This window comes from Acinetobacter sp. ANC 4169 (assembly GCF_002135355.1).
Lineage (GTDB): Bacteria > Pseudomonadota > Gammaproteobacteria > Pseudomonadales > Moraxellaceae > Acinetobacter.
In genome coordinates, this window is sequence record NZ_NEGE01000001.1 from 57672 (window position 1) to 173014 (window position 115343).

The following is a 115343-nucleotide window of genomic DNA, read 5'->3' on the forward strand; positions in this document are numbered from 1 at the left end:
ACCAGTCGCCTAAAGCCGTACCCAAGGTTTGGGAAAATGTAATGGTGAGCCAATAGAAAATTTCTGCACGTGGATAATTCACCGTATGGGGTGAAATACTTCCTTCTACCTTATACCAGGTAAATAAAGACAGACACACCAGAGCCAGTAATATACTCGTGCCACCCGCATAGCCGATACCCAAGGAGCGATCGACAAAATCTGCCAGGGTTGTGCCCACGGTGGTACTGGCAATAATCGTGAACCAATACAAATACGGATGATAAGCCTTTGCCCGTATTTGAAAAAATAACAATAGAATAAATAACGCGGCAAAAATACAGGTACTGAGCAAATACCCCAGATTCAGCGACATAGACAGCGCATCTCCGCCTGTTTCACCGAAAGTTGTGGCAAAAATCTTGGTTAGCCAGAATAGCGCCGTTATTGCAGGAACTTTTATCAGATGTTGTTGTAATTCAAGCTGTGTCATGAGGAACTGATGATCTAATGGTCATTTCATCATCATTCCCTGTAAGACTTAACTGAAAATTAAAACTCAAGCTTATTTTGTCGGACTGTGAATAAAAAAAAGTACCATCAACGTGCTGATGGTACTTTTGTTGGCTCAAATGCTGTCACTAGATCAGATATTTAAAATAACTATAATTGGGATGATTTTCTACAAACACATAGTTTTGCTTTTGATAAAAATGCGCCGCATTTTTGGTGTCAGTATTCAGGCACAGTGCTGAAAAATTGGCACGCGCCTCTTTTTCCAGCTGTTGTAATAATTGCTTGCCTACACCATGCTTACGATATTTAGGCAAGACATAAAAACGACGTACCCGGCCAATACGGCTATCAATTTCGTTTTCATTCCACTGCTGGTTTAAACCGCCACAGGCAATTAATTTGTCACCATCATAAACAAAAAGCAGAAATTCTCCCGGTAGATTGAACCGGTTTTTGCCGCTGTCATATTCCTCAATCAACCGATCAACAAACTGAAATCCTTCTTGCTGTGCCTGCTTGGCTAATTCCTTGATTTGTTCAGGTAATTGTTCAGCTTTATCAATCGTGATATTCATCTAACCTTCCTTATTCTGTCCTGTATTGCATTTTGAACGAATAAACTGACTATACATTGAATTTTATTCATCAATCTACAGCAATCATGAGCATTGGTGTAAACTTAGCGTTTTAATTTAAAATGTGAATGAAAGACATGACAACTGTTGATCTTTTTGCAATTGGTAATGCATTAATTGACCAAGAATTTAAAGTCTCTGACGATTTCCTGATTCAACAAAATTTGCAAAAAGGCACTATGCAGTTAACTGACGGTGAAACACAAGCAAATTTATATAATAATTTAAAAGAAACACAACTATACAAAGGTCAAGCATCAGGCGGATCTGCTGCAAATACCACTGTTGCTTTCAGTGCACTTGGTAGCAAGGCATTTTATGCTTGCCGTGTAGGTGATGATGAGCTTGGTCAAATTTACCTGAAAGGTTTAAACGAAGCAGGTATTCACACTGCCAAACAATCCGTAAGTGAAGGCGTGACTGGTACTTGTATGGTTCTGGTGAGTCCTGATTCCGAACGTACCATGCAAACTTATCTCGGCATTACCGCTGAACTGAGTGAAACACAAATTGATTTTGAACCCTTAAAGACCGCAAAATGGCTGTATATTGAAGGCTATTTGTCCACTAGCGATACTGCAAGACTTGCCGTTAAACAGGCACGTGAAATTGCCAAAGCACATGGGGTAAAAATCGCACTGACACTTTCTGACCCGGCAATGGTGCAATATGCACGTCAAGGCTTAGATGAGCTGATTGATGATGGCGTTGACTTATTGTTATGCAATCAGCATGAAGCCTTAATGTATACAGAAACAGATTCCATTGAAGCAGCACTTGCTAAATTGCAATTAAAAAGCACATACACTGTCATTACATTGTCAGCTGAAGGCGCTTTAATCTCCGATTCTGAGCAAACCATCAAGTTACCAGGACGTAAAGTGACCGCAGTTGATGCCAATGGTGCTGGCGACGCATTTGCCGGTGCATTCCTGTATGCCTTAAATGCTGGACTAAGCCTGAAAGCTGCTACTGAATTGGCAATCCTGATTTCAAGTGAAGTGGTTTCACAATTTGGTCCACGCCTGAGCGTAGAACATTACGCAGAATTATTAAACAACTTCCAGAAGGAATGCGCATAATGATTAAAATTGCCATGACGGAAGAGATTCCTGAACGTGAAGCACGTTCATACGAAACGCCGAATGGTGATACTATCTTCATTACTCAGCGTGATGGTTCATTCTATGCCTATCAGAATCTCTGTCCTCACTTGCAAGTCGAACTGGAGTTTTTGGAAAACCAGTTTCTAGACCGTGATCAGGAATATATTGAATGCTCTACCCATGGTGCATTGTTCCTGGTTGAAAGCGGTGAATGTATTTCTGGCCCATGCCAAGGGCAATCACTTGAAAAAGTTGAAATTACCGTGCATTCTGATGGTGGAATTTACCTGAAAGAAGAATAAACCCAATGGAATTTGCCATGCTTGAGTTTCTGCAAGACTATAACTTAATCCCGTTTCATTTAAGTTTATTGGCTTTAATTTTACTCAGCATGGTAGAAACCATTGGCTATTACTTCAATATTCGCCCAACTCAATTTTTAAAAGCACTTTCACCCAAAAAACTCACCGACTCGCCGTTTCTTAACGTCAAATTTTCCAAGACACTGATTGTGGTGTTTTTACTGATGAACTTCAGTTTTTCAGGCTATTTTCTGCAACTTTGCGTATTTTCACAGCAGCAAAAATTCCTGCCTGCTTATTACCTGATTATCCCTGCACTGATCATTGCAGTGTTTTTCACTGTCTTTATGATTCATTGCCTAGACCAAGTCATCAAGCCGTCACTGACCAAGCAACAAGTCAGTTTGTTAGGACGCTTGGCGACCATTTCCAGCGGTAATGCCCGCCCGGGGTTTTCCGCACAAGCACGGGTCAGAGACAGTTTTGGACAACTACATTATGTACAGGTGGAGCCTGAATTTGGTGAACTGGAATTTCAATCGCAAATTATTTTAATTCGCTTAAAAAAGTCCCACTATATCGCTAAAAAAATATCTAAATCCAATAGTTTATTTAGCATGGACAATCATCAGTAGCATTCAATTACTAAATGATTAAAAACCAGATGAGTCGTCCACTCAACTGGTTTAATAAATCTTAGCGTTTCAGAAAACCCGACACTAAGTTCATCACCTGTTGAATATCAGCATTGGCTTCCTGTTTATTGGTTTGTTCGCCTTGTGGCGTCAGGGAATCGATAATTTGCGGCAACACTTTGGAAATAGCGCCATAAATATCCTGCGTAGGCACCTGGTTTTCTTGTGCGACCTGTTGTACTTCCTGCTCATCAAACAGCCCTTGAACTTGCTGCTGATCTACACTGGCATTTTCGCCCGGTCCTGTAGAGACCCAGTCATCCACCTGACTGTTTAGCCCCATACCTTTTAGTTTATCCAATGCCCCTTGTATGCCGCCCTGCTTCTGAATCCAGGCAAGTACCAAGGGAAGCACGGCTATTAATAAGGTTTTGGTATTAATTGATCCGACATTACTGCGTTGCTGGGTTTGTTGCTGGTTCTGTTGACCACTTAAATGGCCCAGCACTGCTCCCAGAATTCCACCCAATCCACCTTGTTGACGCTGCTGGTTATTGGGATTTTGTTGGCCTTGTTGATTGTTTTGTTGATTGTGCTGAGCATTATTACCACTCATTTGCCCAAATACCGAACCTAAAATATCACCTAAACCACCTTGCTGAGATTGTTGCTGCTTTCCGCCCAAAGCCTGTTTAGCGAGTATTTCAACGATATTGCTCAGATTAGTCATCGCATTATCCTTTTATAAGACTCCTAAAAGAATACGATGCTTTTAAAGCAATAAATAATCCGGATTTGTTAAAATTTGCAAGATATAAGGACTTTAACAATAAAGAAATTACCAGCGAAATTTATTCCAGTTTTCCGGATTTGCCCAAAACTTGGAATTAAACCAGTCCGGCACATGCTTATAGGTTAAAATATTGAATTGCCACAAAGCAAAATCGCTATCATGTTGGGTTTTGTCAATCAGTTGAGTAAAGCCCAAAGAACGCAATAATTTCTCATCTTGCAATCGGCTAACGACCACAATTCGTTTTGCCATTAAATCACGCAGTTTCACCAACAGTTGCGACTTCTGCACATCAGAAAGCGCGACCAACTCTTGCGAGTCCATCACCACAAAACCCAGGTCATATCGCTGGGTAAAAGGCAGATTTAAAAACTCAGTTACGTTAAAATAGTGCCAATGAATTGATTGATTATTGTCGTATTGTGCAAGATTTTGACCAATACATAATGCAGTTTGAATAGGCTGTTCTTTGGATAAATCGTCTAGCATTGACGTGATGACATTCTGTTCAGCCATAACTGCGTCCTTATTATTGAAGAGAGTATTCTGTATGGAACTACAAGGCATTTGCCATAAAATGCATGCAGGTCTTAAGGACCTTAGTGTAACTGATCAACATACACACAAGGCAAATGTTGAATATAAATTTATTCTAGATCGTTCAGAAGTTGACCTGCCATTCAATTTAGGCCAGGAAATCGAGATCGAGTGGACCGGCAATATCTATTGCGTATCTTGTGGTAACAAAACCAACAAATCCTTTTCACAGGGTCACTGCTTTAAATGTTTCAAAACCAAAGCATCCTGTGACATGTGTATTATGAAACCGGAAACCTGTCATTATCACCTCGGCACTTGCCGTGAAGACAGTTTTGCCCACGAAGTATGTTTCCAGCCGCATATTGTCTATCTGGCCAATTCAAGCGCATTAAAAGTTGGAATTACCCGCCTTGGACAAATGCCTACGCGCTGGCTGGATCAAGGGGCAACGCAAGCCTTGCCGATTATGAAGGTCGGCTCCCGCCGTCTTTCAGGCCAACTGGAAATCATGTTTGGCACTCAAGTGGCCGACAAGACCGATTGGCGCAAACTGCTTAAAGGCGAAGCCGAACCACTCAATTTAATTGAGGTGCGTGAACAGCTGATTGAAGAATTTGCACCGAAAATTCAGACCATACGTGATGAATTTAGCCAGAACCTGGAATTTAACGAAACTATTGAAGTGATGGAAGATGAACTGCCACGTGAGTTTGTTTATCCGGTTGAACAATATCCAGAAAAAGTCAAATCGCATAATTTGGATAAAACCCCGATTATTCGCGGCAAGTTACAAGGGATTAAAGGACAGTATCTGATTTTAGATACAGGGGTCATTAATATCCGTAAATATTCAGGCTATGAGCTTAAAATCCGTGCTGAATAAGCTTTAATTCAGCCATAAAAAAACCTGCGTTAACGCAGGTTTTTTCTTTACAGCAGATTATTTAATTTTTGCATGTGCTTTTAGATATTGGGTGTAATCATCCAGTTCTTGTTGACCGCGGAGTTGCTGATACAACTTGGACAATTCATTCAATTGCTCATCACTTAAAGCACTGGAAGCCGTTTTATTGACATTCGATACAGCAACCACCACCAACTCATTTGGCAATGCTGCAGTTGTGACCGACCACATGCCTGCTTTCGGTGCTGGAACGCTAAATGCTGCACGTTCAATTTCACGTTTCAAACCTTGTGAACGTGCAAAAACACCCGCACTTTCAAACGCAATTTTACTTTTCGCCGCTACTGTTGCCGCAGGTTGTGATTTAAAGCCATCAAGCGCAGCCTGGATTTTCGCTTTCGCTGCATCCAATGCTTTCTGTTCAATGAGTTTCGCTTTTACACCAGGGGTTGCTTCAGCCAAAGTTTGCCCCCCAGCCGCATGATAATTACGCACTTTCACCCAAACGGTATTACCATTTTCCATCTGGATGCTGCTAGATGCATTACGGTCACCATTTTTCACATCGTCATTAAACAGCTTAACTTTAACATTGGCATCGCTCAGTACAGGATGTTGAGTAGCCAAAGTCATACCCTTAACTGACTGAACGCTTACACCTTTAACTTCTTGGGCCACCACATCCAGTGCATCGCTACCCACCACCATTTCATTCAGGCCATTTACTGCATCCGAGAATGAATTGGCAGCTTTACTCTTTTGCAACTCGGCCAGCAAACGTGGTTTTTCAGTTTCAAATGAAGGCAGCTTCACTGCAGCTGCTTCTGTTTCAATTAAATGATAACCATACTGGGTTTTAACTGGCGCTGAAACCTGTGCTGATTTTAATAAAGCAACGGTTTGATCGAATGCATCGCCAAACACGCCTTTTGCATAAGCTTCTACCACACCACCCTTAGCTTTAGATTCAGTATCATCCGAATATTGCGCTGCAGCTTGAGCAAAGGACATGCCTGCTTTAATTTTCGCAGCAACATCGGTCGCTAATTTTTTCGCTTCAGCATCTGAACGGGTATCTGCAGTAATTAAAATATGTTTGACCAAAGGTTTAGCACTTTGCTTTTGCTCATCGACAAAGGCAGCATAAGCTTGCTGCAATTCGGCATCTGTCACTTGTGTATTCGCAGGAGCAACATTGGCAGGCGTTAACACCACATAGTCAACATCTACACTTGCTACTTGTTTAAAGGCTTTTTGATGCTTGTTGTAGTAGGCTGCAATATCTTGTGCTGTTACATTTACATTTTTCTTGTATTCATCCAGCTTAATGCTCGCTAGATGTAAAGTACGTTGTTCAGTTTGCAAGTTGGCAATTTGCTGAATATCAAGCTTGCTCACCAACGCATAGTCCATAAATGTTGAAGTCAACATTTTTAGGGCATGGTCTTGACGCAAGTTTGCAATCAAAGCCTGACTGGTCATACCCACTGAACGTAAATAATTTGAGTACAAGGCTTCAGAAAATTTACCGTTTTCCTGAAAACTCGGTTGTTGAGCAACCATCTGTTCAATTTGTGCATCACTCAAAGAAATACCCAAATCTTCGGCCTGTTGCAATAACAAGGTACGAGCAACCAGGCTATCCATCGCTTTATTTTCAATGAAAGATTGATTCAATAAAGTTTCGTCGCCATTGGCATAAGCCAGGTATTGATCTTTAAATGTTTTGGTCAGTGATTCTAATTCTTTTTTAGAAATTTCTTGGCCATTGACCAATTTTGCCGTGTCTTCTGACTTTCCACCACTAAAATATCCTTCAATACCTACAAGTGCTAAAGGGGTCAAAAACAAAATGAGCAAAGCTTTGCCCAACCAACCTTTAATAACTTTACGAAAAGATTCCATAAGTATTCCAATATTTTATTTGTGGGCGATTTTACCCGAAAACCTGCTCTGAATGAATGAGTTCAAACTATAATCGGCATTATTAATAAAAAACGCGCCTTAGAGGGCGCGTTTATCGGCATCAAAAAAGATTAAGCTACAGAATCTTTTAAACCTTTACCTGCTTTAAAGCTTGGTACTTTGCTTGCTTTAATTTCTAAAGCTGCACCAGTTTGCGGGTTACGGCCTGTACGTGCCGCACGCTCTTTAACGTTGAATGTACCAAAACCAACAAGTGTAACAGTATCACCAGATTTAAGTGCTTCAGTAATTGAAGCAATTGTTGCATCTAAGGCTTTACCTGCATCAGTCTTAGACAATCCCCCTTTCTCTGCAATTGCATCGATTAATTCTGATTTATTCATGAAGATTACGTCCTCTTAATATCGTTTATTTAAGGTCTAAGGATTCCATAGCACCTTTATATCAATGCTTTGGGTCAAAACGCAATACTCTGAATATGCTTTTCTGCAAAATAATTGCGAAAAAAATTGTTGAAAAATGCAGAAAAAGCAAAAATGTTTCATTTTTTTACAATTTGCGCCTTTAAAAGCTTATTTTCTTCGATCAAAAAATCGACCTTGCTATGTAGTTGTAATATGAGCGTTTCTAGGTGTTGAATATCTTTAACTGTCACCAGACCAATTCTGTTTAAAGAGTGGTTAACACTATGATCCAATAATTTTTCTACTTTATCTTTGGTGTCACTCACCGACTCTTTGGCTTTTTCCGAAACTTTTTCTACAGTTTGATCGGCAATTTCTGTGGTTTTGGATTCCAGTTCCTCACCCACCTTGACTAAAGAGTCAAATAATTTATTCCCCTCTTCTTCTGCACGCGAAAAAGCCCCCAAACCAGCAAGCCATATTTGTTGAGTATATTTACGGAAATCCAAAGCCGATTTACGACCTGAACGTGCTTTATTCTTTGTTTTATCAGCATTTTCATTTTTTTGTTGATCAATCTCTTGATCTTTTGTCGATTTATCCATTCGCGCCTTCTCCTGCTTATTTTCCATACAACTTAAATATAATTACTTAAAAAATACAGCTATAATAGCAAATTAAACACTTGATCGATTTGCTAAACTGTTCTACAAAGCAAGATTAATATATTTGTCATAAGCCCTGAAACAGATTTTCGAGCATCGGATGCTCCCTTTCAGGTAAGGATTAAGTTTTATGAGTGAATCGCAACAAGGTCAAAATCAACCGCATTTGTTGCTCACAATGACTATGATTGTTTTGGAGACAATCTTTACCTTCATCTTAAAACATGATCGGGTTGTTGGCTTGCAGGCTAAAAAATTTATAGACCAAAAAATTGCCATTAAAATTAATAGCTATTTACCTTATTTTGATTTTTATGTGGTTTTCACAGAACACGGCGTGTTGTTTGACACCAAAGCTCCTGAGAAAATGGTCGATCTGGATGTTCGCACTACACTTACAGATTTGATTAAAGTTTTTGTCTTTGCCAATCGCCGCAGTATTAAAAAAATGCGTATAGATGGTGACATCACCCTTAAAGATGAGTTTCGCGACTTAATCCTTCTTTTCAGTTTTCCCAAAGTTTTATCGGACTGGAAACAGTGGCTCAGCGAACCTATTGATGGGCAGGATGTGATTGCCTCCAAAAAGCGTATTGTGCCCCTATTGGAAAAAATTGATCAACAACGCTCAAAGATCAATACTTTAGAGGTAGAAGTTAAACAATATAAGAATCGCATTCGCCGTATTCAACAAAAGCAGAAAAGAATGAATATCGCTTTTAGTCTAACTATCGTGCTATTAGTTGCGTTATTAGTGTATAATTGGTGGATTGCATAAATATATAATTTTCCTATAAAACAAAATAATTTAAAGCCCAATAAAAAACTTGACTATTTTAGTCAGGATTCATAAAATCGACACATCTAGTCTTAATATGTGTATCGAATCATGCGTCTTACTACTCGCGGTCGTTACGCAGTGACTGCTCTACTTGATTTAGCTTTGCAGCCAACTGAACAAACGATCACGCTTGCTGAAATTGCAGCTCGTCAAACTATTTCTGTTGCCTATCTTGAGCAGTTATTTGCGAAACTTAAGCGCCACGGCTTAGTTTCTAGTGTTCGTGGTGCCAACGGTGGTTATCACCTGGCTCGTAACGCTGAAGAAATCACAGTATTAGAAATTATTGAAGCTGTAAACGAAACAGTTGATGCAACCCGTTGTGACCATAAAGGTAACTGCCAAAATGGTGCAATGTGCTTGACTCATGATTTATGGCAAGAACTCTCCCACCACATTGCCGATTATTTAGCAAAAATCACCCTTGCTGACTTAGTAGCACGAGACAACGTACAAACCGTTGCAATTCGCCAAAATACAGCATCTTTTGATTCAGCCCTTTTATCGGTTACAGGTATTTGACATGAAACGTCCGATTTATCTTGATTATGCAGCAACCACTCCTGTAGACCCTCAAGTTGCAGAACGCATGATGGAATGCCTAACGTTTGACGGTACTTTCGGTAATGCTGCATCTCGTTCTCATGCTTACGGTTGGCAAGCTGAAGAAAAAGTAGAATATGCACGTGAACAAGTTGCGAACTTGATCAAAGCAGATCCACGCGAGATTGTCTGGACTTCAGGTGCAACAGAATCTGACAACCTGGCGCTTAAAGGTGTGGCTCAGTTTTATGCCTCTAAAGGCAAACACATCATTACAAGTAAAATTGAACATAAAGCAATTTTAGATACTTGCCGTGAATTAGAAGCAGAAGGTTTCGAAATCACCTATCTTGAACCCCTTCCTCAAACAGGTTTAATTACCCCTGAGATGGTTCAGGCAGCTATTCGTCCAGATACCATTCTTGTTTCACTGATGATGGTAAACAACGAAATTGGTACAGTGACTGATGTTGCTGCAATTGGTGAAATTACCCGTGCCAACAAAATTTTCTTCCACGTTGATGCTGCTCAAGCTGCTGGTAAAGTAGAAATTGATCTTTCAACTTTAAAAGTAGATTTAATGAGCTTCTCTGCTCATAAAATTTATGGCCCTAAAGGTATTGGTGCATTATTCGTACGTCGTTCACCACGCGTACGTCTTAAAGCTCAAATGCATGGTGGCGGTCATGAACGCGGCATGCGCTCTGGTACGCTTGCAACCCACCAAATCGTGGGCATGGGCGAAGCTTTTGAACTTGCAGGCAAAAACCTGGAATCTGAACAAAAACGTATTCGCGTACTCCGTGACAAATTATGGAACGGTTTACAAGGCCTGGAACAAGTATTCCTAAACGGTCATCCTACTCAAAACGTTGCAAACTATCTCAACGTGAGCTTCAACTTTGTTGAAGGTGAATCATTGATGATGGCATTGAAAGACGCAGCTGTATCTTCTGGTTCAGCATGTACTTCTGCAACACTTGAACCGTCTTATGTACTTCGTGCCTTAGGTCTTTCAGACGAACTTGCACACAGCTCGATCCGTTTCAGCTTCGGTAAATACACCACTGAAGAAGATATCGATCACGTTCTTGAAGTGACTAAAGCTGCTGTTGAGAAATTGCGTGAACTTTCTCCGCTTTGGGATATGTACAAAGAAGGTATCGACCTTTCAACTGTTGAATGGGCTGAACACTAATTCATTGCCTGGAGATAGCTTTAAAATTTAAAGCTATCTCGTTGATAAACGTAATTTCACCCCCATATTAATCTTAAGAATCTTAAGGCTGACCCCGAGGTTTGGAGAAGCATCATGGCTTATAGCGAAAAAGTAATTGATCATTACGAAAACCCTCGTAATGTTGGTGTTTTAGACAAAAATGCTGAAAATGTTGGTACAGGTATGGTCGGTGCACCAGCTTGTGGTGATGTAATGCGTCTTCAAATTCAAGTGAATGATGAAGGTGTAATTGAAGAAGCACGTTTCAAAACTTATGGTTGTGGTTCAGCGATTGCTTCTAGCTCACTTGTAACCGAGTGGTTAAAAGGCAAAACCCTTGACCAAGCTCAAGCAATCAAGAACATCGACATTGCGACCGAACTGGCTCTACCTCCAGTAAAAGTACACTGTTCTGTACTTGCTGAAGATGCGATTAAAGCTGCTGTTGAAGACTATCGCAGCAAAAAAACAAAAGCTTAAGTGTTCCAAGTTTTTGATAAAAGATTAACGGAGTTTTCATGATCCATTTAACTGAAAATGCTGCAACTCATATCAGCAATTACCTAAAGAATCGCGGTAAGGGTGCAGGCATTCGCGTTGGGGTGAAAACTTCCGGCTGTTCTGGTTTGGCCTATGTACTCGAATTCGTCGATGAAGTCGATACACATGACCAAATGTTCGAGCAGTTTGGTGTTAAAGTTTTTGTTGACCCGAAAAGTCTAGTTTATCTTGAAGGTATGGAGATGGACTACGTGAAAAACGGTCTCAATGAAGGCTTCGAATTTAACAACCCGAATAAAAAAGGCGAATGTGGCTGTGGTGAATCTTTCACCGTTTAAACACCCACTTCCCTCTCTTTTGGTGATTAAAACAGTGTAAAATGCACTGTTTTAATTGCATTTAAGCAGTCACTTTTTGCATATCTATCGCGCGGATCCGATCTCCCATGAATCATTTTGAGTTGTTCAACCTCCCTGTAGCACTCGATATTGATTTGGCCGCTTTAAAAAATGAATTTTTAAAGTTGCAGCAACAATATCATCCAGATAAAGCCGAAGACAAAGATCAGGCTCTGATTAAATCGAGCGAGATCAATCAGGCATTCAAGGCTTTATCCAATGTTGATAGCCGCGCTGCTTATCTCTTGAGTCTGAAAAAACAGGATTATCACCTGGATCAATCCATCAGTGATTTTGAATTTCTTCAAGATGCCCTGGAAATTCGTGAACAGCTGGACGATGCTACATCTGCCGACGATCTGCAATCTTTAAAAGTTGAAGTTCAACAATGGATTGACGGTTTAGTCCGTGAATTCAAAATCGACTATGAAGATGAAGACTGGGGCGAAGCTCGCGATACCGTGCGTAAATTGCGTTTCTTTGTCAAGGTATTGGCTGACATCGACAAAGCTGAAGATCGTTTTCTGGATGATGACAGCTTTGATTTAGATGATGATTTTTAATTCGTTTTGATTTTATTTTTTAATTTTTAGTTCTAAGGATGTAACACAATGGCTCTCTTGCAAATTGCAGAACCCGGTCAATCAAGTGCACCGCATGAACACCGCATCGCAATTGGTATTGACTTAGGTACAACGCATTCATTGGTTGCCACAGTACTTTCAGGTAAAGCCAAAGTACTCAATGACCAACAAGGTCGCGTGTTACTTCCCTCTATTGTGCACTATAGTCATAATAATACCCAATATGGCGATGAAGCCAAAGCTTTTATTACTACAGATCCTAAAAACACCATTGTTTCGGTAAAGCGTTTTATGGGTCGCTCGGCTGCCGACATTAAATTCCAGCACCCCTATACACTCGTGGGTGAAGCAAATGAAATGCCCGCTTTTGAAACGGCTCAAGGACGTAAAACTCCGGTAGAAATTTCAGCTGAAATTTTAAAACAGCTGAAAGACCGTGCGGAAAGCAGCTTAAATAATCCGGTCAATGGCGCTGTCATTACAGTACCGGCTTATTTTGATGAAGCACAACGTCAGGCAACCCGTGATGCAGCTCAACTTGCTGGCTTAAATGTTTTACGCTTGCTCAATGAGCCGACGGCTGCGGCTGTGGCTTATGGTTTAGATCAGGAAACCAATCTGGCTCACGATCAAAACTATGTGATTTATGACTTGGGTGGTGGTACTTTTGACGTTTCGATTCTGCGTTTCTCGCAAGGTGTATTTGAGGTTCTAGCAACCGGTGGTCATACTGCACTGGGTGGTGATGACCTAGATCGTCTAATTGTGAAATGGGCTAAAAAACAGCTCAATGTTGAAACTCTAGATGATGCTGAATATGCGCATTTCATTGTTTCTGCACGTAAAGCCAAAGAAGCCCTGTCTGATGCTGAATCGGTTGAGCTGAAAGTTTTAGATCAAAGCCTAACGCTAGATCGCGCAAGCTTTGAAGAGATCATCAAAGTTGCTTTGGATAAAACCATCAGTGTCTGCAAACGCGTGATGCGCGATGCCAAACTAGAACTAGACGATATTAAAAATGTAGTGTTAGTCGGTGGTTCAACACGTTCGTATGCAGTTCAAAAAGCCGTGCGTGAAGTATTCAATCAGGAACCGCTATGCACAATTAATCCAGATGAAGTAGTTGCAATTGGTGCATCAATTACAGCCAATCAACTGATTGGCAACTCTAAAGATGGTTCTTTGTTATTGGACGTGACTCCACTCTCGCTTGGTCTTGAAACCATGGGTGGTTTGGTGGAACGTTTAATTTCACGTAATACTGCCATTCCGGTCGCACGACGTCAGGAATTTACCACTTATCAAGATGGTCAAACTGCCATGCTGATTCACGTGGTACAAGGTGAACGTGATCTGGTTGAACATTGCCGTAGCTTGGGCCGTTTTGTCTTGCATGGCATTCCGCCAATGACCGCTGGTCAGGCACGTATTGAAGTCACCTTCCAGGTGGATGCTGATGGCTTACTGACTGTTGCTGCCAAAGAAACTACTTCGGGTATACATGCACAAATTGACATTAAACCATCCTACGGTTTATCAGATGCCGATACAGAACGCTTACTGATTGATGGTTTCAAATATGCTGAAGAAGATAAGAACCTTCGTCATTTGCAAGAAACCAAGGTTGAAGCAAAACGTGAACTTGAAGCGCTGGAACAGGCATTAAAAGCGGATGCTCAACTGCTATCTACAGATCAGCTGGCACAGTTGCAACAAACCAAAGCTAAGCTTGAAGTTCAACTCGAAACTACAGATATCAAAGCTATTGAACAGGCTGTAGAACAGCTTAAAATACACAGTGATGCTTTTGCAGCTGCGCGTATGAATCAACATATTGATGCAGCTTTAAAAGGTACTAAACTTGATGACTGGTCAAACTCGGACAAATAAATAGGAAAAAATTATGCCACGTATTAAAGTTCTTCCACATGCGCAAATTTGCCCTAATGGTGCTGAGTTTGAAGTTGAACAGGATGCCAACCTGTGCGAAAGCCTGCTAAAAAATGGCATCAAGATTGAACATGCCTGTGATATGTCTTGTGCATGTACCACTTGTCATGTCGTTGTTCGTAAAGGATTTGACAGCCTGGAAGAAATGACGGATGTCGAAGCAGATTTACTCGATCGTGCCTGGGGCTTGGAACCAGATTCGCGTCTTTCTTGCCAAGTGAAAATTGTCGATGAAGACCTGGAAGTTGAAATTCCCAAATATACAATTAACCACGCCTCTGAAAATCATTAATTGATTTAGAGATGAAAAACCACGCAATTGCGTGGTTTTTTATATTTAAGCTTAGGCTAAATAAATATTTCTAATGATACTGCTGGTCTTTCCGATCTTCCACTACATCTTCCAGACTCAGCTTTACAATCCCTTCTGAATTGGTCATTTTTTGCTGTTTTTCAATGCGCTTAATCATTTTTTCCAACACCTGGATCAGCTCTGGATATTCATAATTTTGCACTTCATCCAGATTCAGCAATAAATGAAAGCCTTTATATTCATAATCAAACCAGCGCTGATAATCTGATTTACGCGAAGTATATTTTTCCATGACCTGCCAAGTCTTGACTGGAGCTTGAATACCCTTAAGTCTGATCGGTGCTTTGGGCGCACACAAATAATCATTTTTAATTAAATTATAGGTTTCATCTGAAATCAAAATTTCATCTACCGCTGCCGCACTTTGTAATCGTGCTGCCAAATTGGCATCGCGGCCAACAATGGTATAAGCCATACGATGCGCCGCACCATAGTTACCCACGTGACAATATCCGGTACTGATCCCCATACGAATATGCAAGGCCGGATAACCCATTTTAATCCAGCGCTCTCTGAGCAGTTTCATTTGCTGACGCATGTCAATCGCCATGTCCAGACAAGTTTTTGCATCTTGCTCGACACCTTGCGAGATCGGATCACCAAAGAAAATCAGAATGGCATCACCCATAAACTTGTCGACTGTCGCTTCATACTGCTTGGCAATTTCCGTCATATGACTGAGATAGTCATTCAGCAAGAATGCCAAATCATCTGGAATCAGCGTTTCTGAAAGTTCGGTAAAGCCTTGAATATCTGAAAAGAAAATGGTCATTTTTTTTCGTTTATATTCAATTTTGGCTTCCGATTCCCCTTTCATAATCGACTGCCACAACTGCACAGGTGCATAGCGGCTAAGCTGGTTGGCAAACTCCATATAACGATTCATTTGATCATAATAATAGGATTTGCGATTACTAATATGTTGAATCTGACTACTTTGGTAAAAACTGCCCACACCAAAAAAAGTAATTAAACAGATAAAGCCAAGTACGGTTAATTCACCGGTGGTTTGTTCAAAATACTCACCAAAACCAAAAATCAGAATATTACATAGATAAAAATTTGCTATTCCAATTAAGCTTGCTAATGAAACCACTAAAAAAGAAATCTTGTTAGTGATTGCGGTATATAAAATGACAAACAGTGAAATAAAAGTCAGAACCAGGTTTAAATGAATAGCAGATAAAATAACTGAAATAACAACAACATCAGTAATAAATAAGACACTGCGTTTTATATTGGAATTATAACGATACTGTAGCCAGGTCGATAATTTCGGCGTGACCAGAAAAATAAACAGCAGAAAAAAAGGAATATAAATTTGGTATTGAGTGTCAGATGTCGTGTAATGATAGACAATCATCAGCAAAGACAACATGATATATCCCATCAAACGATGAAAATATTCAAATTGTCTTGGTTCTTTTCTAATCCAGTCGTCTAATGACACTCAATTCCTCCTGATCCGAGCCTTTACACCATAAATTCCATACTATGGCTTTCGATGACCAGAAATTAATCCATGCGCCAGTCAAATGGCATGTCACCCTGACCGCGTAATGCAAGCATCAGGGTTTGACGCATATGCGCAAGAACTTCATTGGTATAAGGAACTGCAGGTGTACCCCAAACTGGTTTTGGCCAGGCCACGTCATTTTGGTAACGAACCACATGATGAAAATGCAATTGCGGAACCATGTTTCCTAATGCCGCGACATTCATTTTGTCTGCGCGGAATACGCGTGCAAGCTGACTGGATAACCAGCTAGATTCACGCAGGAATTGTTCCTGGTCGGCCTGACTTAATTCATATAATTCACTCACGCCAGGTACGCGTGGAATTAAGATGAGCCACGGAAATTGCATATCATTCATTAAACGACATGTTGACAGTGGAAAGTCGCCTACAAAAAAAGTATCTTGAGCAAGTTGTGGATGCAAACTAAACATATCTTTATAAATTATGCAAAATTAGAATGATGGCTAATACTATCACATACAATGGGACCTGAATATTCTATGCAATGGGTTTCATTACAAATAAACCACTATTTACACTGAACAAGCCAGTACGCTTGAATTTAATAAATTTCTTTAAAAAATCAAGTGCTTCATGACTAGAATGATTCAAATCCGGGCAATTATAAAAATGAGTGCATAATATTTATGCACCCTGCAGCAGATCAGCGAATTTCTTTTAATAAATTATCCAGTAAATCGACAATGAACTGGATACGTTTTTGATAATCTTCCAGCATCACCATCACTTTTAAACGCTGTCCGCCATCCATACGGAAAAAAGTCGGATGTTTTTGCATCATCTGAATAATGCTGATGGCCTGTACCGGCGTATCGGGTGAAAATTCAATATGACCACCATGCGAACTGATATCCACTTTAGTTATGCCAAGCTGCTCTGCCTTGAGACGAATCTGATGCACAGCAAACAACTGTTTCACTGGTTGAGGCGGCACACCAAAACGGTCAATCAACTCCATACGAATATTATCGAGTTTTTCCTGCGTATCGGTATTACTGATCCGTTTATATAACAACAAACGCTGATGCACATCTCCCAGATATTCATCTGGAATCAGCGCCGGCATATGCAGATTGATTTCGGCAATTAAGGACAATGGTGCATCGAAGTTCGGAGTTTTACCTTTCTGAATGGCTTTGGTGGCTTTTTCCAGCATTTCCATATACAGGCTATAACCAATGGCTTGCATGGAACCACTTTGCTGCTCGCCTAAAAGCTCACCCGCACCACGAATTTCCAGATCTTCCGTCGCCAGCATGAAACCTGCGCCTAAATTTGATGCACGCTGAATGGCATCCAGACGTTTTTCTGCATCACCTTTCAAACCTTTGAGTGAGGGCACTAGCAGATAAGCATAAGCCTGATGATGAGAGCGTCCCACACGGCCACGCAACTGGTGTAACTGTGCAAGGCCTAACTTGTCTGCACGTTCAATCAAGATGGTATTGGCATTGGGAACATCAATCCCGGTTTCAATAATGGTTGAACAGACCAGAACATTGTATTCCTTGTGATAGAACTGCTGCATCACCTGCTCCAGTTCACGTTCCCGCATTTGCCCGTGGGCAACCGCTACCCGCGCTTCAGGCACCAGCTCGCGAATATTTTCCGCCGCTCGTTCAATGCTATCGACTTCATTATGCAAGAAATAAACCTGCCCGCCACGCAGCAATTCACGCAGAATTGCCTCTTTAATCGATTCATTGGTCTGTTCCTGCACAAAGGTTTTCACAGCCAAACGGCGTGCTGGCGGGGTGGCGATAATCGACAGATCACGCATTCCGCTAAAAGCCATATTTAAGGTACGCGGGATTGGCGTAGCCGTCAGGGTCAGCATATCGACATCTGCCCGCATGGCCTTAATCCGCTCCTTGTCACGCACGCCGAAACGGTGTTCTTCATCGACAATCATCAGACCCAGGTTTTTAAACTGGATACTTTCCTGCAAAATTTTATGCGTACCAATCACAATATCGACTTTACCCTCTGCCAAATCTTCAATGGTTTTCGTATGCGATTTGCTTGAACCAAAACGGGAAAGCACTTCAATACGAATTGGCCAATCGGCAAAACGGTCTCTAAAGGATTCATAGTGCTGCTGTGCCAGCAAGGTCGTCGGAACCAGAACCGCCACCTGCTTGTTGTTTTGTACCGCTAAAAATGCAGCGCGCATCGCCACTTCGGTCTTACCAAAGCCCACATCGCCACATACCAGACGATCCATCGGTTTGGCCAGCTGCATATCGTGCAGGGTTGCTTCAATCGCATTGGCCTGATCCAGGGTTTCCTCATAGGCAAAACCACTGGCAAACTGCATATAAGGACTTTGTTCCAGCTCAAAGCTAAAGCCGGGTTTAGACTGACGACGTGCCTGTATATGCAACAGTTCAGCGGCAACATCATGAATCTGTTCCAAGGCCTTACGTTTGGCCTTGTTCCAGGCATCAGTGCCTAATTTATGTAATGGCGCTAAATCGGGGTCGCCGCCACTATAACGGCTGATCAAATGCAGATTAGTGACCGGAACATACACTTTGGCAGCATCGGCATAATCCAGCTGTAAAAATTCGTGGTCTTGATCATCAATACTTAAAGTGACTAAACCGGCATAACGCCCCACACCATAATCAATATGCACTACCGGTGCGCCAATACTCAGCTCGGTTAAACTGCGGATTAAAAATTCTTCCGACACTTCCTGCTGACGTTTACGGCGGCGCTGCACTACGCGATGTTCATAAAGCTGATTTTCAGAAATCACGGTGAGGTGATCAGGAATTACCAAACCACGATCAAGGGGTGCGCTGGTAATGGCTATAGCATGTAAGGATTTTCTAAACTCTGCAAAATTTTCAACACTGGGAATGTCACCCAAGGCAGGACGTAAAGCATCCTTTAAGGTTTCACGGCGACCTGCACTTTCAGCAACCAACAGTACCGGATGATTTGCCGCATCAATATACTTTTTAACCGCTGAAAAAGGTTTTTCCTGTTTAGGGTCAACCGGTAAACGCGGTGGCAATTCGGTATTGAGATTCAGGACTCCGGTTTTCTCTACAAATTCTTCGGGTGAGGCAATGATTCTGGCAAACTGATTCAGCTGTTCCAAGACCTGATTCGGTTGCAGGAATATCTCTTCAGGCGACAAAATAGGATGATCGACATTATGGCGACGGTCTTCATAGCGTCGAACCACATCTTTCCAGAAACTGCTTAATCCTTCATCCAGATGTTTATCTGTAATGACAATGCCATTCTGTGGTAAATACGCCATCAGGGTACTTTGTGTTTGCATCGCTTCTTTGCTAAAGAATAAGGGGAAATAAAACTCCAGTCCCGGAGAAGCAATACCTTCTAAAACATCTTGATAGATTGGATTTTTCTTCGGATTGGCGTTCGGAAAACTTTCTGCATAACGGTCACGAAAAGTAGAACGCCCTTCTTTGAGTGGAAATTCCTTGGCAGGCAATACCGAAAACTGTTGCAGATTTTGAGTGGTTCTTTGCGTTTCAGGATCAAAGAATTTCAAGCTTTCAATTTCATCGTCAAACAAATCAATGCGGATCGGGGAATTTTGACCGGATGCATAAATATCCATGATGCTGCCACGTACCGCAAACTCACCATGATCATAAACGGTATCAACCAAATGATAGCCCGCCTGGATCAAACGCATTTTTTGTTGTTCTAATTCAAACTTTTGTCCAATTTTAATATCGAAATGTTCACCCAATACCCACGACGTCGGAGCGACACGCTGCACGAGCGTTGAGGCAGATAAAAGCAACACGCCCTGCTTCGGCATATTCGATAAAATTGAAAGACGTTCTGATACGATATCTTGATGAGGCGATAACCGGTCATACGGTAGAATTTCCCAATCCGGGAAAATGGTCGGTTTTATCCCGTAAAATTCCAGTTCACTTTCCAACTGTCCCAAATGCTGATTGTTTCTGGCAATCACAATGAATAACTGCTTATTTTGCGTCGCTATTTCTTTGAACAATAAAGATGCAGATGAGCCTTGTAAATTACCGACCCAGCGTTTTTCGCCTGCTTTTAATTGCTGCAGATTTAATTGGGAAATTTGTTGTTGGAACATGTATATAGCTTTTGGTCTAAATGACATGAGCAGTATATTAGCATGGGTTTTTTCTTGGTTGAGTTATTTTTCTATGCGACCTATTTTTCCATCTAAATCCTTTTAGATGCTGAATCTTCAAGGCCTGTTTCCCCATTATTTTTCGCGTAAGAAGTTACGATAATAGTCATTCAGCTTTTTAATAATTTGCTTCAACTGCAACAAATTTTCTTCAGTGTTGCCTAAACGCGCTACAAAGCGTTGACTGGCAATTTCCAGATCAATTTTTTCATTGATAATCATGGCAGTAAAATACAATTCTTTTAAATCATCAAACTGGGTTAATTTTCGATTCGAGAAATACGACAAACGCTCTGACCATTCATTCAGCACAATACCATCGACGATATAACCCTGTTCTTTAGTGAATTGGATATTATTTTCTTCTAGAAAAAGTTGTTCAGTAGATGGCTTGGAACTTTTAAACAGTCTTGAACTGGTAAATAGTCCAGTAAGTTTATTCAACATAAGCATTATATTTATTAAAAATCCTGACTATTTTAACTCTGAGCGGCTTTATCTTCAGCATTATTTTTCATAAAAAGGCAGCAGCTTAAACTGCTGCCTTTTCGGTACGACAATGATTAATTTTTTGCACAGCGCGAATTAACTCACTTGTGCCAATAGCTGATGTTGTGCGGTCACTTCTGAAACCAGATTGCTAAAGGCAAATATTTCATCTAGCTGTTCTTGGGTCAGTAATTCCTGCTCCAAGACAATCTGTTGAATGGTTTTGTTTTCCGCAATACATTGCTTGCCAATTTCATCACATTTGGCATGACCCAGAATTGGATCGAGCAAAGTTACAATGCCGACACTGCGCATCACAGCGTCATAACACACCTGCTCATTGGCCTGAATGCCCTGAATGCATTTATGATCCAAACTCCAAATGGCCTGGGTTAACAATTCAATCGATTCATTAATTGAAATCGCGATGACCGGTTCCATTACATTTAACTGTAATTGTCCCGCTTCTGCAGCCATGGTCACGGTTAAATCATTCCCGATCACCCTATAAGCAATTTGATTCACCACTTCAGGAATCACCGGGTTAATTTTGGCAGGCATAATCGATGAGCCGGCTTGTAATTCCGGTAAGCGAATTTCGGCCAGACCGGTACGCGGACCTGAACTCAACAAGCGCAAGTCATTACAGATTTTTGAAAGTTTAACCGCAAGTCGTTTCAGCGTACTGGATAAAATAATAAATACGCCACAATCACTGGTGGCTTCCACATAATCTTCCGCACCGATTAAATTCAGTCCGCTAATTTTGCTTAAAGACTCGATGGCTTCGTGCGCATAGCCTTGTGGAGTGTTTATTCCCGTACCAATCGCGGTGGCACCTAAATTTACTTCCAGTAAGAGTTCACGTGTGCGCTGAATCAGCCGAATATCTTCTTTTAATAAGGTTGCAAAAGCACGAAATTCTTGTCCCAAAGTCATCGGAACAGCATCTTGTAATTGGGTACGTCCCATTTTTAACACAAACTGAAACTCTGCAACCTTTATATGCAGCGTATCAATCAATTTTTGAATCTGAAACAGTAAATCATCCAGACTATAATAAGTTGCCAAGCGTAAAGCGGTTGGATACACGTCATTGGTCGATTGAGACTTATTGACATGATCATTCGGGTGAATATGATCATATTGCCCCTTATGAAAACCCAAATGCTCGAGGGCAATATTGGCCAAGACCTCATTGGTGTTCATATTAATAGAGGTACCTGCTCCGCCTTGATAAACATCTAAAGGAAAAGCCTCACTCCATTTTTCTGGAGATTCGATTAACTTGTTACAAGCCAGCTGAATCGCCTGGCTGACTTGTTCAGAAATTTTGCTAAATTTTAAATTGGTCTGTGCTGAGGCTTTTTTGACTTGAGCCAAAGCCCGAATAAAATGCGGCTGATTTCCGACTTTCTGATTAGAGATTTGAAAATTCTCTAAAGCTCTTAAAGTATGAATGCCGTAATAACATGCTGCTGGAACTTCCTTTGCTCCCAACAAATCACGTTCTATTCTTGTATTATCGCTTTGAACTGTAGACACTTTAAATATACTCACATGTATGCACTAGAATTGTGCAATTGAAAAATATTAAAGCTTTGCTGTATTTTGAATATTGTAAAAAGATATTTATTTGGCAAGGCTCTATAACGAATTACAGCAGCTTTGTAGCTGTGTAAGCACTTGTAACTACACTTCCGCTTCCCATTTTTTTCATCAAAAAATTAAGCTTAAAAAGCTTTAAGGCCGATTCTTGATTCACAGTAGACAATTCTCTGAACAAGATGAATGACATTAAACACCATATTTATAATAAATTGATTTTACTATCTTTTTTACTTTGTATCTAAAAATACATTCCGCTACACAACATGTCATTAAATCCCCTAGAAATGTTACAGAAGGTAATTTCAATTTTATGTTTGAATCAGCGCCTTACTGAATATGGATAAAAATTCATCTTGGACAGATGTATTTCTAAGGACACAAGGATGGGCAAATGAGTCAACTGAACCCGACATTAATCACATTTATTTTATATATCATTGCCATGGTCGGTATAGGGCTGTATGCCTATAAAGCCACCACTGACTTCTCGGATTATATTCTCGGTGGGCGTAGTCTAGGCAGTGTGGTTACCGCCCTGTCTGCCGGTGCATCCGATATGAGCGGCTGGCTGCTGATGGGTTTGCCTGGAGCGATTTATCTTTCAGGTTTATCTGAAGCGTGGATTGCCATTGGCCTGATTATTGGTGCATGGCTGAATTGGCTGCTGGTTGCCGGTCGCTTACGGGTGCATACCGAAATTCAGAATAATGCCTTAACCCTGCCGGATTATTTCACTAGTCGTTTTGCCGATCGTAAACGTGTACTACGTATTATTTCGGCTTTGGTGATTCTGGTGTTTTTCTCGATTTATTGTGCGTCCGGCATGGTCGCAGGTGCGCGATTATTCGAAAGTATTTTTGGCATGTCTTATACCACTGCGCTCTGGATTAGCGCCATTGCAACCATTAGTTATGTCTGTATCGGTGGTTTTCTTGCAATTAGCTGGACGGATACCTTTCAGGCAGGCCTGATGATTTTTGCGCTGCTGCTTACACCCATTATGGCTTATCTGGCACTGGGTGATCATAGTCAGCAGTTGGCAAGCGTGATTGAAACAGCCCGCCCACATGCCACTAATATGCTTTCAGGTTTGAGTACGGTTGCCATTTTATCTTCCCTGGCTTGGGGCTTAGGCTATTTTGGACAACCGCATATTCTGGTGCGTTTTATGGCAGCCGATTCGGTGAAGACCATTCCTGCTGCACGCCGTATTGGCATGAGCTGGATGATTTTATGTTTAGGCGGTGCAGTCGGTGCCGGTTTTATTGGCATTGCCTACTTCCAGCAGCATGCCGAACTGGCAAGCGTGGTATCACAGAACCCGGAAACCATTTTTATGGAACTGACCAAAATCCTGTTTAATCCATGGATTGCAGGGATTATTTTGGCTGCGATTTTAGCCGCAGTGATGAGTACGCTCAGCTGTCAGCTTTTGGTCTGTTCAAGTACCTTGACTGAAGATTTATATAAATCATTTCTACGCAAAAATGCTTCACAAAAGGAACTGGTCTGGGTAGGACGCCTGATGGTTTTAGCCATTGCCGTTCTCGCCATTACGCTTGCAAGTAACCCGAACAGTAAAGTTTTAGGTCTGGTGGCTTATGCCTGGGCAGGATTTGGTGCTGCATTTGGTCCGCTGATCATCTTGTCTTTATTCTGGAAACGCATGACCTTAAACGGCGCAATTGCTGGAATTATTATCGGTGCCATGACGGTTATCTTGTGGAAAAACACTATGGCCAGTACGGGACTGTATGAGATTATTCCAGGCTTTATTCTGTCATTTGTCAGCATTGTCGTGGTGAGTTTACTGGAAAAAGCCCCCTCTCAGGACGTGATTCAGCGTTTTGAACAGGCAGATGAGTTGTATAAAAAAGAAATGGCCGAACTGCAACATGGAATACCAACTCAACCTGAAAATTCTTGATAAATTGCGGATGAACTGTATCAAAATTTGAATGCGATATAAGGGGCTTATGCCCCTTTGTTTTATTTTTGCCCTTTGCTTTTCAGATATATCTTTGAACTTTCTTTAATCACTTCCATTACCGGATAACTGCGTGTTTCTTTTATCCCAGGCAATTGCCACAACACCTGGCCGGAAATTCTGCGGAATTCTTCCATATTGGCGCAGCGGATTTTCACCACAAAATCAAACCCGCCGCTGATCATATGACATTCCACAATTTCAGGATATTGCATGATTGCATCGGAAAATTCTTCCAAAACATTGGGTGTGGTTTTATCCAGTAAAATTTCTACAAACACCACAAAACTGGCATTCAGCATGTCAGGATTCAGCTTGGCTTCATAGCCTAAAATAAAACCGTCTTTGGCTAATTTTTGCACCCGCGCCAGTGCTGCAGTGGCTGATAAATTGACTGCTTCAGCCAGTTTGATATTTGAAATTCGTCCATCATTTTGCAGAATATCTAAAATTTTGATATCCGTTCTGTCCAAAGTAAAAATCGGGCTCGTCATCTGAATTATTCTCTAAAATGAATAAAAATTATAGTGAGTTATTCGGCATCCTTTCTGTAATCATAAATTATATAAGGTATTTGACTCAACAAAAAATTGGCAGTCACAGGACGTTGGCATGAATATGATGGATACAGAAACCCGCTTCGACGAAGCTAAACCTCACTTTGAATACATTACTGAATTCAAAGAAAAGAATGATTATGAAGTTGAGGTTAATACTGCCTGGCGCCGTGCTGAACCCGAGTGTGTTGAAAACCTGCTTGAATATAGCCAGATTTCTGAACAACTGAATCAACGTATTTATGATCTGGCTTTTAACTTGGCTCACACATTGCGTGAACGTAAAAGCTCGAATGGTAAAGCCGGGATCGTTCAGGGTTTATTGCAAGAATTTTCATTGTCTTCGCAAGAAGGCATTGCGCTAATGTGTCTGGCCGAAGCCTTGCTTCGAATTCCAGACAGTGCCACTCGTGACCTGTTGATTCGCGACAAAATTAATCAGGGCAACTGGAAAGAACATGTCGGGCAAAGTAGCCTGATGTTCGTCAACGCTGCGGCTTGGGGCCTCATGCTGACCGGCAAACTGATGGAAACGCCAAAACAGAAAAGTTTATCCAGTGTACTGACCGGGCTGTTAGCACGTAGTGGTCGCGGTATTATCCGTAAAGCGGTAGATGTGGCAATGCGGATGATGGGTGAACAGTTCGTTACTGGTGAAACCATTCAAGAAGCGCTAGAACACGCAGAACCTTTAGAAGATAAAGGTTTCCGTTATTCTTATGACATGCTCGGTGAAGCGGCACTCACAGAATATGATGCTGAACGTTATTATCAAGATTATAGCAATGCCATCCATGCCATCGGTCAAGCTTCACAAGACAAAGATGTTTATGAGGGCCCTGGCATTTCGATCAAGCTATCTGCCCTGCATCCGCGCTATCAACGTGCACAAATCAGCCGCGTGCATGACGAGCTATACCCTAAAGTCCTGCAATTGGCGGAACTGGCGAAACGCTACAATATTGGTTTAAACATTGATGCCGAAGAATCTGAGCGTCTGGAAATTTCCCTAGAATTATTAGAACGCCTGTGTTTTGAGCCTAGCCTTGCCGACTGGAAAGGTATTGGCTTTGTGATTCAGGCCTATCAGAAACGTTGTTTCAACGTGGTTGATTACGTGGTGGATTTAGCAAAACGCAGTCAAAAACGCTTGATGATTCGTCTGGTTAAAGGTGCTTACTGGGATAGCGAAATCAAGAAAGCCCAGATTGATGGCATGACCGATTATCCTGTGTTTACCCGTAAGGTGCATACCGATTTATCTTATATTGCCTGTGCCAAAAAACTCCTGGCTGCCCCACAGCAGATTTACCCGCAGTTTGCGACGCACAATGCCCAGACCCTTGCCACGATTTACCATCTGGCCGATCCAGAGCAATACTACAGCGGTCAGTATGAATTCCAGTGTCTGCATGGCATGGGCGAACCACTGTATGAGCAGGTGGTTGGCGATAAAATGGATCACAAACTGGGCGTGCCTTGCCGTATTTATGCTCCAGTCGGTAACCATGAAACACTCCTGGCATATCTGGTAAGACGCTTACTGGAAAATGGTGCCAATACCTCTTTCGTGAATCGTATTGCGGATAAATCCTTAAAAATTGAAGATCTGATTGAAAATCCACACTCAGAAATTTTGAAAAATGCCGCCCAAGAATCACAGCTTGGTCAAAAGCACCCTGCTATTCCCTTGGCACCTGATTTGTACGGCGATACCCGTCCAAACTCGGCCGGTTTAGATTTAGCCAATGATCATGACCTGACCGACCTCAACCAGACTGCACACAACCTGAGTCAGCAGCAATGGCAAGCTCAGGCTTTGGGTCAAAACCTCAGTAGCGAAGATCATCTGACTGATGAAAACTCAGAATTCATCACCATTTTAAATCCTGCAAATCACTCTGATGTCGTCGGCTCTGTGCAAGAAGCAACTGCTCTACAAGTGAATCTGGCATTAGATAATGCAGTCGGTGCCCAAGCCGAATGGACAAATACGCCAAAAAATATACGTGCCGCTTGTTTGCAACGCGCTGCAGATATTATGCAATCGCGTTTACAAGAATTGATGATTCTATTGTGCCGTGAAAGTGGCAAAACCTATGCCAATGCCATTGCAGAAGTTCGTGAAGCTGTCGATTTCCTGCGTTATTACGCTGCGCAAATGATCGATCTGGATGATGACGCCGTGATTCAACCCTTGGGCACGGTGTTATGTATCAGTCCGTGGAACTTCCCTTTGGCTATTTTCACTGGACAGATTGCAGCGGCGCTGGTTGCCGGAAATACCGTACTTGCAAAACCAGCTGAGCAGACACCGCTAATTGCCGCACAAGCCATCCAAATCTTATGGCAAGCCGGTATTCCTCAAGATGTACTGCAACTGCTTCCCGGACAAGGTGAAACCGTCGGTGCACAATTAAGTGAGGATGCGCGTATTCAGGGGATCATGTTTACCGGTTCAACCGATGTGGCTAAAATTTTGCAAAAGACCCTTGCGCAACGACTCAGCACTTCGGGTCAACCGATTCCTTTGATCGCAGAAACGGGCGGTCAAAACGCCATGATTGTGGATTCATCCGCATTGACTGAACAAGTGATTCTAGATGTGGTGAGTTCGGCTTATGATAGCGCCGGGCAACGTTGCTCTGCCTTACGTGTGCTCTGCGTGCAGGAAGATAATGCAGATAGTGTCATCAATATGCTAAAAGGCGCGATGCAACAACTGCGTGTCGGTAATCCATTACTGTTAAAAACCGATATCGGCCCGGTGATTGATCTTGAAGCGCAAAGCAATATTCAAAAACATATTGATCAAATGCGCAGTAAAGGTCATCCCGTCCATCAATTGATGCTGAATGCAACACAGGATCCATCTTTAACAGAAGGCACTTTTATTCCGCCTACTTTAATTGAATTACCAAATCTGGATGATTTGCAGCGAGAAGTGTTTGGTCCGGTCTTGCATGTGATTCGCTATAAATACGGTCAATTAGAACAGCTACTTGAACAGATCAATGCCAAAGGTTATGGACTCACCATGGGACTGCATACCCGTATTGATGAAACCATCCAGACCGTGATTGCACATGCCGAAGTCGGTAACTTATACATCAACCGTAATATTGTCGGTGCAGTGGTCGGCGTTCAGCCCTTTGGCGGTGAAGGCTTATCCGGTACCGGACCTAAAGCAGGCGGTCCGATCTATCTATACCGTTTGATGCAGCACTGTTCAGCAAAAAAACTGGCTCAGCCTTTTGCAACTCAGGCACAAGCCACACAGCCAGCACATCAGCCTTTATACGAGATTTTTTATACTTGGGCTGAAAAAACTTTTCCTCAATATCATTTAAAACCTTGCCCTGATTTTTGTTCTGGTCATCATTATGAATTGCAAGGGCCGACCGGTGAAAGCAATCAATACCTGGTGTTACCAAGAAAACATGTGCTTTCTTTAGCCGATCAGGAACAGGATCAAATTCAGCAATTGGCTGCAATTTTTGCGGTCGGCAGTCAGCCTGTGGTGCTGACTGAAAATACTTTTGTGCTCAAATGTCTACCTCAAATGCCGAAAGAAATTGCTGATCGTTTTGCCGTGATCCAGAACATTGAAACCGGTGATTTTGATGCAGTGTTACATCACGGCACCAAAGCCCAACTGCAAAAGTTGCAACATCAGATTGCTGCACGTTCAGGTGCGATTATTGGCATCACCCATTTGCAACCGCTTGACTACGATATTCCTTTAGAGCGTTTGGTTATTGAGCGTGCCATCAGCATTAATACCGCGGCCGCAGGAGGAAATGCCAGCCTGATGACTTTAACTTAAAGCTAAATCTAAAAGCTGAATTTCTGCGCTTAATCCTATAACTCAATGTTTTTCCTCTTTACCAAGTCAACTTCTCCCTGGTCTGGTTGACTTGGTTTCTTTTTGATTCCGAAACCGTTCTAACACTGCTGATTTTTGTCTTTTAATCAACCTCCGCCTTGTTCATACGCAAGATCAAAAAACATATTTGAATTTAAGTTCAAACTGTATATTTCTGCTGCTTATTGGGGAATAAGTTTAGTCATCTGATGCAAACTTTGTTACCATCCCTGTTTTCAATGTGTTTGTGATTTTTACTGCATATGACTTCAGCTTATCAGTTACAACTTGATGCCAAGATTGCACGTATTTCTGCTCAATTTGCCGAGTTTAATCCTCCTTCTTTAGAAGTATTTCCGTCGCCTGAACAAAACTTCCGTATGCGCGCAGAATTCCGTATTTGGCATACTGATGACGATATGTTCTATGCGATGTTTGAACGCAGTGAAGATCAGCAAAAACAGGTCATTCGCATTGACGAATTCCCGATTGCGGATAAAAGCATTAATCAGCTGATGCCAATTTTGCTGCAAGAACTCAAAAGCAATGCGGTATTGTCTAAACGCTTGTTTGAAGTTCACTTTTTGGCGACATTAAAAGGGGAAATGCTGGTTTCATTGGTTTATCGCTGTCCGCTGGATGCCGAATGGGAAAGCTTGGCAAAACAGCTGGCTGAAAAACTGAATATCAAAATAATTGGTCGTAGCCGCGGTCAGAAAGTAGTACTCAGTGATGAATTTGTAGTAGAAGAATTGCAAGTATTTGATCGTACGTATCAATATAAGCAAATTGAAAGCAGCTTTACCCAGCCGAATGCTCAAGTCTGCCAAAAAATGCTGGAATGGGCATGCAATGCTGCTGAACAGTCCGATAAAGACTTACTGGAATTGTACTGTGGCAATGGTAATTTCACCCTACCGCTGTCCACCAAGTTCAAGCGCGTACTGGCTACTGAACTGGCCAAATCATCTGTTTATGCAGCACAGTGGAATATTGAACAAAACCAGATTGATAATATTCAGGTAGCACGTTTATCGGCTGAAGAATTTACTGAGGCCTATAATGGTGAGCGTGAATTCCGCCGTTTGCAGGAAGCAGAAATCGATATCTCCAGTTATGATTTTGATACGGTATTTGTCGATCCGCCGCGTGCAGGTATTGATGATGAAACGTTAAAACTGATCCAACGTTTTGAACGCATCATTTATATTTCGTGTAATCCGGATACTTTAGAGGACAATTTGAAGACCTTATCAACCACGCATAAAATTACCAAATTTGCGATGTTTGACCAGTTTCCTTATACCCATCACGTCGAATCAGGTGTACTCTTGGAAAAGATTTAAACAATTTATTTCATTGTAAAGTCTGAATCTGTTTTTACCTCAATGAAGCTCAACTGAGCTTCATTTTTATTTCATTGAAAATAAATCATTTATAAATAATTCCGAATAGTAAATCTCATAATATCGTTAAAGTGTTCGGTTATTATCGGAAAATTAAAGGCTCAATTGCTCTTTTTATGGCTTTAGCAGGCTTGTATTATTCAAAAATTTGGATATATTTCGATCTATATTAGGTTGCATATGAAGGCTCTATGAGTTTTTGGCAAAAGCTGTTTTCTGCTAATCAACAGCAAAACGAACACAAGAATCAAATCACTTGTGTCGAAAATGATTGCTCTTGTAAATCGAATGAACAATTGATCGAGGCTTTAGCTAAAGCTTCAGATGAAAAAGTCATCATTGGAATTAAAAAGGTTTTAGCTTCACGAGGTTATAGCCGTAAAGAGTTAAATGAATTACAGCATCTACCACTGCAACAGTAGAGTCTAAACCCTCTAAATAAAGGCATTTAGTTCACTAAATGCCTTTTTTATTGGTTCATAAAAACGGTTTATTTCCAGATATTTCTAGATTTTAATACTTCGAAACATAGTTCTCGCAATTCATCCAAAATTTGCTATTCCGCACATTTTAAAAGTGCTCTACTAAACATATAAACACCAATAGATAAGTAAGAAAGTAAGAATAAAAGATAAAAAAACAACAAAAGTAAAAAATAACAATAAGCCTAAAAAGGAAAATATATGCAACCGTATTATCCTAGACTGGCAATATTATGCAGCCTAATCTCCAGCCATAGTCTGGCGGCAGCCATGGACCAATCAGGACAATCTGTGCTGCCTTTTCTTGAAACCGGGCATTATTTTGAAGCCACGATTACTGCTGCCGATCCTGAAGTGTCGGGTCATACCCTTGGTTCGCGCCCAGACCTGGTTAATTCTGACAGTACTGATTATACAACCGATAATATTGCCCAGAATTTCCAGTACCATAGTGCCGCACTGAAACTGCAATTCATTCCAAATTTCTCTTTTGGTATTCTTTATGATCAGCCATTTGGCTCGGATTTACACTATCCATTAAAAGACAATGGCAGTTTCTCCGATACGGCACTGAGCCAGCAAGGCACTCAGGTCAACATTGACAGCCAGAATCTGAGTCTGATTTTAGGCTACCAACCTGTCAAAAATATAAATCTATATGCAGGCCCTGCCTATCAAACCGTTCAAGGTGATGTGGCACTGCGTGGACGGGTATATGCTGAATTTAATGGTTATAACGCCAAGTTTAAACAAGACGCTGCGCTCGGTTGGAAAGCCGGTTTTGCCTATCAGCTTCCCGAGCTAGCCTTAAAAGCCGCATTGACCTATCACTCTAAAATTAATCACAAAATCAATGTGGAAGAAAACATTTTGGGCACGCCTCTCCTACTCACAGACAATGCCAAAACCAAAGTTTCTACCCCTCAATCGGTCAATCTGGATTTTCAGACCGGTATTATGAGCGGAACTTTACTGTACTCGAGCATTCGATGGGTCAACTGGAAAGACTTTATCATTCGTCCTACCCAGTTCGGCGCATTGTCAGAACTTGCCACCACTGCACTCAGTAACGGCACTTATACTGAAGGCTTTAATCTGGATGATTATCAAAAGAACCAATGGAGTGCAACCTTAGGCATTGCAAGGCAACTGACCACAAAATGGTCTGCTGCATTTGATCTCGGTTGGGATTCAGGCACAGGTAATCCTGCATCAATTTTAAATCCTACCAAAGGTTACTGGAGTATAGGCTTGGGGCTACAGTTTAATCCCGAAGCAAACTATTTTATTTCAGGCGGAATTAAATACTATTGGCTCGGTGATGCAACTGCGCAGGATGGCACTTATTATCTCCCACTTCCCGGCGTGTCTGAAGCATCACAAGTCGGGCAATTTAATAATAACCATGCTATAGGCTATGGTTTAAAAATTGGCTACAAGTTTTAGTTGGTGAAGGTTTTTAATAGTGGCAATTTCAATTCATTGCGTAGCACAGTTCTTTTGCTCGATATAGGCAACCATCGGTCCTAAATTAAAGAGCGAGTCGGAGCGCTTTAATTGTGGAATATAGGCACTTGAGATGGAACCGTCCAGATACAGGGCATTTTGCACTTTAAGCTGCTGTTTAAAAAATTGCGCAAATTGATAAAAACTGACTGCATTTCGACTGATCACGAAATATAAGCTTTGATCTTTCATCCCTACACCATTACGGATTTTAAACGAGTCTGAATCTTTTAGAAAATTGGGATTCATCTGTCCATCAATCACCAGCATGGGTCCAGATTGCGTCGCGTATTCGGCATTAAAATTGAGCTTTTGATAATCTTTCGTTGTGACAATCAGGCTTTGCTTGGAATTCCAGGCCAGCACACCATTCGGTTGCAGATGAAAATTGCCATAGCCTTGTTTTAGCGTGTTAAGTTTTTGCTGTTGTTGAGATGCTTCTATATATAGGCCGACCGCAGAATAGTCTGCATGATACATCCCGGCATTCATGGCAAAGAGCAGCTTTTCACATGCTTTTAGCTGCTTTGCCACAGCCTTGAATTTACGCAGTGGTTGATGGGTTTTGGCATCGTTTAAAAACAGGCGTAAGTTTTGTGGCTGATCTATTTTGACGATATCGACATCGAGCACATCATTCTGAAAATGCTTGCTTTCAACCTGTGCATAGCTGATTGAGTTAAAGCAAAACACAGCAACGGCTACAGATTTAAAAAATACACTGCTCTTCATGCCTTATCCCCATTCCTTGACTATTTTCAACATTTTATCCTGCACTATCGTTGTAAGATAAAAGACAATCGACTGAGTGAAATAGTCGATTCTTTTCTAAAGAAGCAGTAAACTGACTCACTAAAATATATTTGTAACTTTATTGGTTAAACGTCTACATGCAACAGCAGAAAACACGATTTCCTTTAGGGACACATCTTATCGTTAAACATTTTGGATATTCCCATCACGGCATTTACGCAGGTCGTGGTCGGGTTATTCATTATTCAGGTTTTGCCCATTTATTTAAGAAACGTCCCATTGAAATCACCTCACTGGAAAAATTCAGCTTTGGTAAAACCATCATCGTCCAGCAATATAGCAATCCTAAATTTAGAGGTCGCAAAGTGGTACGGCGTATGCGTTCACGCATGCACGAAAACCAGTATCATTTAATTATTAATAATTGCGAACACTTATGTACCTGGGCAATTACTGGTGTAGAGAGTAGTCCTCAGGTCATTCACATGATGAACCGCTTAACCACGATTGGTTATGTCAGTTCCCTCATGAGCTTTATGAACAGCATGTTACTGACCATCACCACCACCAGTTTTGCTTTGGTGTTGTACATCAAGAAAAAGTTACGCGATAAAGCAAAAAAACGTATTCCTCATTATTTATTGTTAAAACAGCAAGATCCCAATAAACAATAATAGATTTGCTTTCACGCTCAATCTGCACACTTTAATTTTTATTCTCAGTCTTTAAATAATGGGTCATAGCTACAGATTTTTAACCCTGGTTTAAACAAAGGGCGGGAACTTATCATTCACCAGATTTAACTGAGCCCCATATTCCAGATATGCTTTGCAGCCATCCAGCACAGTGGTGAACCCTCCTGTTTGCTCAATGGCGAAAGCAACTAGGGCTGAGCCTTCCAATGAAATATCATAATTGCGAATGCGTAGATAAGTTTCTTGTGCTGTTATTTTCTCAAAAATAAAGTCTACCGTGCTTTTGGGTTCTCCCCAGACAATCTGAATCAGTTCATTATTAATCAACTGCTCTACATACACACTGGTGGTTACTTCATATTTTTCCCAATACCAGTCTACCGTTGTGTTTTCAATCAAGTGTCCTGTAGATGAAGTAAACCAAAATTTGCTGGTGATTTCGGGCTCAACAAAGGCATTAAATACCTCTGCGACCGGTTTTCGAATTAACATTTGGGTTTCTATGACAACGCTCATTTTTATTCCCCTCAGCCTGTTGTTTTAGTGATAGCCATCGTTATTTTCTTATTGAATATTATTTTTCCGAGAATAAATAGCCCTGGTTAATAAGATCACACAATAAAGTCGCTACAGTCAAAAGCAGTGTTTTTGCACAAATAAAAAAGCCCAACCGAAGTTGGGCTTTTAGAATATTTATTTCAATTAATTTTCACCTGTATCACAGCTTCATCTCTTGCGCTCGGGCAAATGAGCCATATATGGCGCAAGACGAAGTGGTTTTGCTTATCCTTGCTTAGGCTTAAAGCTATCCTTTAAGTCCAAAATACGGTTAAACACAGGTTTAGCAGCAGTATGGTCATACTGATCTGCAACGAAGTAACCTTCACGTTCAAACTGGAAACGATCTTCAGCTTGAGCCTCTGCCAAAGCAGGTTCAATAATCGCTTGCAATACAGTTAAAGACTCTGGGTTCAAGTTCGCCAAGAAATCATCACCCACTTCTGGATCAGATTCAGTGAACAGACGATCATAAACACGAACTTCAGCCGGTATACCTTTAGTTGCAGATACCCAATGCACCACGCCTTTTACTTTACGGCCTTCAGGATTTTTACCTAAAGTTTCCGGGTCAATTGAACATTTCAGTTCAACCACTTCACCGTTAGCATCTTTAATCACTTCATCGCACTTGATCACGTAAGCATGACGTAAACGTACTTCACCTTCAGGAATTAAACGTTTAAAGCCTTTCGGTGGAACTTCTTCAAAGTCTTTACGGTCAATGTAAATTTCAGAAGTCAATGGAATAATACGATCGCCCATGTCGACGTTTGGATGACGTGCATGACTCAGGTCCATATCTTCAGGCAAGTTGGTTAAAGTCACTTTCAGTGGATTTAACACCGCCATACCACGTGCAGCGGTATTTTCCAAAGACTGACGGATGCAGTATTCCAGCATTGCCACATCAACAATACTGCCATCGACTTTAGATACGCCAACACGCTTACAGAAATCACGTAAACCTTCTGGTGTAAAACCACGACGGCGCATACCTACAACAGTCGGCATACGTGGATCATCCCAGCCATTCACAAAACCACCTTCTACAAGCTTACGAAGCTTACGTTTAGAGGTAATGGTGTAGTCCACATTTAAACGGCTAGATTCGTACTGATGCGGAACTGCTGGAGATTTCACTTTCGCCACGATCCAGTCATAGAATGGACGATGATCCTGGAACTCAAGGGTACAAAGTGAATGTGTTACACCTTCAATGGCATCTGACAATGGATGAGCATAGTCATACATTGGGTACATTTTCCATTTATCACCAGTCTGGTGATGTTCTGAATGCAGTACGCGATACATAATCGGATCACGCATATGCACATTTGGAGATGCCATATCAATTTTGGCACGCAGTACCGCTTGTCCTTCACCCAACTCGCCATTACGCATCTGTTCAAAACGCGCCAGGTTTTCTTCTACAGTCGCCTCACGGAATGGAGAGTTTTTGCCCGGTTCTACAAATGAACCACGGTTTAACTTGATTTCTTCAGGGGTTTGCAAATCGACATAAGCATCACCTTGTTCAATCAGTTGTACTGCCCATGTGTACAGTTGATCAAAATAGCTTGATGCATAGCGTGGTTCACCATTCCAGTTAAAACCGAGCCATTTTACGTCGTTGGCAATACCGTCCACATATTCTTGTTCTTCTGCGTCCGGGTTGGTATCGTCAAAACGCAGGTTACATACACCATCAAATTCTTGCGCAATACCAAAGTTCAAACAAATCGCTTTCACGTGACCAATATGCAAATAACCATTCGGTTCTGGTGGAAAACGTGTCACCACTTGCTGCGTACGGCCTGCAGCCAAATCGTCAGTAATCACTTGGCGTACAAAGTCTAAGCCCGGCTGTTGTTCTTGCTGCGCAGCATCGACAGATTGAGTACTTGTTGTCGGGTTATTTGGCAGGGATGAAACAACATCATTCGGCTTCATAGTTGATAAATCACTTCTATAAGATAAAATAGGATAATTAAAACGCTTTTCTCTATTTTTAACAAAGAAAATAACGTTTTTGCTTGCCTTGTAGTTTACAGTTTGCTTATGCTTCTCTCAACCAAAAACCCATGGCTTTTTTAGTCCATGATTAGGAGATTATAGAATGAGTTTTCCTCAAGTCGAATTAAACACCAATAAAGGACGTATTGTTCTTGAACTTAACTCAGAAAAAGCACCTAAAACTGTTGCAAACTTCTTGGAATACGTTCGTGACGGTTTTTATGATGGCGTAATTTTCCACCGTGTTATTGACGGTTTCATGATCCAAGGCGGTGGCATGGATGAAAACTTCAAAGAAAAAGCAACACGTGACGCGATTGAAAATGAAGCAGATAACGGCTTAACCAACGATTTGGGTACTATTGCAATGGCACGTACTCAAGCGCCTCATTCTGCCTCTGCTCAGTTCTTCATTAACGTGGGTAATAATGCATTCCTGAACCACTCTGGCAAAAATGCTCAAGGCTGGGGCTATGCAGTATTTGGTAAAGTGACTGAAGGTCTTGACGTAGTTAACGAAATTAAAGGCGTTCGTACCGGTAACCGTGGCTACCACGCTGACGTTCCATTAGAAAATGTTGTAATCGAATCTGCTAAAATCATTGCTGAGTAAAAAACGTCCTCCCCATTCTTTATGAGTTTTAAAGCATCGCTTTAAAACGGAGTAATAAAAACGATTCTTCATCAATTGAAGAATCTGGAGGATTAAAAGGAAAAAAATTAGTGACCTATCTGTTTATCTCTGATTTACATTTGTCACCTGAACACCCTCGACTTGTTCGGGGGTTTTTGGATTTATTAGACAGTTATAAAGATAGAAATACCCAGCTCTATATTTTGGGTGACTGGTTTAATGCCTGGATTGGCGACGACTACACCGCACCCTGGCTAGATGAAATTGTGCATGCCCTGCAAAAATTTAATCGTGCTGGCAATCATGTTTATTTTCAGGCCGGCAACCGTGATTTTGCGCTAGGTAAAAAATTCCTAAAACAATTTAATGGCACATTACTTACTGAACCCGCAATTTTAAAAATATCCCAAACCACATATCGCCTAGAACATGGTGACCTGCTCTGCACTGATGATGTGTCATATCAAAAGTTCCGTAAAATCATTCGCAATCCATTGCTTTTAGGTTTCTTAAAACGCCTGCCTTTAAGCTTTCGGCAAAAACTGGCCAATGGTTTCCGTAAAAAAAGCGCAGAAACCAAGCAAGTGAAGTCTTATGACATCATGGATGTGAATCAGTTTGCTGTGAAAGTTGCTTTAGAACATGTTGATGTATTGATTCATGGCCATACCCATCGTGCTGCCATTCATGAACTGCGCGATAAAAAAAGAATTGTTCTGGGCGACTGGCGTGAACATGAAGCACAGATTTTAGAAATTGATCCTAAGCAAAAAAATATAAAATTACAGTTAAAGACTTGGAGTTATTAGAATAAAAGCTAACAACAATGACTTCGAAAACTTGATAAAGTCATTTGTAATATATTAATATTTCAATAACTTACTTTTAAAATTAATAATATGCAGTTCAATTTTCAAAAAGCAAATAAAGTTTTTTCAATTTTTATGCTTTTAATCTTTTTTGTATCTGCGATCAATTTAGATGCAGACTTATCATCATTTGTAAAAGAAAATTTTACCCTTCTATTAATTATTTTCTTACTCAGCATTTCTTTTATGCTCTATGAATTATTATCGGAAATTAAAGCAAAGCAGGATAATAAATTTACTTTTTCAAATGAAAATAAAGATTTAATTAATAAATTATCTAAACTCTCATACGAAGAAAAAAATATATTATCTTTATTTATGAGTGACAAAGTACAGGAAAAGGCATTAAATCCAAATGATCAAGCAGTTGCTTGGCTCGAAACAATTAAATTTATTATTAACACTGGAAAAATTGAAGGAAATAAAAAGATTTTTAGAATAGAACCCACTCTATCAAAACATCTTTTACAGAATCCAAATAGTTTATATTAAATAAAAGCCCAATAAATATTGGGCTTTTATTTAGATTTAGTAACCACCTTCAGATTTTATCACCTCAGCATCACTTTTATACTGGGCTAAAAGTTCACGCAGAGAGTTCATCAATACGCTGGTATCTACACCAACAGCGACAAACTCTGTACCCAAATCAAGATACTGTTTTGTAGCTTCATGTTGGGTAGATAAAATCCCGGCTGCTTTACCTGATGCACGTATACGTTGAATTGCATCTATTACGGTTTTTTGTACTTCCGGATGGTTAGGATTGCCCTGATAGCCCATGGTGGCAGACAAATCCACAGCGCCAATAAATACCCCATCAATGCCTTCTACTTTGAGAATTTCATCCAGATTTTCCAGACCTGTTACAGATTCAATCTGAATCAGCAGACAAATATTTTCATGGGCCTTTGCATAATAGTCAGGAATACTGTTCCAGCGTGTTGCACGTGCCAGTGCCGCACCCACACCACGGATTCCTTCTGGTGGATAGCGCACAGCTTTGACCATCAGCTCAGCTTGTTCAACCGTTTCCACCATAGGAATGAGTAAAGTCTGTGCACCAATATCCAAAAGCTGTTTAATCAGTTGCACACTGCCAATCGGTGGACGAACCACAGCTTGTGAAGGATAAGCCGCAATACTTTGCAGTTGAGAGAGTGTGGTTCGTAAATCACTGGGTGCATGTTCACCATCAATCAGTAACCAGTCATAATCTGCATTGGCTGCAATTTCAGTGCCATAAGCATCTGCCAGCCCGACCCATAAGCCAATCTGCTGCTCAGTTTTTAGTCTTCTTTTAAAATGGTTTGTATCATCTATCATTTGCTTACTCCACCCAATGACTACATGCTGATTTGATTAAACGTCATTTGGCAAAAAGTACCAATATTGATTTCGTATTTTGTCATTGTATATAGCTATTAATGATTCATTTTATTAAGTTTTTTACTCTAAATCACAATAAATATTGGTACTCTATACACCAAAATATAAGTTATCTAAAAATTCTTCTAAGCTATTTCAGCCATGAATCAGGTAAAATCATAAAAAATTTAATAGTGGAAATGTCACTCATGGATTTGTTAAACGTTTCAAAAACACGTTACACCACCAAAGCATACGATGCTTCAAAAAAAATCCCGCAAGAGCAATTTGAACGTTTATTGGAAATTCTGCGTCTCACGCCATCCTCTATCAATATTCAACCCTGGCATTTTTTTATTGCCGATCATCAAGCTGCCAAAGAGCGCATTGCCAAGGCTTTAGTGGGTAAATATGCCTACAATGCACCTAAAGTCTTAGATTCCTCTCACACCATTCTGTTCTGTACCAAAGCAGATATCAGTGAACAGCATTTAGATACCCTACTCACCCACGATGATGTCAGCGGCCGTTTTAAAGATGAAAAAGCCAAACAAGGACAAAAAGACAGCCGTAGCGGTTATGTGGATTATTACCGTAATGAAAAAGGTGATATTCAACGCTGGGCAGAAAATCAGACCTTTATTGCACTAGGCCAATTATTGCTGGCAGCCGGTATTGAAGGTGTGGATGCCACTCCCATTGGTGGCTTTGATGAACAAATTCTCCGTCAAGAACTGGAATTAGATGAAAAAGGTTTAATTCCATCAGTCATTATGACGTTGGGTTATCGCAGTGAAAGTGATTTCAATGCGCAGTTACCCAAATCACGTCTGAGTCGTGAAGAAATTTTTACCAAGCTTTGATTAAAAAAAATTACAATAAAAGGGGCTAAAATGCCCCTTTTATGTCATTCTGGGACTTATTTTTGCAACAATATTGCGGTATATTTGCCCAAAAATAATAAACGGTAATTCCAGATCATGCCTCCAGCTATTAAAATGCCGATAAAATTTGAATGCAAATCTTGTAAAACGGTTTACATGCACAAATACAGCCCAGATGCTATTTTGACTTCATATCCCACATGCCCTCATTGTCAGCAGCCTGGTCAACTTCAGGGCACAATTGAAATGCAAGATGTATTCAAGCATCCGATCGCTATGGCTCATTACTATTTGCAAGATACCTTACAACGGTTTCAACGCTCATAATTAAGTCAATGTCCTTATTTTATAAGCCTTAACAACCTGTAAATACGGCGTATTTAGATGCGCTGTATTTTTAATTTAATTTTTTTGCACTAACTATTTTATGGTCTGCTTTTTGCTACATACCCACTTATAACGATTAAAATTTTTAAGAGGTTCAGCATGTCTTTGTTTATACCTATGCCAATGAAATTTGAATGCCATCACTGCCGGCAATGTTATATTCACCTCTATCAACAAGAAGATCACCACTATCCTGCCTGCCCTGCGTGCCATAACAATGGTTTGCTGATGGGTATAGCGGAGCCGGAAGATTTTCTTCAACATCCCCTTATGTTTATATCTGGTTATCTTAAACAGACATGGCATAAGCTAAGCAAATAACACTCGCCAAACCCAAAGCCAGACCGAATGCAGTTGCAGGTTTTAATTTTTCTTTAAACAGCATTACACCACTGAAAGCCCCCAATAGCACCACCAGAATATTCATGCCTGCAAACACAATTGCAGGTGTGTCTTTCAATAAAATATGCGCCTGAACATAAAGTGCAATATTAGCAAAGTTCAACATTCCCAGACCGATTCCAGCCAGTATATTTTTTTTACTGCCCGCAGTTTTTGTGGTTATTGCAATATAAGCCAGTGACAATACAAAGGCACAAATAAACATTAGGTTTAGGGCGACGGCAAACTGTACGCCTAATCCAGTGGTGTACTTGAGCAGCACATCAACTAAGGCATAGCCAAACCACACCAATGCCAGATAGAGCAAGCCTTGCTTTGAAAATGACTGCCCTTGTGCTGCTGCTTGATGTGAAAATAAAATACTTAGGACGGCGGAAATCCCTAAACCGATCCCGACCATTTTCAGGGTATTAAACTGTTCCTGAAAAATAAAAAATGCTGCTAACAGCGATAAAACTACAGATAAACGCTGGGCGATTTCTGTTTTTACAATACCGGCATATTGCAAGGATTTCGCCAGACACAAGAAAATGCTCGGCAATAACACACCCAGCGCTACAATCAGCCACCACGGGGTATCTACAACTGAAATATGCTGTAAATCCGGCTTAAACCACTGATAACACAACAGACTCGCAGAAGCATAATTCCAGACGATCATCTGCAAGACATCAAAACCTTTGGCCTTGCATAGTTTTAAAAGAATAGAGATGATGACACTACAGCACGCTGCAGCCAATATAAGTTCCATCTTTTGGCTATTTTCCTTATTTTAATGAATCAAGAATTAGATACAAAAAAGCCCACAGTGATTGTGGGCTTTTGATTATAAATAATCTTGAGGATTATTTATAACGATTCACCATTTTCTCTAAAGAAATTGGACGAATCTGATCAGCATGACCCGCTGTACCAAACGCAGTATAACGGTCGATACAGATTTGCTTCATTGCATCTACAGTTGCAGCAAAGAATTTACGTGGATCGAATTCGCTTGGTTTTTCAGCCATCATACGACGCATTGCACCAGTAGATGCCAAACGTAAATCAGTGTCGATATTGATTTTACGTACACCGTGTTTGATTGCTTCAACCAACTGTTCTACTGGCACACCATAAGTTTCTTTGATGTCGCCGCCGAATTCATTGATTACAGCCAACCATTCTTGTGGCACAGAGCTAGAACCGTGCATCACAAGATGCGTATTTGGTAACGCCGCATGAATTTCTTTAATACGGTCAATCGCCAGAATATCACCTGTAGGTGGACGCGTGAATTTGTACGCACCGTGTGAAGTACCTACAGCAATCGCCAATGCATCTACATTAGTATCGGCAACAAAGCTACGAGCTTCTTCAACTGAAGTAAGCAGTTGAGAATGGTCAAGAACGCCTTCAGCGCCTACGCCATCTTCTTCACCAGCCATACCGGTTTCAAGGCTACCCAGACAGCCAATTTCACCTTCAACTGAAACACCACAAGCGTGCGCCATTTGAACTGTACGACGAGTTACGTCTACATTGTATTCATAACTTGTAGGCGTTTTACCATCTGCACCCAATGAACCATCCATCATGACTGATGAAAAGCCTAACTGGATCGAGCGTTGGCATACATCAGGGTCAGTACCATGATCTTGATGCATAACCACTGGAATGTGTGGCCATTCTTCAATTGCAGCTAAAATTAAATGACGTAAGAACGGAGCCCCTGCATATTTACGAGCACCGGCTGATGCCTGAACGATTACAGGTGAATTGGTTTCATCTGCGGCCAACATAATTGCACGCATTTGTTCTAAGTTGTTTACGTTGAACGCTGGTACGCCGTAGTTGTGTTCTGCAGCGTGATCCAAGAGCTGGCGCATCGAGATTAGAGCCATAATATCCTCCCAGGTAATGCGCCATATTCTACATGGACTCAGGTTTCAATTCAGCAACTAAACACACTATTTCAAAAAAAATCCCTACTTATGTAGGGACTTTTAAATAAAAAACCACAAACCTATTGTGCAGTTGCTGTAGAAGCAGCTTCATCGCTAGCGGCAGTCGCTTCATCTGCTGGTGCATTTGCCACTTCAGCGGGTACATCAGTATTTTTTTCATCCAGAACTGGCTTATCCAGTGCATCAATCGCTTTTTGCTGTTCCGGGGTGGTTTGTTCATCTGCTGCTGCAGAAGCGGCAGTTTCAGTTTTAGGTGCTTCTTCTTTCTTGGCACAGGCTGTCAAAGCCAAAGGTAAAATCACAAGTGCTGCAAGTGTTAATTTCAGGTTCATCACGTTTTCCTACGACAGGAGATCTAATGAGCAAGATTTTATTGCAGATATATTGCATTTTTATGACTAAAAAATGACTACCCCGAATGAAAAAAGGCTGACCGAAGTCAACCTTTTGATTGCAGCTAGACGGCTTAATTAAGCACGTTCTAAAAGAACTGCAACCGCTGGAAGAGTTTTGCCTTCAACAAATTCAAGGAATGCTCCACCACCTGTTGAGATATAACCAATTTTATCAGCAACGTCGTATTTGTCGATTGCCGCTAAAGTATCGCCACCACCTGCAATAGAGAAACCATTAGATTCTGCAATCGCTAAAGATAGTGCTTTTGTACCTTCACCGAACTGATCCACTTCAAACACGCCTACAGGACCATTCCAAAGAATAGTTTTTGAAGTTTTGATAATTTCAGCAAATGCTTTGGCAGTTTCTGGACCAACGTCAAGGATCATGTCGTTGTCAGCAACATCTTCAACTTTTTTCACAACTGCTTTAGCCGCAGCTAATGAACCAAGGAAGTCGTCGAAGTTGATTTCAGATGCATCTGCAACCACAACGTCAGTTGGAAGCGGGACAGATACTTTTGCTGCAATGGCTTTAGCAGTATCGATCAAATCATTTTCGCAAAGTGATTTACCTACATTGAAACCTGCCGCAGCGAGGAATGTATTGGCAATACCGCCACCGACGATAATTTGATCGCAAATGTCTGAAAGTGAAGTGAGTACGTCAAGTTTAGTTGACACTTTAGAACCTGCAACAATCGCCACCATTGGCTTTTCAGGTGTTTTAAGTGCACGGCCTAAAGCATCCAGTTCTGCTGCAAGTAAAGGACCAGCTGCTGCTACTTTTGCGAAACGCGCCACGCCTTCAGTTGACGCTTCTGCACGGTGTGCGGTACCAAATGCATCCATCACAAATACATCACAAAGCGCAGCATATTTTTGTGCAAGTTCAGGGTTGTTTTTCTTTTCACCAGCATTGAAACGGCAGTTTTCAAGAAGTACCACCTGACCCGCTGCAACTTCAACACCATCCAGATAGTCAGTGAAAAGTTTTACTTCCTGACCCAAAGCTTCAGTCAAATAAGCTGCAACTGGTGCTAAAGATTGTTCAGGTTTTGGCTCACCTTCAACCGGACGACCAAGGTGTGAATAAACCATGACTGCTGCACCTTTTTCCAAGGCTGCTTTAATGGTAGGCAATGCTGCGCGTAAACGTGCATCACTGGTAATTACACCGTTTTTAACAGGAACGTTTAAATCTTCACGAATTAGTACACGCTTACCTGCCAAATCCAGGTCAGTCATACGCTGAAAGTTCATGTATAGCTCACTTTATAGATATAAAAAACGCCCCGATTTTAAATGATTATGTTGAAAAAGGTTAGCTTCTTTTGCATAAAAGCTGTCGAAAGACAAAGTTTTGATTATCATAGTCAAAAGCCACATAATGATTTAGAGCTTATGTCTATACACCCAGATCCAAATATCAATCGTTTAAATGTTTTAGGCGAACCCCTGGCAAGCTGTTGCTATTCTCCTATTACCGGTTATTTTCGTAACGGCTTTTGTCATACGGCGACTACAGATCTTGGTCAGCATACGATGTGTGCACAAATGACCGCTGAGTTTCTTAATTTTTCGCAAAAAATAGGGAATGACCTGATCACACCTTTGCCAGAGGTTGATTTTCCCGGTTTGGAACCGGGTGATTTCTGGTGCATTTGTGTGACCCGTTGGGTTGAAGCGTATCAGGCTGGTATCGCTCCCCCTATTAAAATACAAGCTTGCCATCAAGCTGTGCTCTCTTACGTCCCGCTTGATGTGCTTATGGAATATGCAGTGTAATGAGTACTCCCCAAATTATTTTGGCTTCAAGCAGTCAAACCCGTAAAGACCTGATGAATCGTCTGCGTATCGACTATCAAAGCATGGTACCGGATATTGATGAATCCCCTCGTGGTGAAAATCATGCCGACCATTTAGCACAGCGACTGGCTTTTGAAAAAGCTAAAAGGATTGCAGAACAATATCCCGAAGCGATTGTGATTGGTTCTGACCAGGTGGCTTGGCGTGAAGGTGCTCCGGATATTTTTATTGGCAAACCGTTAACCGTAGAAAAAGCGGTAAAACAGTTGCAGGCCAATTCGGACAAAATCGTTTATTTCAGTACCGCATTAAGCGTACAACAGCAATCAAGCGGTTTTGAAAAAACGCTGGTTGAACATTATAAAGTCAAATTCCGTAAACTGGGCCTAGCTGAAATTAAACGTTATATTGAAATTGAGCAGCCTTTAATGTGTGCCGGCAGTTTTAAATGTGAAAGTCTGGGAATTAGCCTGTTTGAACAGATGACAGGTCAAGATCAAACCACCTTGATGGGTATGCCGATGATTCAGCTGTGTCATATTCTGCGTCAGTTAAATGTGCTGGTGCCTTAATGTTTTTTAATTTTTTAGTCTATTAAAGCTATAAATTCGGCTATTCACTGAGCTGATTAAATTCAACTCAGTGTTCTGCACGCTTAAGAACCCCTGAATCATGCCCTGTTAAGGGCTCTCATAGAGATGAATTTCATATAAGATATGTTTGGATTAGGTGCTAAAAATACATTCTAATCAATAAACGGCGATATTGCCCTAATAGCATAATAATAATCAGAATTGAAAAAATCCCTATATTATAAGGATCAAAACTATCTGCACTTTCAGTATGCTTAAGAAGATATTAAACCTCTAATTTATTAATTTAAACGAGAATAAACTTCTTTTACTTTATCTGCCCAGCTCTCCGATATTTTTGATACTTCTTGCAAAAATTTTGCAGATGTATCCAAATCTCTTAGAATATTTTTTATAATTGCTAAATATATTTTATCAATAGGTAGTAGTACTTTAGGAAAACATAAATAAAAATTAGAAACTGCATGATAATCTAGCATTTTATCCAAAAATGGAATGCATTTATCTTCAATAATGTTTTTAATTTCTCTAGATAATTCAATTACATTAGTTTCATTAGTTATAGTCCACCAGAGATCTTTATTATTATTTTTTGTATTATTGATATAACCAATTCTTTCTCTGGGAAAGCAATCAAATTCTGTTATAAATTTCGGGGCCGGTTCTCCTTTATTAATTCCCCATAACTGAGGATGAAAAACACCCAAGTTTATTGTAAATTGCTGACTGTTATGATCACTATAACGACTTAATTGAAAGTTTATGACTTGAATAACACCATTTACCGATCTATTCCAAGTAAAATTTTTTTTCTTAAATCCATACTGTTTTAGTAGCGGAGCAATATCTTTATTAATTAGATCCTTAAACATTAGATAACCTATTATGGCACTGTTGCAAATAACCATTGATGATAAGCTAAATAGTTTTTTAGCTAAAGGTCAGTATATGAATCCCTTCCATCGTCGGCATTTTCAGGGTGAGATCATCCTTTGGGCTGTTCGTTGGTATTGTAAATATGGCATTAGCTATCGTGAACTTCAGGAAATGCTTGCCGAACGTGGTGTGAATGTTAATTACACTACTATTTATCGTTGGGTTCAACGTTATGTTCCTGAAATAGTAAAATGTTTACGCTGGTATTGGTGTAATCCTACAGATCTGAGCTGATGGCATATTAATGAAACTTATGTAAAAGTAAATGGGCGATGGTCTTATCTGTATCGTGCAGCCGATTAACATGGCTATACTATTGATTTTTATCTTTCTTCTAGACCTAATACCAAACGCGCCATTTTTTAAATGCAAATTTATTTTTATTGTTTTAATTTCCCTATGTCCAAGTGATTTAAATAATTTTACAACTACTTGCACCTCTCCCTTCGATCATAAGACAATATACTTAATATTGATTTAGATTTGCTTAGGCTATTCTCATGTCCCTACCTTTAGATGTTCTCGGCGGAATCACCACTGAACAATTCCTTGCTGAATACTGGCAAAAAAAACCATTACTGGTACGTAATGCGCTCCCTGAAATTGCAAATCTTTTAGAACCTGATGACGTGATGGAACTGGCGCTAGACGAAAATGTCAGCGCCCGTTTAATCAAGCAAAAGGATAAAGATCCAAATCAATGGTCTGTCAAATCTTCACCTTTAATTAAAGCTGATTTCCAGAAGATGCCTAAGCTTTGGACACTACTGGTTCAGGCTGTGGATCATTATTCATTTGATCTGGCAGAACTGTGGAAGAAGTTTCCTTTCATTCCCCAGTGGCGTCGCGATGACATCATGGTGTCTTATGCACCTAAAGGTGGCTCTGTAGGTAAGCACTTCGACTTTTATGACGTGTTTTTGGTACAAGGCTATGGTCATCGTCGTTGGCAATTGGGACAAATGTGCGATGCGGATACTGACTTCGTTGCAGGACAACCATTAAAATTACTCCCTGAAATGGATGTTCATTTTGATGAGGTGCTTGCTCCGGGTGATTTGCTGTACGTTCCACCAGGTTTATCGCATTACGGCGTTGCTGAAGATGATTGCCTGACCTTCTCCTTCGGCTTCCGCATGCCGAATGTGGCGGAAATGATGGATCGCGTCAGTGACAAATTCGCAGACAATCAGCTGCTTAAGAACCCGTTGAAAGATATTCTGCGTGACAAAATCAGCCCGATTGGTCAAATCACCCAAAATGAACTGGAGTATTTAAAAACCGAACTTTTGGCTCAATTGCAAAATCCGACTGTGCTTGAAGATGCCCTGATGAGCCTGATGTCAGAGCCCAAATATCCGGAAAATATTCCAGAGGCAGAAGCGATTGGTAGCGGTGATCTGGAGGAAGCTTTGGAGCAAGGTTATTCACTTATGCTCGAGCCGGCATCACGTCTGCTTTATACTGAAGATGAAAACGAGTTGCTGTTTTGGGCAAATGGTGAAGGCATTTGTATTTCTGAAGCTTTTGCCCCACTGTTAAAACAGTTGGCGGATGGCGGTTCGGTATTACTGGATGAAAATCTTTATGATCCAGATATTTTCGAAGATATTGTCAATTTATTAAATGAATCAATTCTGATGTTGTTGCCTGCAGCAGATGAAGAATAAATAAAGCTACAAAATGGGGAAAATAATGATTTCCCCATTTTTTTATATTTTTAGAATGGTCACATTTATTTTTTCGACAGATCAAAAGCAAAATAACTCACAAATTTTAATTTATTGCCTATTTTATAATGAGACGTTGCCAAGTAAATATGTGAACTGATCTGTACCATTTCATCATGATAACGCCTGACCCACAGTGGGTTATTGGCTAAATTATGATTGATGATTAAAACGGGCTGATCATTAAAAAGTGATTTTCCGATTTGGGCTTTAAATGAATATCGCTGGATTTCTAGTTTTCCAACCTCCAAGCGATTCAGACCGGTTAACTCTCCGCCAGTGGAAATCTGAAATACTTTACCTCGCCAGAGCTTTAGTCGTGCAAACCAGGCCAGCTGAATAACCAATCCTTCAGCAATTCCATTTAAAGACTGTAGATTTGGTCACTGACCATTTTTAAAGAACTGATCTAAATCCTTTACCCTCAGGCTTTTTAAGTCTTCTAATTGCTGAATAACATGATTCATGAGAATTAATCTTCTGTGAGCACTATAATTAATTTTTATAAAAAATAATTGAACGCATATTGATATCTTATATCCATATCACTAACGATCAATCAATAGTTAACTTCGGTAATTTCAGTTGCACAATCGCCTGAATGATCGTGCAGCCTGGCTCAGAAGATAATTTAAAATCGGCACCCATACGCTGCAAACGCATATTCATACTGCGCATACCAATACTTAATCCTTGTTGCGCCACACATTCAGCATCAAAACCAATACCGTCATCTTCTATATTTAAAATAAACTGATTTTCTGTAATATAAACCATCGATATTTTTACATGCTTGGCCTGACTATGTTTAATAATATTAGTCAGACTCTCTTCCAATACCCGTATTAAGGTGAGGCACTGTAAAGCATTAGGCACTGCCTGCCATTCAGACGGAAAAATCCACTTAGAATGAATATCCAGCTCATCCATAAGCTGGCTAAAACGATGCCTCACTGGTGCTACCCACAATATAGGACTAACTGGAATTTTATTATCTGCAGAAGAACCACTATCGATAATTTGTCTAAGGTCATCTCTTAATAATTTAAGCATCGATAAAAATTGCTTATTCGAAATATTATGGGCGCTTTGATCCACTAAAATCATCGATCGAACTAAAGATGCGCCTAAACCATCATGTAAATCATGCGATAAATGGATTCTTTCCTGTAATTTGACATTTTCAAGCTCGAGTTGATGCTTTTCATTTAAACTGGAACTTAAATCTTCACTCACTTGCTGAATTTTTACTTCAAGCTGTGCATTAAATGCTTCTACTTTTTTAATATTATGTGACAATCGTGTTCCCAATATCATCACCAGAAAAAAGGTAATAATTGGTGCAGTATAGGGAGATAAAGGTCCGTTATCCGTTCCCGTATATGTTGATAATAAGAAAAGGTCAAATAAGGTAAAAAATAGAATCCCCATCAGGCAAATAGATAAAAAGATATAATCTATTCTTCTCGATCGAATGGCGTGATAACTGATATAGAAAGAAGTGAGAAAAAATAAACTGACATATATCAAAAATATCAGCGCAAAAATCAGATAAATCTGAGCTTCGGGGGTAATAAAAATACCCACGATTGCAAGCCCAGTCACAAAATAAGCAACAGACTCGACTTTAGCCAAATGCTTTTGAATAAACCTTAATAAATAAATACAAAAACTAATGATATAAAGCACAAAGAAAACCAAATTAAATTGAGCTGCCATTAAACTTGTCGGAAAAGGAAATGTTTCTGTAGTTAAAACATTTGAAATAAACATCACCCACAACATCGAACTTAAGGCAAACCATCCAAATGCAGTTTCTTTAGGTCTTAATAACCAGATCACCAGGCAAATCACACCAAAGGTGATTGATAAAATGATATTTATTTGAAATAAGGTTCTGCGCTCCCATATTTTTTTTTGATACACATCATAAATCGTTTGCACATCATTAAAAAAAATTCTTCCTAATCCAGGAGATTGAAAAGCATTGCCTTTCACATAAATCAAAATTTCATTGTTCTCAGGTTTTAAGGCAGCTAATGGTAAAATCCAGTAACGTGGTACATTCCAGCTTTTTGACAGCGGTTCCTGTAGATTTTTATTCTTCCAGAGTAAATCGCCATTTAAATAAACAGCACCGGTAGAATTAATATAATCAATTAAAAAAGCAACAGGTTCTGTAAGTTTGGCCTTATTTTGGCAGGACCAGCTCCATTGGATTTTGTACCAGGCTGCTCCATCATAATTTTTCCAGCGCTTCTGCCACTGATCGGGTAAATCTACAGATTGCCATCCCTGCTGCGGTAAAACAGTAGCTGAACTGGTCTTAACAGTACGAATAGAATGAATCTGCACTGCACATTGTGCATTAATACTTTGCGTTATTTCAGCAGTACTGATTTGACTCAGCAGGCTAAGAACCACAATAAAAAAGTAATGCACAATAAACTGCTTCATAAAATCCCTAAGGATCGTGCGGCACTGACGGCTTTGGTTCTTTTGGTGACCGACAATTTTCGGTAAATATGTTTAATATGGCTTTCAACCGTATATTTAGAAACAAAGAGTTGTTCAGCAATTTCCCGATTACTCATCCCTTGCGCGACCAGATTCAGAATTTCAGTTTCCCGATTGGTTAACAGCTCCATTTCTGCATCTATGAGCTTCTGATCATGGCTGGCCGGTATCACCGCAGCCGATATCTGTTTTAAAATTTCTTGTGCAATAAAAGGGTCTATCGGTGCCCCACCACGTAAAATGCTGCGAATGGATAACTTGACTTCTGCATCATCACGTTCTTTCAGTACATAACCTGTCGCACCAGCCTTGATTGCTGAAAATAAACTTTCCTGCGTACTCCAGGCCGAAATCACCAAAATCAGGGCATTGTTATCCAGTGTGCGTAGCCTTTCAATCAGCTCTATGCCATTGCCGTCGGGCAGTCCAAGATCAACCAGGGCCAAAGAAATTGGTTGCTGTTCTATTTCCACAAAAGCCTGCTGCAAATTCTTGGCAAAAATGAGCATATCTTTACGATAACCCAACTCTGTCAATATATTTTTTAATCGTTCTTGAATAAGATCTTCATCTTCAACAATTAAAACTGGTACTGGTAAAATTGTTTCTAGTTCTGACACAAACCACCCCCTGTTATAACCGCTTACTATAGCGAGAAAAACGAGCTTAACGATATCCCTAAAACTTGGTAATTCAATGACTTTTATACTAATAATACATCAATCTTATTTGCTATTCTGCTGTCAATCAATCTCAATGAACACAATAAAATAAACATTCTAGAATTCAATCGATCATTGCTCCAGCATTGATCGATTCAATATTCTGAATATGATGCACTATAATGTGGCCGCTTTGCTTTCAGTTTGAATTTATCCTATATACAAAAAAACCGCTGATTGAGCGGTTTCTTGGTTCATATAGGTTACTCACCATATTGCTGGTTTAAGTATTTGACAATATCGGCTGACTCGAACATTTTTACTCCGGTATTGGCATCAATCAGATACGGCACCTGAATATCACGCCCCATCACTGCTACGATTTTTTCACGTTTGCCCCCCGCAAGAGCTTCATATTTGCCAGGCTTAAAACGTAACACTGCAGGTCCCATATCCTGCCAGCGTTCCTTGGCCACGTTATGGTAAACATAGGGCAATTCCAGTTCGCTTAATACTCCACGCACAATACGGGTAAAAGGACTGGCTTCAAAACCCCATAATTCCAGCAGTTGTGCAGGTGCTGCACGATCTTTGATTTTCGGATTAATCCAGACGCCACGTGCACCATTCACGATGGTACCGGCTAAAGCTACGACAGGTATTTTAGGATAATGTGCAAATTTTTTTGGCGTTGTTCCTGTTTTACCATAATGCTTGAATAAATAATCAATGATGACTTGCGACTCGTATATTTCAGTACCCGTATTTTCATCAATAAAAAATGGAAATCGTCTCTTTCCGCCTTTTTCCTTGACTATTTTTCGATACTTTTGTCCGCCTTTAGGACAAGGATAGACTTCATAATCCAAATTCAACAAGGTCAGTACTTCACGTACACGGCGGCAAAATGGCGAACCTTCAAATTCATAAAGTTTGAGTGATTTTTCAGGCTGCTTTGGAAAGGCTGTACCGCTGACGCCTCGCCCTCCGGCAGTCAAGGATGAAGCCAGCGCCTGGATCACTTTAATTTGATGATTCACCATATTTTTATCCTTATATATTGGTCGTTATAAATCGACTAATTTTTCATTGGCAATCACAATTCCGTTGTTATCAGCATAGATATAATCGCCAGAATTGATGTTTACACCACCAAAATACAGAGTTACATCAACCTCGCCTATGCCTTTGCGATTACTTTTTTGTGGAATTGCAGCCAATGCATGCACACCCAAATCCAGTTCGGCAATTGCATCGACATCACGCACACAGCCATAAATCACCACCCCATTCCAGTGATTTTTAACCGCAGACTCGGCAATCATATCGCCCATCAAGGCACAGCGCATGGATGCCCCACCATCCACCACCAGCACTTTACCGGTACCATCGGTGGCAAGCAGTTCTTTGACACGTGAATTATCTTCAAAGCATTTCACTGTCACTACCTGACCGCCAAAACTTTTGCGTGCGCCATAGCTTTTAAAAAATTTACCATCCATAGATGGTGTCACGACCTGAATCTGTTTTTCTGGATTGTCATCAAGTAAGTCACATGTTACGAATGCTGGATTAGACACTTTATAGTTCCCTCATTTGGAATTTTGTATGCGTAAATTATCATAAATTTCAAACTTTTCAGTTTGAGTTTGCGCTGCCTCGACCATAGTATGAGCCACCTGCTCTGCTGTCACTGGCTTATATTTGAATGTATTGGGAACCAAATGCGAGAATTTCCGGTACAGCTTTTGGCTCAGATCTTCCAAAGTTCGCTGTTCTAACCGCTCACCCAACAATAATGAAGGCCGCAGGATAGAAACGCTTTGCAGGTTTAAGCTCTGGATATGACTTTCCAGCTCACCTTTTACCCGATTGTAAAAAATTTTTGATTGCGCATTGGCACCCATGGCACTAATCAACAAGTAATGGGTCGAGGTCGATTCAAATAAGTCAGCAAAATGTGCATTAATTTCATAATCGATATTATGAAAATTTTCTTTTGATCCTGCTTTCTTTAAGGTGGTGCCTAAACAACTAAACGCATGGCTATATCCGTTTACATCTTCATCGTTGAGTAAAAGAAAATCTTCCAACACAAATTGTTGTACTTTTTTTAGGCTTTTAAGCTGCTGATCTTCATGTCTCACCACTGCTGTGATTTTTTCACAGCTTTCAATCAGGCTGAGCTGCTTCAGGAGTTCACGTCCCACCAAACCTGTTGCTCCAATCACAATTGCACTTTTAATTGATTTAGTCATTTTTTAAGCAATCTCTATAGGTTATTTCTAATGTAACGGTTTCTTTATACTTTTTATGCATCTAAAATGTTGTCAAATCAAGTCAAGACTTGACTTAACGCCATAGTTTAATCACAATATGGCACTTGTTTACGGGCTGGTGATAATTCTTCTGATGAAGGTTTTCAGTTGCAATTTCAGCCCGCCCAGACCAATCTAATTCAAGGAGTGCACGAGTGGCAAACTCTGCTCAAGCTAAAAAACGTGCTCGTCAAAACGTTAAAGCACGTAAACACAACGCTAGCTTACGTTCTATGGTTCGTACTTATCTTAAACGTACAGTAGCTGCTATCGCTGCTGGTGATTATGCTGCTGCTACAGAAGCATACAAAACTGCGGTTCCTGTAATTGACCGTATGGCTGATAAAGGCATCATCCATAAAAACAAAGCTGCTCGTCATAAGAGCCGTTTGAATGCACAAGTTAAAGCTTTAGCTAACTAAGTTGTTGCATTGAAAAAAGCCCGTTTAGGGCTTTTTTTATACCTATAAGAAAATGACTGGATTTAAGATTAGTCAATTCTAAAAATATAAAATAGTTAAAAATTCTTGCTGCACACTGATTTTTTTAAAGCCAATCATTCTTTATTTTATTTTTTCCAAGTTCTGAAACTCCCGAATCGACAGCTCATTCACTTCACCACGCCAGATCCACTTTAGCTTGGATTCCAGAAACTCATCCCCTTCAAACCAGACAAATAAACCTTCCATCATTTTAGGCCAGTCTTCCCGGCTAATCGTATTACGCCCGGAAATCACCGCAATAATGGCTGCAAGGATTGTATCGTGGCTCACCGCCAAGCTTAAACCGAAATGGTCTTGTGGATGGGTGTTATAAATCAGTTCCAGTACATCAACCACCCCAGAAATAGGATGCTTCATTCCGGGTAAAGAATTATTGACAAAACTGTTAATAAAACCCAGAGCGCCCTGTTTTCGAAAATATGGACCTGCCTGTTTGATATCAAGCACAAAACTTCCCGGCTCGACCAATAAGCCTTGCTCGACAATTTCAATATGATGGGTATTCTGTGCCAGTGTACTTGCATCAGCACCTTGGATCATTAAAGCGGCCGTATCGACACAGCGCTGTATCGGACTGGAAATACAGTGTTGGATGCTACGATCAGTATTATTAATTAAATAGCTTCCCCAAGTCTGGGCCAACTCCCGTCCCTGTTCTGTTAACTGCAAATCATAGCCAGCCAAGCCCTGTCCAGTAACCACCTCACGAATAGAATGACGGGTAAATAAAGTCACAGGGGTTTTGGCATCAGGCAATAAATCAATCGCCTTCAGCATACTTGTAGGGAGTAGTTCTAACGCCATGATGCAGCCAAAAAATTTGAATCTGGTTGAATACACTATAGCATGTTAAAGCATCCGCTCAATCGATGTTCGCCATAAGTCCTAGAGTCTGGAATGCTAAATTCTTCATCTCGCTATTACGAAAAGCAATAAAGCCACCATTGAGCAGACTATCGCGCTGATTATATAAAAAAGGTCTGCCCTTGAAATCGACCAAGCCACCACCGATGCGCTCAATCAGGCATTGTCCTGCACTGGTATCCCACTCACTGGTCGGATGGAAACGTGGGTAAATATCCACTTTCCCTTCCAGCATCATGCAAAACTTATAAGCACTACCCGCCTTAAACTCTAGCACTTCCACCTGCTGTTTTAAGATATCCAGATATTTGGCATATTTGGGCTTGCCCTGACTGCTTTGACTTAAACCCACCTGAACAGTTTTAGACTGTTCATCATCAACATATTGCAGCCACTGCCGAGTCTCAATTTCAAATTTTAAAGGCAAGCCTTGTTTGGGACAAAAATATATGGTTTGTTCACCCGGTATGGCCAATAGCGCAAAGGTAGTATGTGCACCTTCAACCAGACTTAAATTAATTGTAAATTCAGGACGTTTATGCAGAAATTCTTTGGTGCCATCCAAAGGGTCAAGCAACCAGAAATTTTGCCATTGCTTGCGTTGGCTATTATCACCTTCTTCCGACAATAAAGGGATCAGCGGAAAAGTCTGCTTTAATGCCTTGGTGATAAATTCATTAACCCGATAATCGGCCTGTGTCACCGGAGAATTGTCATGTTTATGCTCTACATCGAAGACTTTACCCGCACAATAGGCCTGATATTCTGCTCGCAAAATTTCACATGCCTGTGTCACAATGGGAACCAACTGTAAAATCAAAGCATCTTGCGGTGCTGTCGTTGCTCTAAACATAGATTACCTTCATATGCCGAATTATTCAGAAAAACCCACCATCATCTTCGATATGGATGGCACACTTCTTGATCTTGCTTATGATGATTTCATCTGGAATCATCAACTTCCGATTCGTTATGCTGCCCAGCATGACTGCACACTCGAACAAAGCACCCAAGCGCTATTTCAATTTTATCAGCAACACAATCATACCTTAAACTGGTATTCCACCCGTTTCTGGAGTGCCAAGGTAGGTGTAGACACCCTTGCGCTACAACATGAGTTTAAACATAAAGTCGCTTTACGTGCAGGTTGTGTAGAATTACTGCAATATCTTAAAGCCCAGGGCTATTCCTGCTGGATTGCAACCAATGCCGATTGTGAAGGTTTAAAATTCAAACTCGAACAAACCCAAATCGCGCATTATTTCGATGTCATTATCAGCAGTGAACTTATCGGTTATGCCAAAGAAAATATCGAATTCTGGCAAAAACTGCATGCACTACATCCCTTTTCAATCGATCAGGCCTATTTTATTGATGATACGGAAAAAGTACTGAAAGGGGCAGAAAAATTTGGCATTCAGAATTTGATTACCATTGCCCAGCCCTCATCTAAAGGAGAGATCAGGACAGAAAGTCCTTATCCTATTTTACAAGATTTAACTGACTTGATTGCCATGTTAAAACAAGCTGAGGATTTGAAAATATATGCCTAATTCTTCTCAACAGCAGCATGTTGAAAGTATGCGTATCGATAAATGGTTATGGGCAGCACGTTTTTTTAAAACGCGCTCCATCTGCAAAGCTGCAATTGAAGGCGGTAAAGTCCATCATAATGGTGAACGGGTTAAAGTGTCCAAAGAAGTCCGGGTGGGTATGGAACTCACCATTCAGCAGGGCTTTGACCGTAAAACTGTCGTCATCAAGGCCTTATCTGCTGTACGCGGTGCAGCACCTATTGCACAGCAACTTTATGAAGAAACTGAAGTCAGTATTGCAAAGCGAGAGTTGATTACTACGCAAAGAAAGTTGCATAATCTAGCCCGACCTGAACATCGGCCGAGTAAAAAAGATCGACGACAGATCAGTAAATTTAAACAAGATAATGATCAGCAGTTTGACCAAAACTGGTCTTATGATGATTAGGGTCTGCTGACAATTCGCCTATGTTTGCGACGACGCAAGCCATTTCTGAAATGTCAACAAACCCCATTTAAGCGTCATATTCTGTCGTACTCGACCGAATTGATATAGAACATAAAGAATGAATCTGTCACTATACTTGGGTGGAACACGTTAGAAAGCAACACATCCACTTAAGTTAATATTTCTGTGACATCGTTTTGAGGTTGTGAGATGGATGATAATAAAAGCAAGGCGCTCAATGCTGCCCTAAGCCAAATTGAAAAACAATTTGGTAAAAACACAGTTATGCGTCTTGGCGATAACACTGTACTGGCAGTGGAGGCGGTATCTACAGGTTCGTTAACCCTGGACATCGCGCTCGGTATTGGTGGTCTACCTAAAGGCCGTATCGTTGAAATTTACGGCCCTGAATCTTCAGGTAAAACCACCATGACTTTGCAAGCGATTGCACAATGTCAAAAAGCTGGTGGTACTTGTGCCTTCATTGATGCCGAACACGCGCTTGATCCTCAGTATGCCCGAAAATTGGGTGTAGACTTGGACAACCTATTGGTCTCTCAGCCGGACAATGGTGAACAGGCACTTGAAATTGCCGATATGTTGGTTCGTTCTGGTGCAATTGACATGATCGTTGTCGATTCTGTGGCTGCACTAACGCCTCGCGCAGAAATTGAAGGCGAAATGGGCGACTCGCACATGGGCTTACAAGCACGCTTGATGAGTCAGGCACTCCGTAAAATTACCGGTAATGCAAAACGCTCGAACTGTATGGTGATCTTCATTAACCAGATTCGTATGAAAATTGGTGTAATGTTCGGTAGCCCTGAAACCACAACGGGTGGTAATGCCCTTAAATTCTACGCTTCTGTACGTCTGGATATCCGTCGTATTGGTCAAGTGAAAGAAGGTGACGAAATTGTCGGTTCTGAAACACGGGTGAAAGTCGTGAAGAACAAAATGGCACCTCCGTTCAAAGAAGCGTTATTCCAGATTTTGTATGGTAAAGGTGTGAACCAACTGGGCGAACTGGTTGATCTTGCAGTAGCTCAAGAACTGGTACAAAAAGCTGGTGCTTGGTATTCATATCAAGGCGATAAAATTGGTCAGGGTAAAAACAACGTTATCCGCCATTTAGAGGAAAACCCTCAAATTGCACAGGAACTTGACCGCCTAATTCGCGAAAAGCTGTTAACTCCCGTGACCAAGCCAATTGAAGAAAAAGATGAAGAAGAGCCAGACTTTCTAGATGCTTAATCAGCATGATGTTAAAGTCGAATTTTTCGAGTTAAACTGTAAAACGCCCTACGGGGCGTTTTTTATTTGATGTGATAGATACACAATATGAGTAATCCAAAATTCCCCCAAATGCTTGACTATGAAGCACTCAAGCAACAATTTGATGAATCCCCTGCTGAATCTTCTATCTGCTCACATCCATCGAATCCAGATGCCCTACATTTTGAAACTGATCCACAGCCCAAAGCACAAGGCCTAACCGGTACACGGTTACGTTCTTATGCATTTGCTGTACTCACACGCAAAGAATATTCCAAGGCCGATCTGGTCGAAAAGCTGGCCTTATATGCCATGGATCGTGAGGAAGTCATAAAACTGGTAGATGAACTGGCAACCGAGAACTATCAAAGTGACCAGCGTGTAGCCGAAATGCTGCTGTCTAGCCAAAAACGTAAAGGCAAAGGTCCAAACCGGATTAAGCTGGCATTGAAAAACAAGAAAATTGATACAGAACTGATTCAGGAAGAATTAAAGGAAACTGACTGGAATGAGCAAGCTTATCAGCTCAAAGTGAAAAAATTCGGCAAGACTGTAGAACGAGATCCTAAACTGAAGGCCAAACAAATACGCTTCTTACAGTATCGAGGATTTGACCTTGATGCAATATTCAAAGCTATTAGTCGTCGTGAAGATGACTAGAATTTTTAAGATTTGTCCCGATTTAAAAAGTATCATTATTCATTTTAATGCTTATATTTATATTCGAAATTTTTTCGCAGAAAAGTCTTAATCTGATCATATTGATCCAGATATTCATAAAGCTTTATATATTTGTGCTGACTCGATTTAGTCCTAATGTGCAAATGACTGAAACCGTTCACCATGCGCTCGTAAAAACCATCAATGTCTGAATATTCAATTCTGGTTTGAAACAATCCCTGAATCAATAAGCATTGCTGCGTCAATACCACCTGATAACGCCACAATCGAATGAGATAGGCAAAGATACACAAACTTTGAAGGATTAAAAAAATGATGACAAATATTTGACCAGCAAATGACATAAATGGCATGAACGGAATAAGCATGCTCATACTTATCAATAGAACCAGAATATAAAAAATGCTGCGAGTAATTTTAAAATAACGAGATATTGAGGAAATAATAGGAAGTGTGATTTTCATTATTTTTTTATTATTTTTAAAACTGGTGGCAACCCTACCAGCAAGCCTTCGGCACATCATATTTCCACTACCGTTGCTACCTTCCGGTCCTGGCGGGGTTCGTGGAGTACAATTGCGAAGTAACCGGCAGGGCTACCATTGCAAGAACAGAGTATAGAGATTTTTATTTAACTTGCAAGCGTTCAAATCGCTTTTCTAGCCACAGCGCTTTCATTTGATTATTTAAAAAACAATATGCAGTGTAAACGCCATTTTTACATGCTTTTTACCAGCACAATCAATTACTTTAAAACTACGACAAGATTGTAAATGCATATTGCATTTCATGGGCTGGACGTTTTTAATGTCGTCATGTCTTTTAAATGGTCACACTCTAAAATCTTGGGTTTAGAAAGTGCCGAAAAATACAAAATGGATGTTTTTTTATGATGCTCAAACAGCATGCTTTATGTGTACTCACCTTACTGGGTTCCGCTTCACTTTATGCCAATGTCCCGATTGAATCACGTGATTTAAGTCAAAATAGCAGTATTGAATCCAGTGCTAACAATGCCGCTATTAATTCAGGTGCAGCTGTTGCCAATGTGCCCACCAATCTGAATTGGCAGATCATGCAGAAAAACCAGCAATTAGAAAATGACATTCGCGCCTTGCGTGGGAAAATTGAAGAACAGGACAACGAAATTGAACAGCTTAAACACGAACTGACCAATCGCTATACCGACTTGGACCAGCGTCTCGAGTTATTGCAACAAAAGGTTGATCCTGAAAGCGCAACTTCAGAGGAGGATAACCAACAGGATACTGCACCCAGCACCAACACAGCCCCAGTAGCAACCACTACCCAACCAGCAGCCAAAACTACAAATACGCAAGCACCAACTGCCAAGGCAAAAGCTGCCAATACGCAAGCAACGGCCATTAACGCTCAGTCTTCAGCTGAACTGGATAAAGCAGCCTATACTGTCGCTTTAGATGCCTATAAACAAGGTGGTGCAAAAAAAGCCATTGCACCCATGCAAAACTTTATTAAGAACAATCCCAATAGTGTCTATATTAGTAATGCCTATTTTTGGCTCGCTGAATTTAATCTGGCGATTGAACCCACCAATTATAGCGAAGCTAAAAAGAACTATAATATTGTGGTCAATCAATACCCCAATTCTGCAAAGGCCTCACGCGCTCTATATCAGCTCTACAATATAGCCAAAGATGTCGATCATAACACTACCTTGGCCACGCAGCTTAAAACCAAACTGCAAAAAAATTATCCTAAATCTGAAGAAGTGGGATACTTAAAGAAATAAAAAAAAGACACCCGTTTGGGTGTCTTTTTTTTAGCTATATTCGCTTAACGAACAATACCACGCTTAGATTGCTCTAAAGAATCAATCAATAACTGTGCCTCAGGCGCTTCAGGTAACAAATCCGTGCGAATCTGCTGTATGGCCTGTTCGGTTGTTAAACCTTCTTTATAAATCAATTTAAAGGCTTGACGTAAGGCCTGGATCACATTCTTAGACCATCCCTTACGACGCATACCTTCAACATTCATTGCAAAGGCATGTGCTGGATTACCAGAAACCATCACATAAGCAGGTACATCTTTTAAAATCAGCGATGCGCCACCAATCATGCTGTAAGAATCGATTTTGCAGAATTGGTGAATACCAGAGTTACCACCCACAACCACATGATCGCCTACATGCACATGTCCAGCAACACCAACATTATTGGCAAAAATATTATGATCGCCTACCATACAGTCATGTGCAATATGAGTATTGACCATCAATAAATTATGGCTACCAATTTTAGTGAGTCCTTGATCTTGAACCGTACCACGATGCAAGCTGCAATGCTCGCGAATTGAATTGTGATCGCCAATTTCAAGCCAGGTCTCTTCGCCTGCATATTTTAAATCCTGACAAACTTCACCCACACTCGCAAACTGGAAGATTTCATTATTTTTTCCAATTCGAGTATAGCCACCCACAACCACATGTGAATGTAGTTTGGTGCCCTCACCAATAGTCACTTGTGGTCCAATAATACAATAAGGACCGATTTGTACATCTGCAGCAATCACTGCAGATGAGTCAATAATGGCGGTTGGGTGAATTAAATCGTTATTACTCATGCCTGCTCTATTTTTTGATGCGAAACCATAATTTCCGCGGTTGTTGCTACAACGCCATCCACTGTGGCTATACAATTATATTTGTAAATGCCACGCTTGTGCATAACCAATTCTGCTTTTAATACCAATTGGTCACCAGCAACGACTTGTTTTTTAAAACGAACCTTTTCAGCGCCCGCAAAAAGAAACAGTGAACCTGGGCCAGGTTTTTCATTATTCATGATAAAACCAAGTATACCAGAGACTTGAGCTAATGCTTCAACAATCAATACACCCGGCATAATTGGATAGCCCGGGAAATGTCCCTGTAAAAACTCTTCGTTGATTGAAACATTCTTATAACCCACAATACCATTATCAGTCACATCCACAATACGGTCGACCAATAAGAAGGGATAGCGGTGAGGTAAATATTCACGAATTTGTTGAATGTGCATTGGCAATTCAGGCTTCGTAAATGCAGGAGTATTCGACTCAGTCATCATAATCTATTTACGCTTAAAAGTTGATTCAAGGGACTCGATTTGAGCCTGTATATGATCAAGCCGTTTCAGTAATTGGGTCAATGGCACATCTGCTAATTGTTTAAAGCGTACAGCAGCGCGTTTCCAGTGCAAACTTTCCAGCATAGGCGTGCCAGAAGAGTAGCTTCCCGCCTCAGAAATATTTTTTGTGACCATTGACATCCCGGTAATCGTCACGTTATCGGCAATATTAATATGACCTACAACTCCAACTGCTCCAGCCAACACACAGTTTTTGCCAATTGTCGTACTGCCTGCAATACCACATTTTGCAGCAAGTGCTGTATTTGCACCAATTTTTACGTTATGCGCAATTTGCACAAGGTTATCAATAATGACCCCATCTTCCAAAATGGTGTCATCGAGTGCACCACGGTCAATACTGCAATTTGATCCAATTCGGACATCATTACCGATTTTCACTGAACCTAATTGTGCAATACGATGCCATTTACCCTGATAAGGAGCAAAACCAAAGCCTTCTCCCCCAATCACCGTATTGGCATGAATACGGACGCGATCACCGATTTTTGTTTCACCGGTTAAAGTAACATGTGAATCAATAAAACACTGTTGACCAATTTCTACATCATCATCAATTTTAACGTGTGATTGAATGATGGTGTTATCACCTACTACGCAATGCTCACCAATAACCACATAATGCCCAATATAGGCACTATCGGAAATGATGGCAGAAGGATGGATTTGTGCTGTGCTTTCTATCCCCTGATGCTGATTTTTCTTTTCAAAAACATGCGTCAGGATGGCAAAAGCAAGATAAGGATTATCGACCACAATAAAGTTATTGTGCGTATCTAACTGATTTTTTAGAACTGAAGTAACAATCAGCGCACCTGCTTTTGAAGCACGTGCATGATCTAGATATTTATCAGCGTTTACAAATGCAATATGTTTCGCTTGAGCCGCATCTAAGCTGGCCAATCCTTCTAAAATTAAATCAGATTGACCCACGTACTCGCCTTGTACCAGGCGAGCAAGATCTTCTAAGCGAAATTGTCTAGGATTCATGGATTACTTAATAACATTAACCTTTTGAATCATTTTATCAGTTAAATCATACTTAGAGTCATAAGCAAGCGCAGAATTTTTATTCAAAACAACATCCAAGTTATTTTCTTTACGCAATTGTTCTGCCACCTGCTTGATTCGACCATCCATAGTCTTGTTCATCGACTGAATAGTTGACTGTACAGTTGTCTGTACACTTTGCTGAAGCGTATTAAACTCTTGTAGCTGAGTCTGAAATTGCGTAGACATTTTCTGCTTTTCAGCATCTGATAAATTAGGGGTTTGTTGAGCACGTTGTTGCAGAGCTTCCAGTTGTTTAGCTAACTGTTCAAGCTTGGTGGTTTGCGGCTTTACTTTTTGTTGTAAAGAAAGATTTTGTTGTTTTAAATAAGTGCTGTTTTCTACCACTTTTTCCAAATCAACCACACCATAACCCGCAGCATGTACCATCGATGTACTTGCCAAACCTGCAAAAGCCAGACTCATTAATATTTTTTTCATGTAAATATCCTTTATTCAACCCGTTTAGAGTCGCACTTAGAAAGTACGACCGATTTCAAACTGGATATTTTTAGTATCATCGCCGGCTTTTTCATTTAGCGGATAAGCATAGCTGAGAGATAATGGCCCAATCATGGTAATCCAGGTAAAGCCAACACCTACGCTATAACGCATGTTATCAGCATCAAAACCAAAGTTATCTTCACAATACTTTTTGGCATCTATGCCCGGATCTTGCTTATTGCCTGATAAATATAAATTACCCGATGGAACATTACACTGAGTATCAAAAACTTGTGCACCTTCAGCAAATAGTACTGGACGAACCTGGCGAGTCCAATCACCTTTAAATGGTAGTGGTAAGGCCAATTCAGTACCAAATTGTACCAAAGCATTACCCCCTACTTCTTCCGGATCATAGTCTTTTGCTCTTGACTCATTATAGGTAACACCAGGGTATTTAGGACCTAATGTACTGTTGTCATAACCACGAACCGAGCCAAAACCACCAGCATAGAAGTTTTTATAAAATGGCAGGTCATTACCATAACCTAGCTTACCGTAACCACGTAATACAAAGCCCTTACCTAAAGGCTGGAAGGCTTGTGCATCATAAGTAACTTTTTGATATTCAACATCACTACCCGGTAATGCAACTTCAGCATTTACACGGTGTGACATACCAGATGTTGGGAAAACTGGACGGTTTAACGTGTTATAAGACCAACCCAAGTTTAAGTTATAAGTCAGGAAATCACCCGTAAACTCAGTACCAAATGGTGCTGATTCACTGCCAGTTGGACAGTTGTATAAACCAGTAGCAGGATCTAATACCGTATTTACCGTACAGTAAGTAGATGTCTTTTTGGTTTTACCATCGTGCGCAAGCAAGTAATCACGTACATATGTAGACACATACGGACCAGTAGTAACATCAGTCTGATCAATATTTAAACCCGCGCTCACACTTTGGTTTTCATCAATTGGATAACCAAAAGTAATACCGCCACCCAAACTGTCAGTCACGTAGTTGTTGACGTTATAGTCATTATCCAGCTTGGTTTTACGGTAGTACATGTTATAACCACGACGCACACCATCAATGGTAAAGTACGGATCGGTCACACTTAAATTATAATAATCTTGTGTTTCTGAACGGGATAAATCAATCGAAACACTATTACCTGTACCCAGGAAGTTAGTTTGGCTTAAACCTGCCTGGAAAGTTACACCACCACTTTGCGAGAAACCTACTGCCAGGGTACTTGTGCCTGAATGCTGCTCTTCAACATTGACGTTCAGATCCACCTGATCAGGTACGTTTGGAATGCGTGCCGGTTTAATATCAACTGTTTTAAAGAAACCTGTACGTTCTAGACGAACTTTAGATAAATCAATTTTTTCATTGCTGGCCAATGCCCCTTCCATCTGGCGCATTTCACGACGTAATACTTCATCGGCAGTTTTGGTATTACCGGTAAAATTGATACGACGAACCGTAACTTGCTGACCCGGATTAATATAATAATTTAAATCAACCAGTTTGGTTTCTTTATTAATTTGCGGAACAATATTGACTTCAGCATAGTAATAACCCGCATTACCATACTTACGCAGTAAAAGCTGCTTGACTGCATTCACTTTTTCTTGAGAATAAATCTCGCCATCTTTGTATATTTGCAGTGCTTTTAATTCTTCAGGTTTGTATAGTGCATCACCCAAGAATTTGCTTTCACCAAATTTAAATTGCTCGCCTTCTTCTACAGCCACTTCAACAAAGATATTCTTTTTATCTTCACTCAAGTTCAAACTTGAATTGGTGATATTGAAATTGATATAACCTTTGTTTAAATATAAAGCCCGTAAAGCTTCAAGGCTGGCCGCCATCTTTTCACGTGCATAACGGTCATTACGGGTAACAATTGAACTCCAACCGCTTTCTTTAACTGCAAAAGCCTGCTTGATTTCACTTTCTTTAAAAACGGTATTGCCGATGATGTTGATATCAACAACTTTTGCCGCCTTTCCTTCAACAAAATCAATGGTTAAATCAACACGGTTATTCGGTCTGGCAGTCGTGATTACCTTAACGTCAGCATCATAACGACCTTGTTGCATATACTGCTGTTCAAGCTCAGTTTCGATGGTTTGCAAAGCAGATTTTTTCAAAACCTCGCCTTCTGCAATACCCATCTTTTTCAACCCTTCTTCCAGGGCTTCTTTAGGAATAAGTTTATTTCCCTTAAACTCAACCTTTGAAATAATTGGGCGCTCTATCACTGTAAAAACAAGCGTATCTGCTTGTTGAGATGCTTTAATATCATCAAACAAACCGGTGGCATACAAAGCACGAATCGCATTTGCAATAGTCGCATCATTGACACGGTCGCCAGCATTGACAGGCAACATCCCATAAACATTTTCTGGCGTTAAACGAACAAGTCCGTCAATTTTGATATCGCGGACAATGAATTCATCTGCTGCATATACTTGTTGTACTGCTGCCATTGCACTAACGAGTGCCAAAGGCATAAATAAATGTGTGTGCTGCATGCCAGTCTTTTCCGATGTTAATTTATTACATATCTACGTTGTTATAAACGCATGAAGTCATTGAATAATGCAAGGAGCATCATGCTGCCGAGCAGTACCATACCAATTTTTAAACCAACCAATTGTATTTGTTCAGAAACAGGTTTACCACGAATTAACTCAATAACATAGTAAACCAAGTGTCCACCATCAAGCATTGGAATAGGTAATAAATTTAAAATACCCAAACTCACGCTCATTAAGGCCATAAACGAGATAAAGGTTTGCCAACCCATTTCTGCACTTTGCCCTGCCACCTTGGCAATGGTGATTGGTCCAGATAAATTATCCAAGCCAATTAAACCACGAACCATTTTGACGATCGAGTTCAAAATCATACCTGAAATTTGACCCGTTTTATCAACAGCCATCACCAATGCTTCAGTGGGGCTGTATTGAATGGTTTGCTTATATTCTTCAGGAATCGTTATTTTTCCGGGGATGCTTTGTACACCAAGCACACCTGAAACATTGCCCATGCTGTCACGTTTAGCTTGCGGCATCACTTGCAAATGTACCAGTTGATTTTGACGTAATACATCTATTTTTAATAATTTTTCTGGCGAAGCCTGAACAATTTGAACCACATCGAACCAATCATTCATTTTTACGCCATCAATGGCAACTATTTTATCGCCTTCTTTCATCCCTTGACGAATAGCCGCGCCATCTTCACTCAGCTTACTTGCCACAGGGGCAATAGGTGGACGGTATGGCATGAAGCCTAAACTATCCAATGCAGACTGATTCTGATTTTTCAAAAAGCTTTGAATGGGTAATTTAAAGGTTTCAAGCTGACCGTGACGATCGGCCTGAATTTCAATAGAACCTGTTTCACCGACACGGTCCACCAAGGCAAAATTTAACTTTTCCCACGTATTGACCGCTGTTCCATCAACTGTAGTAATTTTGTCACCAACCTGCATTTGAACTGTAGCAGCGGGTGTATTGGGTAATACTTTACCTACCCGGGTATTTAATTGCTCTTGCGCCGGAATGAATAAAATCCAGAACAATAACACTGCAAAAACCAAATTGATCAATGGCCCAGCAGCAACAATGGCAATACGCTTCCAGGGATGCTGACGGTTGAAGGCTTTGGGTAAATCTTCCTCTGCAACATGCCCTTCACGCTCATCCAGCATTTTCACATAACCACCTAAAGGCAATGCGGAAAGCTGATATTGAATGCCCGACTTTTTAGAAGTCCACTTGAGCAAGGTAGGCCCAAAGCCAATGGAATAAACTAAAACCTTAACGCCGAGCTTACGTGCAACAATATAATGTCCAAACTCGTGAATCGCGATAAGCGGTCCGAGCAGGAGAATTGCTGCCACAATAATAAACAAGGCACTCATATTTTAGCTTCCTTTATGGGTGACAATTTGCTGTGCCACAGATCGCGCCATTTGATCGACCTGCAAAATACGTTCAATCGATTCTGTAGCACCGCCTTCAACCTGATTTAAAGTCTGTTCGACCACTTGAGCAATGTCAGTAAAACCAATGTTGTTTTGCAAAAAGGCAGCAACAGCGATCTCATTGGCAGCATTTAAAATCGCAGGAGCCAGACCACCACTTTGCATGGCTTGACGCGCAAGTTTTAATGCCGGGAAACGTATGGTATCAGGTTCCTGAAAATCCAGTTGTTGATTGGTAAATAGGTCAAGTGCAGGTACATGCGTTTGAATACGCTCTGGCCATGCCAGCGCATGCGCAATAGGTGTACACATATCAGGATTGCCCATTTGTGCCAAAGTCGAACCATCCACATATTGAACCATAGAATGAATGATACTCTGTGGATGTACCACCACTGTTACAAACTGTTCTGAAATTGCAAAGAGATGGCAGGCTTCAATGAGTTCTAGCCCTTTATTCATTAAGGTTGCTGAATCAACTGAAATTTTTTGACCCATAGACCAGTTGGGATGTTTGCAGGCCTGTGCAGGAGTTACACTGTGCAGTTGTTCCAGACTGTGATTTAAAAATGGCCCACCAGATGCGGTGAGCAATATACGCGATACACCTTGTTTCGGTTGTCCATTTCTCTCGTTTTGAAAATAACCTTCAGGCAAGCATTGAAAAATGGCATTGTGTTCAGAATCAACAGGTAACAATTCAGCCTGATAATCACGTGCAGCCTGCATCATGATGTCACCCGACATTACCAGCGCTTCTTTATTGGCAAGCAGCACACGCTTACCTGCCTTAACCGCAGCCAAGGTCGGCAATAGACCTGCAGCACCGACAATCGCCGCCATCACCACATCAACATCAGCATGCTCGGCAACAGCAATCAAGCCAGCTTCATCGGTCAAAATTTCAATATCAGTTAAGGACTGTTCGTTAAAAGATTGTTGTAATTCTTTAACTCGACTGGAAGGAACAACCACCACTTTTGGTCGATACTGTTTGCATATTTCAACAAGTTCTAAAATTCGGCTATGCGCCGTGACCGCAAAAACAGAATACTTTTCAGGATGCTGTTGCAGAATTTTTAAGGTACTTTGACCGATTGAACCCGTTACACCTAATATACAAACAGATTGTGACATCTATAAATCTACACCAATAAGTTTTAAAACATACATGCCTGCTGCAAAAATTGGAGCAGCAGCAAGCAATGAATCAATACGGTCAAGTACACCACCATGTCCTGGCAGAATACGACCTGAATCTTTAATTCCAGCACGACGTTTGATCATGGATTCAAACAAGTCACCCAGAACCGAACTAAATACCGTAATTACAGATAAAATTAAAAATAAAATATGCTGTGCAAGGGTTAAATCCAGATAAAGAATTTCTACTGCCACTACAATCAGCATGGCGGTAAAAATACCACCGTACAAGCCTTCTACTGATTTGTTTGGACTGACATCTGGAGCAAGCTTGTTCTTGCCCAATTTACGCCCAACAAAGTAAGCACCACTGTCTGCCCCCCAGACCAGTAAAAACAGGTACATCAACCACCATGGAGAGCTATGCCATACAGAGAAAATTGCGGTAACCGCAGCAGAAACTAAAATAAATCCAATCACCTTGAGACTGGAATTGTACCATCCATCATAGCTTGGATACGATTTAACCCAAAAGATACTGAGTATCCAGCAAATAATGGAAGCCGCCCAAAGCAGCAGAGCGATATCATTTAAATATAATGCCAAGGTTGCTAAAGCTGCAGTGGCAAGTCCGTAAACCCATGCTAAAGGCTTAACCAGATTTTTATTTTTTCTTGGCATAAGCTTAAACCACTCATACCCAGCCACCCCTGCTGCGACAATCATCAGCATAAACATTGGATACTGAGACTGTGTAGCAAACATACAACTCAGTACGACTGCTACCAATACCAATGCGGTTATAATCCGCTCTAACATTTATTAATTCTCAATTTTCTCTTGTTGGATTTGCTCTGAAGTTTTACCAAAACGACGTTCACGCCCAGCAAAGACAGCGAATGCATCATCTAATTCTTCAACAGTAAATTCAGGCCACAAGGTGGGGGTAAAATAAAGTTCGGCATAAGCAGCTTGCCAAAGTAAAAAATTCGACAAACGATAATCACCACCTGTACGGATGAGCAAATCCACAGCAGGTAAATTGGCCATACAGACATGCTGTCCAAACAGCTCAACATCAATGTCTTCAACCGCAACTTTTTTTGCCAGCACATCTGCTGCAATCTGTTTTGCAGCCTGAGTCATATCCCACATACCGCCGTAACTGATGGCAATGGTTAAAGTCATGCTGTCGAAATTAGCAGTCCTTTGTTCAGCTTGCAACATTAACTCACGTAAACGGTCAGACAAACGTGCACGATCACCAATAAACCGCAAAGCAATATTGAATTTTTCCATCCGTGGCAATTGCTCATGAATGGTTTCTTCCAACAAGTGCATGAGTAAATCAACCTCAAACTGAGGACGATTCCAGTTTTCACTCGAAAATGCAAAAACGGTTAAGGCTTGAATTTGATTTTCTATACAGTGCTCAACAATCGGATCGAGGATATTTTTACCTTCCCGATGGCCTGCACCTTTTTGCATTTTCTTTTTTTTTGCAAAACGATTGTTGCCATCCATAATGATGGCAACATGTTTTGGAAGATGCTTACTGTCTTCTGATACGGTCATTCAATCTTAGACCTTCATCAATTCAGCTTCTTTCGCAGCAAGACGCTTGTCTACTTCAGCAACAAATTTATCGGTGATTTTCTGGATATCATCAGATGCACGACGTTCATCATCTTCAGAAATTTCTTTTTCTTTTAATAAAGCTTTAATGTCACCCAAAACATCACGACGGATGTTACGAATGGCAACTTTGGCATTTTCTGCTTCAGTACGTGCAACTTTTTGCATGTCACGACGTGTTTCTTCAGTCAATGCAGCCATAGGCACACGAATCGCATCAGCAGTAATCGGGTTTAAGCCCAAGTCTGATTCACGGATCGCTTTATCAATTGCAGAAACCATTGAACGTTCAAAAGGCTGAACCAACAATGTACGTGAATCTTCAACACCAACGTTTGCCACTTGGTTCAATGGAACGTCAGAGCCATAGTAAGAAACCATCACACCATTTAAAATAGATGGGTGCGCACGACCAGTACGAACTTTGGCAAAACCATGCTCCAAAGACTCTAAAGTCTTGTTCATACGGTCTTCGCTGTCTTTTTTAAGATCGTTAATCATATGATCTTCCTTACTTAATTCTAAGAGATGTAATTACTAAATAGCGTGTAGTATAAAGAGCTTTCAGGCTCACGTACATTAATTCGTAACGTGAGTCCCTTCTTTTTCACCCATAACCACTGAAAGCAATGAACCAGCTTTGTTCATATCGAAGACTTGAAGTGGCACGTTATGGTCACGGCACAGGCAAATCGCAGTTAAGTCCATCACACCCAACTTTTCGTCCAGTACCTGATCAAATGTAAGTGTTTCGTACTTCACAGCATCATCATATTTGCTTGGATCTTTGTTATAAACGCCATCAACTTTCGTGGCTTTCAAGATCAGGTTGGCTTCAATTTCAATACCACGCAAGCAAGCTGCTGTATCGGTAGTAAAGAACGGATTACCTGTACCGGCAACAAATACGCATACTTCACCTTGAGTCAAATGACGGATGGCATCACGGCTTGAATATGATTCAACCACTGCACCAATCGGTAAAGCAGACATTAAACGGGTTTTAATATTACGACGTACCAAGGCATCGCGTAATGCCAAACCGTTCATAACAGTCGCCAACATACCCATCTGGTCACCGGTTACACGGCCAACCAAACCATCTTTTTGCAATTGGCTGCCACGGTACAAATTACCGCCACCAACCACAATACCGACCTGAACACCCAAACCAACCAGATGAGCAATCGCTAAAGACATTTGATCAAGCACAGTTGCGTCAATACCCATGTCTTTATTTCCAGCCAGTGCTTCACCAGAAAGTTTCAATAAAATACGTTCATAACGGGGCTTTTTCGAGTCCATCATCAGGAAATCTCCAAATCTTCCAATATCTAAAATTTTATTCGTATACTTAAATTACAAATCAGGCAGATTTAATCTGAATTAACTTGGCATATAAATCATATTCATCTGCATCAGTAATTTCGACTTCAAGCAAATCGCCGGCTTTAATCTGGCTTTTATCAATATCTTCTACAAAGACATTGCCATCAATTTCAGGCGCATCTGCATACGAACGAGCCACAGCAACCGGGAATTCTTCTTCCAGATCATCCACCAGTACAGTCATGGTCTGACCAATACGTTTTTGTAGTTTGGCTGCTGAAATTTCTTGCTGAACTTGCATGAAACGCTCATAGCGATCTTGCTTGATTTCTTCCGGCACATGATCCGGCAAGTCATTTGCTGTCGCACCTTCAACAGGTGAATAGGTAAAGCAACCCACGCGATCCAGCTGAGCTTCTTTTAACCATTCCAGCAGGATTTGGAAATCTTCTTCAGTTTCACCCGGGAAACCGACCACAAATGTAGAACGAATGACCAATTCAGGACATTTTTCACGCCAAAGTTTTAGGCGCTCTAAAGTATTTTCACTGTGCGCTGGTCGCTTCATCAATTTTAAGATACGCGGACTGGCATGCTGAAAAGGAATGTCTAGATATGGCAGGATTTTGCCTTGTGCCATCAAGTCAATTACGGCATCCACATGCGGATATGGATAGACATAATGTAGACGCACCCAGATACCGAGTTGACCCAAAGCTTCGCACATATCGAAGAATTTGGTTTTAACTGGCTGGCCATTCCAAAAGTCTAATTTATATTTGGTATCCACACCGTAAGCCGAAGTATCTTGGGAAATCACCAGAACTTCTTTAACACCGGCTTTTTTTAATGCTTGAGCTTCGTTTAAAACCGAACCAACCGGACGTGAAACCAGGTCACCACGCATGCTTGGAATAATACAGAAGGTACAACGGTGGTTACAGCCTTCGGATATTTTTAAATAGGCATAGTGTTTTGGCGTTAAACGGATACCCTGTTCAGGCACAAGGTCAATAAACGGATTATGCTTTGGTGGTTCCGGAACGTACTCGTGTACGGCCTCCATCACTTCTTGATATGCCGCTGCACCCGTCACTTTTAAGACATTCGGGTGCATTTGGCGAATTTTGTCTTCATCTTTACCCAAACAGCCGGTCACAATCACACGACCGTTTGCGCTCATGGCTTCGCCAATCGCATCTAAAGATTCTTGTACTGCAGATTCAATAAAACCACAGGTATTAACAACTACTAAATCAGCACCATCATAATCTGATGCTACATCATAACCTTCAGTCTTTAACTGAGTTAAAATTCGTTCGGAATCTACCAATGCCTTAGGACAACCTAAAGAAACAAAACCGACTTTGGGGGATTTCATGAATCTGCGCTCCACTGTAATGCGCGTATTGTATGTCTTTTCCACTGATAAAAATAGCTGAAATCCCGACTCTTTGCATTACGCACCAAAATATGCCTATATTTTTAGCAAATATTTAATATGCACCGTTTTGGTTCACTAATAATTTTATTTCTATTACTATGGAATTGAAATTCTGTCATTAAAAACAAAAAAGCACACTTTTATAGCGGCAGAATTTATATTTATACCCATGCTCAAAGTTGGCGTGCATTTTGCTTTATTTCGACAACGTTTAACTCGTTGAATGTCCCATAACAGGGAGAAATGACAAGAAGTGCAGATGCCATTGCGCTATTTTAACACAGGATACTTTCGCTAATGGATCAACCCGTCGCTATCGACTACCGCCTTTTAGTGGATAATTTAACCACCGCAATTTTATTGGTCGACAGTAACCTTAATATTTTTTATTTAAATTCTTCTTGTGAATCTTTGTTCGACATTAGTTTACTGCGTGCGGCGGGACAGCCGGTTTTAAATTTGCTGCATATGCCCGATGATGAGTTTAATACTGAAGAAGCCCTATTAAATACATTTAAAACCGGACAGCCTTATACCCGTCGTGAAGCTGCCATTAGCGTCAACTTTAAAGATATTCATGTGGATTATACCGTTTCACAAATCAATTCGGAAAAACCCTATCACCCGCTTCTACTGATTGAATTAAACCAGATTGACCGGATGCTGAAAATATCCAAAGAAGAAAACCTGATTCAGCAACACCAGGTCGCCCGACAACTGATTCGCGGTGTCGCGCATGAAATTAAAAATCCTTTAGGCGGCATCCGTGGTGCCACCCAGTTACTGGCGCGCAGCCTGAACGATCCACAATATGAAGAATTTACCGACATTATTATTAGTGAAGTAGACCGTTTACGTAATTTGGCCGATACCATGCTGGGTTCTCGCCAGTTGCCAAGTTACGAACTAGTCAATGTGCATGAGCCTTTGGAACGTGTCCGCTCACTCATTACCAATCAAACCAAAAAGAAAATCAAAATTACCCGTGACTATGACCTCTCATTACCTGAAGTCATGGCAGATCGTGACCAGCTCATTCAGGTCATGCTCAATATCAGCGTCAATGCCGTGCAAGCCATGATGGAAAACAAAGAATTTTTTGTAGATCATCAGCCTGAACTGTTTTTAAGAACCCGGATTCAGCGTCTGGTCACCATTAACGGAGTGTTAAAACGCTCTGCGGTACGAATTGATATTGAAGATAACGGTCCGGGTGTACCGGAAGAAATTTTAGAATCGGTGTTTTACCCCTTGGTCACAGGACGTGCTAAAGGTACCGGTCTCGGTTTGAGTATTGCGCAAAACATAATGCACCAACATAGTGGAATGATTGAATGCCAATCTGTTCCAGGAAAAACAGTATTTAGCTTATATTTACCTTGGGAGTCTAACCATGTCGCGAAATAAAATATGGGTCATTGATGATGATCGTGCCATGCGCTGGGTATTGGAAAAAACTTTTAAAGAAGAAGGTTTTGACGTTACTAGTTTTGAAGAAGCACAATCTGCACTGGATCAGCTCAGCATAGATACCCCCGATGTAATTTTGACTGACATTCGTATGCCCGGCATCGATGGTCTGACCTTTTTGAGCAAAGTCAAAACCAGTCATCCAGATTTACCGGTTATCATTATGACGGCGCATTCAGATCTGGAATCTGCTGTATCCAGCTATCAAACCGGTGCTTTTGAATATTTACCTAAACCGTTTGATATTGATGAAGCTTTGGCATTGGTCAATCGTGCGATTCTGCATATTGCCAAATTACAGCAGCAAGAATCTGCCAAAGCCGCACCAGCCATTCAATCAACTGAAATTATTGGTGAATCCCCTGCCATGCAGGAAGTGTTTCGTGCCATTGGCCGTTTGTCACAGTCACACATTACCGTATTGATTAATGGTGAATCCGGTACAGGTAAAGAACTGGTTGCGCATGCGCTACACCGCCATTCACCACGTAGCAGCAAACCTTTTATTGCCTTGAATATGGCAGCCATTCCAAAAGACCTGATTGAAACAGAACTTTTTGGTCATGAAAAAGGTGCATTTACCGGTGCCAACTCACAGCGCCAAGGCCGTTTTGAACAAGCCAATGGCGGTACGCTATTTCTAGATGAAATTGGCGACATGCCATTTGAAACCCAAACCCGTTTACTGCGTGTTTTGGCTGATGGCGAGTTCTATCGTGTCGGTGGACACATTCCGGTTAAGGTCGATGTTCGGATTGTCGCTGCGACTCACCAAGACCTGGAAAAACTGGTACATGACGGACGCTTCCGTGAAGACTTGTATCATCGTCTGAATGTGATCCGTATTCATATTCCAAAACTGGCGCATCGCAGTGAAGATATTCCGATGCTGGCGCAGCACTTCCTGGCTCGCGCTGGTAAAGAATTAGGCGTAAATCCTAAGATCTTGCGTCCAGAAACACAAGAATATATGCAGCAACTGCCTTGGCAAGGCAATGTGCGTCAGCTCGAAAATACCTGTCGCTGGCTCACAGTGATGATTACCGGTCGTGAGGTTTATCCTGAAGATCTTCCTTCGGAATTAAAACAGATTCCAATTCAACGCTCAGGTGATGATGCTCAGCCACAAAATACCTTTGACCGTATTTCACTGCATCACTGGGATGAGTTATTGGGCCAATGGGCTATTCAGAAACTAAAAAATGGTGAAATGAAGATTCTGGACATTGCCACTCCAATGTTTGAACGCACCTTAATTACCGCAGCTTTACAGCAAACCCGTGGTCGTAAACGCCATGCTGCGGAATTGCTGGGCTGGGGTCGCAACACGCTGACTCGCAAGCTCAAAGAACTGGGTATGGACACGGCAGATGATGACGTTGAAGAAGAAGTGATAGAAAGCTAAACTTTTTCTACCCCTCTCAAAAATAAAAGCTCCTTCGGGAGCTTTTTTTATTAGACACTATTTAGGCAGTAAAACCTATATAACGGAAATATCCCTCTACCCCCAAATCAGACTTAAAAATCAGATAATCCGGATAAGTTGCTTTGGTAATTTCGGCAAACATATTCACCTGATCATCATGGGCATGCAAATCATCTACACAACGCGGCATGGTTTGCTCAAATTCATCGGTCATATATTCAAAACCAATATCCATGGCAATAAACAATACATGCTCGCAGGGCTGTATATATTGTTCTTCAGCCCAATTAATCACATGCTGCTGACAGTGTGGACATTGGATATTATCTGCGGCTTGAATATCGAGTTCGATCAGTTGATAGCTCATAACATTTAGATTCAGTTTTCTATCCAACTATATTAACAAACTCCAGTAAAGTGCATCCTTAAAAATCATCAATAAAAAAGGGAATCTCGAGGATTCCCTTTTATAAAATTTATAAATTTATTTATGTGCAGATTTATAGCGTGAGAGTGCTGTCACAGCCACTGCTGAAATGACCACAGCAGGTAAACTTGCCATTAAAATCCCCGAAGTTCCCAAGCCGATCGCTAAGATTTTCCCTGTCAATAATGGCCCAGTCATGGCACCTAATCGGCCCAAAGAAATCGCACTACCCACGCCTGTCACTTTACCTGTGCCTGAATAGAAAATCGGTGAAATGCCATACAGAATCGATTGCCCACCTGTCGAGAAAATCCCGCCCATAAACCCAGCCAGAATAAGCACTGGAATAGAGGTAGAGGTAAATAACAATACAAGGGCAATAAATAAACCACTATAAATAATTGTTGCCATCTGCCAAAGTTTTAAGCGGTCTAGCAAATAACCCAAAGCCAAAGTACCAATTACAGCACCTACCTGGAATACCAGCATCACCATGAAAGCCTGCGGTTTTTCCAAACCTTGCTCCATGAGCAAATTAGGTAACCAGCTAATCAAAATATAATTGATCATCAGGGTAAAGAAGAAACCGACCCAAAGCGGCATCGTATATTTATATTGCTGATTCTTAAATAATACCTGCACCATAGATGGAACAGCTTCAGTCGCGGCTTGCTCAACAGCAACCTGCTTAGGCTTATCTTTAAGAATAATTGCCATGAATGGGAGCAGTGCCAATGGCGCCAAGCCTCCAATCAGGAAAAGCGTATGCCAGGAAATATCTTTGAATAAGATAGCCAAGCCCGCAACGAAAATTGCGCCTACCGGTAAACCGCAATACATCAAGCTGTTCAGCTTGCCTCGATTGGCTTCATTTGCCTCATCACCTACCACTGAAATCATGGTTGGCATTGCCGCACCCAAACCTAAGCCGGTAAAGAAGCGCGCTGCATATAAAATTTCAACACTCGGCGCAATTGCAGTGAGTGACATGAATGCGCCAAAGATGCCAATCGAAAGCATCAGTACTTTCTTTTGACCTAAATAATCCGCTACTCGGCCGCCAAAGAAGGCACCGAACAGCATACCAAAAACACCTAAACTAAATACATAGCCCATTTGCACCTGGTCGAGAGCAAATGTTTCAGCAATTCCTTTTGCTGCAATACCTGGGGCTTGAAGATCAAAACCCTCAAAAAATGCGACCCAAAAACACAGAAATACCGTTAAGAATTTCTGCATTTTAGCTGTTTGTATTTGTGCCATGATTGAACTCCGTCCATAGTAAGCAAATTACCCTGCAGCAATTTGCTTTGCTATTCTCAGATCAATCTTTTCAAATAAATACCACTACAATAGTCGGGTTTATTGAACCTCAACATAGCAAATAGCGATTGAATTAGACTTAAAAGATTATATAAATAGACTTTTTAAATCTTATTACTGTAAATTAAATAATATTTTCAGATACTTATATTTTCGGTAGTTATTTATGATCAAGCCATAGTCAAAACTAATACTTTAAAATTAAACGATAAAAAGCCCGCTTTTAGCGGGCTTTTAATTCACTTTACTTCCACGGTATTAAGCAGATTTTTTCGCCTGATTGTTCTTACGGATGGTAATCATCACCAACTGAACTGCCGCAGGTGTTACACCCGGAATACGCCCCGCTTGAGCAAGCGTTTCAGGACGAACATCTTTCAACTTCAAAGTAATTTCACGCGACAAACCTGAAACCACATCATAATCAAAGTCTGAAGGAATACGGGTTTCTTCCAGACGCTTCATTTGCGCTACATCTTCTTGCTGACGGCTGATATAACCTTCGTATTTCACAGCAATTTCAATTTGCTCGCCGACAAATGCCGAAACTTCAGAACCAGTCAATTCAGCAATTTGCGCGAAGCTAATGTTTGGACGCTTTAACAAATCAATCGCTGAGCATTCCTTAGACAGATCTGCACCGGTCATTTCAACGAATTTTTTACCCATTGGGTTGTTTGGCGCAGCCCAAAGATGCTGTAAACGGCCTTTTTCAGTTTCTACTGCTTCCATTTTTTGGCAGAACGAATCCCAACGTGCATCATCTACTAAGCCTAACTCACGACCAATAGTTGTTAAGCGTTGATCCGCATTGTCTTCACGTAGCATCAAACGGTATTCGGCGCGAGACGTAAACATACGGTACGGTTCTTTGGTGCCGAGTGTAATCAGGTCATCAACCAGTACACCCATGTACGCTTCATCACGTTTAGGTGTCCATTGTTCCTGATCCCATGCACGGCGGGCAGCGTTCAAACCTGCCAATAAACCTTGTGCGCCAGCTTCTTCATAACCGGTTGTACCGTTGATTTGGCCCGCGAAGTACAAGTTATTAATCGATTTGGTTTCAAGTGAGAATTTTAAAGATTGCGGATTAAAGTAATCGTATTCAATCGCATAGCCCGGACGCAGAATGTGTGCATTTTCCATACCACGGATCGAGCGCACCAATTCAAACTGAACATCAAATGGAAGAGATGTAGAAATACCATTTGGATACAATTCGTGAGTATCCAGACCTTCAGGCTCCAAGAACACTTGATGCGAGTCTTTATCCGCAAATTTATGAATTTTATCTTCAATTGATGGGCAGTAACGTGGACCTACACCTTCAATCACACCGGTATACATCGGTGAACGATCGAGTCCGCCACGAATAATGTCGTGGGTTTTTTCATTGGTATGCGTGATATAACAGTTGATCTGTTCTGGATGCATTGATGCATCACCCATGAATGACATGGTCGGAGATGGGAAATCACCCGGCTGTGGTGTCATGACAGAGAAATCAACTGAACGCGCATCAATACGTGGCGGCGTACCTGTTTTTAAACGGCCTACCGGCAAGTTCAATTCACGTAGGCGCGCAGCCAATGAAATTGAAGGCGGATCACCGGCACGGCCACCTGAAGCATTGTTTAGACCAATGTGAATCACACCGCCCAAGAAAGTACCCGTGGTCAACACCACAGTTTTCGCATCAAAGCGAATGCCCATCTGGGTTACAACACCTTTAACGGTATCGCCTTCAATAATCAGGTCATCTGCAGCTTGCTGGAAAATATCCAGATTGGCCTGGTTTTCCAGGGTATGACGAATTGCCGCTTTAAAACGTACACGGTCAGCTTGGGCACGTGTTGCACGTACTGCTGCACCTTTACGTGAGTTCAAAATACGGAACTGAATACCGCCTTTATCGGCAGCCAATGCCATCGCACCACCCAAGGCATCAATTTCACGTACCAGATGAGATTTACCAATACCACCAATGGCCGGGTTACAGCTCATCTGCCCTAAAGTCTCAATGTTGTGAGTTAAGAGCAAAGTCTGTCGACCCATACGCGCTGCAGCAAGGGCTGCTTCGGTACCTGCGTGACCGCCACCGATAACAATGACATCGTAAACTTTAGGATAATGCATAATGGTTTGAGAGATAAAAAATGATGACGGAGTATTATATCAAAACTGAGCAAAATAAGTTGACAAAATGAGTCGAATTTCTCACCGAGGAATGAATTGATTTTCACCCTGCTAATGTTGCAATGTAATTTTGCTTTTCAGACCTACTATAGAAATGAAACATTTAATCTTCAATATTTACTTGATTAGCATTGTTTTAATTTGATTATTTTTTAAGCTAAACAGGTGGTACATTACAAACAAAGGTATCAAAGATGAATAAGAATATTTTCCTCTCTTCAATGCTCTGTGGTTTATGTTTTGCCTCATTTGCAGCTTCGGTCAATGCCAAGTCTGACTCGAATTACAATGCGCAAAAGTACCAGCAGGTCTGTAAAGGTAAATCTCAGGGAACGCCAGTCACTTTTGCCTACCGTGCTGTAATCTGGAATGGTACGTGTGAAACCCAATTTTTCCCTTCTTCAAAAAATGCTTCAATTAGAGGAGATGAACCCGAACTTTACTCCACATGTAGTAATGGAGATAACAAAGCAACAACAGCAACCATTAATGGTAGCGAAATGAAAGGTAAATGTGCTTTAGGCTATATGCCACCTCGTCCTTCTCAATCACAAATGCAAATGCAACAATCTCAACCACAGATGCAGTCACAACCGCAAATGCAACCTCAGATGCAATCACAACCTGAAATGCAGACTCAGCCTCAAATGCAGTCACAACCTGAGATGCAACCGCAGTAATCTCCATAAAAAGTTAATTTAATTCAAATTATTAACGGGTAAAATACTTGAATTTTACCCGTTTCATATATTGCTTATTTAAAAATCTTGTTTAAACTCTAAGGATATCAAAAGATAAAAACAAAAAAGGATATTCCATGGATTCAGGACTTTTTACCCTTTTTTTACCTCTTATCCTTGCCTTCATGATGGTGGGCTTAGGACTTGAACTTACAGTTAAAGATTTTCTGCGTATCCGGCGTCACCCCAAAGCTATTTTTTTAGCTTTATTTTCACAACAAGTCATTTTGGTGGGCGTTGCATTTTTTATTTGTATTTTATTTAAGCCATCTCCACTTTTAGCTATTGGCTTAATGTTGCTTGCTGCTTCTCCTGGTGGCCCTACAGCAAATTTGATTAGCTATATTTTTAAGGGAGATGTGGCCTTAAACCTTACCCTTACAGCCCTTAATTCCATTATTTGCACCTTTACCCTGCCTTTTATTGTCAATTTATCCATGCATTATTTTTTAGGCGAGTCGCAAAGCTTTGCCATGCCTATTGAAAAAATCACTCAGGTCTTTTTAATTATTTTTGTTCCGGTTTGTTTAGGTATGCTGATTCGTTCATATACTCCAAAAACCGCATTACAACTCAATAAACCTATGCGATTTTTTTCAGTCATCTTTTTAATTTCGATTTTCTTGTATGCGCTCTATAAAGAAAGGTTTCATCTCACTGAATATTTTTCCGAGATTGGCATTGCCATGGCATTGTTCTGCCTCATCAGTTTTTTAGTGGGTTATCTGGTTCCCCATTTAGCAGGAATTTCCGATAGGCAGGCACGGGCATGCACCTTTGAAGTCGGGATTCACAATACAGGTTTTGCGCTGACTATTGCACTTTCCGTGCTATCGAATACTACAATTGCCATTCCGGCAGGAATTTATACTATTTTTATGTATGTGTTTGCCTTTGCATTTGGTTATATCCTGAACAAAAACCCCCAACTACTCAATAAAGGCAATGCACACACTTTAAATAGTTAAAATACATCTGCCCTGTTGAAAAATGCTTCAATAGAGCATATTGCAGCCCCCTATAAAAAATAGACTCAATCCATACATTTGTGTAAAGCAGGAGCAGTAGCCTGCATTGCATATTTGTTCATACATCTATTCAATCAGGATAGTTGCATAGAAAAAATCAGTACAAAACTTAACTCAACAAGAATAAATAAAAAAGGAGATTTCACATGGATTCAGGAATCATTACCATTTTACTGCCTTTAGCACTGGCTATTATTATGGTGGGCTTGGGACTGGAGCTAAGCCCCAAAGACTTTGCCCGAGTCAGCAAACATCCTAAAGCCGTTTTAATTGCGCTATTTTGTCAACTGGTTGTTTTGGTCAGTATTGCATTTGTTATCTGTAAGGTTTTGGCGCTTCCACCATTACTTGCGGTAGGATTAATGCTGCTTGCAGCTTCACCTGGTGGCAGCACAGCCAACTTGTTTAGCTATCTGTTCAAGGGTGATATTGCACTGAATATTACCCTAACTGCAATCAATTCTGTCATTGCTGCTTTTACGCTGCCTTTAATTGCCAACTTTGCCATCCAGCATTTTATCGATGACGGACAACAAATTAGCTTACAGTTCAGCAAGATATTACAAGTCTTTGCCATTATTATTATCCCGGTCTGCATAGGCATGCTGATTCGACACTATGCCCCACAGTTCACAGAAAAGTTAAATAAACCGCTACGTATATTCGCGGTTATATTTTTAATACTGATTATTATTGGCGCAATTGTGAGTGAACGTCAGAATATTGCCGAGTACTTGACTCAAGTGGGGGCAGCTACAGCACTGTTCTGTATGTTTAGCCTGTGTATCGGCTATTTCGTGCCTCGGCTACTCGGTATTCCTAGTGCCCAGGCGCGTGCCTGTGCTTTTGAAATTGGCATCCACAACAGCACCTTGGCTATGACCATTGCACTTACCGTTATGGCTAACTCCACCATCGCCATGCCAGCTGCGGTATATTCTATTTTTATGTATATCTTTGCCGCGCTATTTGGCATGCTTTTGAATAAATTCGCAGCTCATCCAGCGACCGCTATCTCTACCTGATTCAACTTCCATAAAAAAGGACGTCCATGTACGTCCTTTTCTTTTTCAGGATAGTTTTTATCAATATATAGTTGTTTCAGCCTGAGTTCCGTTACAATGGCATCTTTATAAAGACAAATTTAGGTTATCTCCGTGAAGTGGTTACAAATTCATATTACTGTTGAGCAGGCTCAAGTCGATTTCACTGAAACACTATTAAGTTCATTAGGTGCAGTGAGCGTAACTTTAGATGATGCTGAAAATCAGGACTTGCTTGAACCACTTCCAGGTGAAACTCCACTGTGGAACAAAGTCATTGTGACCGGCATCTATGCCCAGGAAGATGACGAAGAAATTGATATTGATGCGCTAATTACCTTTATTACTGCTCAAATGCCTGAAGCACCAGTACGTTATGAATTTCTTGAAGATCAGGAATGGGAACGTACCTGGATGGATGCCTATGAACCGATCCAGATTGCCGATAAATACTGGATCGTGCCTGAATGGATGGAAGCTCCTGAACCAGATGCAGTCAATATCAAGCTTGATCCAGGTCTGGCTTTTGGTACCGGCAACCACGCAAGTACCTTTCTTTGCCTGCAATGGTTAGGTAAGACTGATGTGAAAGATAAAATTGTGATCGATTATGGCTGCGGTTCAGGCATTTTGGGCGTGGCTGCTTTATTGTTAGGTGCTAAAAAAGTCTATGCGACTGATATTGATCCTCAAGCTGTTTTAGCGACCCAACAAAATGCTGAATTGAATGGTGTACTGGAGAACCTGTTCGTAGGTTTACCGGATGAGTTCAATGAAGAACTTAAAAATCAAAAAGCCGATGTGTTTGTTGCCAACATTCTTGCAGGCCCGTTAATGACCCTTGCGCCTGAATTCGCAACTTTGGTTAAATCTGAGGGAGAGTTCGCACTTGCCGGCATATTAGAAGAGCAAGTTGCTGATATTTCTAGTGTTTATTCTGAATTTTTTGATATACTGCAAGTCGAAAAACGTGAAGAACATTGGTGTCGAATTTCGGGTAAACGCCAAAACACCCCTACAAATCTTGAATAGACTATGAGCGAAAAACAAACCTCCTGCCCTAACTGTTTGACCAAGTACAACGTCTCTGTGGCTCAACTTACAGTTGCTCGGGGCATGGTTTGTTGCGCAAAATGCTCGACCAATTTTAATGCATTGAACCATCTTGTAGTAGAGAAAGAAAATACTTCCTCTACTCCCTCTACAAGTTCTTCGTTAAATCTCAAGCAAGAAACACACTCATCCAGTGAATTGTCTCCAGATCAGTTCATTAGCGATCCACACGCAGAACAACATTTATTGGACATTTTCGTCCGTAAAGTTGAAAACTCGAATATTGATTTAAAAACCTATCTCAATAACTTAAATTATTTTAGTACTGAACCTATTGGTAATTACCCTGCACTCAATTGGTCAGAAAAAGCCGAACAAGAGAAAAAACATGGTGCTTTGCACTATGTTTTATGGGGAACGGTTAACTTATGCTTAATCAGTTTACTTATTTTGCAGTTTTTTTGGTTTAATCCGAAAATTTTAAATAATAGCCCGGCATTTAGTGCTTTATTGAATAGTGTTTGCCAGACTGTTAGCTGTTCATTTATGGAACAGAATTATCATCTGATTTCCACCAACAAGCTAAAGATTAAACAAATTTCCAAACAACAAACCCAGTTCACAGGCGAACTGATTAACTACCATACCCAAAGTTTGGCGCTTCCTATTATTAGGGTAAATTTGAAAGAGAATGGTCAAACCATATCTACTTATTCCTTTATGCCTTCTGAATATTTGATTAGCAGCCTGAAAGGGATACAACGAATTCCCCAGAATAGTCCTTTTAAATTCAAATTTAGTGTTCCAGTGGCGCGTAAAAGCTTTGACACTTATAGTTTAGAAATAATTCGTCCGTAAAATTGAAAAAAACTATAAAAAAATACAAAAAAATGTAAAAAAAATGCAGTTTTCTTGCTCACTTTTTCTTAGACAATGCTATGATACGCGCCACGAAAGCTTTGTGCTGCAAACTCCTCGAAAATTTTCACAACAAAATCGTCTAGCCAAAATGCGCTTTATTTAATATTGCGTATAGAGCAGATTTTTTTGTTTTGATTTTGGTTGGTAACAAATATTAATCTATTGTTACGCTTAAATTTCGATCAAAAACGTCGAGTTGTGGCAAGCTAAATGATCAAGTTTTAGAGCTCTAATTTTAGGATCTAAAACTAGAGCTCATTGAATTTTTTATAGACCACTTTTATATATCTCTTTACCCAAGTGATATTTGATTTTTCGGATTAATTCGCATGAATAGCAAATCTCCTATTTTTACTGCACAATCTGATGTCGCTCTTCGTATTCACGTAGATCGCGCAGTTCGTCACTACTTTGCACAATTGCAAGGCGAGCAACCTTCTCAGGTGTATGACATGGTGCTGGCAGAAATGGAGAAGCCTTTATTATCTGTCGTTTTAGAATATACGCGTGGTAATCAGACACGCGCTGCCGAGATTCTCGGACTAAACCGTGGTACTTTACGTAAAAAGTTGAAAGCTCACGGTTTAATGAGTGAATAAATGATAAAATGCTTGCGGCTTCCGCAGGCATTTTTTTTAACCTGCATTTTGCTAATTTGTTTTAATCTGTTCCTTTGAAAACTGTGACGAAGATCATGACTATTAAACGCGCTTTAATCTCTGTTTCTGACAAGACTGGTATTGTTGAGTTTGCACAAGACCTTGCTGCTCTTGGGGTAGAAATTTTATCTACTGGTGGTACTTACAAGTTGTTAAAAGACAACAATGTTGCCGTAGTTGAAGTTTCAGAGCACACTGGTTTCCCAGAGATGATGGACGGCCGTGTAAAAACGCTACATCCGAAAATTCATGGTGGTATTCTGGCTCGTCGTGGTCTAGACGAAGCTGTGATGGCAGAACACAACATCGATGCAATTGATTTGGTTGTAGTAAACCTTTATCCGTTTGCTGCGACTGTTGCAAAACCAAACTGTTCACTTGCTGATGCAATCGAAAATATCGACATCGGTGGTCCAACAATGGTTCGTGCTGCTGCGAAAAACCATGCTTCTGTAGGTATTGTCGTTAATGCTTCTGACTATGCAACTGTTGTAGCCGAGCTTAAAGCTGAAGGCGCTTTATCTCATGCAACCCGTTTTGACTTGGCAGTGAAAGCTTTTGAACATACAGCTCAATACGACGGCATGATTGCTTCTTACCTTGGCGCTCGCGTTGGTAAAGAAGAAGGTCAAGCAGACAAATTTGCGCGTACTTTCAATACACAATTGAATAAAGCACAAGATCTTCGTTATGGTGAAAACCCGCATCAATCAGCTGCTTTCTATGTAGAGTCAACTGCAACAGAAGCTTCTGTTTCAACTGCCAAACAGTTACAAGGTAAAGAATTATCTTATAACAACATTGCAGATACAGATGCAGCACTTGAATGTGTTAAATCATTTGCTAAACCTGCATGTGTGATTGTAAAACACGCAAACCCATGTGGCGTTGCAGTATCTCTAGACGGCATTCAAGCTGCTTATGACCTTGCTTATGCAACTGACCCTGAATCTGCATTCGGTGGCATCATTGCATTTAACCGTGAATTAGACGTGGCAACTGCACAAGCGATTGTAGACCGTCAATTTGTTGAAGTAATCATTGCACCAAGTATTGCTGATGGCGTACTTGAAGTGACTGGCGCGAAGAAAAACGTACGCGTACTGGTATGTGGTGAGCTTCCTGCAATTGATGCACGCCAATCGCAACTTGACTACAAACGCGTAAACGGTGGTTTACTGGTTCAAGATCAAGACTTAGGCATGATCACTAAAGATGACCTTAAAGTTGTGACTAAACGCGCACCGACTGAAGCTGAAATCGACGATATGATTTTTGCCTGGAAAGTTGCGAAATACGTTAAATCTAACGCAATTGTATATGCGAAAGGCCGTCAAACTATTGGTGTGGGCGCAGGTCAAATGAGCCGCGTAAACTCTGCTCGTATTGCAGCAATCAAAGCTGAACATGCCGGACTCGTAGTTGAAGGTGCGGTAATGGCATCTGACGCATTCTTCCCATTCCGTGATGGTATTGATAACGCTGCAAAAGCCGGTATCAAATGTATTATCCAGCCGGGCGGTTCTATGCGTGATGAAGAAACAATTGCAGCTGCTGACGAAGCTGGCATTGCAATGGTCTTCACTGGCATGCGTCACTTCCGTCACTAAGTGATTGGATATTAATGTAATGACAAAGTCATCTACATTTAGACAAATAGATTTCTAATCTTGCATAAAGTCCTCTCCTATTTTTAGGCTGAGGACTTTATGTCATTTTCGATTCATGGAGTATGAACCGATGAATATTTTAGTTTTGGGTAATGGCGGTCGTGAACATGCATTGGCATGGAAAATCGCACAAGATAACAAAGTCGCAAAAGTATTTGTAGCACCAGGCAATGCAGGTACTGCAACAGAAAATAAATGTGAAAATGTTGCCTTAAATATTTTAGACAATGCTGCAATTATTGACTTTGCAAAAAATAATGCCGTTGATTTAATTATTGTTGGTCCTGAAGCGCCACTAGTAAACGGTGTAGTCGATGCTTGCCGCGCAGCTGATGTTAAAGTTTGGGGTCCAACCCAGTTCGCTGCACAGCTTGAGGGATCAAAAGCCTTCGCCAAGCACTTCCTTAAACGTCACAACATTCCAACCGCATTCTACGATGTATTTACCGAAGTCGATGCAGCAAAAGCATTTGTTGAAAAAAATGGCGCGCCAATCGTCATCAAGGCCGATGGTCTTGCTGCCGGTAAAGGCGTGATTGTTGCCATGACCAATCAAGAAGCATTCGATGCCATTGATGACATGCTGGCGGGCAACAAATTTGGTGATGCCGGTTCACGTGTAGTCATCGAAGAATTCCTTGCCGGTGAAGAAGCATCTTTCATTTGCATGATTGATGGTGACAACATCCTGCCGATGGCAACTTCACAAGATCACAAACGTATTTTTGAAGGTGATCAGGGACCTAACACAGGCGGCATGGGTGCATACTCTCCTGCTCCAGTTGTGACTGCGAATGTATTCGAAAAAACCATGAATGAAGTCATGCGTCCAACTGTTGAAGGCATGAAAAAAGATGGTCATGTTTATACAGGTTTCTTGTATGCCGGCTTGATGATTGATGAACAAGGCCAGCCTAAAGTAATCGAGTTCAACTGCCGTTTTGGCGATCCTGAAACCCAGCCAATCATGATGCGTTTAAAATCATCTCTAGTGGATTTGGTTGAAGCTGGTATTGCAGGTAACTTGCCAGCAGAAGCTGAATGGGACGAGCGCAAAACCGTCGGTATTGTACTTGCATCTAAAGGTTACCCAGAAACTTCTAGCAATGGTGATGTAATTTCAGGTTTAGACACTGAAATGACCGATGCTAAAGTATTCCATGCAGGTACAAAAACCAATGCGAATGGTGAAATTGTGACTGCTGGCGGTCGTGTTCTTTGTGTTACAGCTTTAGGTAACACGATTGGCGAAGCTCAAGCAAAAGCATTAGAACTATGTAAAAAAGTGACTTTTGACGGCGTTCAATACCGTAAAGATATTGGTTATCGTGCAATTGCGCGTGAAAATGCTTAATTCTTTTAAAGAATAGATTAAGCCTAAAAAGCCCACATTTTTGTGGGCTTTTTTAATACCTTAGATTCTCAGATGAAGTGCTATAGAAATTAATTTAAGTATGATTTCAAGAAATTGATATTTCACATCAAAATTCTATTCAGCTAAACATCCTCCTTCAAATAAATCTTAAGCACATGTTTTTAAATAACTAAAAAATCATTTCGCATAAGGTGTAGTATGCTAATTTCAGGAATACTTAAGATTTAGGTTTTGTTGCAATCCAGCACAGTAAAGAACCCAAACATACTATTAAAGCGCCTTTCCAAAAACCTAATGTTAAATGTGTACTTAAAACCAATGCTGAAACTAATGCTGAAAATACAGGTATGAAGTAGGAGGCTGTAGCCAATATAGTCACATTCCCATGCATAATTCCCACATTCCATGCCCCATAGCCAATACCCATAGCAAATGCGGCTAATACCAAGTAAATGATTGAATCTAATTCAAAATGAGGGGAGATATCGCCTGATAGAATCCATTTTATCCATAAAACAATAGACACCAGAATAAAGAATAATGTAATCCCATTTTTACCATTGGCAGCTCGTGCAGTTAGCGTACAATATGCAGCCCAGAGAAAAACACCTAATAAAGCTAGACCATAACTAAATGGATTATCTTTAATATTAGACATCATATCCTTAAAGCTAAATCCGTCATCCCCGCCAAGCACCAAACAAATTCCTATAATTGATAAGCACACGCCAGGAATAATTAAGAAATTAGCTTTCTGTTTATTAAATATAATCGAGAACAGGATAGTTACTGTAGGCCACAAATAATTAACCATACCTATCTCTATGGCTTGTTTACTATTTGTTGAATAACCGATCGACAAAGAAAGACAAATTTCATAAGACACAAAGAGAATACTGCCCCCAATTAGGTATTTAGAGGGGAAACCTTTCAGATTAGTCCAACCGAATGAAATTAGAAGAAAAATTGAGGCTAGTGAATATATTAAGGCGGCCCCACCAATTGGTCCAAAATAATGACTGACTTCTTTGATTAAAGCGACAATTAAGCTCCACAAAAAAATGGCAGTAAGACCAATCAATGTAGCTTTTTTTGAGTTCATTTCTCTTATTCATGAATATAGGTGGGAGATATATTAAATAAAAGACTATAAAAATATGATTTTTTATTTGATTTTTTCTATTTAGCATACTAGTGCCTACACGAAATACACTCAATAAAACCTTCATTTTTCATACATTTAAATATTTTTACCATCCTGAAAAACAGTAAAAAATCGACCTGGAAACAAGTTGCTTTTTGATGAGCATTTTTGGCACTTATCGCTAATAACAGCTAATAGCTTTGTTTAAAAAAATCATTTTAAGTTTTCGCTGATTTTTCAAAGTATTTATTTCCTGAATAATTCACAAACTCTTTGAAACAATATTTCGTATAAAAACGTGCTTCCCCTCCTACCTCTATTATTTTTCATTAACCAATTCACTCTGTTCTTTTTATTCCGAATTTAAGCAACAAGACTTCCTAACCTGAAGAAATAATCTTAAAAATATGAAATCACTACTTATCCATTTTTTAGCTTTGTATTTTCAAAAAATTTATATAGAAACAAAATTCTTTTAATTATCAATTTTCTTCATTTTAATAAACTTAATTTATTGTTTTATGAGTTAATTTATTAAAACCTTAATCTTTGTTATGAAAAATCAAGCTAAGTATAAGATTTATAATCACTATTATGCATAACAAAAAATTGCTATGATTATGCAAATTTAAAGATAACCTGAAAGATTAAAGCTGCTTAGAATACAGCGACTTGCTATTCACGGCTTTGCATTGATTAGGTTATGCAAATGATATCTGATTGCATTGAATTTCAGGTCATTTTAAAGTCATCTGCATCAATCAGTTTATCTGATTCAAGCTTGATTTAATCTCTCCAATGACATATTCGTAAATTTATCGCCAAATTAAATTTACTAGGACATATACATGAAAAAGCTCCTTGGTCTTGTTTTAGGTCTTTCAGTTGGCTTGTCTGGCTGTGGTAAACAAGAAGCACCTGCAAATGACGCAGCTCAAAATAAAGATTCTGCCGAAGTTCAAACAGTAACCATGGCCTCTACAGGTTCGGATGCTGAAATCTGGCGTTACATTGCGACACTTCCAGAAACAAAAGCTGCAGGCATTAAACTTGAAGTGAAAAACTTCACCGATTATGTGTCTATGAACACAGCTGTAGCCAATAAAGAAATTGATGTAAACGCATTTCAGTCTTATGCCTACCTGGTTGCTTTCAACGAATCCAATAAAGACAAGATTGCTCCGCTTTCTACCACTTACCTGGAACCAATGGGTATTTACTCAAGTAAAGTGAAGAAACTGGATGAATTCAAGACCGGCGCAACCATTGCCATTCCTAACGATGGTGCCAATGAATCACGTGCATTATTGTTACTTCAATCTGCCGGTTTGGTAAAATTAAAACCTAATTTTGACAATGTGAAAGGTACACCTTCCGATATCGTTGAAAACAATAAAAAAATTGTGATCAAACCGATTCAAATGGCAACTGCTGTACGTGTTAAAGACGAAGTAGATGCAATTGTCTTGGGTAATACCCTGGCAATGGAAGGTGGCTTAAATGTACTGAAAGACTCTATTTATTATGAGCCAGTAGACCAAAGCACCAAGATGAATGTCAACATTCTTGCTGTTGCAGCAGATCGTCAAAATGACCCTGTACTGAAAAAAGTGGGTGCGCTTTACCACACAGAAGCAGTAAACAAATATGTTCAGGAAAAATTTGGTGGTACTAAAGTTGACGTAAATAAACCGATTAGCTATCTCACTGAAGCAAAATAGTAATATAATTGGTTCATCTAAACAGGCAAAGTTTCTTTGCCTGTTTTTCTTTTATAGATAGTTTTTGACCATATGATTGAATTTAAAAATATTTCAAAACACTATCAGCTTAAAGGTCAAACAATTCGCGCCCTGGATCAAATTAATTTACAGATTCCAGATGGCAGTATTTTTGGCATTATTGGCTATAGTGGTGCGGGTAAAAGTACCTTAATCCGCCTGATTAATTTGCTCGAACGACCAAATGATGGTCAAGTCATCATTAATCAAAAAGATTTTACCGCATTAGATGCACGTTCATTACGTCAGGAACGTGCCAACATTGGTATGATCTTTCAGCATTTTAATTTGTTGCAGAGCAAAACTGTAGCAGCCAATATCGAAATGCCAATGAAATTGTTGGGCTGGAGCAAAGCCGATCGTGAAAAGCGTTTGGCAGAATTGCTCGAGTTTATTGATCTTAAGCATAAAAAAGATGCTTATCCGGATGAACTGTCTGGCGGTCAAAAACAGCGTGTCGGTATTGCCCGTGCCCTCGCCAATCATCCTAAAATTTTACTCTGCGATGAAGCGACTTCGGCACTGGATCCGCAAACTACCAAGTCTGTTTTAGATTTGCTTAAAAAGATTAATAAAGAACAAGGCATTACCATTGTCATGGTGACCCATGAAATGGACGTGATTGAATCTGTTTGTGATTATGTCGCGGTAATGGAACAAGGTCAGGTGATCGAAACGGGTTCGACGCTGGAAATTTTCAGTCAGCCACAACATCCTACCACCAGGAATTTTATTCAAACCGTATTGCAACAACAGTTACCGGTGAACATTTTAAATAGCCTGGAAAACAAAAATCACAACAGCATTTATAGCCTGCAATTTTTGGGTACTTCTGCGCAAGAAACCGTGGTACAAGCAGCCATTAAACAGTTTGATATCAGCTTGAATATATTGTTTGCCAATATGACTGAAATTAACGGTTCAGTGATTGGACAAATGTTTGTCCAGCTTCTAGGTGAACCTGCTGTAATTGAACAGACTGTTGCGTTTTTCCAGCAAAATGGTGTCAAGGTTGAGCAATCTGGAGTCAGCACATGAGAGATTTAATTGTTCAATGGCTGACAGAAATCACGGCGCCTTACTGGAAAAGTTCGCTGTCGATTGATCAATTTGTGACAGCATTGCAAGAAACCTTTCATATGGTGTTTTTTGCCATGCTGTTTGGTTGTATCTGGGGCTTTATCCAGGCCATCATTTTATTGGTGACCCGTCCGGCAGGCATTCTGCCAAACCGGGTGATTTATCATGGCTTAAACCCGGTTGTAAATGCGCTGCGTTCCTTGCCCTTTATTATCCTGCTGATTGCCTTTATTCCACTGACCAAATTGCTGGTGGGGACATCGATTGGTACATGGGCAGCAATTGTGCCGCTGACCATTTATATTGGTCCTTATATGGGCCGATTGATTGAAACTTCATTGCTTGAAGTGAATGAAGGCATTATCGAATCGGCACAAGCCATGGGTGCTTCGCCACTGCAAATTATTTTCAAGTTTATTTTGCCTGAAGCACGCAGTTCACTGATTTTAAACCTGACCACTGCCACCATCAGCCTGATTGGTGCCACTGCAATGGCGGGTGCGGTCGGTGCCGGTGGTATTGGTGACCTTGCCATTTCCTATGGTTATCAGCGTTTTGATACCAGTGTGGTGATTTTGACCGTGATTGTACTGTTATTGCTGGTGCAATTTGTACAAACCTTTGGTGAATGGCTGTCACGATTAAGATAAAAATAAACTTAAGCCCTCTTCGGAGGGTTTTATTTTAGCTAATAAATAAAAGATTTGAAATTTACGGATTTTTCTAGAAAGCTTCCTATAGAATCCATCTCGTCATTAGCTATACAGAATGGCGACATGGATGTCGCCCGTTGGCTTGTGATATAGGGATCTATCATCAAGCCAACAAAAGATTTTTGTTACTTTTGATCTTTCAAAAGTAAAAGACCATATCTCCCAACTTATACCCAAATGATCAGTTCAAAAAATCAAATCCAAACTTGACCTAAAAGTTAGCCATTTCCCCACAATTTCAAACTGAAACAATAAATCCCGTGCTAAACTATCCAGTGGTTTTTGCAGGGACTCATTTATGCACTTTGTTCATCTTGGTATTCATACAGAATTTTCAATTACAGAATCGATCGTACGTATACCTGACTTAGTCAAAGCTGCAGCAAATGAAGAGATGCCTGCCCTCGCATTAACAGATTTATCCAATCTGCATGCCGCAGTAAAATTTTATAAAAAATGTCTCGATAAAGGCATTAAACCCATTTTAGGTTCAGAAATCCGCCTGAATGATGCTGAACATCGCGTGACATTGTTGTCCATGACCAATAAAGGCTGGCGCAGTCTGACCGAACTGGTTTCTGAAGGTTTTATTTCAGGTCAGCAACTCGATATTCCTTGTGTGCAAAAAGACTGGATTTTAGATCAGCATCAAGACCTGATTGTGCTATTGGGCATGCAATCTGATGTCGGCAAAATGCTGATCACATCAAATCCAGATAAGGCTGAACCCCTTCTTCAGGAATGGATTGAAAAATTTGGCAATCGGGTTTATTTGGCTTTGACTCGCACCAACCGCCCTGATGAAGATGCCTTTATCGAAGAAGCCGTCAAACTTGCAAAAAAATACAATATTGGCGTGGTTGCACATAATGATGTGCACTTTGTTACACGTGATGATTTTGAAGCCCACGAAGCACGGGTCTGTATTGCTGATGGTTATGTATTAGGGGATAACCGCCGTCCTAAAACCTATAGCCCTGAACAGTACTTTAAAACCGCTGTGGAAATGACTGAACTATTTTCAGATATTCCGACAGCCATTGAAAATACCTACCACATTGCCAAGCGTTGTAATGTGACTTTACGCTTAGGCTTTAATGACTTGCCGGATTACCCGATTCCGGAAGGCCATACCATTGATACCTATTTTGCCCATTTGTCCGAAGAAGGTCTGGAAGAACGACTTAACTTTCTTTATCCACCTGAAAAGCGCGATGAAGACTGGCCAGAAATTCGTAAACCCTATGACGAACGTTTAGCCTTTGAAGTGAAGATTATTCTCGACATGGGTTTCCCAGGTTACTTCCTGATCGTGATGGACTTCATTCAATGGTCAAAAGGTAACGGCGTACCTGTGGGTCCGGGTCGTGGTTCGGGTGCAGGTTCACTGGTGGCCTATAGCTTAAAGATTACCGATCTTGATCCCCTGCGTTATGACCTGCTGTTCGAACGTTTCTTGAACCCGGAACGTGTGTCGATGCCCGACTTTGACGTCGATTTCTGTATTGCCGGTCGTGACCGTGTGATCGAATATGTGGCTCGTACTTATGGTCACGATGCGGTATCGCAAATTGCAACCTTCGGTACCATGGCTGCTAAAGGTGCAATCCGTGACGTTGCACGTGTCCTGGGTAAATCCTATGGTTTGGCTGACCGTATTTCTAAAATGATTCCAACCAAGCCATTAGGTTTGAGTCTGGAAGAATCGATAGAAGCCGAGCCACAACTGAAAGATATTGTCACCAATCCATCCAATCCTGACAACGATGATGCCGCTGAAATTTGGGAAATGGCCCTGAAACTTGAAGGCATTACCCGTAATACCGGTAAACATGCCGGTGGTGTGGTTATTGCACCAACTAAGCTGACCGACTATTCAGCAGTCATGTGTGATGCCGATGGTACAGGACGTGTAGCACAGTTCGATAAAGACGACGTTGAATCGGCCGGTCTGGTCAAATTCGACTTCTTGGGCCTGCGTAACCTGACCGTAATTGAAGATGCGATTCAGCACATCAATGCACGTGCTGATATCAAAGATCCGGTGAATATTTCTTATATTCCGCTGGATGATAAAGCGGCTTATGATATTTTCGCATCTGCTAATACCACTGCGGTATTCCAGTTTGAATCCGTGGGCATGAAAAAAATGCTCAAGGAAGCGCGCCCAAGTAAGTTTGAAGAAATTATCGCGTTCGTATCCTTGTACCGACCGGGTCCAATGGATCTTATTCCTGACTTTATCCATCGTATGCATGGCGGTGAGTTTGAATATTTACATCCACTGTTAGAAGGTGTACTAGAGCCAACTTACGGCATTATGGTGTATCAGGAACAGGTTATGCAGGCTGCGCAGTTCTGTGCGGGTTATAGCCTCGGCGGTGCGGATTTACTGCGCCGTGCCATGGGTAAGAAAAAACCTGAAGAAATGGTCAAACAACGCCAAATCTTTATTAAGGGTGCTGCTGAAAAAGATATTGACGAAGCGACTGCCAACCATATCTTCGACTATATGGAAAAATTCGCCGGCTATGGTTTTAACAAATCACATGCCGCGGCCTATGCCCTGGTTGCCTATCAAACCGCCTGGTTAAAAGCGCATTATCCGGCTGAATTTATGGCAGCGGTCATGACTTCAGAAATGCAGAATACCGACAACGTGGTGTTCCTGATTGATGACTGTCGTCATAACAATCTGGAAGTGCTTCCACCTTCGGTGAACATGTCGATCTATCAATTCCATGCCAGTAGCGAAAAAACCATTGTCTATGGTTTGGGTGCGATCAAAGGCGTGGGTGAAGCGGCAATGCAGTCGGTCATTGAATCGCGTGTCAGTGACGGCCCATATAAAGACTTATTTGACTTCTGCCACCGGGTCGATTTAAAGAAAATCAATAAACGCACCCTCGAAGCGCTGATTCGTGCAGGTGCTATGGATTGTTTGGGGATTGAACGTGCAGATTTAATGGCACAGCTCCCTGAAGCGGTACAAGCAGCTGAACAGGCACGCTCGAACCGTGAAACCGGTATTATGGACCTGTTTGGTGAAGTTGAAGAAGTTCAACGCAAACCATCAAAACCGGTGAAACCGTGGTCTGATGAAGTCCGCCTCAAAGGTGAAAAAGATACTTTAGGCCTGTATTTAACTGGCCACCCGATTGATGTGTATCGTCCGGAACTCAAATCTTTTATTCCGGTCCGCATTAATGAACTCACCCCGACCCGTCGTGGCGTGACCACCGTATTTGCCGGTCTGGTGGTGGATATTGCCAACTTCCCGAACCGCATGATGGTGACTCTGGATGATGGTACGGCACGGATTGAAGTGTCAGCCAACCATGAACGGTTCCAGCGTTTTAAAGACATTATTCAAAATGAAAAAGTAGTAGTGATTGAAGGCGAAATTTATGAGCGCGAAGGTTTTGACCGTCCTATGGGACGCTTGACCAAAGCCTTTAGCCTGAATGAAATCCGTCAAAAACGTGCCAACAGCATTCAGATCAAGCTGAACCCGGAACATCTTACTGCTTCACTAAGTCAGGATTTACGCAAGATTTTAACGCCATTCTGCAATGTCGACATGTGTAATCATATCCCGATGCAATTACAGATTGATTATGCTTATGCTTCAGCAGACATCCATTTAGGCTTGAACTGGAATGTGGCGCCTTTGGATGAACTGCTAGCGAAATTGCGTGACTATTTTGGCAAAGACGTGATTCACATTGAATATCAGGTTAAATCCAAAGCAGCGAAAGCCGTCAGTTACGAGCAGGCCAAGCCTGCCAATGTCCCGCCGCCTCCAGCCAATGTGAGCATGGATGATGCGATGGACATGTATCAGGCTGAAGCCAGTCAATATTCTTAATTTTTAAATCTTTAAATTCAAATCGGACACATTATGAGTCAAGTTGACAATGCTGTGGTTTCCGCACATCTCTCCCATGTGCGTATTGTCATGGTCAATACTACCTTACCCGCCAATATTGGTAGCGCATTACGTGCAATGAAAACCATGGGCCTATCCAAGCTGGTACTGGTTGAACCTAAAACCTATCCGCATCCGGATATTGATGCCTTGGCCGCAGGTGCAGCAGATCTGATTGAACAGATTGAAATTGTACCGACTTTAGAAGAAGCGATTAAAGATTGCCATCTGGTCTTTGGAACCAGTGCGCGTAGCCGTACCATTCCCTGGCCTTTACTGGATGCCCGACCTGCTGCGGAAAAATCATTGCAGGCAGTGGTACAAGACAAACAGGAAATTGCGGTGATTTTTGGCCGTGAAGACCGCGGCTTGACCAATGAAGAACTGGCAATGGCCAATTATCACGTCACCATTCCAGTGAACAGTGATTACGGCGTACTCAATGTTGCGCAAGCCATTCAAGTGATTTGCTATGAAATGCGTATGGCAGCGATGGCGTTGACTGAGCAGAAGGAAGATCCTAAAGCAACTATGCACGTGACTGACAGTATCGACATGCAATGGGACGAACCCCTGGTCACCCATGCGCAAATGGAACAGTTTTACCCGCATATTGAAAAAATGCTGGCCGAAATTGAATTTTTGGACCCGAAAAACCCACGATTATTGCCTTTACGCTTGCGCCGATTATTTGGACGTATACAATTAGATCGTATGGAATATCATTTACTTCGTGGCATATTCAGCCGTGTACAGGCGTTAAATAACGGTACATGGAAAAAATCTACAAACAAAACAACCGATTCTTCAGAGGATCAATCTAATGCTTAAGCAGCTCAAAGAAGATATACAAGCTGTATTCGCGCGCGATCCTGCAGCTCGAAACACTTTAGAAGTTCTTACCACTTATCCTGGCATACACGCACTGATTATGCACCGTGTTGCTCATGAACTTTGGCAAAAAGAGTGTAAAGGCTCGGCTCGCCTGCTGTCTTCTTTTAGCCGCTTTGCCACAGGCATTGAAATTCACCCGGGTGCGAAAATTGGCCGCCGCTTTTTTATCGATCATGGCATGGGTGTAGTCATTGGTGAAACTGCCGAAATTGGTGATGATGTCACCCTGTATCACGGCGTAACGCTTGGTGGCACCACATGGAATAAAGGCAAGCGCCATCCGACTTTGGAAGATGGCGTAGTCGTAGGTGCTGGAGCAAAAATCCTTGGCCCATTTACCGTCGGTAAAAATGCCAAAGTCGGTTCCAATGCCGTAGTGACCAAGGCAGTTCCCCCCAATACCACAGCCGTAGGCAATCCAGCACGTTTTATTACCAAAGACCAGCCTAAAGATGCAGAAGAAGCGCGTCGTCGTGATTATGCAGAAAGTATTGGTTTCCAGCCTTATGCAGCAACACCGGATCAGTCCGACCCGATTCTGGATGGCATGCGTATTTTATTGGATCGTATCCAACTGAATGAAAAACGCATGAATACTTTATGCCAGCGTTTATCTTTGCTTGATCCGACTTTTAAAAAGCAGCAGCAAAATGAACAGCCCTTCAGTGTTGAAGAACTTAAAATCATTGAAGATGTGCGCCGCGAATGTGAAGCACAAAGCAGTCAATCTAAAGCTTAACCAGCTGATCTGAATCTTAACAAGCGCTTACTTGTATGTTCCTGAGCATTTTTTTAGACTGAGGAACATACCGAATGACCAATTTAAAATTAAATGAATGGATGATCTATATGACTCTTAAGCCTTTGGCATGTACCTTAATTGCTGTTTCTTTACTTTCGGCGTGTAGCTCGACACCAACAAAAGATAAAAATTCGAATTCCCCTATTGTTTTCACTGAACCTGAATTGACCGCTCCGTTCTATGCATTGAATCCATTTAACTATGATGCGCCTCCTCCATTTGAAATTGCATTACAAAAAGCTGCTGCACAGCCTGTAACAAAAATGGAAGTGAACTCACCAAGTGATCCGTCGAAAAAAGTAACCCTTGATGTCAACAAGCTGATCATTCCAACAGTAAACAGCAATCAACGTAATGTAAAATATGCGGTTATTGCCGGTGATAATGAATTTGATGTGACTGAAATTGATGACTTCTTGCAGTTGGTCGAAGGCAAGGCACGCCATTACCCGCCTCGTTTCACTGAGCGTCAGGAGCGTAAAGGCTTTGAAGCCAAACTCAAACAAGTGACTCAGCAGCTGGATACCTTGGCTTCTAAAGACAATGCCTCTTTTGATGTGTTGATTCGTGCATTTAAAGCCAGCGTGATGGCCCGTAACCTGGACTTGGGTTCAGTCTATACCACCAAATCTTTAACCTATGCACAGCGTATTTTAAGAATCAACACCGATGACGCCGAAGCAAACTTCTGGTTTGGTTTTGGTTTATCTGAAGGTGGTGGTCAACGTGAAGCCATTCCTTATTTAGATAAAGCCATGAAAGCGGGTGTGCAGGAAGCTTATCTGTGTGCGGCAAATAACTACATTGCCATGGAACAAAAGAAAAATGCGATTCAGGTGCTGAAAAATTACAAAGTGAAATATCCGCAGGAAGCTGAAGTGGCTGACCGTTTAATCACTGAAATTGAGAAGCAAGGTCGCTGGAATGTATGGCAAGTGCTGAATCCAGCTAAAGCCCCATAATTTTTAACGCTTAAATGAGCATTTCAAATAGGCCGTTCAGTACGGCCTATTTTTTATGTGCATGAATTGAAAATTAGAAGAATTATCGTATGATAAGGAAAAATTCAAACAATACTTAGTTGACAATCTTTATGCCAAAACAAATATATAAAGTTTTATTTGCTTCGCTGCTGAGTAGTTACCTGCTTACAGGTTGTCAAATTGTCAGTGTTAAAAACCAGGCCATCAATGTCTCGATTGCCAATGAACGTGACAGCATTTTAACCCGCAATAAATTGAGTGAAGCCAGCTTAAATGTACTGTCTATGACCGGTCGTGAAGCTAAAATTTGTTCCGACCAGCCCGACCAGTGTATTCAGGAACTGCAACAAATTCCGCAAATTCAAGATGAACAACTGCTCTCTACAGCAAGTGAAATCTATTTAGCCAAAGCCTTAACGTTCGAAAAATCAACCGATTGCAAAGTCGGCATATTAAGCAGCACCCGTTCTGAAGAAAAACAAAAACTGCAGCAAGACACCTATGAGCAATGTTTGGACCAGCAACTGTATATGCTGGATCGAAGCATTCGCTATAGCTATGCCTATATGTTTAAAACCAAACGCGAACCCCAAGGCCGTATTTTTGATAACCGGCAGGTCCAGATTCGTGACTTTTATAATTTGGCCTTGGCCAAACTGGTTTCAGCTTATGGCTTACGCTACAAACCCACGACTGTAGAACCGCAAATTAAAGTCGGTAAAAGCATTTACAGTATTAACTTCGATTATTACCCACAATTAAAAGATCAAAAAATTGAACAATTGCTTTCCAGTTATAATCTGAATTTTTCAGGCTTACGCTCCATTAACCGGCGCGATGGTTTTGGCTCTGAATTTGTTTTAGTTTTACCGCAAGTCAAAGAGGATATCGGTGAATCTAAACATCCCTATATTATCGACCCGATAAATTTTAGTTACAAAAATGGCATTAATCCAAATATTCATCAAGCGCGCTATTTGGCAGCTACACTGACTGCACAGCCTAAATCGGCAACCAATGTCAAAGATATTTTAAATAATGCAGAGTTTGAACTTAAAGCCTTTGACCCTTATAAATATGAACAGGTCAATGTAGGCGGCAAAAACTACCCGCTGGCTGCCAACTTCTCTACCCCCTATGGTTTATGGCTGGCGCAAAACAATCTGGGCAAAGCAGCATATTTGACCCTGATCGATCGCGATGAACATCTCACCATGCCGCATTTATACATGCTTGAACCGTATAACCCGAATAAAAAAGTGATTGTACTGGTGCATGGTCTGGCCAGCAGCCCGGAAGCCTGGATTCGTCTGACCAACGATATTATGGGGGATACGGTACTGCGGGAAAACTTCCAGGTCTGGCAGGTGTTTTATTCTACCAATATGCCGATTATTGAAAGCCGCTTTCAGATTTATGCCCTGCTCACTCAAGCCTTTGCCCAGGTCGATGCCAAAGCTACAGCCAAAAAAGACGCTGTATTGGTAGGGCATAGTATGGGTGGCATTATTGCCCGTCTTTTGGTCAGTGATGCCGATACCACCAAAAAAGCATTATCGATGATGAATAATCGGCAATTAAATAAATATCAAAAATTACCTATTGTTTCACAGCGTTTGGTGATGAAAGATATTCCTAATTTCTCTCGCGCCATTTTCCTCGCAAGCCCCCACAAAGGAACCGATTACGCCGATCGCTGGTTTACCAGGGCAGCGCGTAAAATCATCCGCATTCCTGGCGCATTTCTCTCTGCAATTAGCGATAGCATACAAAGTCAGGATCTGGATTTTAAAGACTTGTTGCAGCAGATTGATCATGGTCTGATCCAAAACGGCCCCAGTGATTTAAGTCATCAATCGAAATTTATGGAACTCACCAAAGATATTCAACCCCGTAAAGGCCTGGTGTTCCACTCCATTATCGGCAATGCGACGACAAGCGATGATCCCAATATCATTACTGATGATGTGGTGCCCTATAGAAGCGCGCATTTAGATGGTGCTGCTTCGGAAAAAATCATCAAGGGTGGACATTCGATTCAGGAAACGCCAGAAGCGGTTTTAGAACTGCGTCGAATATTACGCCTGCATCTGACCCAATTGGGCCTGCATCAACCTTAATGTCCATTGAAACCTCAATAAAAGATCGACCGGCAAAGTCATGAAAAGTGAACTTTGCCGGTCAATCGGCTCAGAATGAGCAGATTGAATCGTTACAACCCATCTTTGCTTCACGCTAAAACATTCCCACTTTGCTTTTGCATCACAGCAGAGCTGCTGTTTTTCTATTTTTTACCCATTTACTGCAAAGCATTTTTCGCAATTCATGCAAATTTGATAAGATGTCTGGGCAGATGAGACTCAGTTTTTTTCTAGATCGGGTTGGCTTGAAAATGACAACAATAGCAGTGCCAAAGTCTAGGATTTAACTGGCAGAGATTTATGCATAAATTTGAAATTGGTGAGACAGCCAAGTTTTAACGATTTAAATGTATTCAAATATTTAAGGATTTTACCTCAATGAGTTACCCGGAAATCATGGCTGATTTTTCCAATTTAACGCCTATGATGCAGCAGTACATGAGCGTCAAAATGCAGCATCCACATTCACTGATGTTTTATCGCATGGGTGACTTCTATGAACTGTTTTTTGACGATGCCCACAAAGCAGCCAAATTATTGGGGATTACCTTAACGCATCGTGGCAAGGCCAATGGTGATCCAATTCCCATGGCAGGCGTTCCCTATCATGCAGCCGAAGGCTATTTGGCCCGTCTGGTCAAAAAAGGCGAAACCGTAGTCATTTGTGAACAGCTGGGTGAGGGCGAGAGCGCAGGCACTCGCGGAAAGGCACCTATGGAACGCGGTGTAGTCCGTATCATCACTCCGGGCACCCTGACCGATGATGCACTGTTGAACAGTTATCAATCTTCCAATCTGGTTGCACTGTGCCTACAGCAAGGCCAGATTGGCATTGCACTGCTGGATTTAAGTGCGGGTATTTTCAAAGTCCAGCAACAGGAGTTCCAGCACGAGCAGCTGGCGATTGAGCTTTCACGCTTAATGCCAAGTGAAATTGTGGTCGATGAAGATATTGTTGACCCCAATATTATCGAGCAAATTAAAAAGCAGCTCGACTGCCCTGTGACCCGCCGTCCTAATGTCGATTTCAACCTGAACAATGCACAAAAAACCTTATGTGACCAGTTTGCGGTAGCTACCCTTTCCGGTTTTGGTATTGATCATTTACCGCTTGCCAAAGCCGCGGCAGCAGCATTGATTCATTATGCTAAAGAAACCCAGAAGACTGCACTGCCACATATCCGTTCCATTCAACTGGAACAAAGCAGTGACTTTATTGCTTTAGATCCGGTCACACGCCGTAATCTGGAACTGGTAGAACCATTGTTTGAGCATGGCACCTCTTTATTCCAGCTCATTAATGACTGCCAGACCGCAATGGGTGGCCGTCTGCTCAGCCGTACCCTGATGCAGCCTTTACGCGACACCAAAATACTGGATGCCCGTCTGGATGCCATTGCCGCCATGCTGAATGGCTATCATGAGTCTCCTGTTCGTCTGGTCCTGAAAGAAATTAGTGATATTGAGCGTGTATTGAGTCGGGTGGCTTTGGGCAGTGCACGTCCACGTGATCTGGTACAGCTACGTCAAGCCTGTGCCCAGATTCCCCTACTACGCCATGCAATTCAGCCGATGACTCAGGCCAAACACTCTACTCTTATTCAACAACTGACGGATGAACTCGGTGATTTTCATGGTCTGCATCAACGCCTGATGTCTGCCATTGTTGAAAATCCGCCGGTTTTATTGCGTGATGGTAATGTCATTGCAGAAGGTTTCGATACCGAACTGGATGAGCTGCGCAAAATCCGTGATCATGCCGGACAGTTCCTGATTGATCTGGAAACTCAAGAACGTACCAACACCGGCATTTCAACCCTGAAAATTGGCTATAACCGTGTCAGTGGCTACTATATAGAGCTGACCCGTGCTCAGGCGGAGCAGGCACCGGATCATTATATCCGTCGCCAGACTTTAAAAAATACTGAACGCTATATCACCCCAGAACTAAAATCTTTTGAAGATAAAGTGCTGTCGAGCGAATCACGTGCCCTGACGCGTGAAAAAATGCTGTTTGAAATGCTGCTGGATGAATTACGTCAAGACATCGGCAATTTACAAATGATGAGCAGCGCGATTGCACAGATTGACCTAGTGGCCAATTTTGCCCATCAGGCCCGTTTGCGTAACTGGTCACGTCCAGAATACAGCCCTGAAATTGGGGTCAAAATTGTTGCCGGCCGACATCCTGTGGTTGAAGCCTTAAGCAAGACAGCCTTTACTCCGAATGACACCACTTTAGATTACAACCACCGTATGGCCATTGTGACCGGGCCGAATATGGGCGGTAAATCGACCTTTATGCGCCAAACCGCATTGATCAGTCTACTCGCCTACTGTGGTGCTTACGTACCGGCCAAATCGGCAGTATTAGGCCCAATTGATCGCGTCTTTACTCGTATTGGTTCAGCAGATGACTTATCTACCGGCAAATCGACCTTTATGGTGGAAATGACCGAAACTTCACAGATTCTACATCATGCCACCAACCAGTCCTTGGTGTTGATGGATGAAGTCGGACGCGGTACCAGTACTTACGATGGTCTATCTTTGGCTTGGGCCTGTGTGATTGACCTGAGCAAGCGCATTAAATGCCTGTGCTTATTTGCCACCCATTATTTTGAACTCACCGAACTGGGTAAAGAGTCAGGCATTGATAACTACCATGTCACGGCCAAAGAACTGAACGGTAATTTAATTTTGCTGCACAAGGTTCAGCATGGTCCTGCCAGTCAAAGTCATGGCTTGCAGGTGGCCAAACTGGCCGGTATTCCAGCCAGCGTGATTAAAGAGGCGCAAAACCGGTTGAAGATTTTGGAAAAGCAGCAACATCAGCAACTCAATAAAGCCGTACAAAATGATTTATTTAGTGTGGTTGATGAACCTGCTATTGAAATCATTGAACGTGTAGTGGAAATTGAAAAAGATGTACCTGCACTGAATCTGTTAAGATCGCTAGATGTAGACAGCCTTTCTCCTCGGGAAGCCTTGCAACAGATTTATGCATTAAAAGATGCATTAGAAAGCTAATCAAAATCTGCACCAAAAAAGACTTCTAAATAGAAGTCTTTTTCATTTACTACAAATATTTAATGAAATATGCAATTTTTATCAAAATTAACAGCGCTATATATAACAAATATCAATAAAAGCAATTGTTACTTAGCAGCATTTTTGCCTAAAATACAGCAAGAGTAATTAGAACCAAATTTTTTAGGTAGCTGTCGCCATGACCTTTGTTGTCACTGAAAATTGTATTAAATGTAAATACCAAGACTGCGTCGAAGTTTGTCCGGTAGATTGTTTCTACGAAGGTCCAAATTTCCTCGTAATTAATCCAGATGAATGTATTGACTGCGCATTATGTGAACCAGAATGTCCGGCAAATGCTATTTTCTCGGAAGATGAGTTGCCAGAAGGCCAAGAAGTCTTTATTGAACTTAATGCTGATCTTTCACAAAAATGGCCAAACATTACTCAAATTGGCGATCAGCCTGCTGACCGTGAAGAATGGAACGGTAAAACTGACAAGTTACAATACTTGGAAAAATAATACTGTTATTCCACTTCAAAAAAGATCAGCGTATGCTGATCTTTTTTTATACTGAAAAAATACATTTGATTGCAATATTTTCAAATTTTATCCTTCAAATTAGATTAAAATAGCCCCGTATTTATAAATATCTGATTTCTATAATGAAGCATGTTTTAAAGGGCTTACTGGGCTTGAGCCTGGTCCCACTTGTCATGATTGGATGTACCACATCTCCTCAGAAACAAGGGCAAATACCCGATGGAAAACGGATCTTCATTCCCCAGGAACGCATTATTCTTGAACGCCCAATTCCACCTAAAACAGTACCTTATGTTTATAATTCATGGGTAGCGCTGGGTGATAATTTGCATCGCGTGCGTGAATATGAAAGTTTTCTGGAACGTAATGGTGTAGGTAATATTATCCCCAGTTTTGAATTAATGCGTTCTGCTCGTGACTGGCAAAAATGTGGTCGGGCTCAATACATGATTCCTAATCGTGAATTGTGGAATAACCAGATTTCCACTTTACGTGTATTCAAATACCTGGTTGCGGCTAAAGTGCTTACCGACTTTGAAGTGACCTCGGTTTATCGTGATTTACCCCTGAACCAATGTGCGGGTGGCGCAAATTCGTCACGCCACTTGTTTAATTCGGCCATCGATTTCCGTATTGGGCCTGAAATTCCGCAAGCTCAAGATTATGCTTTTATTGAAAATACCAAATTTAAATTATGCCAGTTCTGGGCACAGCATGGACAAAGCCTGAATATGGGACTTGGGCTATATGCTTCCGGTCAAATCCATATTGATACCCAAGGTTACCGTACCTGGGGGCCTGACCTGTCACGTCACAGCTCTATGTGTAATTTTTAAAATAATCTAGTGATACAAAAAGAGATCTTGCTGATCTCTTTTTTATTGCCCTATTTTCAATAAATCAAAACGATAAATTGCACTCTGAATGGAAAGGTTTAAAATGCATGCATCGCAACAAAGGTGACAAAACTATGCAACAAATGTGGACAGAGATTGATGCTTACATCGATTCACATTTAATTCCAGAAGACCCGATTCTGCAACAGACATTAAAAAACACCGAAGATAAAGGTTTTCCAGATCACCTTGCCGTCGCACCCAATCAAGGCATGCTGCTGCAAATGCTTATTCAAATGAACAAGTGCAAGCGTGTGCTAGAACTGGGGACCTTTGCTGCCTACAGTACCATGTGGCTTGCACGTGCCCTGCCTGAGAATGGTTATATCCTGACCATTGAAGGCCGTGATACCCATGCAGCCTTGGGACAAGAAAATATTGATCATGCAAAACTTCCACAGACCATTGAGCTTAAAGTTGGCCGTGCCGCAGATGTATTAAAGGCATTACCTAACGATTTTGAACCTTTTGACTTTGTGTTTATTGATGCCGACAAACAGAGTTATCCTGAGTATTTGGAACTTAGCTTAAACCTGTCACATTCAGGGACCATTATTGTACTGGATAATGTAATTCGCGCTGGTGATATCATTAACCCCGACAATCACAAACCAAGTATTGAAGGTATTCGTGATATGTTTTCTGCTATGCAAGACCATCCCCGAATTCTGTCCTGTACCGCATTACAAACAGTTGGAAGCAAAGGACATGATGGCTTTGCTATTGCCATAGTGAAATAATATGACACAAAGGTTAAAAAACAATCTTTTTGTTTTTTTATTTATTTATTAGATATTTATAAATACTGTCCATATAGTTATCCACAAGTTATGCGGATAACTATGGCCAATTATTAAGCGTATTTGTAAAGTATTAATAAACTTATTTCACCACCAATAATGGTACGCTTGAATTTCGGAATATACTGGTTGCCACGCTGCCCAAAAAGAATTGGCGAATTTTACTGTGACTAAATGCACCGAGTAATATCAGTTGTATACCATGTTCGCTTTGGTATTCAAGTATATTTTCCGAAACATCACCATAACGGTATTCAGTCACCACATCAAGGCCAGCATCACGTAAATACTGTGAAGGCTCATTCAGGATTTCCGGATGATCACCGACATATAGCAGATGGCATTGCAATAATTTTAATAAATCACTTTGCGCTACACGTTTCATCAAATTGACACAGGTCGGTGAATATTCATAGGCAAAAATAAATCGGGTTGGTGGCTTAAACTGTTCTCCAACAGTCATGATTGTACATTTTGCACCACGAATAAAATTTTCGACATTACTGCCGATCGGCTTGTTTCGCTCCGCAGAGCGCTCCCCGACGCGGCCAATAATGGCAATATCGTCTTCTTTAAGTACCTGGAAACTTTGTTCTAAAAAATCGCCTTTTTCTTGTAGATGCGAGGCACTAATCTGATATTTTTGCTGAATCATTTCAGAAATATGATTTAAAAGATTATTACTGTAATCCAGTGCCAGTTCACTTTGTTTTTGTTCAAGTTCTGCCAGTTCTTTCAGTAACATTGCATTACTTTCAAAACCGATCACCCCACTGATTTCACCCAAATGATAACTGGCTGGGTAATAGTCTAAAACCTGTAATAATACCAATTCACGTTGTGTCTGCTTCGCAACCCATGCCGCAGCTTCGGCAACTGCATTTACGCATGGAGAAGAGTCAATACAAGCGATTACACGTTTCATTTTCGCCTCGCTTTTCGCCCATACAGGCTGTAAATCTAATTGTTATTTTTAACTTAGCATATCTCTTTGTCACTGTGCATGCTTTTATGTAATTAAACTTACTCGCTGATTCATCTTAATTTTATTGAAATTTTTTAATCCCGATCACGAATAAATATTGCAGGATTGCCCGCAACAATAGTTGCCTTTTCAACATTTTTGGCGACCATGCTATTCATGCCCACAATGGCATGTGCATCGATCTTTACACCATCTTTAACCCCAACATGCGCACCTAACCAGACATCCCGCCCCACTTCGATGCCTTGTGAACGTACCGGTTGCTGGTAAATGGGCTGTGCCAGTTCCATACCATGGTCAAAGGCATATAGATGGCAATATGCGGCCATACGAACCTGATCATGCAGCTTAATCCCTGCTCTGCCACCATCCAGAATACAGTGATGGTTTATGGCCACTTCATTGCCAATCTCTAAAGGTCCATGCAAGGTACAGTCTGCGGCAATAAAGGAATTGTCTCCAATCGTTATTTTCCGGCCCGGCTCGGCAAAAATATGGGCCAGTGGTGAAATAAAACAGTTTTCACCAATTTCAACGGTCTCCATTTCCATTAAATAAGCCTGATATTCTTTTTGCCATTCCTCCGCCCAACCGCGATTTTTCGGTTTTAAGGACCAATATAGCCAGGGCATATAATTCAAACGATGCTTATGCTGCTCGCGATATTTTAACAGTGGGTCTTGCTCAGTCATGTTCAGGTTCTTCTACAATTTTGAGTTGTTCACGGCCACGGCTTACATCCTGAATTTTCAGTGCCAAAGGCTGGATTTGATGGACTTGTAACAGGGCTTCGACCTGTACACCTGTGGCAGTATATTGTTCCTGAAATTCGATGTGTTGCTGGTTCAGCTCATATTGAAAGATGGCCCATTCATTGAACTGACAGGCAAAACTGATTTTTTTCTTTTCAATCAGCTCAATTTTTTCCGTCAGTAACAAGCACTGCCCGGCACAGCCACCATAGGCACGCGCCAGACCACCTGTACCCAATTTAATGCCACCATACCAGCGGTTGACCAAAACGATGATATTGGTTAATTCATTGCCTTCAATCGTGGCAAGAATCGGCCTGCCTGCTGTACCTGATGGCTCGCCATCATCATTAAAACGGACATTGTGGCCGATTTTCCATGCCCAGCACTGATGTGTCGTAGTGATATCTTTATGCAGCTCCAAAAAGTTTTTTACATCCTGTTCATTTTCTACTGGTGCAGCAATCGCCTGAAAGCGACTTTTTTTAATGTATTCTTCAAAAGTAATGGACGAGGCAATGGTAAATGGCATAAATCTAGAATAAATAACAATACAGCGGCAGTATAGCCTGTTTTCAGCGGCTTGCAGATACAAAAAAACCTCCTATAAGAAGGAGGCTTTTTTAAGTCGGTCTGCAAATTTTAACCTGTAAATTTTAATTAGCGTTCACGTAAAGCTTCTTGAGCTTTATTGAATGGCTTAATCAGGTAATCCACTACAGACTTTTCACCGGTTTTAATGTCTACCGTTGCCACCATACCCGGGGTAATACTGAATTGCTGGCCTGATTTATTGGTCAGTTTATCGGTATCTGTGCGAATATAAACCCGATAATAGAACTGATCCTGCTTCACTTCATCGCGAATGGTATCTGGTGAAATGACAGTTACCTTACCCTTTAGACCACCATAAATAGAATAGTCATAGGCAGTAATTTTGACCAAAGCCTCCTGACCCGGATGAATAAACGCAATATCCCGTGGTGAAATTCGGGCTTCAATCAATAACTGTTCATCCAGAGGAACAATGGTCATGAGCTTGCCATTTTGCGGAATGACGCCACCAATGGTCATGACATCAATTTCCTTAACCACACCGCGCATAGGTGCTTTGAATATGGTTCGACTTAAGCTATCAGACTTGCCTTTGACCACCTGTTGCTGTGTTTCCACGTCAGTATTGGTTTTAGACAGTTCTTCACGTGCCTTCACATAATACTGATTGCGAATATCATTCATCTGATTGCGCAGGTTATTGGCTTCACGTTTTAAGCGTAACACTTCCACATCACTTGCAGCACCCTTGGCAACTAAGGGTTCAGTCATGCTCAGTTCCTGTTCAATCAGACTTAAAGCCTGCCGCAAACCGGATAAGGATTCATCCAGATTGGCACGGCGCGAATGATAAAGGGCTGTTTCCTCTTTAACCAGTTTGGCATCCTTGAGCACTTCTTCAGGAAATCTAAGTGGTGTGCCATTCACTTCTGCTCTTAAACGTGCTGAAGTTGCACGTGAAGACATCAGCAAGGAAGCGGATTCGCCCACATTGGATTCCAGACGGGTTGGATCGAGCTGGGCTAAAACCTGGCCCTGCTTCACAATTTCACCTTCACGGACGTGTAACTTGGTTAAGATTCCGCCCTCAAGCGATTGAATGGTCTGTTCTTTTGAAGATGGCACCACCTTGCCTGTACCGGTTGAAACTTCTTCAAGCTTAAAAAACCATGCCCATGCCAATAAGGCGAGCAAACCTATACAGATCATCCAGATAAACACACTGGCTTTAGGTAAAGGCGGTTCAAGTTCAGTCACTTTCATGCCACTTTTTAGATTCAGTGATTTATCGCTCATGATTTAGCTCCTGCAACTTGTCGTTGTTGTGGCTGATTCTGATTCAAAATCTGATCACGAGGTCCATCCATCACAATCTTGCCATCATTCACCACAATAATCCGATCCACCAATTCCAGCACTGCACGACGATGCGTCGCAACAATCATGGTACGTTGACCGAGCCATAATTTCAGATGATCAATCAGCTGTTTTTCAGATACATCATCAATTGCAGCGGTAGGTTCATCCAGCAACAAAATATTCGGCTGGCGAATCAACAAACGTGTCAGTAACAGTGCCTGTTTCTGCCCGCCTGAGAAACCTACACCACCTTCAAGAATAATATGATCCAAGCCTTCCTTTTTTTCCTGAACAAAATGCAGGGCTCCGGTAATTTTTAGGGCATTTAAAATTTGTTCATCACTGGCTAAAGGCGCACCCAATGTCAGGTTTTCCCGCACAGTACCAAAAAATAAATGTGCATTCTGATTCAGCAAGGCCATATCACGACGTACATCTGAGGGGTCGATTAAACCCAGCTCAACACCATCAAGTTTAATTTTGCCTTGTACAGGTGTTTGCATACCGGAAAATAATTGCAGCAATGTCGATTTACCTGCTCCATTACGCCCCAGAATGGCGATCTTTTCACCGGGTTTGATTTCCAGTTTAGGAATCATCAGACTTGGTTTTGGATCATCTTCGCCATATTTAAAAGTCACACCGGTTAATTCATAATGGCCATTGAGTACCGGGCGGTGAATTAAATGAGCACGATCCGGCTGATCGACTGCTTTTTTCATTAATTCATCCAGTCCTTTTTTCGCCACCTTGGCTTGCTGCCAGCGACCAAGCACCCCGGTAATCTGAGCAATCGGCCCCAGCATACGCGATGACAACATTGAGCATGCTACTAAAGCACCGGTGGTCATGTCGCCTTTCATCACGGCAAAACACCCTACCAGCACGACAATCGCAAAGGTCAAACCTTGAATTTTTTGCGTCCAGGCATTCATAACCCCAACAATTTTACGTTGACGCATGGATATGTCTGCAGAGGTTTCATTGGTATGATTCCACTGGTTCTGAAATCTTGCCTCAGCACGTAATAGCTTTATATCTTCAATGCCTTGCACAGCTTCAACCAGCATCGCATTACGGATTGCACCTTCACGCATGCCCTCACTGGCCAGTTTCGCCAAAGGTTTTTGCGCCAAAATGCCCGGCAGAATCATCAATGGAACCACCAGCAGCATCACCCAAAACAGGTTGCCGCCAATCAGCCAGAAAATCCCCAAAAACAACAGGAAGAATGGTAAATCGGCAATTGCCGAGATCGTGGTTGAGGTGACCAGTTCACGCACGCCTTCAAGTTCACGAATCTGTGAAATAAAACTACCAGTGGATTTTGAGCGTTCGCTATTTTTTATTCTTAAGGCATGACCAAAAACCCGGTCTGAAATTTTTAAATCTGCACGTTTACCAATAATATCCGACAAATAAATTCGGGCAACACGTAGACTGAATTCAAAAATGGCAGCAATCAGCACCCCGCCCGCCAATACCCATAAAGTGGGGATTGACTGTGCCGGAATGACCCGGTCATAGACATTCATAGAAAACAAAACAGTCGCCAAAGCGAGAATATTGGCAATCATCGAGGCAAACATCACATCGATATAACGCTTCCAGTCACGTAATACAATCGACCAGAACCAGCTGCTTTCATAGGGTTTAATGTATTCATCTACCCGTGCATCAGGCACCGATTTTTCTGGTCGAAGAATATAAACATGACGAATACTGGATTGCAGTACATCTAGCGTTAGGATTTGAGCAAGCCCCTGATCACCACTGAGTTGAACATTGACATTGCCCTCAGCATCGACCTTTTCCACCACACCGACCTGCCCGTCATGAAACTCCACCACAACAGGTAGGCGCCACGGATTGATTAAATCGGTACTGAATGTGGATTTACGCAAACTCATGCCGACCTGACGGCTGATCAGGGACATGATGTCATCAACACTCTGGTTGGAATTCCAGTCAAGCTGTAAACGGATACGTTCTTCAGAAGGTTCTATCCGGTAATGCTTGGCAATTGTGAGCACCGCTTGAAGCCAAGGCTGATAATTCTTTTTATTATTCATGGCTGAATCTCAAACCCCTGAATTGAAATATTATTAAGATCATAGAGATCACGTGAATGACCAGTTATTGCAATGTATCGCACAATTGCCACATAAATATCAAAACGGGCATTCTCAATTTCCTGTGCTGCACTGTGAATGGCCTGTTCAGCATTCAGCAAATCCACTGCCGAACGTGTGCCCAGTTTATATTGTTCCTGATAGAGCTCTTTGGTGCGAATGGTGGTTGCTTTGCGCGCCATTAATACGCCCATTTGACGCTGCTTGTTTTCAATTTCTTCGCGTAATGACCGGACATCATCTAAAACATTCAAATACACCGCATTTACTTTAGCTTTTGCCGCTTCCTCGGCATAGCTTGCAGCACGTGTCTGAGATTTCACCGCTCCGCCCTGATAGAAGTTACTGGATACTTCTAACATGATGGAATCATACAAACCGTCATCTTCATTATTGTTGGGATTGCGCCCGTTGAGTGCCTGACTCAAAGAACCTTTCAGATTCAATGTAGGATAGCTGCTCAGCTTGGCTTGCTGTTTCTGGAATTTAGCACTTTCCACTTCGGCTTGTGCCATCATCATCTGCGGGATTTTATTAAATTCAGGCTCTTCATACAGATGTGACTGTTGCACTAAACGCTCTGGAATTTTCCAGTCTAGAGCCGAGACATCAAAACCCAATAAAGTTCTTAATTTTTGTTGATACTGTCTCAGCTGGTTCTGCTGAACAATTAAATTAGACTCGGCTGCTTCCAAATTAGATTGCGCCTGCACCGGATCTGCCTGAGTGCTAATCCCTGCTTTTGCTCTAAGATTGGCAATTTCAGCAATACGCGCAATACCATTAATCTGTTGTTGTGCAATCGCCGTAATTTCTTGATAACGTTTGATATTGATGATTGCATTTGCGGTTTCTAAAGCCACATTATCAATGCTTACCAATACATTGGCTTGTTCAGTTGCCAGTTTTGACTCTTGAATATTTACACTGCTTTTGACTTTGCCAAAGTCATATACCATTTGTGTAGCGGTCAAACTCAGTAATTGACGTCCGCGTTCTCCTGAGGTGAGATCTCCCGTTCCAATACCTCCAGAAAGTTGCGGATAGTATTGCGCTTTAGCGACATCAATATTCGAACCCTGAGAAGCCAGCGTTGAGAGGGCTTGAGAAATTTCAGGATTACGTCGTAATGCCCGCAGAATGGTTTCATTAAAACTTAATTGGGTAACAGGTGCATGGATTGACTGCTTTGAAACTAAATTATCCTTACGTTCAGAACTTGTGATTGCAGGTAACTCCTGAACTTTAGAAGTATCCAGCTTAAAGTTACTTAAGGCATCAATATTTACCGTATTGTAGTTTTCATCTGATTTAGGAATAAAAATTGGACTAATTACAGACTTAACTGACTGCAAAAATTCTGGTGAACTGTCTGCCTGTGCATAGCTCATGTGTAAAGGCAAAGTACAGATCAGACACTGTATGCTTCTTACTAGAATTTTCTGGCACCAAACTAGGTTATTTTGATTTTTTAGCATCATGTGAGTGACAATTATTTTTATGAGTACTTAACGCATTTAATCCCTAATGCGCCTGTTATAATTAAGCAATTATCGTTTCTATTTTAATACTTAATATATGGATGATCTTGTCACTTTTTTAATACAAAATCATCCTTTTTTTTAAAAATATAACTAAACTGTAAAATCTTCACCCAAATAGACTTTACGCACAGTATCATTTTCAAGTACTTCTTGCGGTGTACCCTCTGCAATTACAGCACCTTCACTGACAATATAAGCATGTTCACAAATCGCTAAAGTTTCACGTACATTATGATCGGTAATCAATACACCAATTCCACGGTCTTTCAGGTTACGAATAATATCCTTGATATCCCCGACAGAGATTGGGTCGACCCCGGCAAAAGGTTCATCCAGTAGCATAAATTTAGGATCTGCAGCCAATGCTCGGGCAATTTCAGCACGGCGTCGCTCACCACCCGACACACTCATGCCCAATGAATCTTTGATATGGCTGATTTTAAAATCAGCCAGCAATTCATTTAAACGCTGCTGACGTTGCTGCTTGTTCAAATCCTTACGAGTTTCAAGAATCGCCATAATGT

106 protein-coding genes, 1 other RNA gene and 1 pseudogene (2 of these 108 cut by a window edge) are annotated in these 115343 nt (G+C 41.1%); 54 read left to right on the top strand and 54 right to left on the bottom strand.

Annotated features, from left to right (window positions below; genetic code table 11):
- Both B9T26_RS00310 and B9T26_RS00315 read right to left on the bottom strand, forming a co-directional pair.
- Positions 1 to 472: the 5' portion of a hypothetical protein gene (locus B9T26_RS00310; RefSeq protein ID WP_086197835.1), read on the bottom strand. The gene continues 296 nt to the left of window position 1, outside the view; only the first 472 of its 768 coding nucleotides appear in the window; it begins with the start codon at positions 470 to 472; its stop codon lies off the left edge, out of view.
- Between the two features lie 148 nt (positions 473 to 620).
- A complete protein-coding gene (locus tag B9T26_RS00315) occupies positions 621 to 1070 on the bottom strand; it encodes a GNAT family N-acetyltransferase (RefSeq protein ID WP_086197836.1) in 450 nt (149 codons plus the stop codon).
- Between the two features lie 137 nt (positions 1071 to 1207).
- Here B9T26_RS00315 and B9T26_RS00320 point away from each other — a divergent pair, with 137 nt between their 5' ends.
- The 3 genes from B9T26_RS00320 to B9T26_RS00330 are packed head-to-tail and all read left to right on the top strand — an operon-like array spanning position 1208 to position 3173.
- Entirely contained in the window at positions 1208 to 2212 is a 1005-nt protein-coding gene (locus tag B9T26_RS00320; protein ID WP_086198031.1) for an adenosine kinase, read from the top strand.
- 14 nt (positions 2213 to 2226) lie between these two features.
- Positions 2227 to 2538: a Rieske (2Fe-2S) protein gene (locus B9T26_RS00325; RefSeq protein ID WP_171262901.1), complete on the top strand. Its 312-nt coding sequence runs from the start codon at positions 2227 to 2229 to the stop codon at positions 2536 to 2538.
- Positions 2539 to 2555: 17 nt separating this feature from the next.
- A complete protein-coding gene (locus tag B9T26_RS00330) occupies positions 2556 to 3173 on the top strand; it encodes an OB-fold-containig protein (protein ID WP_086198032.1) in 618 nt (205 codons plus the stop codon).
- Positions 3174 to 3234: 61 nt separating this feature from the next.
- Here the strand turns inward: B9T26_RS00330 and B9T26_RS00335 are convergent, their stop codons facing one another.
- Both B9T26_RS00335 and B9T26_RS00340 read right to left on the bottom strand, forming a co-directional pair.
- The gene (locus B9T26_RS00335; RefSeq protein WP_086197837.1) at positions 3235 to 3903 is read right to left on the bottom strand and encodes a YidB family protein; all 669 of its coding nucleotides are present in this window, start codon (positions 3901 to 3903) and stop codon (positions 3235 to 3237) included.
- A gap of 108 nt (positions 3904 to 4011) precedes the next feature.
- Positions 4012 to 4482, bottom strand: a complete 471-nt coding sequence (locus B9T26_RS00340; protein ID WP_086197838.1) for a DUF6231 family protein — start codon at positions 4480 to 4482, stop codon at positions 4012 to 4014.
- 34 nt (positions 4483 to 4516) lie between these two features.
- On the opposite strand from B9T26_RS00340, the gene B9T26_RS00345 reads away from it, so the two are divergent.
- The gene (locus tag B9T26_RS00345) at positions 4517 to 5389 is read left to right on the top strand and encodes a DUF2797 domain-containing protein (protein ID WP_086197839.1); all 873 of its coding nucleotides are present in this window, start codon (positions 4517 to 4519) and stop codon (positions 5387 to 5389) included.
- Positions 5390 to 5446: 57 nt separating this feature from the next.
- Here B9T26_RS00345 and B9T26_RS00350 read toward each other — a convergent pair whose 3' ends face one another.
- The 3 genes from B9T26_RS00350 to B9T26_RS00360 all read right to left on the bottom strand — a co-directional run bounded on the left by B9T26_RS00350 (position 5447) and on the right by B9T26_RS00360 (position 8345).
- Positions 5447 to 7315 carry a SurA N-terminal domain-containing protein gene (locus B9T26_RS00350; protein WP_086197840.1) on the bottom strand — a complete coding sequence of 623 codons (1869 nt, stop codon included), beginning with the start codon at positions 7313 to 7315 and terminating at the stop codon, positions 5447 to 5449.
- 131 nt (positions 7316 to 7446) lie between these two features.
- Positions 7447 to 7719, bottom strand: coding sequence for an HU family DNA-binding protein (locus tag B9T26_RS00355; protein ID WP_004651791.1), 273 nt, complete (start codon positions 7717 to 7719; stop codon positions 7447 to 7449).
- 158 nt (positions 7720 to 7877) lie between these two features.
- A complete protein-coding gene (locus tag B9T26_RS00360) occupies positions 7878 to 8345 on the bottom strand; it encodes a phasin family protein (protein ID WP_086197841.1) in 468 nt (155 codons plus the stop codon).
- A 190-nt stretch (positions 8346 to 8535) separates the two neighbouring features.
- Between B9T26_RS00360 and B9T26_RS00365 the strand changes: the two genes are divergently transcribed.
- From B9T26_RS00365 to fdx, 8 genes are all read left to right on the top strand, one after another.
- Positions 8536 to 9183 (top strand): hypothetical protein, encoded by a 648-nt coding sequence (locus B9T26_RS00365; RefSeq protein ID WP_086197842.1) that lies wholly within the window; start codon positions 8536 to 8538, stop codon positions 9181 to 9183.
- 111 nt (positions 9184 to 9294) lie between these two features.
- Positions 9295 to 9768 (top strand): Rrf2 family transcriptional regulator, encoded by a 474-nt coding sequence (locus B9T26_RS00370; protein ID WP_086197843.1) that lies wholly within the window; start codon positions 9295 to 9297, stop codon positions 9766 to 9768.
- Between the two features lies 1 nt (position 9769).
- Positions 9770 to 10987, top strand: a complete 1218-nt coding sequence (locus B9T26_RS00375; RefSeq protein ID WP_086197844.1) for an IscS subfamily cysteine desulfurase — start codon at positions 9770 to 9772, stop codon at positions 10985 to 10987.
- Between the two features lie 114 nt (positions 10988 to 11101).
- Positions 11102 to 11488: a Fe-S cluster assembly scaffold IscU gene (iscU, locus tag B9T26_RS00380; protein ID WP_086197845.1), complete on the top strand. Its 387-nt coding sequence runs from the start codon at positions 11102 to 11104 to the stop codon at positions 11486 to 11488.
- Between the two features lie 38 nt (positions 11489 to 11526).
- A complete protein-coding gene (gene iscA / locus B9T26_RS00385) occupies positions 11527 to 11847 on the top strand; it encodes an iron-sulfur cluster assembly protein IscA (RefSeq protein ID WP_086197846.1) in 321 nt (106 codons plus the stop codon).
- Between the two features lie 107 nt (positions 11848 to 11954).
- On the top strand, positions 11955 to 12470 hold the full coding sequence (hscB, locus tag B9T26_RS00390; RefSeq protein ID WP_086197847.1) for a Fe-S protein assembly co-chaperone HscB: 516 nt from the start codon (positions 11955 to 11957) through the stop codon (positions 12468 to 12470).
- A 48-nt stretch (positions 12471 to 12518) separates the two neighbouring features.
- Complete coding sequence (gene hscA / locus B9T26_RS00395; RefSeq protein ID WP_086197848.1) at positions 12519 to 14381, top strand: Fe-S protein assembly chaperone HscA; 1863 nt, start codon at positions 12519 to 12521, stop codon at positions 14379 to 14381.
- 13 nt (positions 14382 to 14394) lie between these two features.
- Entirely contained in the window at positions 14395 to 14733 is a 339-nt protein-coding gene (fdx, locus tag B9T26_RS00400; RefSeq protein ID WP_086174266.1) for an ISC system 2Fe-2S type ferredoxin, read from the top strand.
- A gap of 70 nt (positions 14734 to 14803) precedes the next feature.
- Here fdx and B9T26_RS00405 read toward each other — a convergent pair whose 3' ends face one another.
- The 5 genes from B9T26_RS00405 to aspA form a co-directional block, all read right to left on the bottom strand.
- The gene (locus tag B9T26_RS00405; RefSeq protein ID WP_086197849.1) at positions 14804 to 16264 is read right to left on the bottom strand and encodes an adenylate/guanylate cyclase domain-containing protein; all 1461 of its coding nucleotides are present in this window, start codon (positions 16262 to 16264) and stop codon (positions 14804 to 14806) included.
- 65 nt (positions 16265 to 16329) lie between these two features.
- Positions 16330 to 16764, bottom strand: a complete 435-nt coding sequence (locus tag B9T26_RS00410) for an HIT domain-containing protein (RefSeq protein ID WP_086174268.1) — start codon at positions 16762 to 16764, stop codon at positions 16330 to 16332.
- Between the two features lie 233 nt (positions 16765 to 16997).
- Positions 16998 to 20456, bottom strand: coding sequence for a transcription-repair coupling factor (gene mfd / locus B9T26_RS00415; RefSeq protein ID WP_086197850.1), 3459 nt, complete (start codon positions 20454 to 20456; stop codon positions 16998 to 17000).
- Positions 20457 to 20591: 135 nt separating this feature from the next.
- The gene (locus B9T26_RS00420; protein ID WP_086197851.1) at positions 20592 to 20963 is read right to left on the bottom strand and encodes a hypothetical protein; all 372 of its coding nucleotides are present in this window, start codon (positions 20961 to 20963) and stop codon (positions 20592 to 20594) included.
- 138 nt (positions 20964 to 21101) lie between these two features.
- Positions 21102 to 22550 carry an aspartate ammonia-lyase gene (aspA, locus tag B9T26_RS00425; RefSeq protein ID WP_086197852.1) on the bottom strand — a complete coding sequence of 483 codons (1449 nt, stop codon included), beginning with the start codon at positions 22548 to 22550 and terminating at the stop codon, positions 21102 to 21104.
- A gap of 457 nt (positions 22551 to 23007) precedes the next feature.
- Between aspA and putP the strand changes: the two genes are divergently transcribed.
- Positions 23008 to 24543 (top strand): sodium/proline symporter PutP, encoded by a 1536-nt coding sequence (gene putP / locus B9T26_RS00430; protein ID WP_086197853.1) that lies wholly within the window; start codon positions 23008 to 23010, stop codon positions 24541 to 24543.
- A gap of 62 nt (positions 24544 to 24605) precedes the next feature.
- Here putP and B9T26_RS00435 read toward each other — a convergent pair whose 3' ends face one another.
- A complete protein-coding gene (locus B9T26_RS00435) occupies positions 24606 to 25097 on the bottom strand; it encodes an Lrp/AsnC ligand binding domain-containing protein (RefSeq protein ID WP_086197854.1) in 492 nt (163 codons plus the stop codon).
- 118 nt (positions 25098 to 25215) lie between these two features.
- Between B9T26_RS00435 and putA the strand changes: the two genes are divergently transcribed.
- The 4 genes from putA (at position 25216) to B9T26_RS00455 (ending at position 32359) form a co-directional block, all read left to right on the top strand.
- A complete protein-coding gene (gene putA / locus B9T26_RS00440) occupies positions 25216 to 28986 on the top strand; it encodes a trifunctional transcriptional regulator/proline dehydrogenase/L-glutamate gamma-semialdehyde dehydrogenase (protein ID WP_086197855.1) in 3771 nt (1256 codons plus the stop codon).
- Positions 28987 to 29288: 302 nt separating this feature from the next.
- Positions 29289 to 30371: a tRNA (uridine(54)-C5)-methyltransferase TrmA gene (gene trmA / locus B9T26_RS00445; RefSeq protein WP_086197856.1), complete on the top strand. Its 1083-nt coding sequence runs from the start codon at positions 29289 to 29291 to the stop codon at positions 30369 to 30371.
- A 251-nt stretch (positions 30372 to 30622) separates the two neighbouring features.
- A complete protein-coding gene (locus B9T26_RS00450) occupies positions 30623 to 30853 on the top strand; it encodes a hypothetical protein (RefSeq protein WP_086197857.1) in 231 nt (76 codons plus the stop codon).
- A 261-nt stretch (positions 30854 to 31114) separates the two neighbouring features.
- The gene (locus B9T26_RS00455; protein WP_086197858.1) at positions 31115 to 32359 is read left to right on the top strand and encodes an OmpP1/FadL family transporter; all 1245 of its coding nucleotides are present in this window, start codon (positions 31115 to 31117) and stop codon (positions 32357 to 32359) included.
- Positions 32360 to 32392: 33 nt separating this feature from the next.
- Here the strand turns inward: B9T26_RS00455 and B9T26_RS00460 are convergent, their stop codons facing one another.
- Positions 32393 to 33151 carry a phosphodiester glycosidase family protein gene (locus B9T26_RS00460; protein WP_086197859.1) on the bottom strand — a complete coding sequence of 253 codons (759 nt, stop codon included), beginning with the start codon at positions 33149 to 33151 and terminating at the stop codon, positions 32393 to 32395.
- A 158-nt stretch (positions 33152 to 33309) separates the two neighbouring features.
- Between B9T26_RS00460 and B9T26_RS00465 the strand changes: the two genes are divergently transcribed.
- The gene (locus B9T26_RS00465) at positions 33310 to 33846 is read left to right on the top strand and encodes a lecithin retinol acyltransferase family protein (protein ID WP_086197860.1); all 537 of its coding nucleotides are present in this window, start codon (positions 33310 to 33312) and stop codon (positions 33844 to 33846) included.
- Between the two features lie 90 nt (positions 33847 to 33936).
- On the opposite strand, the gene B9T26_RS00470 is transcribed toward B9T26_RS00465, so the two are convergent.
- On the bottom strand, positions 33937 to 34383 hold the full coding sequence (locus B9T26_RS00470; protein WP_086197861.1) for an SRPBCC domain-containing protein: 447 nt from the start codon (positions 34381 to 34383) through the stop codon (positions 33937 to 33939).
- A 267-nt stretch (positions 34384 to 34650) separates the two neighbouring features.
- The gene (locus B9T26_RS00475; protein ID WP_086197862.1) at positions 34651 to 36378 is read right to left on the bottom strand and encodes a glutamine--tRNA ligase/YqeY domain fusion protein; all 1728 of its coding nucleotides are present in this window, start codon (positions 36376 to 36378) and stop codon (positions 34651 to 34653) included.
- Positions 36379 to 36544: 166 nt separating this feature from the next.
- Between B9T26_RS00475 and B9T26_RS00480 the strand changes: the two genes are divergently transcribed.
- From B9T26_RS00480 to B9T26_RS00490, 3 genes are all read left to right on the top strand, one after another.
- Positions 36545 to 37054, top strand: coding sequence for a peptidylprolyl isomerase (locus B9T26_RS00480; RefSeq protein WP_086197863.1), 510 nt, complete (start codon positions 36545 to 36547; stop codon positions 37052 to 37054).
- Between the two features lie 110 nt (positions 37055 to 37164).
- On the top strand, positions 37165 to 37884 hold the full coding sequence (locus B9T26_RS00485; RefSeq protein ID WP_086197864.1) for a UDP-2,3-diacylglucosamine diphosphatase: 720 nt from the start codon (positions 37165 to 37167) through the stop codon (positions 37882 to 37884).
- A 90-nt stretch (positions 37885 to 37974) separates the two neighbouring features.
- A complete protein-coding gene (locus B9T26_RS00490; RefSeq protein ID WP_086197865.1) occupies positions 37975 to 38436 on the top strand; it encodes a super-infection exclusion protein B in 462 nt (153 codons plus the stop codon).
- A gap of 36 nt (positions 38437 to 38472) precedes the next feature.
- On the opposite strand, the gene hpaI is transcribed toward B9T26_RS00490, so the two are convergent.
- Positions 38473 to 39270, bottom strand: coding sequence for a 4-hydroxy-2-oxoheptanedioate aldolase (hpaI, locus tag B9T26_RS00495; protein ID WP_171262895.1), 798 nt, complete (start codon positions 39268 to 39270; stop codon positions 38473 to 38475).
- 251 nt (positions 39271 to 39521) lie between these two features.
- Between hpaI and nfsB the strand changes: the two genes are divergently transcribed.
- A complete protein-coding gene (gene nfsB, locus B9T26_RS00500; RefSeq protein WP_086197866.1) occupies positions 39522 to 40175 on the top strand; it encodes an oxygen-insensitive NAD(P)H nitroreductase in 654 nt (217 codons plus the stop codon).
- A gap of 697 nt (positions 40176 to 40872) precedes the next feature.
- Here the strand turns inward: nfsB and B9T26_RS00515 are convergent.
- The 4 genes from B9T26_RS00515 to B9T26_RS00530 all read right to left on the bottom strand — a co-directional run bounded on the left by B9T26_RS00515 (position 40873) and on the right by B9T26_RS00530 (position 44589).
- Positions 40873 to 41736, bottom strand: coding sequence for a DMT family transporter (locus tag B9T26_RS00515; RefSeq protein ID WP_086197869.1), 864 nt, complete (start codon positions 41734 to 41736; stop codon positions 40873 to 40875).
- 94 nt (positions 41737 to 41830) lie between these two features.
- The gene (fba, locus tag B9T26_RS00520; protein WP_086197870.1) at positions 41831 to 42868 is read right to left on the bottom strand and encodes a class II fructose-bisphosphate aldolase; all 1038 of its coding nucleotides are present in this window, start codon (positions 42866 to 42868) and stop codon (positions 41831 to 41833) included.
- A 122-nt stretch (positions 42869 to 42990) separates the two neighbouring features.
- Complete coding sequence (locus B9T26_RS00525; protein ID WP_086197871.1) at positions 42991 to 43263, bottom strand: hypothetical protein; 273 nt, start codon at positions 43261 to 43263, stop codon at positions 42991 to 42993.
- A 138-nt stretch (positions 43264 to 43401) separates the two neighbouring features.
- Positions 43402 to 44589: a phosphoglycerate kinase gene (locus B9T26_RS00530; protein ID WP_086197872.1), complete on the bottom strand. Its 1188-nt coding sequence runs from the start codon at positions 44587 to 44589 to the stop codon at positions 43402 to 43404.
- Between the two features lie 141 nt (positions 44590 to 44730).
- On the opposite strand from B9T26_RS00530, the gene B9T26_RS00535 reads away from it, so the two are divergent.
- Together B9T26_RS00535 and B9T26_RS00540 are read left to right on the top strand one after the other, a co-directional pair.
- Positions 44731 to 45114 (top strand): DUF2237 family protein, encoded by a 384-nt coding sequence (locus B9T26_RS00535; RefSeq protein ID WP_086174290.1) that lies wholly within the window; start codon positions 44731 to 44733, stop codon positions 45112 to 45114.
- Positions 45114 to 45707: a Maf family protein gene (locus B9T26_RS00540; protein WP_086197873.1), complete on the top strand. Its 594-nt coding sequence runs from the start codon at positions 45114 to 45116 to the stop codon at positions 45705 to 45707. Before B9T26_RS00535 ends, B9T26_RS00540 begins: the two co-directional genes overlap by 1 nt.
- A gap of 302 nt (positions 45708 to 46009) precedes the next feature.
- Here the strand turns inward: B9T26_RS00540 and B9T26_RS00545 are convergent, their stop codons facing one another.
- On the bottom strand, positions 46010 to 46600 hold the full coding sequence (locus B9T26_RS00545; RefSeq protein WP_171262896.1) for a DUF4304 domain-containing protein: 591 nt from the start codon (positions 46598 to 46600) through the stop codon (positions 46010 to 46012).
- 76 nt (positions 46601 to 46676) lie between these two features.
- Between B9T26_RS00545 and B9T26_RS00550 the strand changes: the two are divergent.
- Together B9T26_RS00550 and B9T26_RS00555 are read left to right on the top strand one after the other, a co-directional pair.
- Positions 46677 to 46964: pseudogene (locus B9T26_RS00550) on the top strand (IS6 family transposase); the annotation flags it as partial.
- A 200-nt stretch (positions 46965 to 47164) separates the two neighbouring features.
- Positions 47165 to 48334 carry a cupin domain-containing protein gene (locus B9T26_RS00555; protein ID WP_086197875.1) on the top strand — a complete coding sequence of 390 codons (1170 nt, stop codon included), beginning with the start codon at positions 47165 to 47167 and terminating at the stop codon, positions 48332 to 48334.
- 65 nt (positions 48335 to 48399) lie between these two features.
- Here B9T26_RS00555 and B9T26_RS00560 read toward each other — a convergent pair whose 3' ends face one another.
- The 6 genes from B9T26_RS00560 to B9T26_RS00585 form a co-directional block, all read right to left on the bottom strand.
- Positions 48400 to 48741 carry a hypothetical protein gene (locus tag B9T26_RS00560; RefSeq protein ID WP_086197876.1) on the bottom strand — a complete coding sequence of 114 codons (342 nt, stop codon included), beginning with the start codon at positions 48739 to 48741 and terminating at the stop codon, positions 48400 to 48402.
- 208 nt (positions 48742 to 48949) lie between these two features.
- Positions 48950 to 50851 carry a sensor histidine kinase gene (locus B9T26_RS00565; RefSeq protein WP_086197877.1) on the bottom strand — a complete coding sequence of 634 codons (1902 nt, stop codon included), beginning with the start codon at positions 50849 to 50851 and terminating at the stop codon, positions 48950 to 48952.
- Positions 50848 to 51531 (bottom strand): response regulator, encoded by a 684-nt coding sequence (locus tag B9T26_RS00570; protein WP_086197878.1) that lies wholly within the window; start codon positions 51529 to 51531, stop codon positions 50848 to 50850. Before B9T26_RS00570 ends, B9T26_RS00565 begins: the two co-directional genes overlap by 4 nt.
- 305 nt (positions 51532 to 51836) lie before the next feature.
- Positions 51837 to 52616, bottom strand: coding sequence for a glutathione S-transferase N-terminal domain-containing protein (locus tag B9T26_RS00575; protein WP_086197879.1), 780 nt, complete (start codon positions 52614 to 52616; stop codon positions 51837 to 51839).
- A gap of 24 nt (positions 52617 to 52640) precedes the next feature.
- Positions 52641 to 53153 (bottom strand): ribonuclease E activity regulator RraA, encoded by a 513-nt coding sequence (gene rraA / locus B9T26_RS00580; RefSeq protein WP_086197880.1) that lies wholly within the window; start codon positions 53151 to 53153, stop codon positions 52641 to 52643.
- Between the two features lie 12 nt (positions 53154 to 53165).
- A complete protein-coding gene (locus B9T26_RS00585; protein ID WP_086197881.1) occupies positions 53166 to 53831 on the bottom strand; it encodes a nucleoside-diphosphate sugar epimerase in 666 nt (221 codons plus the stop codon).
- A gap of 215 nt (positions 53832 to 54046) precedes the next feature.
- Between B9T26_RS00585 and rpsT the strand changes: the two genes are divergently transcribed.
- Positions 54047 to 54313, top strand: a complete 267-nt coding sequence (gene rpsT / locus B9T26_RS00590; protein ID WP_039622003.1) for a 30S ribosomal protein S20 — start codon at positions 54047 to 54049, stop codon at positions 54311 to 54313.
- A 141-nt stretch (positions 54314 to 54454) separates the two neighbouring features.
- Here the strand turns inward: rpsT and B9T26_RS00595 are convergent, their stop codons facing one another.
- Positions 54455 to 55198 carry a histidine phosphatase family protein gene (locus B9T26_RS00595; RefSeq protein WP_086197882.1) on the bottom strand — a complete coding sequence of 248 codons (744 nt, stop codon included), beginning with the start codon at positions 55196 to 55198 and terminating at the stop codon, positions 54455 to 54457.
- Positions 55199 to 55256: 58 nt separating this feature from the next.
- Positions 55257 to 56111 carry a 3'(2'),5'-bisphosphate nucleotidase CysQ gene (locus tag B9T26_RS00600; protein WP_086197883.1) on the bottom strand — a complete coding sequence of 285 codons (855 nt, stop codon included), beginning with the start codon at positions 56109 to 56111 and terminating at the stop codon, positions 55257 to 55259.
- 13 nt (positions 56112 to 56124) lie between these two features.
- On the opposite strand from B9T26_RS00600, the gene B9T26_RS00605 reads away from it, so the two are divergent.
- The 4 genes from B9T26_RS00605 (at position 56125) to B9T26_RS00620 (ending at position 59176) form a co-directional block, all read left to right on the top strand.
- Positions 56125 to 56811, top strand: a complete 687-nt coding sequence (locus tag B9T26_RS00605) for an HAD-IA family hydrolase (protein ID WP_086197884.1) — start codon at positions 56125 to 56127, stop codon at positions 56809 to 56811.
- Complete coding sequence (locus B9T26_RS00610; protein WP_086197885.1) at positions 56804 to 57241, top strand: RNA-binding S4 domain-containing protein; 438 nt, start codon at positions 56804 to 56806, stop codon at positions 57239 to 57241. The genes B9T26_RS00605 and B9T26_RS00610 overlap by 8 nt, the downstream gene beginning before the upstream one ends.
- A 210-nt stretch (positions 57242 to 57451) precedes the next feature.
- Entirely contained in the window at positions 57452 to 58495 is a 1044-nt protein-coding gene (gene recA, locus B9T26_RS00615; protein WP_086197886.1) for a recombinase RecA, read from the top strand.
- A gap of 87 nt (positions 58496 to 58582) precedes the next feature.
- The gene (locus B9T26_RS00620) at positions 58583 to 59176 is read left to right on the top strand and encodes a regulatory protein RecX (protein ID WP_086197887.1); all 594 of its coding nucleotides are present in this window, start codon (positions 58583 to 58585) and stop codon (positions 59174 to 59176) included.
- A 517-nt stretch (positions 59177 to 59693) separates the two neighbouring features.
- Here the strand turns inward: B9T26_RS00620 and ffs are convergent.
- Positions 59694 to 59790: signal recognition particle sRNA small type (gene ffs / locus B9T26_RS00625), an RNA gene on the bottom strand.
- 296 nt (positions 59791 to 60086) lie between these two features.
- Between ffs and B9T26_RS00630 the strand changes: the two genes are divergently transcribed.
- Positions 60087 to 60968 (top strand): YbgF trimerization domain-containing protein, encoded by an 882-nt coding sequence (locus B9T26_RS00630; protein WP_086197888.1) that lies wholly within the window; start codon positions 60087 to 60089, stop codon positions 60966 to 60968.
- A 44-nt stretch (positions 60969 to 61012) separates the two neighbouring features.
- Here the strand turns inward: B9T26_RS00630 and lpxA are convergent, their stop codons facing one another.
- The 12 genes from lpxA to rimO all read right to left on the bottom strand — a co-directional run bounded on the left by lpxA (position 61013) and on the right by rimO (position 73359).
- Positions 61013 to 61801 carry an acyl-ACP--UDP-N-acetylglucosamine O-acyltransferase gene (lpxA, locus tag B9T26_RS00635; RefSeq protein WP_086197889.1) on the bottom strand — a complete coding sequence of 263 codons (789 nt, stop codon included), beginning with the start codon at positions 61799 to 61801 and terminating at the stop codon, positions 61013 to 61015.
- Positions 61798 to 62283, bottom strand: a complete 486-nt coding sequence (gene fabZ, locus B9T26_RS00640) for a 3-hydroxyacyl-ACP dehydratase FabZ (protein ID WP_171262902.1) — start codon at positions 62281 to 62283, stop codon at positions 61798 to 61800. The genes lpxA and fabZ overlap by 4 nt, the downstream gene beginning before the upstream one ends.
- Positions 62284 to 62289: 6 nt before the next feature.
- Complete coding sequence (gene lpxD, locus B9T26_RS00645) at positions 62290 to 63357, bottom strand: UDP-3-O-(3-hydroxymyristoyl)glucosamine N-acyltransferase (RefSeq protein WP_086197891.1); 1068 nt, start codon at positions 63355 to 63357, stop codon at positions 62290 to 62292.
- Between the two features lie 3 nt (positions 63358 to 63360).
- Entirely contained in the window at positions 63361 to 63858 is a 498-nt protein-coding gene (locus B9T26_RS00650) for an OmpH family outer membrane protein (RefSeq protein WP_086197892.1), read from the bottom strand.
- Positions 63859 to 63894: 36 nt separating this feature from the next.
- Positions 63895 to 66411, bottom strand: a complete 2517-nt coding sequence (bamA, locus tag B9T26_RS00655) for an outer membrane protein assembly factor BamA (protein WP_086197893.1) — start codon at positions 66409 to 66411, stop codon at positions 63895 to 63897.
- A 41-nt stretch (positions 66412 to 66452) separates the two neighbouring features.
- Positions 66453 to 67808 (bottom strand): RIP metalloprotease RseP, encoded by a 1356-nt coding sequence (gene rseP / locus B9T26_RS00660; RefSeq protein WP_086197894.1) that lies wholly within the window; start codon positions 67806 to 67808, stop codon positions 66453 to 66455.
- A gap of 3 nt (positions 67809 to 67811) precedes the next feature.
- On the bottom strand, positions 67812 to 69008 hold the full coding sequence (ispC, locus tag B9T26_RS00665; protein WP_086197895.1) for a 1-deoxy-D-xylulose-5-phosphate reductoisomerase: 1197 nt from the start codon (positions 69006 to 69008) through the stop codon (positions 67812 to 67814).
- Entirely contained in the window at positions 69009 to 69833 is an 825-nt protein-coding gene (locus B9T26_RS00670) for a phosphatidate cytidylyltransferase (RefSeq protein WP_086197896.1), read from the bottom strand.
- Positions 69834 to 69836: 3 nt separating this feature from the next.
- Positions 69837 to 70589, bottom strand: a complete 753-nt coding sequence (uppS, locus tag B9T26_RS00675) for a polyprenyl diphosphate synthase (protein WP_086197897.1) — start codon at positions 70587 to 70589, stop codon at positions 69837 to 69839.
- Positions 70590 to 70595: 6 nt separating this feature from the next.
- Positions 70596 to 71150 (bottom strand): ribosome recycling factor, encoded by a 555-nt coding sequence (gene frr / locus B9T26_RS00680; protein ID WP_086174313.1) that lies wholly within the window; start codon positions 71148 to 71150, stop codon positions 70596 to 70598.
- A gap of 78 nt (positions 71151 to 71228) precedes the next feature.
- The gene (gene pyrH, locus B9T26_RS00685) at positions 71229 to 71957 is read right to left on the bottom strand and encodes a UMP kinase (RefSeq protein ID WP_086197898.1); all 729 of its coding nucleotides are present in this window, start codon (positions 71955 to 71957) and stop codon (positions 71229 to 71231) included.
- A gap of 58 nt (positions 71958 to 72015) precedes the next feature.
- Positions 72016 to 73359 (bottom strand): 30S ribosomal protein S12 methylthiotransferase RimO, encoded by a 1344-nt coding sequence (gene rimO, locus B9T26_RS00690; protein ID WP_086197899.1) that lies wholly within the window; start codon positions 73357 to 73359, stop codon positions 72016 to 72018.
- Between the two features lie 360 nt (positions 73360 to 73719).
- Here rimO and glnL point away from each other — a divergent pair, with 360 nt between their 5' ends.
- Together glnL and glnG are read left to right on the top strand one after the other, a co-directional pair.
- Positions 73720 to 74829, top strand: a complete 1110-nt coding sequence (glnL, locus tag B9T26_RS00695) for a nitrogen regulation protein NR(II) (protein WP_086197900.1) — start codon at positions 73720 to 73722, stop codon at positions 74827 to 74829.
- On the top strand, positions 74816 to 76297 hold the full coding sequence (gene glnG / locus B9T26_RS00700) for a nitrogen regulation protein NR(I) (RefSeq protein ID WP_086197901.1): 1482 nt from the start codon (positions 74816 to 74818) through the stop codon (positions 76295 to 76297). The genes glnL and glnG overlap by 14 nt, the downstream gene beginning before the upstream one ends.
- A 61-nt stretch (positions 76298 to 76358) precedes the next feature.
- On the opposite strand, the gene B9T26_RS00705 is transcribed toward glnG, so the two are convergent.
- The 3 genes from B9T26_RS00705 to mnmG all read right to left on the bottom strand — a co-directional run bounded on the left by B9T26_RS00705 (position 76359) and on the right by mnmG (position 80207).
- Positions 76359 to 76685 (bottom strand): hypothetical protein, encoded by a 327-nt coding sequence (locus B9T26_RS00705; RefSeq protein ID WP_086197902.1) that lies wholly within the window; start codon positions 76683 to 76685, stop codon positions 76359 to 76361.
- Positions 76686 to 76802: 117 nt separating this feature from the next.
- On the bottom strand, positions 76803 to 78008 hold the full coding sequence (gene mhpT, locus B9T26_RS00710) for a 3-(3-hydroxy-phenyl)propionate transporter MhpT (RefSeq protein ID WP_086197903.1): 1206 nt from the start codon (positions 78006 to 78008) through the stop codon (positions 76803 to 76805).
- A gap of 318 nt (positions 78009 to 78326) precedes the next feature.
- Positions 78327 to 80207, bottom strand: coding sequence for a tRNA uridine-5-carboxymethylaminomethyl(34) synthesis enzyme MnmG (gene mnmG / locus B9T26_RS00715; RefSeq protein WP_086197904.1), 1881 nt, complete (start codon positions 80205 to 80207; stop codon positions 78327 to 78329).
- Between the two features lie 254 nt (positions 80208 to 80461).
- Here mnmG and B9T26_RS00720 point away from each other — a divergent pair, with 254 nt between their 5' ends.
- From B9T26_RS00720 to purD, 8 genes are all read left to right on the top strand, one after another.
- Entirely contained in the window at positions 80462 to 80947 is a 486-nt protein-coding gene (locus tag B9T26_RS00720; RefSeq protein WP_086197905.1) for a hypothetical protein, read from the top strand.
- Between the two features lie 137 nt (positions 80948 to 81084).
- On the top strand, positions 81085 to 81975 hold the full coding sequence (locus tag B9T26_RS00725; protein ID WP_086197906.1) for a bile acid:sodium symporter family protein: 891 nt from the start codon (positions 81085 to 81087) through the stop codon (positions 81973 to 81975).
- Between the two features lie 206 nt (positions 81976 to 82181).
- A complete protein-coding gene (locus B9T26_RS00730; protein ID WP_086197907.1) occupies positions 82182 to 83060 on the top strand; it encodes a bile acid:sodium symporter family protein in 879 nt (292 codons plus the stop codon).
- Between the two features lie 132 nt (positions 83061 to 83192).
- Complete coding sequence (gene prmA / locus B9T26_RS00735; protein WP_086197908.1) at positions 83193 to 84110, top strand: 50S ribosomal protein L11 methyltransferase; 918 nt, start codon at positions 83193 to 83195, stop codon at positions 84108 to 84110.
- Positions 84111 to 84113: 3 nt separating this feature from the next.
- Positions 84114 to 84989 carry a DUF3426 domain-containing protein gene (locus B9T26_RS00740; protein WP_086197909.1) on the top strand — a complete coding sequence of 292 codons (876 nt, stop codon included), beginning with the start codon at positions 84114 to 84116 and terminating at the stop codon, positions 84987 to 84989.
- Between the two features lie 392 nt (positions 84990 to 85381).
- Complete coding sequence (fis, locus tag B9T26_RS00745) at positions 85382 to 85651, top strand: DNA-binding transcriptional regulator Fis (protein WP_001086304.1); 270 nt, start codon at positions 85382 to 85384, stop codon at positions 85649 to 85651.
- Positions 85652 to 85746: 95 nt separating this feature from the next.
- A complete protein-coding gene (gene purH, locus B9T26_RS00750; RefSeq protein ID WP_086197910.1) occupies positions 85747 to 87321 on the top strand; it encodes a bifunctional phosphoribosylaminoimidazolecarboxamide formyltransferase/IMP cyclohydrolase in 1575 nt (524 codons plus the stop codon).
- Between the two features lie 130 nt (positions 87322 to 87451).
- On the top strand, positions 87452 to 88735 hold the full coding sequence (purD, locus tag B9T26_RS00755) for a phosphoribosylamine--glycine ligase (protein WP_086197911.1): 1284 nt from the start codon (positions 87452 to 87454) through the stop codon (positions 88733 to 88735).
- 238 nt (positions 88736 to 88973) lie between these two features.
- Here the strand turns inward: purD and yddG are convergent, their stop codons facing one another.
- Positions 88974 to 89858 carry an aromatic amino acid DMT transporter YddG gene (gene yddG / locus B9T26_RS00760; protein WP_086197912.1) on the bottom strand — a complete coding sequence of 295 codons (885 nt, stop codon included), beginning with the start codon at positions 89856 to 89858 and terminating at the stop codon, positions 88974 to 88976.
- An 890-nt stretch (positions 89859 to 90748) separates the two neighbouring features.
- Here yddG and B9T26_RS00765 point away from each other — a divergent pair.
- The 12 genes from B9T26_RS00765 (at position 90749) to B9T26_RS00820 (ending at position 107432) form a co-directional block, all read left to right on the top strand.
- Positions 90749 to 91621, top strand: coding sequence for a MetQ/NlpA family ABC transporter substrate-binding protein (locus B9T26_RS00765; protein WP_086197913.1), 873 nt, complete (start codon positions 90749 to 90751; stop codon positions 91619 to 91621).
- 72 nt (positions 91622 to 91693) lie between these two features.
- Positions 91694 to 92719 carry a methionine ABC transporter ATP-binding protein gene (locus tag B9T26_RS00770; RefSeq protein WP_086197914.1) on the top strand — a complete coding sequence of 342 codons (1026 nt, stop codon included), beginning with the start codon at positions 91694 to 91696 and terminating at the stop codon, positions 92717 to 92719.
- Positions 92716 to 93411: a methionine ABC transporter permease gene (locus B9T26_RS00775; RefSeq protein WP_086197915.1), complete on the top strand. Its 696-nt coding sequence runs from the start codon at positions 92716 to 92718 to the stop codon at positions 93409 to 93411. Before B9T26_RS00770 ends, B9T26_RS00775 begins: the two co-directional genes overlap by 4 nt.
- Before the next feature lie 361 nt (positions 93412 to 93772).
- Positions 93773 to 97342, top strand: a complete 3570-nt coding sequence (gene dnaE / locus B9T26_RS00780; RefSeq protein WP_086197916.1) for a DNA polymerase III subunit alpha — start codon at positions 93773 to 93775, stop codon at positions 97340 to 97342.
- Positions 97343 to 97375: 33 nt separating this feature from the next.
- Complete coding sequence (locus B9T26_RS00785; protein ID WP_086197917.1) at positions 97376 to 98233, top strand: RNA methyltransferase; 858 nt, start codon at positions 97376 to 97378, stop codon at positions 98231 to 98233.
- Positions 98226 to 99035, top strand: coding sequence for a serine O-acetyltransferase (gene cysE / locus B9T26_RS00790; RefSeq protein ID WP_086197918.1), 810 nt, complete (start codon positions 98226 to 98228; stop codon positions 99033 to 99035). Before B9T26_RS00785 ends, cysE begins: the two co-directional genes overlap by 8 nt.
- A 110-nt stretch (positions 99036 to 99145) precedes the next feature.
- Positions 99146 to 100060: an ABUW_2363 family tetratricopeptide repeat lipoprotein gene (locus tag B9T26_RS00795; RefSeq protein WP_086198034.1), complete on the top strand. Its 915-nt coding sequence runs from the start codon at positions 99146 to 99148 to the stop codon at positions 100058 to 100060.
- Between the two features lie 131 nt (positions 100061 to 100191).
- Complete coding sequence (locus B9T26_RS00800; RefSeq protein ID WP_086197919.1) at positions 100192 to 102201, top strand: lipase family alpha/beta hydrolase; 2010 nt, start codon at positions 100192 to 100194, stop codon at positions 102199 to 102201.
- Between the two features lie 399 nt (positions 102202 to 102600).
- On the top strand, positions 102601 to 105252 hold the full coding sequence (mutS, locus tag B9T26_RS00805) for a DNA mismatch repair protein MutS (protein ID WP_086197920.1): 2652 nt from the start codon (positions 102601 to 102603) through the stop codon (positions 105250 to 105252).
- A gap of 199 nt (positions 105253 to 105451) precedes the next feature.
- Complete coding sequence (fdxA, locus tag B9T26_RS00810; protein WP_086197921.1) at positions 105452 to 105775, top strand: ferredoxin FdxA; 324 nt, start codon at positions 105452 to 105454, stop codon at positions 105773 to 105775.
- Positions 105776 to 105918: 143 nt separating this feature from the next.
- The gene (locus tag B9T26_RS00815) at positions 105919 to 106632 is read left to right on the top strand and encodes a D-Ala-D-Ala carboxypeptidase family metallohydrolase (protein WP_086197922.1); all 714 of its coding nucleotides are present in this window, start codon (positions 105919 to 105921) and stop codon (positions 106630 to 106632) included.
- Positions 106633 to 106766: 134 nt separating this feature from the next.
- Positions 106767 to 107432 (top strand): O-methyltransferase, encoded by a 666-nt coding sequence (locus tag B9T26_RS00820; protein WP_086198035.1) that lies wholly within the window; start codon positions 106767 to 106769, stop codon positions 107430 to 107432.
- Between the two features lie 142 nt (positions 107433 to 107574).
- Here B9T26_RS00820 and B9T26_RS00825 read toward each other — a convergent pair whose 3' ends face one another.
- The 7 genes from B9T26_RS00825 to lptB all read right to left on the bottom strand — a co-directional run.
- Positions 107575 to 108417 (bottom strand): universal stress protein, encoded by an 843-nt coding sequence (locus B9T26_RS00825; RefSeq protein WP_086197923.1) that lies wholly within the window; start codon positions 108415 to 108417, stop codon positions 107575 to 107577.
- 134 nt (positions 108418 to 108551) lie between these two features.
- Positions 108552 to 109169 (bottom strand): acyltransferase, encoded by a 618-nt coding sequence (locus B9T26_RS00830; RefSeq protein ID WP_086197924.1) that lies wholly within the window; start codon positions 109167 to 109169, stop codon positions 108552 to 108554.
- Positions 109162 to 109761 carry an IMPACT family protein gene (locus tag B9T26_RS00835; protein WP_086197925.1) on the bottom strand — a complete coding sequence of 200 codons (600 nt, stop codon included), beginning with the start codon at positions 109759 to 109761 and terminating at the stop codon, positions 109162 to 109164. The genes B9T26_RS00830 and B9T26_RS00835 overlap by 8 nt, the downstream gene beginning before the upstream one ends.
- A gap of 128 nt (positions 109762 to 109889) precedes the next feature.
- Positions 109890 to 111080, bottom strand: a complete 1191-nt coding sequence (locus tag B9T26_RS00840) for an HlyD family type I secretion periplasmic adaptor subunit (protein WP_086197926.1) — start codon at positions 111078 to 111080, stop codon at positions 109890 to 109892.
- Positions 111077 to 113215, bottom strand: a complete 2139-nt coding sequence (locus tag B9T26_RS00845) for a type I secretion system permease/ATPase (protein ID WP_086197927.1) — start codon at positions 113213 to 113215, stop codon at positions 111077 to 111079. Before B9T26_RS00845 ends, B9T26_RS00840 begins: the two co-directional genes overlap by 4 nt.
- Positions 113212 to 114666, bottom strand: a complete 1455-nt coding sequence (locus B9T26_RS00850; RefSeq protein WP_227518750.1) for a TolC family outer membrane protein — start codon at positions 114664 to 114666, stop codon at positions 113212 to 113214. Before B9T26_RS00850 ends, B9T26_RS00845 begins: the two co-directional genes overlap by 4 nt.
- 243 nt (positions 114667 to 114909) lie before the next feature.
- Positions 114910 to 115343, bottom strand: partial view of an LPS export ABC transporter ATP-binding protein gene (gene lptB / locus B9T26_RS00855; protein WP_086197929.1) — the 3' portion only. It continues 313 nt past the right edge of the window; the window shows 434 of its 747 coding nt (coding positions 314–747); its start codon lies off the right edge, out of view — the gene reads right to left on this strand; the stop codon is at positions 114910 to 114912.

What these genes read in the sequence shown, in the direction of transcription:
- B9T26_RS00435 (WP_086197854.1), bottom strand. Translation starts at nt 25,097, where the DNA reads ATGACGAGCCCGATTTTTACTTTGGACAGAACGGATATCAAAATTTTA.
- B9T26_RS00530 (WP_086197872.1), bottom strand. Translation starts at nt 44,589, where the DNA reads ATGAACTTTCAGCGTATGACTGACCTGGATTTGGCAGGTAAGCGTGTA.
- B9T26_RS00650 (WP_086197892.1), bottom strand. Translation starts at nt 63,858, where the DNA reads ATGAAAAAAATATTAATGAGTCTGGCTTTTGCAGGTTTGGCAAGTACA.
- putA (WP_086197855.1), top strand. Translation starts at nt 25,216, where the DNA reads ATGAATATGATGGATACAGAAACCCGCTTCGACGAAGCTAAACCTCAC.
- B9T26_RS00365 (WP_086197842.1), top strand. Translation starts at nt 8,536, where the DNA reads ATGAGTGAATCGCAACAAGGTCAAAATCAACCGCATTTGTTGCTCACA.
- B9T26_RS00795 (WP_086198034.1), top strand. Translation starts at nt 99,146, where the DNA reads ATGACTCTTAAGCCTTTGGCATGTACCTTAATTGCTGTTTCTTTACTT.
- B9T26_RS00490 (WP_086197865.1), top strand. Translation starts at nt 37,975, where the DNA reads ATGCAGTTCAATTTTCAAAAAGCAAATAAAGTTTTTTCAATTTTTATG.
- B9T26_RS00610 (WP_086197885.1), top strand. Translation starts at nt 56,804, where the DNA reads ATGCCTAATTCTTCTCAACAGCAGCATGTTGAAAGTATGCGTATCGAT.
- B9T26_RS00410 (WP_086174268.1), bottom strand. Translation starts at nt 16,764, where the DNA reads ATGTTTAGTTTGCATCCACAACTTGCTCAAGATACTTTTTTTGTAGGC.
- B9T26_RS00320 (WP_086198031.1), top strand. Translation starts at nt 1,208, where the DNA reads ATGACAACTGTTGATCTTTTTGCAATTGGTAATGCATTAATTGACCAA.
- B9T26_RS00600 (WP_086197883.1), bottom strand. Translation starts at nt 56,111, where the DNA reads ATGTTTAGAGCAACGACAGCACCGCAAGATGCTTTGATTTTACAGTTG.
- B9T26_RS00585 (WP_086197881.1), bottom strand. Translation starts at nt 53,831, where the DNA reads ATGACTAAATCAATTAAAAGTGCAATTGTGATTGGAGCAACAGGTTTG.
- B9T26_RS00850 (WP_227518750.1), bottom strand. Translation starts at nt 114,666, where the DNA reads ATGAGCTATGCACAGGCAGACAGTTCACCAGAATTTTTGCAGTCAGTT.
- B9T26_RS00565 (WP_086197877.1), bottom strand. Translation starts at nt 50,851, where the DNA reads ATGAAGCAGTTTATTGTGCATTACTTTTTTATTGTGGTTCTTAGCCTG.
- hscA (WP_086197848.1), top strand. Translation starts at nt 12,519, where the DNA reads ATGGCTCTCTTGCAAATTGCAGAACCCGGTCAATCAAGTGCACCGCAT.
- B9T26_RS00420 (WP_086197851.1), bottom strand. Translation starts at nt 20,963, where the DNA reads ATGTTGAATAAACTTACTGGACTATTTACCAGTTCAAGACTGTTTAAA.
- B9T26_RS00335 (WP_086197837.1), bottom strand. Translation starts at nt 3,903, where the DNA reads ATGACTAATCTGAGCAATATCGTTGAAATACTCGCTAAACAGGCTTTG.
- lpxD (WP_086197891.1), bottom strand. Translation starts at nt 63,357, where the DNA reads ATGAATCCTAGACAATTTCGCTTAGAAGATCTTGCTCGCCTGGTACAA.
- B9T26_RS00455 (WP_086197858.1), top strand. Translation starts at nt 31,115, where the DNA reads ATGCAACCGTATTATCCTAGACTGGCAATATTATGCAGCCTAATCTCC.
- B9T26_RS00770 (WP_086197914.1), top strand. Translation starts at nt 91,694, where the DNA reads ATGATTGAATTTAAAAATATTTCAAAACACTATCAGCTTAAAGGTCAA.
- ispC (WP_086197895.1), bottom strand. Translation starts at nt 69,008, where the DNA reads ATGTCACAATCTGTTTGTATATTAGGTGTAACGGGTTCAATCGGTCAA.
- B9T26_RS00525 (WP_086197871.1), bottom strand. Translation starts at nt 43,263, where the DNA reads ATGAACCTGAAATTAACACTTGCAGCACTTGTGATTTTACCTTTGGCT.
- B9T26_RS00345 (WP_086197839.1), top strand. Translation starts at nt 4,517, where the DNA reads ATGGAACTACAAGGCATTTGCCATAAAATGCATGCAGGTCTTAAGGAC.
- B9T26_RS00575 (WP_086197879.1), bottom strand. Translation starts at nt 52,616, where the DNA reads ATGGTGAATCATCAAATTAAAGTGATCCAGGCGCTGGCTTCATCCTTG.
- mhpT (WP_086197903.1), bottom strand. Translation starts at nt 78,008, where the DNA reads ATGGCACAAATACAAACAGCTAAAATGCAGAAATTCTTAACGGTATTT.
- B9T26_RS00480 (WP_086197863.1), top strand. Translation starts at nt 36,545, where the DNA reads ATGAGTTTTCCTCAAGTCGAATTAAACACCAATAAAGGACGTATTGTT.
- B9T26_RS00820 (WP_086198035.1), top strand. Translation starts at nt 106,767, where the DNA reads ATGCAACAAATGTGGACAGAGATTGATGCTTACATCGATTCACATTTA.
- mnmG (WP_086197904.1), bottom strand. Translation starts at nt 80,207, where the DNA reads ATGCATTATCCTAAAGTTTACGATGTCATTGTTATCGGTGGCGGTCAC.
- B9T26_RS00620 (WP_086197887.1), top strand. Translation starts at nt 58,583, where the DNA reads ATGAGTAATCCAAAATTCCCCCAAATGCTTGACTATGAAGCACTCAAG.
- trmA (WP_086197856.1), top strand. Translation starts at nt 29,289, where the DNA reads ATGACTTCAGCTTATCAGTTACAACTTGATGCCAAGATTGCACGTATT.
- B9T26_RS00835 (WP_086197925.1), bottom strand. Translation starts at nt 109,761, where the DNA reads ATGCCATTTACCATTGCCTCGTCCATTACTTTTGAAGAATACATTAAA.
- mfd (WP_086197850.1), bottom strand. Translation starts at nt 20,456, where the DNA reads ATGTTCCAACAACAAATTTCCCAATTAAATCTGCAGCAATTAAAAGCA.
- B9T26_RS00830 (WP_086197924.1), bottom strand. Translation starts at nt 109,169, where the DNA reads ATGACTGAGCAAGACCCACTGTTAAAATATCGCGAGCAGCATAAGCAT.
- nfsB (WP_086197866.1), top strand. Translation starts at nt 39,522, where the DNA reads ATGGATTTGTTAAACGTTTCAAAAACACGTTACACCACCAAAGCATAC.
- purD (WP_086197911.1), top strand. Translation starts at nt 87,452, where the DNA reads ATGAATATTTTAGTTTTGGGTAATGGCGGTCGTGAACATGCATTGGCA.
- rimO (WP_086197899.1), bottom strand. Translation starts at nt 73,359, where the DNA reads ATGAAATCCCCCAAAGTCGGTTTTGTTTCTTTAGGTTGTCCTAAGGCA.
- B9T26_RS00765 (WP_086197913.1), top strand. Translation starts at nt 90,749, where the DNA reads ATGAAAAAGCTCCTTGGTCTTGTTTTAGGTCTTTCAGTTGGCTTGTCT.
- B9T26_RS00740 (WP_086197909.1), top strand. Translation starts at nt 84,114, where the DNA reads ATGAGCGAAAAACAAACCTCCTGCCCTAACTGTTTGACCAAGTACAAC.
- putP (WP_086197853.1), top strand. Translation starts at nt 23,008, where the DNA reads ATGAGTCAACTGAACCCGACATTAATCACATTTATTTTATATATCATT.
- B9T26_RS00475 (WP_086197862.1), bottom strand. Translation starts at nt 36,378, where the DNA reads ATGAAGCCGAATGATGTTGTTTCATCCCTGCCAAATAACCCGACAACA.
- B9T26_RS00720 (WP_086197905.1), top strand. Translation starts at nt 80,462, where the DNA reads ATGAATAAGAATATTTTCCTCTCTTCAATGCTCTGTGGTTTATGTTTT.
- B9T26_RS00840 (WP_086197926.1), bottom strand. Translation starts at nt 111,080, where the DNA reads ATGAGCGATAAATCACTGAATCTAAAAAGTGGCATGAAAGTGACTGAA.
- B9T26_RS00515 (WP_086197869.1), bottom strand. Translation starts at nt 41,736, where the DNA reads ATGGAACTTATATTGGCTGCAGCGTGCTGTAGTGTCATCATCTCTATT.
- hscB (WP_086197847.1), top strand. Translation starts at nt 11,955, where the DNA reads ATGAATCATTTTGAGTTGTTCAACCTCCCTGTAGCACTCGATATTGAT.
- B9T26_RS00315 (WP_086197836.1), bottom strand. Translation starts at nt 1,070, where the DNA reads ATGAATATCACGATTGATAAAGCTGAACAATTACCTGAACAAATCAAG.
- uppS (WP_086197897.1), bottom strand. Translation starts at nt 70,589, where the DNA reads ATGACCGTATCAGAAGACAGTAAGCATCTTCCAAAACATGTTGCCATC.
- B9T26_RS00340 (WP_086197838.1), bottom strand. Translation starts at nt 4,482, where the DNA reads ATGGCTGAACAGAATGTCATCACGTCAATGCTAGACGATTTATCCAAA.
- B9T26_RS00370 (WP_086197843.1), top strand. Translation starts at nt 9,295, where the DNA reads ATGCGTCTTACTACTCGCGGTCGTTACGCAGTGACTGCTCTACTTGAT.
- iscA (WP_086197846.1), top strand. Translation starts at nt 11,527, where the DNA reads ATGATCCATTTAACTGAAAATGCTGCAACTCATATCAGCAATTACCTA.
- recA (WP_086197886.1), top strand. Translation starts at nt 57,452, where the DNA reads ATGGATGATAATAAAAGCAAGGCGCTCAATGCTGCCCTAAGCCAAATT.
- B9T26_RS00460 (WP_086197859.1), bottom strand. Translation starts at nt 33,151, where the DNA reads ATGAAGAGCAGTGTATTTTTTAAATCTGTAGCCGTTGCTGTGTTTTGC.
- hpaI (WP_171262895.1), bottom strand. Translation starts at nt 39,270, where the DNA reads ATGATAGATGATACAAACCATTTTAAAAGAAGACTAAAAACTGAGCAG.
- mutS (WP_086197920.1), top strand. Translation starts at nt 102,601, where the DNA reads ATGAGTTACCCGGAAATCATGGCTGATTTTTCCAATTTAACGCCTATG.
- B9T26_RS00595 (WP_086197882.1), bottom strand. Translation starts at nt 55,198, where the DNA reads ATGGCGTTAGAACTACTCCCTACAAGTATGCTGAAGGCGATTGATTTA.
- B9T26_RS00360 (WP_086197841.1), bottom strand. Translation starts at nt 8,345, where the DNA reads ATGGATAAATCGACAAAAGATCAAGAGATTGATCAACAAAAAAATGAA.
- B9T26_RS00450 (WP_086197857.1), top strand. Translation starts at nt 30,623, where the DNA reads ATGAGTTTTTGGCAAAAGCTGTTTTCTGCTAATCAACAGCAAAACGAA.
- rseP (WP_086197894.1), bottom strand. Translation starts at nt 67,808, where the DNA reads ATGAGTGCCTTGTTTATTATTGTGGCAGCAATTCTCCTGCTCGGACCG.
- dnaE (WP_086197916.1), top strand. Translation starts at nt 93,773, where the DNA reads ATGCACTTTGTTCATCTTGGTATTCATACAGAATTTTCAATTACAGAA.
- iscU (WP_086197845.1), top strand. Translation starts at nt 11,102, where the DNA reads ATGGCTTATAGCGAAAAAGTAATTGATCATTACGAAAACCCTCGTAAT.
- B9T26_RS00605 (WP_086197884.1), top strand. Translation starts at nt 56,125, where the DNA reads ATGCCGAATTATTCAGAAAAACCCACCATCATCTTCGATATGGATGGC.
- fba (WP_086197870.1), bottom strand. Translation starts at nt 42,868, where the DNA reads ATGGCTCTAATCTCGATGCGCCAGCTCTTGGATCACGCTGCAGAACAC.
- glnG (WP_086197901.1), top strand. Translation starts at nt 74,816, where the DNA reads ATGTCGCGAAATAAAATATGGGTCATTGATGATGATCGTGCCATGCGC.
- B9T26_RS00800 (WP_086197919.1), top strand. Translation starts at nt 100,192, where the DNA reads ATGCCAAAACAAATATATAAAGTTTTATTTGCTTCGCTGCTGAGTAGT.
- fabZ (WP_171262902.1), bottom strand. Translation starts at nt 62,283, where the DNA reads ATGACTGAGTCGAATACTCCTGCATTTACGAAGCCTGAATTGCCAATG.
- B9T26_RS00330 (WP_086198032.1), top strand. Translation starts at nt 2,556, where the DNA reads ATGCTTGAGTTTCTGCAAGACTATAACTTAATCCCGTTTCATTTAAGT.
- pyrH (WP_086197898.1), bottom strand. Translation starts at nt 71,957, where the DNA reads ATGATGGACTCGAAAAAGCCCCGTTATGAACGTATTTTATTGAAACTT.
- B9T26_RS00825 (WP_086197923.1), bottom strand. Translation starts at nt 108,417, where the DNA reads ATGAAACGTGTAATCGCTTGTATTGACTCTTCTCCATGCGTAAATGCA.
- B9T26_RS00540 (WP_086197873.1), top strand. Translation starts at nt 45,114, where the DNA reads ATGAGTACTCCCCAAATTATTTTGGCTTCAAGCAGTCAAACCCGTAAA.
- B9T26_RS00630 (WP_086197888.1), top strand. Translation starts at nt 60,087, where the DNA reads ATGATGCTCAAACAGCATGCTTTATGTGTACTCACCTTACTGGGTTCC.
- bamA (WP_086197893.1), bottom strand. Translation starts at nt 66,411, where the DNA reads ATGCAGCACACACATTTATTTATGCCTTTGGCACTCGTTAGTGCAATG.
- B9T26_RS00725 (WP_086197906.1), top strand. Translation starts at nt 81,085, where the DNA reads ATGGATTCAGGACTTTTTACCCTTTTTTTACCTCTTATCCTTGCCTTC.
- B9T26_RS00350 (WP_086197840.1), bottom strand. Translation starts at nt 7,315, where the DNA reads ATGGAATCTTTTCGTAAAGTTATTAAAGGTTGGTTGGGCAAAGCTTTG.
- fdx (WP_086174266.1), top strand. Translation starts at nt 14,395, where the DNA reads ATGCCACGTATTAAAGTTCTTCCACATGCGCAAATTTGCCCTAATGGT.
- B9T26_RS00535 (WP_086174290.1), top strand. Translation starts at nt 44,731, where the DNA reads ATGTCTATACACCCAGATCCAAATATCAATCGTTTAAATGTTTTAGGC.
- B9T26_RS00555 (WP_086197875.1), top strand. Translation starts at nt 47,165, where the DNA reads ATGTCCCTACCTTTAGATGTTCTCGGCGGAATCACCACTGAACAATTC.
- B9T26_RS00470 (WP_086197861.1), bottom strand. Translation starts at nt 34,383, where the DNA reads ATGAGCGTTGTCATAGAAACCCAAATGTTAATTCGAAAACCGGTCGCA.
- lpxA (WP_086197889.1), bottom strand. Translation starts at nt 61,801, where the DNA reads ATGAGTAATAACGATTTAATTCACCCAACCGCCATTATTGACTCATCT.
- cysE (WP_086197918.1), top strand. Translation starts at nt 98,226, where the DNA reads ATGCTTAAGCAGCTCAAAGAAGATATACAAGCTGTATTCGCGCGCGAT.
- B9T26_RS00465 (WP_086197860.1), top strand. Translation starts at nt 33,310, where the DNA reads ATGCAACAGCAGAAAACACGATTTCCTTTAGGGACACATCTTATCGTT.
- fis (WP_001086304.1), top strand. Translation starts at nt 85,382, where the DNA reads ATGAATAGCAAATCTCCTATTTTTACTGCACAATCTGATGTCGCTCTT.
- B9T26_RS00545 (WP_171262896.1), bottom strand. Translation starts at nt 46,600, where the DNA reads ATGTTTAAGGATCTAATTAATAAAGATATTGCTCCGCTACTAAAACAG.
- glnL (WP_086197900.1), top strand. Translation starts at nt 73,720, where the DNA reads ATGGATCAACCCGTCGCTATCGACTACCGCCTTTTAGTGGATAATTTA.
- B9T26_RS00325 (WP_171262901.1), top strand. Translation starts at nt 2,227, where the DNA reads ATGACGGAAGAGATTCCTGAACGTGAAGCACGTTCATACGAAACGCCG.
- B9T26_RS00730 (WP_086197907.1), top strand. Translation starts at nt 82,182, where the DNA reads ATGGATTCAGGAATCATTACCATTTTACTGCCTTTAGCACTGGCTATT.
- B9T26_RS00845 (WP_086197927.1), bottom strand. Translation starts at nt 113,215, where the DNA reads ATGAATAATAAAAAGAATTATCAGCCTTGGCTTCAAGCGGTGCTCACA.
- B9T26_RS00815 (WP_086197922.1), top strand. Translation starts at nt 105,919, where the DNA reads ATGAAGCATGTTTTAAAGGGCTTACTGGGCTTGAGCCTGGTCCCACTT.
- fdxA (WP_086197921.1), top strand. Translation starts at nt 105,452, where the DNA reads ATGACCTTTGTTGTCACTGAAAATTGTATTAAATGTAAATACCAAGAC.
- B9T26_RS00670 (WP_086197896.1), bottom strand. Translation starts at nt 69,833, where the DNA reads ATGTTAGAGCGGATTATAACCGCATTGGTATTGGTAGCAGTCGTACTG.
- B9T26_RS00775 (WP_086197915.1), top strand. Translation starts at nt 92,716, where the DNA reads ATGAGAGATTTAATTGTTCAATGGCTGACAGAAATCACGGCGCCTTAC.
- B9T26_RS00785 (WP_086197917.1), top strand. Translation starts at nt 97,376, where the DNA reads ATGAGTCAAGTTGACAATGCTGTGGTTTCCGCACATCTCTCCCATGTG.
- frr (WP_086174313.1), bottom strand. Translation starts at nt 71,150, where the DNA reads ATGATTAACGATCTTAAAAAAGACAGCGAAGACCGTATGAACAAGACT.
- B9T26_RS00705 (WP_086197902.1), bottom strand. Translation starts at nt 76,685, where the DNA reads ATGAGCTATCAACTGATCGAACTCGATATTCAAGCCGCAGATAATATC.
- B9T26_RS00355 (WP_004651791.1), bottom strand. Translation starts at nt 7,719, where the DNA reads ATGAATAAATCAGAATTAATCGATGCAATTGCAGAGAAAGGGGGATTG.
- purH (WP_086197910.1), top strand. Translation starts at nt 85,747, where the DNA reads ATGACTATTAAACGCGCTTTAATCTCTGTTTCTGACAAGACTGGTATT.
- B9T26_RS00375 (WP_086197844.1), top strand. Translation starts at nt 9,770, where the DNA reads ATGAAACGTCCGATTTATCTTGATTATGCAGCAACCACTCCTGTAGAC.
- yddG (WP_086197912.1), bottom strand. Translation starts at nt 89,858, where the DNA reads ATGAACTCAAAAAAAGCTACATTGATTGGTCTTACTGCCATTTTTTTG.